Annotated in this window: 94 protein-coding genes, 5 tRNA genes, 1 other RNA gene and 2 pseudogenes (2 of these 102 only partly in view); 55 read left to right on the top strand and 47 right to left on the bottom strand. The window is 39.5% G+C overall.

Annotated features, from left to right (window positions below):
• The 4 genes in view from HW278_RS10305 to HW278_RS10290 are tightly spaced (at most 6 nt apart) and all read right to left on the bottom strand, a layout consistent with a single transcriptional unit that may run on beyond the window.
• Nucleotides 1–417, bottom strand: the 5' portion of a protein-coding gene (locus HW278_RS10305) for a GNAT family N-acetyltransferase (protein WP_178977752.1). Its footprint begins 84 nt before the window's first position; only the first 417 of its 501 coding nucleotides appear in the window; its start codon is at nucleotides 415–417; the stop codon falls past the left edge of the window.
• Nucleotides 414–1,208: a diaminopimelate epimerase gene (dapF, locus tag HW278_RS10300; protein WP_178977751.1), complete on the bottom strand. Its 795-nt coding sequence runs from the start codon at nucleotides 1,206–1,208 to the stop codon at nucleotides 414–416. Before dapF ends, HW278_RS10305 begins: the two co-directional genes overlap by 4 nt.
• The gene (locus HW278_RS10295; RefSeq protein WP_009421954.1) at nucleotides 1,208–2,050 is read right to left on the bottom strand and encodes a phosphatidate cytidylyltransferase; all 843 of its coding nucleotides are present in this window, start codon (nucleotides 2,048–2,050) and stop codon (nucleotides 1,208–1,210) included. Before HW278_RS10295 ends, dapF begins: the two co-directional genes overlap by 1 nt.
• Nucleotides 2,051–2,056: 6 nt before the next feature.
• The gene (locus HW278_RS10290; protein WP_009417518.1) at nucleotides 2,057–2,659 is read right to left on the bottom strand and encodes an LUD domain-containing protein; all 603 of its coding nucleotides are present in this window, start codon (nucleotides 2,657–2,659) and stop codon (nucleotides 2,057–2,059) included.
• A 534-nt stretch (nucleotides 2,660–3,193) separates the two neighbouring features.
• Between HW278_RS10290 and HW278_RS10285 the strand changes: the two genes are divergently transcribed.
• The gene (locus HW278_RS10285; RefSeq protein WP_178977750.1) at nucleotides 3,194–3,964 is read left to right on the top strand and encodes a Rossmann-like and DUF2520 domain-containing protein; all 771 of its coding nucleotides are present in this window, start codon (nucleotides 3,194–3,196) and stop codon (nucleotides 3,962–3,964) included.
• Nucleotides 3,945–4,463 (top strand): KdsC family phosphatase, encoded by a 519-nt coding sequence (locus HW278_RS10280; protein WP_002671200.1) that lies wholly within the window; start codon nucleotides 3,945–3,947, stop codon nucleotides 4,461–4,463. Before HW278_RS10285 ends, HW278_RS10280 begins: the two co-directional genes overlap by 20 nt.
• Before the next feature lie 87 nt (nucleotides 4,464–4,550).
• Here the strand turns inward: HW278_RS10280 and HW278_RS10275 are convergent, their stop codons facing one another.
• The 5 genes from HW278_RS10275 to HW278_RS10255 all read right to left on the bottom strand — a co-directional run bounded on the left by HW278_RS10275 (nucleotide 4,551) and on the right by HW278_RS10255 (nucleotide 9,783).
• A complete protein-coding gene (locus HW278_RS10275; protein ID WP_002671199.1) occupies nucleotides 4,551–5,180 on the bottom strand; it encodes a DUF417 family protein in 630 nt (209 codons plus the stop codon).
• 84 nt (nucleotides 5,181–5,264) lie between these two features.
• Nucleotides 5,265–6,104 carry a helix-turn-helix domain-containing protein gene (locus HW278_RS10270; RefSeq protein ID WP_178977749.1) on the bottom strand — a complete coding sequence of 280 codons (840 nt, stop codon included), beginning with the start codon at nucleotides 6,102–6,104 and terminating at the stop codon, nucleotides 5,265–5,267.
• Between the two features lie 6 nt (nucleotides 6,105–6,110).
• The gene (locus tag HW278_RS10265; RefSeq protein ID WP_178977748.1) at nucleotides 6,111–7,274 is read right to left on the bottom strand and encodes a porin; all 1,164 of its coding nucleotides are present in this window, start codon (nucleotides 7,272–7,274) and stop codon (nucleotides 6,111–6,113) included.
• Between the two features lie 68 nt (nucleotides 7,275–7,342).
• Nucleotides 7,343–8,401, bottom strand: coding sequence for an L-asparaginase 2 (ansB, locus tag HW278_RS10260; RefSeq protein ID WP_178977747.1), 1,059 nt, complete (start codon nucleotides 8,399–8,401; stop codon nucleotides 7,343–7,345).
• Nucleotides 8,402–8,457: 56 nt separating this feature from the next.
• Complete coding sequence (locus tag HW278_RS10255; protein ID WP_178977746.1) at nucleotides 8,458–9,783, bottom strand: anaerobic C4-dicarboxylate transporter family protein; 1,326 nt, start codon at nucleotides 9,781–9,783, stop codon at nucleotides 8,458–8,460.
• A gap of 312 nt (nucleotides 9,784–10,095) precedes the next feature.
• Here HW278_RS10255 and tsaE point away from each other — a divergent pair, with 312 nt between their 5' ends.
• Both tsaE and HW278_RS10245 read left to right on the top strand, forming a co-directional pair.
• Entirely contained in the window at nucleotides 10,096–10,560 is a 465-nt protein-coding gene (gene tsaE / locus HW278_RS10250; protein ID WP_178977745.1) for a tRNA (adenosine(37)-N6)-threonylcarbamoyltransferase complex ATPase subunit type 1 TsaE, read from the top strand.
• A 45-nt stretch (nucleotides 10,561–10,605) separates the two neighbouring features.
• Nucleotides 10,606–11,631, top strand: a complete 1,026-nt coding sequence (locus HW278_RS10245; RefSeq protein WP_178977744.1) for an o-succinylbenzoate synthase — start codon at nucleotides 10,606–10,608, stop codon at nucleotides 11,629–11,631.
• Here HW278_RS10245 and mnmD read toward each other — a convergent pair.
• Complete coding sequence (mnmD, locus tag HW278_RS10240; protein ID WP_178977743.1) at nucleotides 11,594–12,256, bottom strand: tRNA (5-methylaminomethyl-2-thiouridine)(34)-methyltransferase MnmD; 663 nt, start codon at nucleotides 12,254–12,256, stop codon at nucleotides 11,594–11,596. The two genes, HW278_RS10245 and mnmD, sit on opposite strands and share 38 nt — an antisense overlap.
• A gap of 152 nt (nucleotides 12,257–12,408) precedes the next feature.
• Between mnmD and HW278_RS10235 the strand changes: the two genes are divergently transcribed.
• From HW278_RS10235 to HW278_RS10215, 5 genes are all read left to right on the top strand, one after another.
• Nucleotides 12,409–13,461, top strand: coding sequence for a branched-chain amino acid aminotransferase (locus HW278_RS10235; protein WP_178977742.1), 1,053 nt, complete (start codon nucleotides 12,409–12,411; stop codon nucleotides 13,459–13,461).
• An 89-nt stretch (nucleotides 13,462–13,550) separates the two neighbouring features.
• Nucleotides 13,551–13,624: transfer RNA gene (locus HW278_RS10230), tRNA-Arg, on the top strand.
• Between the two features lie 113 nt (nucleotides 13,625–13,737).
• Nucleotides 13,738–14,901 carry a tyrosine-type recombinase/integrase gene (locus HW278_RS10225; protein ID WP_178977741.1) on the top strand — a complete coding sequence of 388 codons (1,164 nt, stop codon included), beginning with the start codon at nucleotides 13,738–13,740 and terminating at the stop codon, nucleotides 14,899–14,901.
• Between the two features lie 80 nt (nucleotides 14,902–14,981).
• Nucleotides 14,982–15,296 (top strand): hypothetical protein, encoded by a 315-nt coding sequence (locus HW278_RS10220; RefSeq protein WP_178977740.1) that lies wholly within the window; start codon nucleotides 14,982–14,984, stop codon nucleotides 15,294–15,296.
• A gap of 24 nt (nucleotides 15,297–15,320) precedes the next feature.
• Complete coding sequence (locus HW278_RS10215; RefSeq protein WP_178977739.1) at nucleotides 15,321–15,815, top strand: hypothetical protein; 495 nt, start codon at nucleotides 15,321–15,323, stop codon at nucleotides 15,813–15,815.
• A gap of 26 nt (nucleotides 15,816–15,841) precedes the next feature.
• Here the strand turns inward: HW278_RS10215 and HW278_RS10210 are convergent, their stop codons facing one another.
• The 8 genes from HW278_RS10210 to rsmH form a co-directional block, all read right to left on the bottom strand.
• Nucleotides 15,842–16,315 (bottom strand): hypothetical protein, encoded by a 474-nt coding sequence (locus HW278_RS10210; RefSeq protein ID WP_178977738.1) that lies wholly within the window; start codon nucleotides 16,313–16,315, stop codon nucleotides 15,842–15,844.
• A 51-nt stretch (nucleotides 16,316–16,366) separates the two neighbouring features.
• Nucleotides 16,367–19,075: a phage tail tape measure protein gene (locus HW278_RS10205; RefSeq protein ID WP_178977737.1), complete on the bottom strand. Its 2,709-nt coding sequence runs from the start codon at nucleotides 19,073–19,075 to the stop codon at nucleotides 16,367–16,369.
• A 522-nt stretch (nucleotides 19,076–19,597) separates the two neighbouring features.
• Nucleotides 19,598–21,058: a UDP-N-acetylmuramoyl-L-alanyl-D-glutamate--2,6-diaminopimelate ligase gene (locus HW278_RS10200; RefSeq protein WP_178977736.1), complete on the bottom strand. Its 1,461-nt coding sequence runs from the start codon at nucleotides 21,056–21,058 to the stop codon at nucleotides 19,598–19,600.
• A gap of 46 nt (nucleotides 21,059–21,104) precedes the next feature.
• Nucleotides 21,105–21,746, bottom strand: coding sequence for a nucleotidyl transferase AbiEii/AbiGii toxin family protein (locus HW278_RS10195; protein WP_178958523.1), 642 nt, complete (start codon nucleotides 21,744–21,746; stop codon nucleotides 21,105–21,107).
• Entirely contained in the window at nucleotides 21,701–22,021 is a 321-nt protein-coding gene (locus tag HW278_RS10190; protein ID WP_178958522.1) for a DUF6922 domain-containing protein, read from the bottom strand. Before HW278_RS10190 ends, HW278_RS10195 begins: the two co-directional genes overlap by 46 nt.
• Nucleotides 22,022–22,138: 117 nt before the next feature.
• Nucleotides 22,139–24,106: a penicillin-binding protein gene (locus HW278_RS10185; protein WP_255493818.1), complete on the bottom strand. Its 1,968-nt coding sequence runs from the start codon at nucleotides 24,104–24,106 to the stop codon at nucleotides 22,139–22,141.
• Between the two features lie 88 nt (nucleotides 24,107–24,194).
• Nucleotides 24,195–24,524 carry an FtsL-like putative cell division protein gene (locus HW278_RS10180; RefSeq protein WP_015782684.1) on the bottom strand — a complete coding sequence of 110 codons (330 nt, stop codon included), beginning with the start codon at nucleotides 24,522–24,524 and terminating at the stop codon, nucleotides 24,195–24,197.
• Between the two features lie 9 nt (nucleotides 24,525–24,533).
• Nucleotides 24,534–25,448: a 16S rRNA (cytosine(1402)-N(4))-methyltransferase RsmH gene (gene rsmH / locus HW278_RS10175; RefSeq protein WP_178958520.1), complete on the bottom strand. Its 915-nt coding sequence runs from the start codon at nucleotides 25,446–25,448 to the stop codon at nucleotides 24,534–24,536.
• A gap of 344 nt (nucleotides 25,449–25,792) precedes the next feature.
• On the opposite strand from rsmH, the gene HW278_RS12280 reads away from it, so the two are divergent.
• The 5 genes from HW278_RS12280 (at nucleotide 25,793) to HW278_RS10155 (ending at nucleotide 32,250) form a co-directional block, all read left to right on the top strand.
• On the top strand, nucleotides 25,793–25,957 hold the full coding sequence (locus HW278_RS12280) for a hypothetical protein (protein WP_016478898.1): 165 nt from the start codon (nucleotides 25,793–25,795) through the stop codon (nucleotides 25,955–25,957).
• Complete coding sequence (locus HW278_RS10170; RefSeq protein WP_002671040.1) at nucleotides 25,954–27,636, top strand: OstA-like protein; 1,683 nt, start codon at nucleotides 25,954–25,956, stop codon at nucleotides 27,634–27,636. Before HW278_RS12280 ends, HW278_RS10170 begins: the two co-directional genes overlap by 4 nt.
• Before the next feature lie 82 nt (nucleotides 27,637–27,718).
• The gene (locus HW278_RS10165) at nucleotides 27,719–28,591 is read left to right on the top strand and encodes a flagellar motor protein MotB (protein WP_009410200.1); all 873 of its coding nucleotides are present in this window, start codon (nucleotides 27,719–27,721) and stop codon (nucleotides 28,589–28,591) included.
• 378 nt (nucleotides 28,592–28,969) lie between these two features.
• Nucleotides 28,970–31,342: a TonB-dependent receptor gene (locus tag HW278_RS10160; protein ID WP_178958519.1), complete on the top strand. Its 2,373-nt coding sequence runs from the start codon at nucleotides 28,970–28,972 to the stop codon at nucleotides 31,340–31,342.
• A gap of 20 nt (nucleotides 31,343–31,362) precedes the next feature.
• Nucleotides 31,363–32,250, top strand: a complete 888-nt coding sequence (locus HW278_RS10155) for a DUF4249 family protein (protein WP_178977735.1) — start codon at nucleotides 31,363–31,365, stop codon at nucleotides 32,248–32,250.
• A gap of 18 nt (nucleotides 32,251–32,268) precedes the next feature.
• Here the strand turns inward: HW278_RS10155 and HW278_RS10150 are convergent, their stop codons facing one another.
• The 5 genes from HW278_RS10150 to HW278_RS12275 all read right to left on the bottom strand — a co-directional run bounded on the left by HW278_RS10150 (nucleotide 32,269) and on the right by HW278_RS12275 (nucleotide 38,703).
• Complete coding sequence (locus tag HW278_RS10150) at nucleotides 32,269–33,183, bottom strand: PorP/SprF family type IX secretion system membrane protein (protein ID WP_178977734.1); 915 nt, start codon at nucleotides 33,181–33,183, stop codon at nucleotides 32,269–32,271.
• Between the two features lie 164 nt (nucleotides 33,184–33,347).
• The gene (locus HW278_RS10145) at nucleotides 33,348–34,280 is read right to left on the bottom strand and encodes a PorP/SprF family type IX secretion system membrane protein (RefSeq protein WP_002677100.1); all 933 of its coding nucleotides are present in this window, start codon (nucleotides 34,278–34,280) and stop codon (nucleotides 33,348–33,350) included.
• A gap of 22 nt (nucleotides 34,281–34,302) precedes the next feature.
• Complete coding sequence (locus tag HW278_RS10140) at nucleotides 34,303–36,906, bottom strand: thrombospondin type 3 repeat-containing protein (protein ID WP_178977733.1); 2,604 nt, start codon at nucleotides 36,904–36,906, stop codon at nucleotides 34,303–34,305.
• Nucleotides 36,907–37,151: 245 nt separating this feature from the next.
• Nucleotides 37,152–38,240, bottom strand: coding sequence for a 3-dehydroquinate synthase (gene aroB / locus HW278_RS10135; protein WP_178977732.1), 1,089 nt, complete (start codon nucleotides 38,238–38,240; stop codon nucleotides 37,152–37,154).
• Nucleotides 38,241–38,433: 193 nt separating this feature from the next.
• Nucleotides 38,434–38,703, bottom strand: a complete 270-nt coding sequence (locus HW278_RS12275; protein ID WP_220389386.1) for a hypothetical protein — start codon at nucleotides 38,701–38,703, stop codon at nucleotides 38,434–38,436.
• 218 nt (nucleotides 38,704–38,921) lie between these two features.
• On the opposite strand from HW278_RS12275, the gene HW278_RS10125 reads away from it, so the two are divergent.
• The 9 genes and pseudogenes from HW278_RS10125 to rnpB all read left to right on the top strand — a co-directional run bounded on the left by HW278_RS10125 (nucleotide 38,922) and on the right by rnpB (nucleotide 47,176).
• Nucleotides 38,922–40,094, top strand: a complete 1,173-nt coding sequence (locus HW278_RS10125) for an AIR synthase related protein (protein WP_178977731.1) — start codon at nucleotides 38,922–38,924, stop codon at nucleotides 40,092–40,094.
• The gene (locus tag HW278_RS10120) at nucleotides 40,075–41,241 is read left to right on the top strand and encodes a hypothetical protein (RefSeq protein WP_178977730.1); all 1,167 of its coding nucleotides are present in this window, start codon (nucleotides 40,075–40,077) and stop codon (nucleotides 41,239–41,241) included. The genes HW278_RS10125 and HW278_RS10120 overlap by 20 nt, the downstream gene beginning before the upstream one ends.
• A gap of 111 nt (nucleotides 41,242–41,352) precedes the next feature.
• Complete coding sequence (locus HW278_RS10115; protein ID WP_048747316.1) at nucleotides 41,353–42,708, top strand: peptidylprolyl isomerase; 1,356 nt, start codon at nucleotides 41,353–41,355, stop codon at nucleotides 42,706–42,708.
• Nucleotides 42,709–42,789: 81 nt separating this feature from the next.
• On the top strand, nucleotides 42,790–43,395 hold the full coding sequence (locus HW278_RS10110; RefSeq protein ID WP_034575847.1) for a CDP-alcohol phosphatidyltransferase family protein: 606 nt from the start codon (nucleotides 42,790–42,792) through the stop codon (nucleotides 43,393–43,395).
• Nucleotides 43,382–44,170 carry a phosphatidate cytidylyltransferase gene (locus tag HW278_RS10105; RefSeq protein WP_178977729.1) on the top strand — a complete coding sequence of 263 codons (789 nt, stop codon included), beginning with the start codon at nucleotides 43,382–43,384 and terminating at the stop codon, nucleotides 44,168–44,170. The genes HW278_RS10110 and HW278_RS10105 overlap by 14 nt, the downstream gene beginning before the upstream one ends.
• Nucleotides 44,146–45,198: a patatin-like phospholipase family protein gene (locus HW278_RS10100; RefSeq protein WP_255493612.1), complete on the top strand. Its 1,053-nt coding sequence runs from the start codon at nucleotides 44,146–44,148 to the stop codon at nucleotides 45,196–45,198. Before HW278_RS10105 ends, HW278_RS10100 begins: the two co-directional genes overlap by 25 nt.
• On the top strand, nucleotides 45,195–45,935 hold the full coding sequence (locus HW278_RS10095) for an SDR family NAD(P)-dependent oxidoreductase (protein ID WP_178977728.1): 741 nt from the start codon (nucleotides 45,195–45,197) through the stop codon (nucleotides 45,933–45,935). Before HW278_RS10100 ends, HW278_RS10095 begins: the two co-directional genes overlap by 4 nt.
• An 82-nt stretch (nucleotides 45,936–46,017) precedes the next feature.
• Nucleotides 46,018–46,859, top strand: a pseudogene (locus tag HW278_RS10090) (transketolase).
• Between the two features lie 11 nt (nucleotides 46,860–46,870).
• Nucleotides 46,871–47,176, top strand: an RNA gene (gene rnpB, locus HW278_RS10085) — RNase P RNA component class A.
• A 73-nt stretch (nucleotides 47,177–47,249) separates the two neighbouring features.
• Here the strand turns inward: rnpB and HW278_RS10080 are convergent.
• Nucleotides 47,250–49,493, bottom strand: coding sequence for a nitric-oxide reductase large subunit (locus tag HW278_RS10080; protein ID WP_178977727.1), 2,244 nt, complete (start codon nucleotides 49,491–49,493; stop codon nucleotides 47,250–47,252).
• A 202-nt stretch (nucleotides 49,494–49,695) separates the two neighbouring features.
• Nucleotides 49,696–50,481 carry an HAD family hydrolase gene (locus tag HW278_RS10075; RefSeq protein ID WP_178977726.1) on the bottom strand — a complete coding sequence of 262 codons (786 nt, stop codon included), beginning with the start codon at nucleotides 50,479–50,481 and terminating at the stop codon, nucleotides 49,696–49,698.
• A 603-nt stretch (nucleotides 50,482–51,084) separates the two neighbouring features.
• Here HW278_RS10075 and HW278_RS10070 point away from each other — a divergent pair.
• The 11 genes from HW278_RS10070 to dld all read left to right on the top strand — a co-directional run bounded on the left by HW278_RS10070 (nucleotide 51,085) and on the right by dld (nucleotide 63,680).
• Nucleotides 51,085–51,366, top strand: coding sequence for a hypothetical protein (locus tag HW278_RS10070; protein WP_034567891.1), 282 nt, complete (start codon nucleotides 51,085–51,087; stop codon nucleotides 51,364–51,366).
• A gap of 92 nt (nucleotides 51,367–51,458) precedes the next feature.
• The gene (locus HW278_RS10065; RefSeq protein ID WP_178977725.1) at nucleotides 51,459–53,801 is read left to right on the top strand and encodes a TonB-dependent receptor; all 2,343 of its coding nucleotides are present in this window, start codon (nucleotides 51,459–51,461) and stop codon (nucleotides 53,799–53,801) included.
• 11 nt (nucleotides 53,802–53,812) lie between these two features.
• Entirely contained in the window at nucleotides 53,813–54,553 is a 741-nt protein-coding gene (locus HW278_RS10060) for a hypothetical protein (RefSeq protein WP_178977724.1), read from the top strand.
• Between the two features lie 21 nt (nucleotides 54,554–54,574).
• The gene (locus HW278_RS10055) at nucleotides 54,575–55,504 is read left to right on the top strand and encodes a hypothetical protein (RefSeq protein WP_178977723.1); all 930 of its coding nucleotides are present in this window, start codon (nucleotides 54,575–54,577) and stop codon (nucleotides 55,502–55,504) included.
• 469 nt (nucleotides 55,505–55,973) lie between these two features.
• Nucleotides 55,974–57,599 carry an L-glutamate gamma-semialdehyde dehydrogenase gene (gene pruA / locus HW278_RS10050; protein WP_178977722.1) on the top strand — a complete coding sequence of 542 codons (1,626 nt, stop codon included), beginning with the start codon at nucleotides 55,974–55,976 and terminating at the stop codon, nucleotides 57,597–57,599.
• Between the two features lie 183 nt (nucleotides 57,600–57,782).
• The gene (locus tag HW278_RS10045) at nucleotides 57,783–59,462 is read left to right on the top strand and encodes a putative transporter (protein ID WP_178977721.1); all 1,680 of its coding nucleotides are present in this window, start codon (nucleotides 57,783–57,785) and stop codon (nucleotides 59,460–59,462) included.
• Between the two features lie 47 nt (nucleotides 59,463–59,509).
• The gene (locus HW278_RS10040) at nucleotides 59,510–59,662 is read left to right on the top strand and encodes a hypothetical protein (RefSeq protein WP_178977720.1); all 153 of its coding nucleotides are present in this window, start codon (nucleotides 59,510–59,512) and stop codon (nucleotides 59,660–59,662) included.
• An 11-nt stretch (nucleotides 59,663–59,673) separates the two neighbouring features.
• Complete coding sequence (locus HW278_RS10035; RefSeq protein ID WP_002671062.1) at nucleotides 59,674–60,444, top strand: ParA family protein; 771 nt, start codon at nucleotides 59,674–59,676, stop codon at nucleotides 60,442–60,444.
• The gene (locus HW278_RS10030; protein ID WP_178977719.1) at nucleotides 60,444–61,376 is read left to right on the top strand and encodes a ParB/RepB/Spo0J family partition protein; all 933 of its coding nucleotides are present in this window, start codon (nucleotides 60,444–60,446) and stop codon (nucleotides 61,374–61,376) included. The genes HW278_RS10035 and HW278_RS10030 overlap by 1 nt, the downstream gene beginning before the upstream one ends.
• Entirely contained in the window at nucleotides 61,369–61,989 is a 621-nt protein-coding gene (locus HW278_RS10025) for a DUF5683 domain-containing protein (RefSeq protein WP_041546788.1), read from the top strand. Before HW278_RS10030 ends, HW278_RS10025 begins: the two co-directional genes overlap by 8 nt.
• Nucleotides 61,989–63,680 carry a D-lactate dehydrogenase gene (gene dld, locus HW278_RS10020; protein ID WP_015782656.1) on the top strand — a complete coding sequence of 564 codons (1,692 nt, stop codon included), beginning with the start codon at nucleotides 61,989–61,991 and terminating at the stop codon, nucleotides 63,678–63,680. The genes HW278_RS10025 and dld overlap by 1 nt, the downstream gene beginning before the upstream one ends.
• A 76-nt stretch (nucleotides 63,681–63,756) precedes the next feature.
• Here the strand turns inward: dld and HW278_RS10015 are convergent, their stop codons facing one another.
• Both HW278_RS10015 and HW278_RS10010 read right to left on the bottom strand, forming a co-directional pair.
• The gene (locus HW278_RS10015; RefSeq protein ID WP_178977718.1) at nucleotides 63,757–67,647 is read right to left on the bottom strand and encodes a response regulator; all 3,891 of its coding nucleotides are present in this window, start codon (nucleotides 67,645–67,647) and stop codon (nucleotides 63,757–63,759) included.
• Between the two features lie 4 nt (nucleotides 67,648–67,651).
• Entirely contained in the window at nucleotides 67,652–69,700 is a 2,049-nt protein-coding gene (locus HW278_RS10010) for an HD family phosphohydrolase (RefSeq protein ID WP_178958497.1), read from the bottom strand.
• A 698-nt stretch (nucleotides 69,701–70,398) separates the two neighbouring features.
• Here HW278_RS10010 and HW278_RS10005 point away from each other — a divergent pair.
• The 4 genes from HW278_RS10005 (at nucleotide 70,399) to HW278_RS09990 (ending at nucleotide 74,427) form a co-directional block, all read left to right on the top strand.
• Nucleotides 70,399–71,646 (top strand): ABC transporter permease, encoded by a 1,248-nt coding sequence (locus tag HW278_RS10005; protein WP_178977717.1) that lies wholly within the window; start codon nucleotides 70,399–70,401, stop codon nucleotides 71,644–71,646.
• A 226-nt stretch (nucleotides 71,647–71,872) separates the two neighbouring features.
• The gene (locus tag HW278_RS10000; RefSeq protein ID WP_178977716.1) at nucleotides 71,873–72,796 is read left to right on the top strand and encodes a tyrosine-type recombinase/integrase; all 924 of its coding nucleotides are present in this window, start codon (nucleotides 71,873–71,875) and stop codon (nucleotides 72,794–72,796) included.
• 32 nt (nucleotides 72,797–72,828) lie between these two features.
• Nucleotides 72,829–73,119, top strand: a complete 291-nt coding sequence (gene hpf / locus HW278_RS09995; RefSeq protein ID WP_002671089.1) for a ribosome hibernation-promoting factor, HPF/YfiA family — start codon at nucleotides 72,829–72,831, stop codon at nucleotides 73,117–73,119.
• Between the two features lie 114 nt (nucleotides 73,120–73,233).
• Nucleotides 73,234–74,427, top strand: coding sequence for an OmpA family protein (locus tag HW278_RS09990; protein ID WP_009419658.1), 1,194 nt, complete (start codon nucleotides 73,234–73,236; stop codon nucleotides 74,425–74,427).
• Between the two features lie 138 nt (nucleotides 74,428–74,565).
• Here the strand turns inward: HW278_RS09990 and ligA are convergent, their stop codons facing one another.
• Together ligA and HW278_RS09980 are read right to left on the bottom strand one after the other, a co-directional pair.
• Entirely contained in the window at nucleotides 74,566–76,554 is a 1,989-nt protein-coding gene (ligA, locus tag HW278_RS09985; RefSeq protein ID WP_048747263.1) for an NAD-dependent DNA ligase LigA, read from the bottom strand.
• A gap of 32 nt (nucleotides 76,555–76,586) precedes the next feature.
• Nucleotides 76,587–79,261, bottom strand: a pseudogene (locus HW278_RS09980) (putative LPS assembly protein LptD).
• Nucleotides 79,262–80,334: 1,073 nt separating this feature from the next.
• Between HW278_RS09980 and purH the strand changes: the two are divergent.
• From purH to HW278_RS09965, 3 genes are read left to right on the top strand one after another with little or no spacing between them, the layout of a single operon-like run.
• Nucleotides 80,335–81,867, top strand: a complete 1,533-nt coding sequence (purH, locus tag HW278_RS09975; protein ID WP_178978004.1) for a bifunctional phosphoribosylaminoimidazolecarboxamide formyltransferase/IMP cyclohydrolase — start codon at nucleotides 80,335–80,337, stop codon at nucleotides 81,865–81,867.
• Nucleotides 81,868–81,889: 22 nt separating this feature from the next.
• Nucleotides 81,890–82,627, top strand: a complete 738-nt coding sequence (locus HW278_RS09970) for an MlaE family ABC transporter permease (protein WP_178977715.1) — start codon at nucleotides 81,890–81,892, stop codon at nucleotides 82,625–82,627.
• Between the two features lies 1 nt (nucleotide 82,628).
• The gene (locus tag HW278_RS09965; RefSeq protein WP_178977714.1) at nucleotides 82,629–83,870 is read left to right on the top strand and encodes an MFS transporter; all 1,242 of its coding nucleotides are present in this window, start codon (nucleotides 82,629–82,631) and stop codon (nucleotides 83,868–83,870) included.
• A gap of 59 nt (nucleotides 83,871–83,929) precedes the next feature.
• Here the strand turns inward: HW278_RS09965 and HW278_RS09960 are convergent, their stop codons facing one another.
• Nucleotides 83,930–84,187 (bottom strand): hypothetical protein, encoded by a 258-nt coding sequence (locus tag HW278_RS09960; protein WP_178977713.1) that lies wholly within the window; start codon nucleotides 84,185–84,187, stop codon nucleotides 83,930–83,932.
• A 74-nt stretch (nucleotides 84,188–84,261) separates the two neighbouring features.
• Here HW278_RS09960 and HW278_RS09955 point away from each other — a divergent pair, with 74 nt between their 5' ends.
• The 7 genes from HW278_RS09955 (at nucleotide 84,262) to proS (ending at nucleotide 93,925) form a co-directional block, all read left to right on the top strand.
• Entirely contained in the window at nucleotides 84,262–84,567 is a 306-nt protein-coding gene (locus HW278_RS09955; protein ID WP_178977712.1) for a DUF4286 family protein, read from the top strand.
• Nucleotides 84,568–84,669: 102 nt separating this feature from the next.
• Nucleotides 84,670–85,704, top strand: a complete 1,035-nt coding sequence (locus tag HW278_RS09950) for a hypothetical protein (RefSeq protein WP_053580349.1) — start codon at nucleotides 84,670–84,672, stop codon at nucleotides 85,702–85,704.
• Nucleotides 85,705–85,716: 12 nt separating this feature from the next.
• Nucleotides 85,717–87,333, top strand: a complete 1,617-nt coding sequence (locus tag HW278_RS09945; RefSeq protein ID WP_178977711.1) for an OmpP1/FadL family transporter — start codon at nucleotides 85,717–85,719, stop codon at nucleotides 87,331–87,333.
• A gap of 119 nt (nucleotides 87,334–87,452) precedes the next feature.
• Nucleotides 87,453–88,679, top strand: a complete 1,227-nt coding sequence (locus tag HW278_RS09940; RefSeq protein WP_178977710.1) for an RsmB/NOP family class I SAM-dependent RNA methyltransferase — start codon at nucleotides 87,453–87,455, stop codon at nucleotides 88,677–88,679.
• 70 nt (nucleotides 88,680–88,749) lie between these two features.
• Nucleotides 88,750–90,771 (top strand): protein-disulfide reductase DsbD family protein, encoded by a 2,022-nt coding sequence (locus tag HW278_RS09935; protein WP_178977709.1) that lies wholly within the window; start codon nucleotides 88,750–88,752, stop codon nucleotides 90,769–90,771.
• Between the two features lie 9 nt (nucleotides 90,772–90,780).
• Entirely contained in the window at nucleotides 90,781–92,439 is a 1,659-nt protein-coding gene (locus tag HW278_RS09930) for a S41 family peptidase (protein ID WP_178977708.1), read from the top strand.
• A gap of 7 nt (nucleotides 92,440–92,446) precedes the next feature.
• On the top strand, nucleotides 92,447–93,925 hold the full coding sequence (gene proS / locus HW278_RS09925) for a proline--tRNA ligase (RefSeq protein ID WP_178977707.1): 1,479 nt from the start codon (nucleotides 92,447–92,449) through the stop codon (nucleotides 93,923–93,925).
• A gap of 70 nt (nucleotides 93,926–93,995) precedes the next feature.
• On the opposite strand, the gene HW278_RS09920 is transcribed toward proS, so the two are convergent.
• The 5 genes from HW278_RS09920 to HW278_RS09900 all read right to left on the bottom strand — a co-directional run bounded on the left by HW278_RS09920 (nucleotide 93,996) and on the right by HW278_RS09900 (nucleotide 100,349).
• On the bottom strand, nucleotides 93,996–94,781 hold the full coding sequence (locus HW278_RS09920) for a zinc ribbon domain-containing protein (RefSeq protein WP_178977706.1): 786 nt from the start codon (nucleotides 94,779–94,781) through the stop codon (nucleotides 93,996–93,998).
• 2 nt (nucleotides 94,782–94,783) lie between these two features.
• A complete protein-coding gene (locus HW278_RS09915; RefSeq protein ID WP_178977705.1) occupies nucleotides 94,784–95,881 on the bottom strand; it encodes a Nif3-like dinuclear metal center hexameric protein in 1,098 nt (365 codons plus the stop codon).
• A gap of 85 nt (nucleotides 95,882–95,966) precedes the next feature.
• Complete coding sequence (locus HW278_RS09910) at nucleotides 95,967–96,503, bottom strand: DUF488 family protein (RefSeq protein ID WP_178977704.1); 537 nt, start codon at nucleotides 96,501–96,503, stop codon at nucleotides 95,967–95,969.
• Between the two features lie 2 nt (nucleotides 96,504–96,505).
• Nucleotides 96,506–100,054 (bottom strand): AAA family ATPase, encoded by a 3,549-nt coding sequence (locus HW278_RS09905; RefSeq protein WP_178977703.1) that lies wholly within the window; start codon nucleotides 100,052–100,054, stop codon nucleotides 96,506–96,508.
• Between the two features lie 43 nt (nucleotides 100,055–100,097).
• Nucleotides 100,098–100,349 carry a type B 50S ribosomal protein L31 gene (locus HW278_RS09900; RefSeq protein ID WP_002671135.1) on the bottom strand — a complete coding sequence of 84 codons (252 nt, stop codon included), beginning with the start codon at nucleotides 100,347–100,349 and terminating at the stop codon, nucleotides 100,098–100,100.
• A gap of 817 nt (nucleotides 100,350–101,166) precedes the next feature.
• Between HW278_RS09900 and HW278_RS09895 the strand changes: the two genes are divergently transcribed.
• From HW278_RS09895 to HW278_RS09880, 4 genes are read left to right on the top strand one after another with little or no spacing between them, the layout of a single operon-like run.
• The gene (locus HW278_RS09895) at nucleotides 101,167–102,210 is read left to right on the top strand and encodes a VWA domain-containing protein (RefSeq protein ID WP_009411730.1); all 1,044 of its coding nucleotides are present in this window, start codon (nucleotides 101,167–101,169) and stop codon (nucleotides 102,208–102,210) included.
• 60 nt (nucleotides 102,211–102,270) lie between these two features.
• A complete protein-coding gene (locus HW278_RS09890) occupies nucleotides 102,271–103,161 on the top strand; it encodes a tetratricopeptide repeat protein (RefSeq protein WP_178977702.1) in 891 nt (296 codons plus the stop codon).
• Between the two features lie 47 nt (nucleotides 103,162–103,208).
• On the top strand, nucleotides 103,209–104,963 hold the full coding sequence (locus HW278_RS09885) for a BatD family protein (RefSeq protein ID WP_178977701.1): 1,755 nt from the start codon (nucleotides 103,209–103,211) through the stop codon (nucleotides 104,961–104,963).
• A 4-nt stretch (nucleotides 104,964–104,967) separates the two neighbouring features.
• Nucleotides 104,968–105,723 carry a tetratricopeptide repeat protein gene (locus HW278_RS09880; protein ID WP_178977700.1) on the top strand — a complete coding sequence of 252 codons (756 nt, stop codon included), beginning with the start codon at nucleotides 104,968–104,970 and terminating at the stop codon, nucleotides 105,721–105,723.
• Nucleotides 105,724–105,789: 66 nt separating this feature from the next.
• On the opposite strand, the gene HW278_RS09875 is transcribed toward HW278_RS09880, so the two are convergent.
• The 4 genes from HW278_RS09875 to HW278_RS09860 all read right to left on the bottom strand — a co-directional run bounded on the left by HW278_RS09875 (nucleotide 105,790) and on the right by HW278_RS09860 (nucleotide 106,173).
• Nucleotides 105,790–105,873: transfer RNA gene (locus HW278_RS09875), tRNA-Leu, on the bottom strand.
• Nucleotides 105,874–105,884: 11 nt separating this feature from the next.
• Nucleotides 105,885–105,957: transfer RNA gene (locus HW278_RS09870), tRNA-Lys, on the bottom strand.
• A 35-nt stretch (nucleotides 105,958–105,992) separates the two neighbouring features.
• Nucleotides 105,993–106,065: transfer RNA gene (locus HW278_RS09865), tRNA-Lys, on the bottom strand.
• Between the two features lie 35 nt (nucleotides 106,066–106,100).
• Nucleotides 106,101–106,173: transfer RNA gene (locus HW278_RS09860), tRNA-Lys, on the bottom strand.
• Nucleotides 106,174–106,312: 139 nt separating this feature from the next.
• Here HW278_RS09860 and HW278_RS09855 point away from each other — a divergent pair.
• On the top strand, nucleotides 106,313–106,825 hold the full coding sequence (locus HW278_RS09855; protein WP_178977699.1) for a shikimate kinase: 513 nt from the start codon (nucleotides 106,313–106,315) through the stop codon (nucleotides 106,823–106,825).
• Nucleotides 106,826–106,854: 29 nt separating this feature from the next.
• On the opposite strand, the gene HW278_RS09850 is transcribed toward HW278_RS09855, so the two are convergent.
• The 5 genes from HW278_RS09850 to HW278_RS09830 form a co-directional block, all read right to left on the bottom strand.
• The gene (locus HW278_RS09850; protein ID WP_178978003.1) at nucleotides 106,855–107,502 is read right to left on the bottom strand and encodes an RluA family pseudouridine synthase; all 648 of its coding nucleotides are present in this window, start codon (nucleotides 107,500–107,502) and stop codon (nucleotides 106,855–106,857) included.
• Nucleotides 107,414–108,265 (bottom strand): YoaK family protein, encoded by an 852-nt coding sequence (locus HW278_RS09845; RefSeq protein WP_178977698.1) that lies wholly within the window; start codon nucleotides 108,263–108,265, stop codon nucleotides 107,414–107,416. The genes HW278_RS09850 and HW278_RS09845 overlap by 89 nt, the downstream gene beginning before the upstream one ends.
• Nucleotides 108,265–109,083, bottom strand: coding sequence for a 3-methyl-2-oxobutanoate hydroxymethyltransferase (panB, locus tag HW278_RS09840; RefSeq protein WP_002671148.1), 819 nt, complete (start codon nucleotides 109,081–109,083; stop codon nucleotides 108,265–108,267). Before panB ends, HW278_RS09845 begins: the two co-directional genes overlap by 1 nt.
• 256 nt (nucleotides 109,084–109,339) lie before the next feature.
• Nucleotides 109,340–110,467 carry a 2-amino-4-hydroxy-6-hydroxymethyldihydropteridine diphosphokinase gene (folK, locus tag HW278_RS09835; RefSeq protein ID WP_178977697.1) on the bottom strand — a complete coding sequence of 376 codons (1,128 nt, stop codon included), beginning with the start codon at nucleotides 110,465–110,467 and terminating at the stop codon, nucleotides 109,340–109,342.
• A gap of 89 nt (nucleotides 110,468–110,556) precedes the next feature.
• The gene (locus tag HW278_RS09830) at nucleotides 110,557–111,510 is read right to left on the bottom strand and encodes a phosphoribosylaminoimidazolesuccinocarboxamide synthase (RefSeq protein WP_009411722.1); all 954 of its coding nucleotides are present in this window, start codon (nucleotides 111,508–111,510) and stop codon (nucleotides 110,557–110,559) included.
• Nucleotides 111,511–111,795: 285 nt separating this feature from the next.
• On the opposite strand from HW278_RS09830, the gene HW278_RS12740 reads away from it, so the two are divergent.
• On the top strand, nucleotides 111,796–111,921 hold the full coding sequence (locus HW278_RS12740; RefSeq protein ID WP_255493609.1) for a hypothetical protein: 126 nt from the start codon (nucleotides 111,796–111,798) through the stop codon (nucleotides 111,919–111,921).
• Nucleotides 111,922–112,159: 238 nt separating this feature from the next.
• On the opposite strand, the gene HW278_RS09820 is transcribed toward HW278_RS12740, so the two are convergent.
• A complete protein-coding gene (locus HW278_RS09820) occupies nucleotides 112,160–112,822 on the bottom strand; it encodes a TrmH family RNA methyltransferase (protein WP_178977695.1) in 663 nt (220 codons plus the stop codon).
• Nucleotides 112,819–113,328, bottom strand: coding sequence for a GNAT family N-acetyltransferase (locus HW278_RS09815; RefSeq protein WP_178977694.1), 510 nt, complete (start codon nucleotides 113,326–113,328; stop codon nucleotides 112,819–112,821). Before HW278_RS09815 ends, HW278_RS09820 begins: the two co-directional genes overlap by 4 nt.
• 99 nt (nucleotides 113,329–113,427) lie before the next feature.
• Here HW278_RS09815 and HW278_RS09810 point away from each other — a divergent pair, with 99 nt between their 5' ends.
• Complete coding sequence (locus tag HW278_RS09810) at nucleotides 113,428–114,165, top strand: ABC transporter ATP-binding protein (protein ID WP_178977693.1); 738 nt, start codon at nucleotides 113,428–113,430, stop codon at nucleotides 114,163–114,165.
• Between the two features lie 48 nt (nucleotides 114,166–114,213).
• On the opposite strand, the gene HW278_RS09805 is transcribed toward HW278_RS09810, so the two are convergent.
• Nucleotides 114,214–115,343: the 3' portion of a leucine-rich repeat domain-containing protein gene (locus HW278_RS09805; protein ID WP_178977692.1), read on the bottom strand. Its footprint extends 193 nt past the window's final position; the window shows 1,130 of its 1,323 coding nt (coding positions 194–1,323); its start codon lies beyond the right edge, outside the window — the gene reads right to left on this strand; the stop codon is at nucleotides 114,214–114,216.

Here is a 115,343-nt window from a genome sequence, read left to right as displayed (position 1 = left end):
AAATCCTACTCCCTCAAAAAGGCGTATACTCACCTCATTATCCGCAGGGATATAAGCAATCAGTTGGTGTAAGTCTAAGTATTGTTGCGTATGAGCTATCAACTGTCGCAAGGCTTCTTTGGCATAACCTTTCCCTCGATAGACGGGCAAAAGAGCTATCCCCACAGCTGCTCTACGGTGCTTCGGACTAAAATCGTATAAATCTACACAGCCCATAGGCGTTCCCTCTTCAAACGCTATAACATAGCGATACTGCTTAGCTTCGTAAATATCCTGTTGGGCATTCCGTATATAATCTTGTAGCAAATGCTTAGCAAAAGGCAATTGGGTGTCACTCACCTCCCACAAGGCTTCTTTGTTTTCTAACTGATACAAGAAATCTATATCCTCAGGTTCTAACGCTCTTAACTTTATCATTCTTTACCTCTTAACTCTTCTACCGTTCCTTCAAACACGAATTGAACACTACCACTCAAATAGATATTCTCATACCTCTCTCCTACTCTATCGAAAGCCACTTGCAAGTCACCTCCTCGAGTGTGCAGGGTAATCTGTTGTGCATCGGTTTCTCCTATGTGATAAAGGGCAATCGCTACGGCTGTAACCCCTGTACCGCAAGAGTAAGTTTCATCTTCCACTCCACGCTCATAGGTACGCACTTTAAAGCCTTTCTCTCCTTTGCTCACAAAATTCACGTTACTACCGCCCTGAGTAGCATAAAGTTCTCCATAACGTATAGTAGCTCCTTCGCTTTTCACGTCTACGGTATCTACCTCTTCCACCCATTGCACGTGGTGAGGTGACCCTGTATTTAAAAATACGTAGCCTTTGTGTTCTTCTACCTCAGTTACATTTTTCATTTGCAAGCACACGTAGCTATCCCCTTCAATCGTAGCACGATGCTCCCCATCTACAGCTATAAATAGCGTTTCATGTTCTATAATACCCATTTGTTTCGCAAAAGCCACCACACAGCGCCCGCCATTGCCACACATCGTACTTTCAAGCCCGTCAGAATTGTAATACACCATACGGAAATCATACTGCGGGTCGTTCTCAAGCAATATCAATCCATCGGCTCCAATGCCAAAACGCCTATGACACAATTGTGCCACAAGCGTTTCGTTATTTTTAGGAAATACCCCTTTGCGATTGTCTATCATCACAAAATCGTTCCCTGTTCCTTGATATTTGTAGAATTTCATCATCAAAAAAGGTCAAAAATTAGTAGCGTTAAGTACGCAAAAGGCGAGGCAAAAATAAGGCTATCCAGGCGGTCGAGTAAACCTCCGTGTCCTGGCAGTATCGTCCCGCTGTCCTTTACCTTAGCAGTTCGTTTAAAGCTAGACTCTACCAGGTCGCCTACCGCACCGGTAACCACCAAAATCACTGCCAATATAAGCCATTGCCATAGTGGTCTGCCACTGTAATACGAAATAGCTGTAGCGATAAGCATCGCCCCTATGAGTCCGCCCACAAAACCCTCAATAGTTTTCTTAGGCGAAATGCGCTCAAAGAGCTTGTGTTTGCCAAAGGCTTTACCTGTAAGGTACGCAAAACTATCACTCGCCCATATAATACACAACAGTCCTATCATCGTAATTTGCGACTCGTTGTTGAATATATTCTGATAAAAATAATTAGGGTTCGGATTGTTCTCATATTTGTAAATCAGAGGCATAAATATACAACCTCCTCCTATATACAGTAAACTAATAAGCAGTTTAGTATTGTTACTTTGCTTGCGGATAGGCGTTTTTTCGTTGAAAAGCATCATCGTGAGGTATATATTGGCAAGCAAAGTAGCCAAAAGCAGTATATAAACCGAGAAAGGATAAGTTTTTAAGTGAATAAACAGCCACCAAACCAACAAAAAAAGCAAAAATATATGTAATTCCTTTAATCTGATAAGCCTTTTAAACTCAAATAAACAAATAATACCAAAGGATAAAAACAAGAAGTCAAAAGCATCAGCATTGAGCATAATTGCCGATAGCAATAGAAAAACATAAATAAAGCCTGTAATGGTTCTTTTGAAGAGTTCGTTCATAAATTATTATTTATCAATAGGTAAATCTTCTAAGAGTATCAGGTACGTCCTCTTAGAACTCGTGCCGTAATAGTTGATACTATTCTTCTCAGGGTCATCGGTAAAACTTTGTAGCGTAATGAGACCCGTAGGAAATTGTTGTGGGTACTTGTTCTTTATGCCTCTCATTCCTTCAGGAATATCTCTCACCATCTGACTCGTTTTGGCAAAGACAATAAATATTTCAGGTAATTCATTGATATTCTTATGTCTCAACTGATGCGAAGAGAGCATAATCCCGCCCAAAGTAGTGATAAGGTACTCGCAATCCGTCAAATACACGTTCGAAGTTTCGATATCGGCAGTAAACAGTGGCGTGTGTTCTTCAAACATTGTTTTAATAGTGTGAGAAGCATTACTACTCATCTTCACATATACGCCCAACTCTTTCAGTATGTGCCGAAAAACCTCTTGCACCTGTATTTCGGTAGTGCAATAAATAAACTTTCCGCCATTTTTAGTAAAGTTCATCGCAAATTGCTCATCAGCAGGAAGCTGTTCATTTAACTTGCGTACTTCATCTTCACTTTTTATATCATTCCCTTTAAATAATCTTCTAAATAAATTCATTGACAATCCGTTTTTTACAATTGGCAATCTAACTAATACTTAATCTTCTTATCCGTTGAATATCAACAAAAGAAGTATTTTATTCCATTCATATCTGCCCAGCAGATAATACAACGAGCCCTATTTTTTTGCAAATATATACAAAATAAATGAATCTATATACTTTTTCTATAAAATTTGTTATTTGCTTTTATTTTCCTACCTTTGTACCCTTACTGAATATATGATATTTATTTTTTTGCGTTTTTTTCGCCAAAAACGCAATTTTAACATTTTTTTCTCAATAAACTAAAAACAGCTTTTTTCCGTTTGATATTCAGCTTAATACCCTCTTTCCTTCGCCTTAGCTTCGTCTTAGGTTCGTCTTACCTTCGTCTTAGGTTCGAGTAAAGTAGAGGTAAAGTAAAAGATAAGAACTAAAAACATTCATTGATTATCAACCTTTTGTATTTTTGAGGTGAAAAAACAGAACCTTGTCTTTTTTTGAAGAATATTCGCGAAAAAGCAATTTTTAACATTTTTTTTGCAGTCAATATGGCTATTAATATTAGTATCATAGGAGGAGGCAATGTGGCTTATCACCTCACCAAAGCCCTCTATCAGCTCCCTGAGGTGTACCTTCGGCAGTTGTATAACCGTAGTGAATTCAGCCCTGAGTTTAATGATTTTCAGGTAGATAAAATTCACAGCCTTACCGACTTGCGCCCCACCGATATATGTATTATAGCCGTGAAAGACGAAGCTATTAGTGAAGTTTCAGCCTTCCTTCCTTTCGAGGGGCAATTGGTAGTGCACACCTCTGGCAATACCCCTATGGAGGTACTCTCACCCAAAAACCGACGTGGCGTGTTTTACCCTTTACAATCCTTTTCAAAAAGCACTCAGGTCGATTTTTCAAACATTCCTTTTTGTTTAGAGGCTGAACATACTGAGGATATGGAAAGATTTCTATACCCATTAGCTCAAAAGCTTTCTACAAAAGTGTATCTGCTCAGTAGTTACCAACGCAGTATAATGCACCTATCGGCTGTTTTCGTTAATAATTTCACCAATCATTTGGTGGCTATCAGTCAAAGAATATGCGAGGCACACGCCATTCCTTTTGAAATATTAGAACCTTTGCTAAAAAATACTTTCGAAAAACTCCAAACAATGCCCGCCCTCGAAGCACAAACAGGACCTGCACGACGTGGCGACACTCAAACTATTGCTAACCATTTGGCTTTGCTTAAAGGTTATGAACGAGAAATATACAATATAATTACAAAATCAATAATAAACACCTATGGAAAGAAAGAACTATAAAGAACGTTTGAAGAACATCACAACTTTTATTTTTGATGTTGATGGCGTATTTACCAATACTCAAGTGTTTGTAAATAACGACGGCGATCTATTGCGCAGTATGAATATGAAGGACGGATTTGCAGTAAAAACAGCTATCGCCAAAGGGTACACCATATGTATCATTACAGGAGGAGGTAACGTAGGCGTACAAAAACGCTTCGAAAACCTCGGTGTAAAAGATATCTTTATGCTCCGTCACCAAAAGCTCGAAACCTTTTTGAAATACCAAAAGGAAAAACATCTTAAAAGAGAACAAATACTTTATATGGGTGACGATATGCCCGATATCCCTCCAATGAAGCGAGCAGGATTGGCTATTTGCCCCGTAGATGCCGTGCCCGAAGTAAGAGCTGTATCCGATTATATTTCGCATCTTGAAGGCGGACAGGGAGCTGTGCGCGATATTATAGAACAAGTGCTTAAAGTGCGTGGTGATTGGACTTTTGAAGATAAATAATCCCACTTTACTTATTATATAAAGGGCTGTCTACCTTCCGGTAGACAGCCCTTATAATTAGATGATAGAATTAATATTTTCTTAATTCTAATTCTTTTTTAGCAATCGGCGGGCAGCTTCTGAGGCTGCTATCAATCCACCTGCCGACATAATAATATCTTTCAATACTAAACGTCCCGCTCCCGATAGATAAGGGAATCCGTAAGCAGGCGTAGGCATATCTCCACCTAAGTTAGGCACATACACCTCAGGAGTCGTGATGAGGAAAGAGAGGGTAACTATACTCATACCAAAAGTGAGTAATCCTCCTATCACCCCTATTTTAGGCGACCAAATACCCAATAAGGTAAGGAATCCTATCAAACAAATAAAAGCTCCTAAGCCATATGAGAACACATAAGTACCGTTCTCTTTATGCCATTCAATATTAGCTTTTACCATCTTCCCTTCAGGATTCTTGTGTAGCTTGTATTGGGCTACTTCTTTACCTTTGTTAGCTTCACCTGTCACGCCGTTCTCATCAATGGCAGTTTTGCCTGAATTGTTGTAGAAGAAACTCATAAACGGGCTATTCGTTACAAAGGGAACAATACCATCGGCTTCGTACTGGCACACTTTAAGTCCACCAATCCAAGCCATTACAATAAAGATAGCGACTCTGATAAAGTTTACAAAACAACGTTCGCTATCAGCTAAAAATGATAATAATTTTTGCATAGTGATTTAATATTTAAAATTAACTTTTTATTTGCGGGGGCAAAGATACGGCAATTATTTTGTATCTCGAATGGATAAAAAAGGTTATTTCATAGACTTTTCCGTTTTAGGCTGGGCAACGATAGAAATTCCTACCTTTTTTCGGAAGTGTTTGGGTGAGAGACCTACATTTTTCTTAAAAAACCTACTGAAATAAAACTCATCTTCAAAGTTGAGTTCAAAGGCTACTTCTTTAATAGATTTATAGGTGAGATGAAGCAGTTTTTTAGCTTCGAGCACTACACGTTCTTGTATGAGTTTATTAGGTGTTTTTCCTAAAAGTGTTTTTATTTTCTTGCTAAAACTATCGGGAGTAAGACATAATGCTGATGCATAAAAGGACACGTTGCGTTCTGTAATAAAATGGTCTTCTAAGAGTTTTTGGAAGTCGTTAGCTAAATGATGTTCAGTTTTAAGAGAGGTATGCTCTAACAATAGGCTTTTTTCTTTACTTGCTAAAGCCAAAATAAGTTGCAAGTATGATTTGAGTACAGATTCTGAATAAAGAGAAGGCGTTTTGCTTTCGTCTTCTATACGTTCAAAAAGAGTTATTATTTCAGCAAAACGTTTATCAGTAACCTTGATATGAGGATGCAAGAAGATAGCGTTAAATAGGAGTCCGTTACAGGCTACTTCTTTTTTGTGGTACTCAATACAGTAGAAATCACCGTGGAATTCCAACAGTAGGTTATCATTCGCAGTACCTTCTACCCATCGAAAATATTGATAAGGTGATAGAAAAAGTAGTGTATTACCTTCATAGGGATAGGGCACCGTATCTACGGCAATAGTTCCTTCTCCTCGAAATATAAATACACAATAATTCTCCACACGTACAGGTGTGGAGAATTGTTGTAATGTAATATGTTTAACAGCTATATTCACTGTTTACTAAAACGCCTTAATACGGTACATCAACCCAATACTTACGCGATTGGTATCAGTAGTTACATTCGTAAGCTTGTTTTCACGACTTCTTCCTATATAAGCCAAGAAGAACCGCAAGTCTTGCTTTTCAAAAGGTAAGTATTCAACACCTGCAAAATAACCTATACCTGTCATTTTATTATCAGTAAGGTCATTTTTAGCAGTTTCATATAAGCCTTGTGCAAAGATATTGAGTTGAGGAATAGGTTGATATTCTGCTTTTAGTACAAAACTGTTGTACTTGGCATCTTTTACAAGTACTGTGCTACTCATCGGAGTATATTTCAATCTATCCAATTGTTCATTAGCCATCATATAATCAAAGAAGACTTGGAACTTAGGCAAATTGAGCTTTGTACCCAACATCAACATCCAATTGTTATAGCCGTCGGCTTCACTTTGCAAACCTCCTCCCCAACGAGTTTGGATAAGATTGTCAAACAAGTTACCATTCCAATTAAAAATATAAGTAAGAGGTGCTTTGCTCGCATTGATAGTATTCGTAGCTGTTCCATAAAGTGTTTCAAAGCTATCATTGCGTACATCAGTAATCTGCAAATTGAACTCGTGGTTTTTATTAGGTGCATAGGTTATCATTGCTCCTAACATAAAGTTATCCATATTTTCAATGAAATCAGAGTATTCATAGATGTTCATTGGGTTTAGGTCAAACTCAAAACCTCCCCACGCTTGGCACATTTTACCTGCAGTGAGTGCCCATTTATCGTCTAAACGGAAACCTGCATAGAGCATATCGGTAGCTTTGGCGAGATTATCCAAAGAAGTTGCTGCATTTGATTTGTTCAAACGATGACGGAAGCGATAGAAAATACGGTCGGTAATATCACCTCGAACCTCCAATCGCAATTGGCGCGCTTTGAATTGAGCGGTCATATCTTGGTCTTTTACTTTTTCAAGATCAAAGCTCGATTGAAAGTTGAAGTACATATTAAACTTCTTATGAATAGGGTTTTCTTCTCCATCTTGTGACATAGGTAGAGGCGCAGGAGCAGTAGCTTTTAACTGGTCGATTTCTGCCCTCAATTGGTTGATTTGGTCTTGCAAATCTTGTTGTGCAGTGGCAACACCCCCTACCAGAAGGCTTATTGCCAATAATATTTTTTTCATAGTATAAATTAGTCGTTAATTGTTAGTCTTTAATCGTTAGCTAAGTACTAACGACTAAAGACTAAATCTTAATATTCATTAAAGTATTTTTGGATTTGTTTCCAATCCTTAGTTTTAGTGAGTGCCAACATCAGTAGTACGCGGGCTTTTTGTGGGTTGAGTGCTTGTGCAGCTACAAATTGATATTTAGCATCATCTACTTCGGCATCGAGAGTTGTTGCTCCTGTAGGTACGCGTGAAGAACGCACAAACTGAATGCCTTGTTCTCTAGCTTTTACTGCCAAATCGAAGATAGTGTGATAGAGGTTACCATTACCTACTCCTGCGTGTACAATACCATCGAATTTAGCGTCCATAAAGGCTTTCATTGGCAATTCGGATACGTTAGAATAACTGTATACAATACCTACTTTAGGCAATTGTTTCAAATTATCAACGTTAAACACGGATTGATAAGTGTGTTTGTTTTCAGGAGTGCGATTAAAGAATACCTTACCGTTGTGAATATATGCCAATTTGCCATAGTTAGCACCTTGGAAAGTTTCGACAGCAGTGGTATTGGTTTTAATGACATCTTTAGCATCGAGTACGATGTCGTTCATACACACCATTACTCCACGCCCCATAGCATTTTTATCGGCAGCAGTTACTACTGCGTTATAGAGGTTTAGAGGACCATCGGCACTCATACCGGTAGCAGGGCGCATTGCTCCTACCATTACGACAGGTTTTTTGCTGTGTACGGTAAGGTTAAGGAAGTAGGCGGTTTCTTCCATTGTATCGGTACCGTGAGTGATTACCACACCATCATATCCTTCTTTATTTAAGAGCTGATTGATGCGTTTGGCAAGGGTGAGCCATACCTCATCGTTCATATCTTGTGAACCGATTTTCACAATCTGTTCACCACTTATATTGGCTATATTCTTCACTTCGGGCACTGCTTCCAAGAGTTGATAAATACCGAGCTCACCAGCTTTATAATTGGTTTCAGTATTCGATTTACTTACTCCAGCGATAGTACCGCCAGTAGCTAAAATACGAATCTTTGGCTTTTGTTGTGCAAAGACTGCCACAGTCATCATTAAGAGCAATGAGAGGGCAATTTTTTTCATCAATGTTATCATATATAATTTTAGTTATTAGTTTTAAATGGAAAGTTAAGAATTAGAAATTAGATTTTTCACATAAACATAATTATTAAGTAACCTACTGCAATGGCTATAATAGTAGCTACAAAACCAGGAATTTGGAACGAGTGGTTCAGCACGTACTTGCCTATGCGAGTGGTACCTGTTCTATCGAAATTGATAGCAGCTACTACGGTAGGATAATTAGGGATAAAAAAATAGCCATTCACCGCAGGGAACATTGCTATCATTGCCATTGGGTGAATACCTAAGGCAATCCCTAACGGATAAAGAGTTCGTACCGTAGCGGCTTGACTAAATAAAAGAACAGACATTACAAAAAGAGCTACTGCAAAAAGGAAAGGATATTGAGTAACTATTTGTTCGATGTGCATTTTGAAGAACTCAATATTGCCATTGAAAAAAGTATCTCCCATCCAAGCAATCCCAAAAATAGCTATCACGGCTTGCATACCTGCAATAAATACCGAGCCTTTTACTGCTTTGTTGATGTCTACTCGAGCAAAGATAATCATCAAGCCAGCGATAGACATCATTATAATTTCGATGAGTTGGGTCATTCCCATCTGTACTTTCTCACCTCCTACTTCAAAAGATGGACGGAGGCTATCAATAGAACCAAAAAGTACGATAGAGAGGACTCCTATAAGGAATATAATCACTGACGTTTTGGCTCTTTGCAGGTCTTTACCGGTCATTTGTGAAGCGGTATGACTTTCTTTTTCTAAAAGCCCTTCACGTAAACGGCGTTGGTATTCAGGATCTTTTTCGAGAGGAACGCCCATAAAACTCACGGCTATAGCGCCTACAATCACCCCGATAATCGTAGCGGGAATACACACCATCAGGATATTGCCCAGCGTAATACCTTTACTACCTAAGAGCTCAGCTGAAAGCAAAGCGGCTGTAGCTGCCGAAATAGGGCTGGCTGTAATAGCCTGTTGCGAAGCTATTACCGATATAGAAAGGGGACGCTCAGGGCGTACCTTGCTATCGGTAGCAATTTCGGAGATGATAGGCAAAAGCGAATAGGCAATGTGACCTGTACCTGAAAACAAAGTAAAAAAGTAGCAGACTACAGGCGCCAAGAAGGTAATCATAGCGGGATTTTTGCGTAGAATTTTTTCGGCTACCTTCACCAAATAATCTAAACCTTCCGCTGCTTGCAATGTAGCAGCCGCTGTAATAACTGCTACAATGATAAGCATTACATCGATAGGCGGATTACCAGGTTTAAGTCCGAAACAAAAGACCAGAATTCCTAAACCTATCATACCGAAGATACCGAGCCCAATACCTCCTACTCTGGCTCCTACAAAGATAGCGAGGAGCACGATTAATAATTCTATATATATCATATTCAATGAATAATTGACAATAACAATTAGTAACTACTAATTTTGGGTCAAAGATACGAAAGTTTTTGAAAACAAAAAAGAAAAAAAGAATATTTTTTAAAATAAAAAGAACTTTTAAATTTAGGAGATAACTTATACTTAGCTTATAGGAAGCTTATAGGAACCTTAAACGAATCTTGGAAGATTGTTATACAAAAGGTATATAAACACTTGATATACAATAGTTAAAAATAATATAATTTCTATAATTCAGTTAATTTCCATTTTTTGATTTTTTAAGATTTTTGTATATAACATTAAAAATTCTTTTCAATGTCGAACGGAGGTCATTCGCAATTATTTGCTACCTTTGCCCTCAAAAATAACGTTATGGAATTTACCTACACTTTAGCGGACATTGATACAATTGCAAAAAAACTTCTTCCTCACTTACACTGCAAAGTGGTGATTTTTAGAGGAGGAATGGGATTTGGCAAAACAACACTCATCAAAGCCTTGGTGCGTGCCTTAGGTAGTACAGACAATGTAAGTAGCCCTACTTTTAGTTTGGTGAACTCTTATGAAGGTGCTGACAGTCGTATTTACCACTTTGATTTTTACCGTATCAAAAACGAGGAAGAGGCTTTTGATATTGGCTTTGAAGAATACCTCTACTCTGGCGATTGGTGTTTTATTGAATGGGCGGAAAAGGTTGAAAAATACTTGCCTGATACTTATACCACAGTCGAATTGATACAAATAGATAAAAACTATAGAAAATTAGTAGTTAGCAATTAGAAAATTAGCAAATTGATAAAATGCTCGTGCGGCTCGCACCAAATTATGATTAAACACATTCTCAATTTTAAACGTCCTTCGGGGACATCAAGAGGAGTTCTTACCTCCAAAGAGACCTTTTTTTTAGTAATAGAACAAGAGGGCAAAAAAGGCATAGGAGAATGCAACCTCTTTCGTAGGCTTAGTGCCGATGATGTACCTGATTATGAGGCTAAATTGCAATGGGTAGAACAACACTTACACTTGGGAGAAAAGGCTTTATTAGAAGAGCTCAAGACTTTTCCGTCTATACAATTTGGGGTGGAACAAGCATTTAGGTCGGTAGCAGCTCCACACTGGTACGAGCTCTTTCCTTCGAACTTTACGAAGGGAAAAGACGCTATACCTATCAATGGACTCATTTGGATGGGCTCTCCCGACTTTATGAAAGCGCAGATAAAAGAGAAACTCGCTCAGGGTTTTCGCTGTATCAAAATGAAGATAGGAGCGATCGACTTTGAAGAAGAATATCGCATTTTAAAAGCCTTGCGCAATGAGTTTTCGGCAAGCGATATAGAAATACGGGTAGATGCTAATGGTGCGTTTCAAGCAAATGAAGCTCTGAGATATTTAGAATGCTTGGCTACTTTGCAATTACACTCTATTGAGCAACCTATACGCGCAGGACAGTGGGAAGCGATGGCTGAACTATGCGAGCAAACACCTCTGCCTATCGCCCTTGATGAGGAGCTGATAGGGATATTTACAAGGGAAGAAAAACAACGACTTCTGAGAGAGATACAACCGCAGTATATCATTTTAAAACCTTCGCTCATAGGAGGCTATAGAGGTTCTGAAGAATGGATAACTCTTGCCGAAACATTGGGTATAGGTTGGTGGGTAACATCGGCTTTGGAGAGCAACATAGGGCTTAATGCCATTGCGCAGTGGACGTACACACTTCGCAACCCAATGCCCCAAGGCTTAGGCACGGGAGCGCTGTATACAAACAATATACCTTTTCCGCTTTATGTGGAAAACGGACATTTAGGCTTTAATCCTTGTGAGCGCGTAACATTTCCCTTTTCATAGGCGGTCCGGGCAATCGTTCCACCGTAAAGCCACAAGCCTGCATTGCACGGCGTACAGAACCTTTGGCAGCGTAGGTTACCAAATAGCCTCCTTGTTTGAGAGCAGTGTACATTCGTTGGAAAATAGCTTCTTGCCACAATTCGGGTTGTACTTGCGCCCCAAAAGCATCGAAATAAATAAGGTCGAAAGTATCGGTATCGTTAATAGTTTCAAAACGTTGTAATCGCTTTTTGAAACTAAAAGAGGAAGAAAGTGACATTGGTTTATCCCAGATACAGCGATGCATTTGTTCAAAGACAGGAGTAAGTGTAACATCGTTCAGCAATTGCGAAAAATTCATCTGTGAGGCTTCGTCCCACGAAAGCGGATAGGCTTCTACCGTTTCGTAACGAATATTCAGTTGCAAGGATTCGTGTTCCTTGTAAGTAGCTAAAGCGTTGAGCCCCGTGCCAAAGCCAATTTCTAAGATAGAGATACTTTGATGGTCAAACAGTTGCAGTCCGTTTTTGATAAACACGTGCTGAGTTTCTTGAAGCGCGCCGTGTACTGAGTGATAGGTCTCGTCCAACTGCGGAATATAAAAGCTGGTAGAACCATCAGAGGTTTTTATAAGTTCGTGAGTCATTGTTCAGGTAAAAGATAAAAGGTGACAAGTAATCGTTTAATAGTTAGTGCGTTGAAAAATATAGGTAAAGATTTTTGTGTTTTACGCGACAAAGTTAAAAAATATTTTGTACCTTTGACAAAAATTTAGACAGAATCAAAAACTAAAACAATATGAATTTAAAGATTGAAAAAGTAAAAGAAAGTCGTATTAACCAGATAGACTTTTCAAAACTGAGTTTTGGTAAAACTTTTGCTGACCATATGTTCATCTGCGAATACAAAGATGGACAGTGGCAAAACCCAACCATCAAACCTTATGCTCCTATAACCCTTGAGCCTTCGGCAAGCGTATTCCACTACGGACAAGCTGTTTTTGAGGGAATGAAAGCTTATAAGGACGACAACGGACACGTTTTTCTATTCCGTCCGCAAGAAAACTATAAACGTATCAACAAATCTTGCGCACGATTGGCAATGCCTGAGTTCCCTGAAGAATGGTTTGACCAAGCACTCCGCACTCTTGTAGATATCGATAGTGAATGGGTAAAACCAGGTTTTGGCAATGCCCTCTATTTGCGCCCATTTATGATTGCTACTACTGCTGGCGTGCAAGCGGCTCCTGCTAAAAATTACCTCTTTATGATTATTACTGCCCCTGTACAGGCCTACTACAAAGGCGATGTAAAAGTAAAAATAGCCGACTATTACAGCCGTGCTGCTAATGGTGGTTTTGGTTTTGCTAAAGCAGCAGGTAACTACGCAGGTCAGTTTTTCCCTACTCAGGAAGCTGCCAATGAAGGCTATCAACAAGTGATGTGGACAGACGATGCTACTCACCAATTCTTAGAAGAAGCAGGTACAATGAACCTATGGTTCCGTTTTGGTGACACCCTTGTTACTTGCCCTACTAGTGAACGTATTCTCGATGGGGTAACTCGTAAAAGTATCATTGCAGTAGCCGAAAGATTAGGTATCAAAACCGAAGTACGCCCCGTGAAAGTAACCGAACTTATCGAAGCTGCTGAAAAAGGTGAATTGAAAGAAGCGTTTGGTTGCGGAACGGCAGCTGTGATTAGCCCTATATCTGGATTTGGCTATAAAGGCAAAGATTACAGCGTAAATCGCCCCGCTGAATTATATACCGATAAAATCAAACAAGCAATACTTAACATTCAGTATAACAAGGCGGAAGACCCCTTCGGCTGGAGAGTGCAAGTAAAGTAAGAAGAAAATAATTTGTGAAAAAGTTGTTAAAAAGTTTGCAGGTTTCAAAAAAGGTCGTACCTTTGCACCCGTAAAACAAGAACAACAATGGCCTCGTGGCGCAACTGAATAGCGCATCTGATTACGGCTCAGAAGGTTACAGGTTTGAATCCTGTCGAGGTCACTAAGAGGTAACGTACTTCCACTCAAAGCGTTACCTTTTATTTTTAGTACGGTAATCCCATTTGTAATTATTCAAAAACGACAAGGTAAACGTCAATCTAAAATAATTACATTATGGTTACAAAAACAATGGACGGGTGTAGCTACTCCGAACTATGGGTGTCCCCTGCCAACTGGCAAAAAGCTACTAAAAAAGACTTGGATAAAGATTGGTACGTGCAATGCGTTTTCTTTGACCCTCGTTTTGAAAAGAAATATCCTAAGGGCTTCCCTTATAGAAAAAAGGCTAACAGACCTAATACTATAGAGGAACGAAAAGCGATGATTTCTTTTCTTCTTAAAAACATTCCCCAGCAACTTGACAATGGTTTTAATCCTATCCTCAAAAAGTACGTGAGCGTTCACAAGGAGGGTCTTTACCCTGAATTGCACTTTATTGAGGCTTTTAGGCGTGCATTGGAAATAAAAGTAGGTACTAAAAAGCACCTATACGAAATACAATGCGCTATTAATAGACTTGAAAAAGCGTGTGAAGCTCTCGATTTGCAAGCCGTTAAAATTAAAGATTTGCGAAGGGTGGACTTAAAGCGAATGCTGGACTGGTTGCGACTATCCGACAAATATTACAATAGGTTTGTGATATACTTCTCCAGCTTATACCGTGAGCTAATAGAGTACGAATGCTGCGAAAGTAACATTACGAGGGATATATACCCTAAAAAGGTGATTAAAGAAGTCCGTACTATACTTACCGCTGATGAACTTACAAAAGTAAAAAACCACGTGCGATTTATTAACCCCGACTTTTATAGGTATATGATGATATTCCTATATTCAGGGGCACGTAATACTGAACTTTTCAGATTACAACGCAAAGATGTAGATTTGGACAAACAGGAATTTGTAATACTTCTTGAAAAAGGCGGGCAGTACAAACGATGTACAAAGGTGATATTATCCCCTGCATTAGAATTTTGGAAAGAGATATGCAACAAGTGTAAAAGCGATAACGACTACCTTTTTGCACTTGATTTTGTTCCTAATAAGAAAATGGGTCATACCGAGATTGTAACACGCTTTTGGAAACGACACGTAAAAGATAAATTAGGTATTGAAGCTGATTTTTACGCCCTCAAACACTATATGCTTGATAACTTGGATAGCGATACGGCTATGATTTTAGCTTCACATACAAACCAAAACACAACAGCTATATACCAAGTGAACAAGGCTAAAAGGGAGAGAGAGCGGTTAAAGCAGTTGAATATACAGATATAATTATCATTTTCGTAAAGTCACGAAAATGGTCATTAATTAAAAATAATGTTGTATATTTGTAACCTAAATATTTTAGTATTATGGAAAATATAATCATTGATACAGATTTTGAGGTTATAAAGAAAGATGTTAGACCTACCGTTACTAACTTCTACATTCTTTACAAGAAACAAGGGGTTGTAAAAGAGGATATTTGTAAATTCGCTTTGTCTTTTAGGGAGCAACAAAAAGATGTTAAATGTAATATTCATATCATAGACTCAAAAGATATTGAACCGTTTATGGATAATTTTTCGTGGTTGCCAAAAGAAGAGCAAACAAAGAAAGCAAATCATTTTGTTGCGACATTGCCGTTTGACACAAACAGCCTTCTTTGGTTCCCATTTCGTGAATAATAATTTTTTAAAATTAATATACCAATGAAAAGAATAGTATTATTACTGATTGCCCTGCTCGCTGTGGGGTGTTCGAAAAGTGAGGATAAACAAGAAGATTTTAGCCAATATAAACTGAATGTACCTGAGTGGTTAGTGGGTGAATGGAAATATTCAACTGGCTTTATAACTCACGATTTTGGTTTTTCAAAAAATGATTATCTTCTTTCAGGAAATGGCAAAAGTTTTTTTGAGGATTTTTGGAGCCGTTTAGTCAAAGAAGGAGAGTATTCTTATATGGATTATAAAGGATATTATTTTATAAGCTATGCAACACAAACAAAAAAGTATTTCAAATATTCTTTTGAGATGAAAGAAAAAAAATGCTCTTTTGAATTTAATGGCACTATTTACAACCTCTGTAATGAAGAAAATAAAAATGATAGAGATATCAGGCGTATATATGAAGAAGTAACGGAGTACGGAACTACAATTAAAAAAATATATGATGATGAGTATACTTATAAAAAAGTAAAATAATAAAAGCCCTCGTTATGAGGGCTTTTTTATGTACGCATTTTTATTCCTTTGGTATCTATATTTCCGAGAATAGTTTTCACTCCCGCTATATCCGTCTCTATCTTGTGTAGTTTGTAAGTGTTTGTCTCTATTCCTGCAAGGTACTGCAATTGCCTTGCCGATGATAATTGCATAGATTGATACATTTCCTTGAGATAGTTAGCAGTCTGTAAGGCGGCATTCTTTATCTCGGCACTTAACTGAGTTTGTAACCTAAATTGTCCGTTCAATTCATCTGCACTGTCTTGGCTCATTCGAGCAAATCCTTTTTCGACAGCTTGGCGTTGTTCATTTAGAAAGTTGTAACCTAAATTACTACTCATCTCGTTCCAATTCTTAAAGAATTGTTGCATTTCACCGATTTTGCCTTTCATTCTACTGGAAAATTCAGCTATAAGATTCGCAGTAGCATTAGCATATTCTTCACTACTAACATTTCCATCTCCTGCTACTTTGTGCATTTTCTTTTGAAATTCCTTAAAATCTTTCGCAACAAACAACTCATACATCAACTACTTACCGAGTTTGCTAATAATGTTACCTACTGACTTAGAAAAGTTTTCAAAAGCGTCTTCTCCTTTTTTTAGCGAATCGACAACACTATCTATTATAGATGTCCCCATTTCCCCAAAGGTTTTATTAAGATATTCATCAAACTTTTTTTGTGATTCTAACGCTTGTTCGTATTGTTGTATGATAGTTTGTAGAGCTTGTTTTCCTGCTCCTTCAAACTCTTTGCTATCTACAATGCTTTTGGCTAATTTTAAATTAAACTCACCTGATTTTTCAATTAGATTAGGATATTCAGAAAGTAGACTATTATATTCAGTATGAGACTTTTTCCAAAACCAAGCTCCTGTAGTATAACTATCTGTTGCAATTTTAATATTCTCTAAACCAAGATAATCACCGCCTTCCCTGTTAGGTGACCGATATCCATAACTACGGAAACTTGTGCCAGCGTCCTCATAACGTTTTTTTAGATTAAAACCCATCCTGCGCTCTAAATCGTTCCACAGTCTGTTGTATTCTTTTAAATCACTCAAAGCGTTATTGATGTCTTCCGTGCCGAATATAGATGTATTTTCTTTGTGTAACATCTTCTCTTCCCAAAGTAGTCGGTTGTATTCATTCTGTTGGTTTATTTTTGACTGAGCTATTTCTTGTAATTTTTTTTCGTGAGCTAAACGCTCTTTTGCAGCCCCCTCTAAACCTCCTACTCCTAAACCTACAACAGCCCCAATAAGAGCCCCCCAGCCCCCTCCTACACTTGCACCCATTTGAGCAAAAGAAAGAGTTTTATTAAGTAAGTTTGCTGTGTTTTGTAAAGTACGTCCTAATTTCTCTAATGATGAGTTACCTGTACTTTGTCCTAATCGCTCAAACTCTTGCCCTAACTGTCCAAATTGTCCTGTGATTGATTGTGCCGACGACAACATACCATTGAACGCTTCCTGCCATTCAGCGGTATTGGGTTTGGCTTTGAATAGATTTTTGATGTTTGTACCGAGTTTGCCAAAAACGGTATCGCTACGCTCGGCTGTCTCTCTCGTTTGTTCAAGTTGCTGGCGTAGGCTTTGGATATATTCTACATTGTCCTTATCGCTCATATCAAGGTTGCTCGCCAACTGGTCTATTTCAGCTTCTGCCTCTGCTATGGTTTGGCGTATTTCCTTGACGGTCTTTTTGCGCATATTCTCAAAGAGTTTAGCAATAGCTGTACCCTCTTTTTTGTAGAGTATATCCAACTTTTTGAGTTCTCGTGCTTTTTCGTCTTGTGCTTTTTTGACTTGTGGAGCATCTGCCCCTAATTTGGCTTGTAAGGTGGCTATATCGGCATTGTATTTCTCCTCAATAGCTTTATGTTGGTCGGTGTAGGTTTGGTACTTTTCTAACAAGTCTTTATACACTTGTTCTTGCTGAATACGTTGGTACTCAGCATTAGAAGCTAAAAGCACCTTTTCGTTTTCAGCAAGGCGTGCTTTTTCGGCATTGATAGCAGGAGTATTGGTATCAAAGGCTTGTCCCTTTTTCCATTTGCCTTGTGCTTCTGCTTTTTGTTTTTCGGTTTCGATGAATGCGTTTAGCTGGTCTTCTGAACGCCTTCTAATTTCCTCTTCTTGCTTGTCGTATTCCAATTGAATGATAGAAAGGCGTTTTTCCGCTCCGTCTTTCATTATTTTGATACGAGACTCTTCACGAGCAAAAAGGTCGTCTTGAATTTGGCGGTTGTGGTCTCTTTGAGCTTTTTCAGTGTCGAAATCAGGGAGGGTTTCTTTTTTGGTAGTTCTTTTTGGGGTATTGCTTTTGGCTGATAAATCATCTCCTGTCCCCTTCTTGTACTCTTCAAGAAGTGTTTTTAATTTAGCCCTTTTTTCGTCTAATTTATTTAATTCCTCAGTACTTACTTCCCTGCCTTTTTTATTTCTTGCCTCTGCTTTATTTATTTGTTTTTGTAGGACTAAAATCTCATTCTTCTTTGCAACGAAATCAGTAGTTTGCTTTTTAGCTTGTTCAATCATTTTTATATGTTCTTTGTATGCCTGATTGAAACGTCCCAACTCGTTAAAGTCGTATTTAAGAAAAGGATTTTGAATGTTGTCTGTTATCTTGAAATTACTACCTGTTGATGGCGATTTTTTACTATTATATGCGTCATCAATTTGCTTTCTTATCTTGTCTAACTCCGCTTTACTTTTACCATTGAGAGAGTTTGCAAATTGACTCACGTCAATACCTACTACAACATTTTGTTGTTTTTGGAGTACTAACTTGTCTCTTTCAACTTCTTTTATTAGACGGTTGATTTCTCTTTGAGTACTCATAGCAAATCGACTGTCATACGCTTGCATTTTTATCAACTTATCTATTTGTGACTCTTTAGCTTTGATTGCTTCTTGAGTTTTCCCTATTGCGTCACGAGACATATTTTCATTCATTGTCTCATAACGTCCATTTAAGTCTTTCAGTACTTGGGACATTTCTCTCAATACTTGATTGAGAGATGTGTATTTATCAAGCACGCTACCTGTGCTACTTTTTAACGCTAAAAAAGCCTTATTTCTTTCGTCCCACGATTTAGTTTCGTCTTGAATAGTAGATATTAGTCCATTAATTCTGTTTTTTTCGTCATCAATAAGGTCTGCTTGTTCCTTGCGCAATTGGTTGTGTCTTTCGGTTGCTTCAGCATTAGCGTCGGTACTATCTTTTAATATCCACATAGTTGCTATTAGTCCCCCTATAACTGTTGCAACTAATACATAAGGATTAGCAAGCATTGTAGCATTGAGAAGTTTTTGAGCTTTCTCCAGCAGCAAAAGCCCTCTGTATTGGGCAAGTTGTGCAACCGTCCAACCATTAGTAAGCTGAGTATTTAAAGCTATAATGGCATTATGTACAATAATAGCAGTTTTGTAAGTACCATAAGTGCCGATAAGCCCCGCTATTACCTTTCCTAATGTCTGATAGTTCTCTACTAAGAAAGAAACCGCAGAAATAGCCCCTGAAGTTATACCCTCAGAAGGTTACAGGTTTGAATCCTGTCGAGGTCACGATAAAAGCTCCAACAAAGTTGGAGCTTTTTTTATCTTAATGAACGTCGTATAAGGAAAATAAATATACACAATTTAAATCTTAAAACAAAGTAGTGGCATAATAAACATTTCCAAGAGCTTTAAGTTCTTGGAAATGTTTATTTTTATAATGATGTAAATACTTAAAAACTTCCCTCTTAAAACCTAATCTTATTTCTTATAGAGCTCCAAGTATTCCCGTACGATTTCAAAGTCGTCAAAATGGTGTCTAACGCCTTTAATTTCTTGGTAAGTTTCGTGTCCCTTACCGGCGATGAGAATGATGTCTCCCTTTTTGGCATTCTTGCAAACGGATTGTATTGCCTGACGACGGTCGGTGATGGTTTGTACTTTGTGAAAGTATTGTGGCTGTACCCCTTGTTGCATTTCGGAAAGAATTGTCTCAGGTTCTTCGTTGCGAGGATTGTCGGAAGTGAGGATTACATTATCGCTGAGGTTTGTAGCTATATCAGCCATTATAGGGCGTTTACCTTTGTCGCGATTGCCTCCACAGCCCACTACGGTAGTGAGGGTCTCGTTGTGAGTGCGTATATCGTTGATAGTTTTCAGAACGTTTTCAAGGGCATCGGGGGTATGAGCATAATCCACTATGGTAATCACTCCCGTAGCCGATACTGCATACTGAAAACGTCCTGCCACAGGTTCTATGGCACTGATAAGAGTAAGCGTTTCGAGTTCGTCAATACCCAATAGAGTAGCTGTAGCATATACCGCCAAAAGGTTATAGGCATTAAACTCACCTATGAGTTTTGTCCATACCTCGTGCTGATTGATACGCAACAGCAAGCCGTCAAATCTGCTCTCGATGATATATGCCTTATAATCTGCGTGAGTTTTGAGTGCGTATGTTTTCTTTTGAGCTTTGGTATTTTGTAGCATAAAAGCCCCATTCTTATCATCGTTGTTTACTAAGGCAAAAGCGGTAACGGGTAACGCATCAAAGAAGCGTTTTTTCACATCGCGATAAGCAGCAAAGGTTTTGTGATAGTCGAGGTGGTCGCGGGTGAGGTTAGTGAAGATACCTCCTGCGAACTGTAGCCCTTCGGTACGATGCTGGTCGATGCCGTGCGAACTGACTTCCATAAAGCAGTATTTCACCCCTTGTTCTACCATTAAATGCAGATAATGATTCAGTTGAAGAGGGTCGGGGGTGGTGTGAGTAGCTTCAAAACGCTGATCGTCTACGTATACCGCCACTGTGGAGAGTAACCCCGCTTTTTGTCCTGCTTTTCTAAACAATTGGTAGAGTAACGTAGCAATAGTAGTCTTGCCGTTTGTACCCGTTACACCTACTAAGGTAAGTTTTTCGGAAGGATTGCCATAGAAGTTAGCTGCAATCAAGGCTAAAACACTATGGGTATTAGGAACTACTATATAGCTTACATTAGGCAAAGGTTGTTGAGGTAATTGCTCACATACGATAGCAGTAGCACCACTGCGTATAGCTTGGTCTATGTATTCGTGTCCGTTAGATTGCGTACCCGTGATGGCAACAAACATACTTCCTTTTTCCGCCTTGCGGGAGTCGAAGCAAACGGAAGTGATATCTTTATCTTCCACATAAAGGGAAGTTTTTATAGTGATATTTTTAAGTAATGTTTTTAAGTTCATAATGTTAATTAGTTAATTAGCCGATTTTCTATTTGTCAGTGTCATTTTACAAAGGCGAATGTTCAAAAACTTTCTTAGGAGAGGAAACCATTTCTTTGAGACGTTTTGCTATCTTTCCCCATTGATATTTCTTTTCAGTGAGTTGAATAGGAACATCAAAATAAATATCATTATGAAACAAAAGAGCTTTTCGGTATATTTGTAGATTTTTATTAGGAAATTTATAAGCTACAAATGAGAGCATCTCATCAAAAGAAAATCGCATTGACAAATAGGCTATATCAATAAAATCTTTCAACCGCGTACCATTATCGGCAATAGCTAAGAGTTTCATTGCAATAATATCCTGCAAACTGAATAGCCTTATACCTCCTATGTTTTGTATCTGTTCACACAAAGGAGTATTAAAAGTAATAAAGTCTATTTTAACCCCTTCTATACTTCCTTTTAGAGTACTGCGAGCCTTATTGTCAGTAAGAAAGTTATATTGCTGAGATAGATAAGACTCTAATTCAGTATTATCGAAATCTTCTAACGAAAATAAATCTAAATCAATACTGATGCGATGCCCTAAATACAAGGTAATAGCAGTACCTCCAGCTAAATAGAATTCATTCAGCTTCTCATCTTTCATCAAGATTTTCAGGAGTTCAAAAGTTGCTCCCGGTACTGTTTGTTCTTGTAACATTGTAAATCGTTTAAATCTATTTGAAATGCCTTTGAAACGAAATTCATATCCTTTTCGTTTAGGTAAGGCACTTGTTTTACTATTTCTATAAACGCTTCTAAGCCCCCATATAATTGCATAGCGGCATAAAAATCGTTGTCCCACCCCCTTTCTACAATGCGTTGTATGACTATTACTTTTCCTTTCTCCCAATCAAAGGTAGAGAGGTCGTAATCCCAAAGTAAAGTAGGAGAAACTTCTAAAGGGTCTTTGTCTTTCCAATCATCAAAAAGCATTATTTTTTAGTTGTTAGTTTAAATCGGATAATACAGACCAGTAGGACTGGTTGGAGTTTATAGGGTACAAATGTACAATAGAATGCAGAGTGTAAAATTAGTATATTAGCACGTCAGCTAATTCTCTAATTTGCCACATTGTAACACTACTACTATATTGCGGGGTACTTTAGTGCCTTTGGCAATTGATTGTGCACTTACTTTACCTTCACCTGAGAATTTCACTCGTAAGCCCATATTCTCCAAGAGAGCAACAGCGTCCATTACATTCATACCGCTAAGGTCGGGCATTATGGTTTTGTACTTAGCAGCTTTGGCATAATAATCTTCGTAGTTTGTAGTAGTACTGGCTGATATTTTATCTACGTTTTCTACCGTATCTATCAACAGCGAATTGGTATAGATTTTATGAGCAATACTCTTAAATACAGGCCCTGATACATCGGCACCATAGAAACCTACACTCTTATCGGGTTCGTGAATTACCACTATACAAGAGTATTTAGGGTTATCGACAGGAAAGAACCCTGCAAATGAAGATATATAGCTAAGTTTACTCTTATCGGCACTGGCATAGTTCTTACGGGCTGTACCTGTTTTACCTGCCATTGAGAAATCGGGAGAATGGAGACGATGCCCTGAACCGTAGGAACGTTCTACTACATTAGCCAATAGTCCCTTGGCACGGTCAGCAGTTTGTTTAGAACATATTTTACCATTGACAATTTCTACATTAAACTTCTCTACTGTTTTATTCCATTCCTTTACTTCTTTTATCATTCGAGGTTTGACCATTACTCCTCCGTTGGCAATTGCATTATAAAAAGCCAAGCTTTGCAAAGGAGTAAGTTTTACGGAATAACCTATTGCCATTGACTCAAGCGTTACCCCACTCCATATTTTGTCGCGAGGTGTAGGAATATAGGGAATACCTTCGCCTAAAATAGGTAAGCCTAAGGGTTGATTTAGGTTCATTTGAATGAGCTTGGTAGTAAAATCAGAAGGAGATTTTGAAAAAAGACTATGCACTAGTTCAGTCATTCCGACATTAGAAGAGACCGAAAAAGCTTTGTTGAGACTTATATTTCCTGTAAACCTATGTTGAGAGTCTTGAAAAGTCTTATCGTAATACTGTTGTTTTCCTTCCTTGATATCTACTACATAAGTCGTATCGATATTGCGGGCTTCCATAGCGGCTACTACCGTCATTAGTTTGAAGACTGAACCAGGTTCGTGTGCTTCACCAATAGCAAAGTTATAACGCTCAGAATACGTATCGTTTCTAGTATTCAGCTCTAAGTTAGAAATAGCTTTTATCTCACCTGTATTCACCTCCATTACTATCACACAACCGTGCTGAGCTTTGTATTTTTTAAGTTGTGTAAGCAAAGCGTGGTGAGCGATATCTTGGATATTAATATTGATAGTAGATACTACATCGTAGCCGTCCTTAGGTTCGATGATATTAAAACCACTGGCAAGTTTCCACTGTCCTTGTGCTATTTTTTGTTCTACGCGTCGACCTTTGGTTCCTAATAAATAGCTGGCATAAGCACCTTCCAAACCTACACGGGTAGTATAGCCTGTTTCATCAGTACGGGCATAACCGATACTGCGGTGTGCAATACCTCCTAATGGATATTCGCGTTTTATATTGCGCTCGACGATAATACCGCCTTTATAAGGACCTTTATTGAAGAGGGGGAATTTCTTGATTCGGGAGTACTCGCTATAACCCAGATTAGTGGCTACGAGCATATAGCGATTCTTTAAGCTACGTTCTTTTTTAAAGAGATTTAAGTAATAGCTATTGGGTTTTCCAAACATACGCGAAAGCGAATCGCTGAGGGGTTTTACATACCTATTGAAATTAGCTCTGGAAGGCGCAATACCGTCCCAACGGATATCATACCGAGTTACCGAAGTGGCAAGCAAACTACCATCATCAGAATACAAATTACCTTGACTGGGGATAATATCAGCTTCTCGCAAGGTAGTTTCGTCTACTTTGGCGCGATACTCATCACCGTCAATTTGTATTTTTATGAGCTTTACCGCAATGACACCTATCATCAGTAGCATCATAATGGTTACCAAATAAGTGCGCGATGTTATCTTTTTATCGTTTTTTTCCAATGCTTCTTTCTACTTGTATTATCTATTATCTCAAAGATTATTCTTCTACAATTGCCTTTATTTTTTGTGGTGGTTTTTCGGGTTGTTTGAGTCCTTTGCTTTCTAATTGTTCTAAAAGCGTAGACTCCAAACGCACTTTCTGCAAACGCGAACGCACATCGACGAATTCACTTTTGAGCTCATTTACTTCGTCGTTGAGCTTAGCTATTTGGTGTACTTTGCGGTCTACCATATGTGAGCTGGCTATCATTATAACTCCCAAAGCAAAAAGAAAGCTTATGAAGAACCAATTTCGGGTAGCTTCTTTACCTTCTACCAAAAATTTTCCTCGCAATATATTCTTTATTTCATCAGTGGCTTTTCCCATTTTTTTCAGTTATGAGTTTAAACGTTCGGCGATACGGAGTTTCGCACTACGGGCACGGCTGTTTTGTGCTATTTCAGTATCATCAGGAGTGATGAGACCGCCTACTTTTTTAAAGGGTACTGACACATTGCCATACCAATCTTTCTCAGGAGCTCCTTCTAACTGTCCGTCTCGAATGAAGCGTTTTACGCAGCGGTCTTCGAGTGAATGATAGCTGATAAGGCTGATACGCCCTTGGGGCTTGACTACGGCAGGGAGTTGTAGCAAAAATGATTCCAAAGCTTCTATTTCGGCATTTACCTCTATACGAATGGCTTGATAGATTTGTGCTAACACTTTGTTCTCTTTAAATTTAGGCAAGAGAGCTTTTACTGCTTCTTGTAGTTCACTGCCTAAGCGTATTGGCTTCTGCTCTCGGTAACTGATTATGGCACGGGCTATCGCTTTGGCATTTTTCAGTTCGCCATATTGAAAAAAGATATGAGTGAGTTCTATCTCGCCATACTCATTGACGACTTCTTGGGCTGAAAGAGGAGCTTGCTGGTTCATACGCATATCGAGTGTACCTTCAAAACGAGTAGAGAAACCACGCTCAGCTACATCGAACTGGTGAGAGGAAACCCCAAAATCACCCAAAACCCCATCTACTTGTGTTACTCCGTAAAAACGCAAATACTGACGCAGATACTTAAAGTTTTGCTGAATAAGAGTAAAACGTTCATCATCGATGGTATTATTAAGGGCGTCGGTATCTTGGTCGAACGCATAGAGGCGTCCGTTTTTACCGAGGTGCTTTAAGATTTCGCGCGAATGCCCTCCACCACCAAAGGTAACGTCGACATAAGTGCCATTATCTTTGATATTCAGTCCCTCAATGCTTTGCGTTAAGAGTACAGGAGTATGATAGGAGGTGTTATTGTTCATTTACTTGCTACGTGATATAATAGAGTGCAAAGGTACGAATTTAATACTCAACCACCAAATTTAAATTAATGGTGAATGAGAGAATGAGAAAATGAGAAAATGTGAGAATGAGGAAATGGATAAGGTTATGAAGGGATTGTAAAGGTGTGTTATCGGAGAATCTCGGAGGGAATCGGAAAGTATCGAAGATAGGGTTATGGTATAGTTAGCTTATAGAAAGCTTATAGGAAGCTTATACGAATCTTGGACGATTGGTATAGAAGGGGTATATAAGTAGTTAAGAATGAGGGATTAAGAGCGAAGATTAAAGAGTTAAAAAGTGTTAATTAGGCGAAGGGTAAAGAATGGAGAAACGAAAGTATATAGAGACGAAAAAGGAGAAATATAGAAACCGTAAAGGCTGTGAACTGGAAGAGAATGGTATAAAAATTGATGTGTGGGGCATAGATGTATTGGCATTTATGATTATTTTCGTATCTTTGCACCATCATTGGAATGAATTTGAATGAAAAAAACGTATTACTATATATTATTCACTTGTTTATTAACCTTTTGTACTAACCTTTGGGCTCAGAATGACAATAGCAAGACCCGCCGTATCGAAATTATCTACGGGGGGGAATTTACGATTGACAATGAGAAATACCCTGGGGCTACTATCTTTAAATCGGACGGACAACGGGTACAGTTTCGACATCAAGGGTTAGACGTGTGGTGCGATTTGGCTGTGCTCTACGAGGAGAAAAACGAGGTGATTGCACACGGCAATGTAGTGTTACAACAAGGCGACACGCTACAAATGAACAGTCAGTACGTATCGTATAAAGGGAATACTAAAACAGCTGTAGCCCGCGAGAACGTGCTATTGCGCAATGGGAATATGACGCTGGAAACCCAAGAACTCTTCTTCGACCGCAACTCTCAGGAGGCTTATTACAACAATTTCGGGAAAATTACTGACCCTGAAAATGAGCTCACCAGTAAAACAGGAAAGTATTACGTAACGACCAAGAAAAACCAATTTACCAATTCGGTAAAGATTGTCAATAGAGATTTTACGGTTAATTCGCAGGTGTTGGACTATTATCACAATTCGGGCAACGCCTATTTTTACGGCAAAACTACCATTGTGGGCGCTGACTACAAAGTGTATTGCGAGCGAGGTTTTTACGATACGCGTCGACAATTGGGTTATTTTATGAAGCACGCCAAGATAGAATACGACCTGAAAACCTTGGTGGGCGATAGTTTGTATTTTGATAAACGCCGTCAGTTTTCTTCGGGTTCTAACAATATCTTCATTTCGGACACGGTAAACAAGACCTTTGTAAGAGGGCATTACGGCGAAATTCACAAGGCAAAAGATTCGATGTTTATCACCAAAAAGGCAGTGGTAATCACATTAGTGGAGAAAGACTCGATGTATATGCACGGCAAGCGCATTTTGGTTACTGGCAAACCGCAACACCGCGTGATTCGCGCTTACCCCGATGCTCGTATTTTCAAAAGTGATATGCAAGCCAAGTGCGATTCGATTCACTCTGACGAGGCTAATGGGCTGACCCAAATGGTGGGCAAACCTGTAGCGTGGACGGGCGAAAGCCAAATGACGGGTGACAATATTCACCTGATTGCCAATACGAAGACCGAGCAATTGGACTCTTTGAAAGTGTTTAACAACGCACTGGTGGTAGAGAAAGACAGTTTGGGCGATGGCTATAACCAAGTGAAAGGTAAGTTCTTGTATGGCAAATTCAAGAAAAATGTTTTGCGACAAATAGACTTTTTGCAGAATACCGAGTCTATTTATTACGTGTATAACGACGCTAAGGAGCTGGTAGGTATCAACAAACTGACTTGTAGTCATATTAAGCTCTATTTAAACAAAGACCAGCAAATACAACAAACGGTGTTTATTACACAACCATCGGGGAATTTATACCCAGACGATAAATTACACGTGAACGACCGCAAGTTTAAGGAATTTATATGGCGAGGTGATGAACGTATCCGCAGTAAAGAAGAGATTTTTAGCGATGCGGAGAAGAAAATAAAACCCAAGAAAATTAAGGGAATGAAGACTCCTGAGGAGATAGACGAGGAGGAAAATCTGCTTGCAAATCCGTCGCTTAAAAAAGAGAATAAGGCAGGGAAAGAGAAGGCTAAAGAGAAGCCAAAAAGCAAATAAGACGAAAAGTTGGCATTTTTATTGCACAATAATAAAAAAAGGCGTACATTTGCCTATTGATTAATTTTAAAACATAAACTATATGAAAAAATTTATTATCGCAATGTCGGTGTTGGGATTAATTACCACATCGTGCGTATCCAAAAAGAAGTATGCTGAATTAGAAGCAAGAAACAAACAGACTGAGGATTTGCTAAACACTGCTACCGTAAAACTCAATATGTGTTTAGACGAAAAGAACAACTTGACTCACAAGTTGGAGAGTATGAAAAATCAGAACGACTTGCTCAAAGAAAACAATCAGCAGCTCATCAACAATATGGGTAACCTTACTACGCTTACCCAAAAAGGTGCTGAGAACCTTGAAAAATCATTGGAAAGCTTGCGTGAAAAAGATTTAACTATCAAGAATTTGCGCGATGCTGTTACCCGTCGTGACTCAATAAACCTCGCCTTGGTACAAAGCCTCAAAGGAGTGTTGGGTAACTTAGACGACCAAGATGTAGACATCAAAGTAGAAAAAGGTGTGGTATTTATCAATATCTCTGATAAGATGCTTTTCAGCAGTGGTAGCTACACTATTTCTAAAAACGCAAAGAGCGTACTTGAAAAAGTTGCAAAAGTGGTTAAAAATAAACCTGACTTTGAGTTTATGGTGGAAGGACACACCGATAACGTAAACATCAAAACAAGTTGTATTCGTGACAACTGGGATTTGAGCGTAATGCGTGCTACCGAGATTGTACGTGTTTTACAAAAAGACTTTGGAGTTGCTCCTGAGCGTATGACCGCTGCCGGACGTAGCTACTACGTGCCATTAGCAAGCAATGGTGATGCTAACGGACGTGCCTTAAACCGTCGTACTCGTATTGTGATATTGCCTAAGCTTGACCAATTCTACACTATGATTGAAGAGGGAATGAAAGACCCTGCTATCGGTGGTAAAGGAAAATAGTGCGAGTCGGTGCGAGTCGCACAAACAATTAATGAATTAACAAATGAGATAAGAGTCAGCAGTTAGTGTAAAGCTAATTGCTGACTTTTTGTATGGAAGAGTGAATAGAAAGTGCGAGCCACACAAGCAGTCGTAGCACGATAGGTATTTTTTAAATTGGTAAATTAGTAGATTTTTGAAGTTGTAAGTTTCATAAAAAAACAATCAAGCGTTGGTTATTATTTCACTAATCATTGATTAGTTTTTTGTATAAATCACAATATTGTTATACCTTTGCACTCAAAAAGACACAAAATTGATAACTTATTAAAAGAAATAGATAAGTGCTATAAACATCTTGTCTTATACTTTTGTACCGAAAAATAAAAACAGTAACATATGAAAAGAAAATGTTTGCTACTATTGTTTTTAGTAGCTACAACTGCTGTTTTTGCACAGCACAAATACACCCTTAGTGGTTCGATTGCTGATGCTTCTAACGGCGAAAAGCTCTTAGGGGTAAACTTTATCATCAAAGAACTGCACACGGGTACCTCTACCAACGAGTACGGGTTCTATTCTATTACCTTGCCCGAAGGCAAATATACCATTACCATTGAGTATATAGGCTATGGGACTTACCAAGAAACTATAGTATTAAACAAGAATATCCGCAAAGATTACAAACTGAAGCCTGAGACTATTCAGCTTACAGGAGTAGACGTAACTGCAAATGCCACAACCCAGAAAACAGCAGTACGCAAGCCTGAAATGAGTGTAGCTTCTATTCCTATCGCTACGGTGAAGAAACTGCCTGTATTGGTAGGTGAAGTAGATATTATCAAAACGCTGATGCAGATGCCAGGGGTGAGCAACGCAGGCGAAGCATCATCAGGATTTAACGTGCGTGGAGGTGCTGCCGACCAGAATTTAGTACTTCTTGATGAAGCAACGATTTTCAACGCATCACATCTCTTTGGTTTTTTGAGTGTCTTCAACGCTGATGCTATACGTGATATGAAACTCTACAAAGGAGGAATTCCAGCACGCTATGGTGGGCGTATCGCTTCGGTTTTGGATATTTATCAGAAAGAGGGTAACAAGAACAAGTTTGGAGCTACAGGGGGTATAGGGGTGCTCTCTTCACGATTACTTGCGGAAGGTCCTATAGTGAAAGACAAAGCCTCATTTTTAGTAGGAGGTCGCGCCTCTTACGCTCATCTCTTCCTCAAACTGAGCGACAATGAAAATTCGATGTACTTTTACGACCTCAATACAAAACTCTCTTACCAACTGAACCAAAACAATGCGTTGTATCTTTCGGGTTACTTTGGTAGGGACTTTTTTAAACTGAGCGATAACCTTACTAATGCTTATGGTAATGCCTTAGTGAATTTGCGTTGGAATCACTTATTTACTGAGAAGCTCTTCTCTAATTTATCTGCTATTTATAGCAATTACGACTATAAGTTTGACTTTAACTGGATTGATATGATATGGACTTCAGGGATAGAGAATTTCAACCTAAAATATGATTTCAAGAACTATGTATCAGAGAAGTTTAAATTTACCTACGGTTTTCAAGGACTATATTATACCTTCAAACCTGGTAAAATAGTACCTACCTCTCCTGCTTCTACTATTAAAGAAAAAATATTAGACAATAAATATGCTGCTGAATTGGGATTCTATGCTGATGCCGAACAGAAATTAGGAGAAGCTCTTACAGTATCATACGGCTTGCGCTTCAGTAATTTTTATCACTTAGGAAAGCGTACTGTAAATGTGTATAAAGATGACAACCCTGTGATATTTAACGCTAGCCGACAAATCTATCAGAAAGCGACTCCTATTGGGACGAAGTACTACGGTAGTAACCGTATCATAAATTTGTACTCTAACTTCGAACCGCGCTTTACTATGAGTTATGCTTTCAACGATAATAAATCAATAAAAGCAAGTTATGCGCGTACGGCTCAATATGTACATTTGATTTCTAACACAGCTTCGCCTTCGCCTTTGAACGTATGGGCACCGAGTGATGGGTTTATCAAACCACAGTTAGCTGACCAAGTGGCGTTGGGTTATGCTTCTAACTTCTCGGACGATAAATACAGCATAGAGGTTGAAACTTATTACAAGAAAGTGAAAAATCGCTTAGACTATATAGACGGTGCGAACCTCATTGCTAACGAAGCGATTGAACAAGTATTGCTAACAGGGGAAAACAGAGCTTATGGTTTAGAACTGTTATTGCGTAAAAACACCGGTAAACTCACTGGGTGGATAGCTTATACGCTCTCAAAATCGGAAATGCAAACTAAAGGACGTACCTCTGAAGAAATAGGTATCAACTACGGCGACTGGTATAGCGCCCCCTACGACAAACCTCACGATGTTTCGATTACGGCTACCTATGAGCTCTCTGCTAAATGGACATTCGGAGCTGTATTTAACTTTCAATCAGGCTTACCTACTAATTACCCCATAGGGCGTTATAACTACTTAGGAATGAGTGTTCCTGACTATAGCAAACGCAACGAATACCGCTTGCCTACTTATCACCGTTTGGATCTTTCGGCTACCTATACACCACAACGCCCAAACAAGCGTTGGAAAAGCGAATGGGTATTCGGTATTTACAACGTGTACAACCGCAAGAATGCTGTAAGCGTTTCCTTCCGTGAGAACTTAGACACCCATAAAAATGAAGCCGTTAAACTCTCTATTTTTGGTATTATACCCAGTGTAACTTATAATTTTAGTTTCTAATGCTTAAACCTCTATTTACTATGAAAATAAGAAATATTTATATTATACTTCTCAGTGCTTTAGCTTTAACTTCTTGTGAAGAGGTCATAGATTTAAAATTGGACTCTGCTCCTCAAAAGTTAGTGATTGATGCATCTCTCGATTGGAAGAAAGGAGAAACAAAAGCCTATCCTGTAGTGGACATCAGTTATACGGAAGCCTATTTTGGCGATACGCCTTCACCTGCTATTGATAATGCCATTGTAAAAATCAAAGCACATACTCAAACCCAGACACAAGAGTACCAACTCTCGTTATGGGACGGTACTTCTACCATTACCACTGATAACGTAGCTACATTAAAAGGCGGTAGCCGTTATGTATTTCCCGCAGGTATCACTCCTAAATTAGGCAAGGACTATGAACTTATCATAGAACTCAACGGACAAACCTATACTGCTAAGAGCAAAATGCTTGAAGCTCCTATAATACCTTCTGACAAAATAGTACAGAAAGAAAACGGAGGCTTTTTAGGTGACCAAATAGAGTTAAAATTCTACTTTGACGGTATTAGTGATGGTGTAGCCAATGCTTATTTAGTAAGGCTGACACAAAGTAGTAGCAAAAAAATTACTTACGGGACTTTGGACGACAATTATATAGCTAACTATAAGTTTTTCTTTATAATGACAGGACTCAATAATGATAAGTTAAACAAAGGAGATATTGTAAACGTAACACTTTATCGGATTCACCCTCAATACAAAGAATTTGTGCAAATGCTTATAAGATTATCAGAAGGACAAAGCCCATTTACTATTCCTACGCGCCCCATAGGTAATATTGTGAACAAAGGAAATTCTCGTGAGAACCCTCTTGGAGGTTTTCGGGTGGCACAGTATACTACGCTACAATATACAGTAAAATAATTGCTCGTGCAGCTCACACTACCACTTCACTTGTACCAAAAACTCGTGAGAGTTACGCGATTGTAAATTGAGATGTGTTTGAAAGTAGGTTTCAAAACCATATCCCACTGATATATAATAATTCGGAATATTGAAGAGCACATAAGAGCTAAAAGCCTTATCAGTGCGATAGGTAAGCCCTACCTCAGCACGGTTTAAATAGTCAGTAGCTACAGTGAAGTTTGTTGAGGCTTCTTGTTTTTTAGCAAGACATATTTGTACGCTTGGTTTTAGAGTAAATTCAGAAGAGATATGCCAATGATAGCCCACCATTACATAATACAACATATTCTCGGCGATGGAAGTCATTACATCATTCTCCATACCCACTTTATCAGAAGCAAGCATATTGGGGATAGATAGTCCTACATAAAAGTCACGCAATTCATAATAAACTCCAGCCCCAAAGTTGAATTGGAACTTCCCCGAGATATCTTGCAAATAGGGGTCGTAGCGCGTAGCATTCTGTCCCGTATTGTACAAGTGATTATATGTGCGTATTTGGCTTATATCAATATTAAAAAACTCTCCTCCAAACTTAATTCCTCCTACGATATTAGAATGCTCGTTTATAGGCACTCTATAAGAAAAGTCTCCAAAAACACCCGTTTGCTTCTGAATAAATACTTTATTATTGGTTACTGAAAGCCCTAAGCCCACGCGGTCAGTTATCTTGTGAGTGGTAAAAAAGGTTTGCGTTTGAGGAGCTTCATTCATTCCACGCCATTGGTTGCGAATGTCTGCTGAAATAGTATGTCCCTTTTCCTTACCCACTACAGCTGGATTCACCAAGTTTTGGTGTTGTTGATAAAATATGTACGTAGGATCTATAGATTGAGCTTGTAGTGCTCCTGCGATAAGCAAAAAAACACTGATAAGTAATCTTCTTTTCATTCTGATAATAATTTCTTCTAATAAAGGATAAGAGCAAATTGTAACTAGAAAGCTCCAATATTTGAGTAAAGGCAATATAAACTAACAATTAGAAACAAAAACAACTCAAACACTTAAATTCTGAATTATAATAACACTCTTTGTTTCATTTTCACCTCTTAGCCTTACCATTTAAATTGCACCAAAAACTCGTGAGAATTGCGCGACTGTAAATTCATATGGGTTTGAAAATAGCTCTCAAAACCATAGCCTATAGATACATAATAGTTAGGAATGTTAAATAACACATAAGCATTCACAGCTTTATCTGTGCGATAAGTAATCCCTAATTCTGCTCGTTCCAAAAAGTTTCCTGCTACTGTAATATCGGTCGAGGGATATTCGCCTTTGGCTAAGCGCATCTGCAAACGCGGTTTAATAGTGAAATCGGGAGTAAGACGCCAGTAATAGCCTGCTATGGTATAGAAGTACATCGTTTCGGCTAAAGAAGTCATTTGGTCGTTATCCATTCGCACCCTATCGGTAGCAAGCATATTAGGGATAGAAAAACCTACGTAAAAGTTAGGGTGGTCATAATACAGCCCTGCCCCAAAGTTAGTCTGGAACTTTCCTGAAATGGTTTGCAAATAAGGGTCGTAATAATAAGTAGGGTGCATACGTGTGCCATTAGGGTAATATTGGTTGTATAAACCGTTATAATACGTCATATCACTTCCGTCTATATTATAGAAATCACCGCCAAATTTAATTCCTCCTATCAATCGCGAGTTGTACGAAATGGGTATTGCATACGAGAAATCGGCGTAAATGCCTGCTTGTTTCTGTATAAACACTTTGTTGCTTGCCAATGAAAAACCTAACCCCACGCGGTCACTCAAACGATGCGTAGTAAAAAGGGTTTGTGTTTGTGGGGCTTCGGTCATTCCTCGCCACTGGTTGCGTATATCCACCGAAATAGTGTGTCCAAACTCCATTCCCACTGCCGCTGGGTTTATTAGGTTTTCGTGTTGTTGATAAAAAATGTATGTAGGGTCTGTAGCTTGTGCATGCAAAGCACTTGTGCCTATTACCAACATACTTAATAATATCTTTTTCATAGGATTCTGTGTTTTTCTCTTCTTAATAATTAATGTAAATCCAAAGTTGTTTCTTGTTCTTTTCACTGCCGTCAATGCTGAAAATAGCTACATACGAACCTCGTAGCACTAAGGTACCATCAGATTTCTTTCCGTCCCATTGGTTCTTATACCCGTGAGCCGAGTAGACTAATTGCCCTAAGGTATTGAATATATACAGGGTGTTATTAGGGTATCGTTCAGCGCGCGCTATCACATAAGTATCATTCACCCCATCGCCATTAGGGGTAAAAGCGTTGGAAATAAGCACATAATCCACCTGCGGGTCTTGTGCATTCGGGATTCCGTCGCCATCTACATCGTCATCACAAGCGTCGCCTATACCGTCATCGTCTAAATCAGCTTGGTCTGGATTGTATACATTAGGACAATTATCTTGGTCATTTAAGAAACCATCTCCATCTATATCGTTATCGCAAGCATCTCCTATACCATCGTTGTCAGTGTCTTGTTGGGTAGTGTTAGACACGGTAGGGCAGTTATCCAAAACATTTAAAATTCCATCACCGTCCATATCGTCATCACAAGCGTCGCCTATACCGTCATTATCAGCATCAGCTTGGTCAGGATTGGCTACAGTCGGACAGTTATCCATACGCGAAGGTATACCGTCATTATCCACATCGTCATCTTCTTTTACGGTGATATTCCCTGCATTCACCGCCAAAAATAGGTTCTCTTCAGCTTTCACCATAAACCTTCCTTGCTGCGTTTTAATAGCATCAGGCACGCTTATTTCAGCTTTCCCGTTATTGGGTAAGCCCGTAGCTAAGGTATGCGAAAAAGTAACTCCTCCGTCAGTCGAAAAGAGTATTTTCACTTTTTCGGCGTTCACAGGTGCTTTATCAGTATTAGCTACATCCCACTGCAAACTTACTTTTTGTCCTACATACCAAGTGCTTTGCTCGGTATGCGAACTCACTTTAAACGGACCCGCGTCTGCACTCACTACCACATCAATGGTTTTATAAGCTGTATTTCCTGTTTGATTGCTTGCTAAAGGACGGTCGATAACCATAAAAGTCCAATGCAAGGTACGCCCTATGTTGAGCACTGTTTCCCAAGCATCTCCTTTTTTAGGGTTCTGCTGGGTGAGCGTACCCGCTACTATACGTTCCAAACGCGGGATATAGCGATATGATTGTGCTGAGGGTTTCATAGAGCGTGCCGTAGCTCCTGAACGTATTGTAGGTGAAAAATAATAATTACCCGTTTCTGTATAATTGTCGCTTTCTTCCCACGTATAAAGCAACGCATCGCCATCAGCATCGGTAGCAGTACCTTCTAATAAATAGGCAGTTCCATACGGAATAGTATAGCTTTTCAAGTCGGGTATCTCAGGAGGAGTGTTGCCCGTAGAATTTTCGGTAGCACAAGACTTGCCTTGTAGGTTATCTGTAATGTCGTAAATAGTGCGGTGATGAAAATAAAGGTCAGCATTCTGTTGCACATCATAATATCGCGTAACTCCTGCGTAGCTCATAATAGTAGTACCACTCCCTGGTTCCATCTGCGACCCCGACCCATATTCTCTGCGATAAGAAAAAGTATGCCGTGCCCCCAGTTGATGTCCTATCTCATGAGCTACCACATCTATATCAAAAGCACTTCTATTGCGTACGTAAGCAAACGGATAAGACGAAAATCCCTGTCCCTTGCGGTCGTTGGTACACACGCACCCTATACAACCTGCATTACCTCCTTCTGCAGCATTGTGAAACAACTGCCCTATATCATAATTAGCATTACCTATCTTGTTGTCCAAAACTTGTTGCAATACAAGAGCTTTATTGTCGTACCATTCTTTTTCGTAGTTAATACCAGTAAAAGGGTCAGTATCTTTAGTCTCATATACTATACTATCGTCCGAAACTAACTGGAAAACAATCGACAGCTGTTGCCCATAGACCTCATTTACACGGTTTAGCGTACTGACTATTTGGGCAAAAGCTGAAGCCTTCCCCCAGAAATAATCAGTATATTCGTGGGTACAAGCAATTGCAATGCGAAAAGTACGTTGCATAGGTTTAGTCTGAAATGAAGGGCGTTGAGCCGCTTTACTTTCCTGCAAAAGAGTAGGCACATCTAATGTTTTACAGTCTATGAATGTTTTTTCAACATCCTTACGACGATAAACCCTGTAATAAACACCTTCTTTATCTTCTGCTTCTATAAACGAATAGCTCAACTCTTCTTCCATAATAGCATCAAGCCCATAATCGCTCCACGTAAAACGAATATGTTTAGAGGGATCAGTTACTGATTTACCCACAAAAGTTTTAATAGAAGGATATTTGCGTGCAACTGCTTCCGAAAGAACCTGCGTAGGTGCAATGCGATAAGTAATGAGTGTTCCGTTGGCATCAGGTATCTGAACGGTAGCCTCACTGCGTTTACTATCGGTTTCCAAAGCTCGTGCAAACGCCTTTTTATTCAGTGTAAAATACTGATAATTTGGGTTATTAGTAGTTACTGCTGCACTGCGCTGAGTCGAGAAATCAGCTTTGCGCCAATAACTCTGTGCCGACCCTTGTAACACCACCAAAATAAATAACCAAAAAATACTATTGTAATTGCTATATCTCAATGTTTAATTCTTTATATATTTTTAATTTCTTTTGTTTCCTCACTTAATATTCACCCAAAAAAATCACTGTCACGTCCTAAAAAAGGTTGTCATAATTAATTATTGTTTTATTAGTCAAATTTTCTCATCTCCCCATTTTCCCATTCCCTCATTTTCTCATTTCCTCATTTGCTAATTAATCCGCCTCCACATACCCAGCTGTGAGCCCTCGCTGGCTTTATCGTTTACCTTTTACGTCTTACCTTTTATCTCCCTGTGTGGCTCGCACTATAGTACTCAAACGCCTCGTAAATCTCTTCCTCAGGCACTACACAATCCGTTTTAGGCTTACCTATCTCCTCCAAAAGCACAAAGTGTACTCTGCCCGCTACATTCTTCTTGTCAAAACGCATCAACTCACAAATATCCTCAATATCTTCTTTATGAAAAGTTTGTTTGCTGAAATACTCACCCAACACGCTTTTCACCTTATCGCATTTATCCTTAGGGAAACCTAACTTTTTCACCGATAGGTAAGTAGCCAACACTATTCCTATCGCAATAGCCTCACCGTGTAACAAACATTGGCGACTGGGGTTTTCCAAGCAATACGACTCGATAGCGTGCCCCAGCGTATGACCGTAATTCAGTATTTTTCGCAATCCACATTCTTTCGGGTCTTGCATTACCACCTCGTTCTTTATCTCCACCGATTCGTGAATAAGACTGTCTAAATCAGCTAACGAAAGGCTTCTCAAATCACACATTTTGTTCCAATAAGCCTCCGAACGAATAAGTCCGTGCTTAAACATCTCTGCCATTCCGCTACGCAATTCCTCAGCAGGTAACGTTCCTAAATATTGCGAGTCTATCACCACCCCCAACGGATTGTTTATCACTCCTACAAGATTTTTCAAAGGACCTAAATCCACCCCCGTCTTCCCCCCTACCGAGGCATCTACCATTGCCAGTAAACTCGTCGGCACATTAATAAAGGGCACTCCACGCATATAGGTAGAAGCCACAAAGCCTCCTAAATCGGTTACCACTCCTCCTCCTACGTTTATAAGCAAGCTCTTGCGATCGGCTCCTAATTCTGAAAGTGCGTGCCACACTTGCGTACAAGTATCGAGGTTTTTATGCAGTTCTCCCGCTTCTATTTCTATAATTTCTATCGGAATATCAGTAATGAGAGTAGGTAAAAACAAAGGCAAACATTTTTCATTGGTATGACTGTCCACCAACAAAAACAGCTTCGAAGGGCGTTTTTCCGCAACTATTCGATTGATAAAATCAGTTCCTTCCTCATTAAAATAAACGTTGTAATTTCCAGCTCTGATAACATTTGCTTCCATCAGTACAGAATTTTTGGCAAAAGTAGTAAAATAATAACAATTGTACAAATTCCCCTTTTCAGCACCAAAAGACCGTCATTTACACAACACATTTACTCCTTCTATTCACCTTACATTCATCTTACATTTATTGTTTCTTCGTTCATTCTTCGTTATTCCTTCGTTATTCCTTCGTTTATTCATCACTGTTGCCTCATTGTAGACCCACTGTAGACCCACTGTAGACCCACTGTAGACCCACTGTAGACCCACTGTAGACCCATTGTAGACCCAATGTAGAGCCACTGTAGACCCACTGTAGACCCACTGTAGACCCACTGTAGACCCACTGTAGAGCCACTGTAGAGCCACTGTAGAGCCACTGTAGAGCCACTGTAGAGCCACTGTAGAGCCACTGTAGAGCCACTGTAGAGCCTGTAGAGCCACTGTAGAGCCACTGTAGAGCCACTGTAGAGCCACTCATTGTTTAATTATCCTATAAGCTTTGTATAATCTTCTCCCAATTTCACCATTAATCATTAACCATTAACCACTAATCATTAACCATTAATCATTAACTACAAGCCTTCTTTCACCTATTGTTCGTTCATTCTTTACCTACCCTTGTGGCTCGCACCACACTGTACCAAATTTGCTAATTGATAAATTATTCTTACCTTTGCCTCTCAAAAATAAACTATAATGGAAGTAAGCAAACGTTATGCACAACGCGGGGTTTCGGCAGCCAAAGACGAAGTGCATAAAGCTATCAAAAATATCAATAAAGGATTATTCCCCAAAGCCTTTTGTAAAATAGTCCCCGATTACCTTACGGGCGACGACAACTATTGTCTTGTAATGCACGCCGATGGCGCCGGTACCAAGTCGGCTTTGGCGTATATATATTGGAAAGAAACCGGTGATCTAAGCGTGTGGAAAGGCATTGCGCAAGATGCTCTCATAATGAATATAGACGATTTATTGTGCGTGGGAGCAGTCGATAATATTATGCTTTCGTCCACCATTGGGCGCAATAAAAACCTCATTCCTGCGGAAGTCATTTCAGCTATTATCAACGGAACAGAAGAGCTGATTGCAGAACTCTCTGCCTTTGGAGTGCATATCCATTCTACAGGGGGAGAAACTGCCGATGTAGGTGATTTGGTGCGCACTATCATTGTCGATTCTACCGTTACAGCGCGCATAGAACGCCGTAAAGTGATTGATAACGCAAATATCAAAGCGGGCAATGTGATTGTAGGACTCGCCTCCTACGGTCAAGCTACCTACGAAAACGAATACAATGGCGGTATGGGTAGCAACGGACTCACCTCAGCGCGTCACGATGTGTTTGCAAAAGTATTAGCACACAAATACCCCGAAAGTTTCGATGCCGCTGTCCCCAGTGAGCTCGTATATGCTGGCACGAAACAACTTACCGACAAGGTAATTGGCAGTCCGTTAAACGCTGGCAAACTCGTTCTCTCTCCTACTCGTACCTATGCACCCATCATCAAGAAGATATTAGAAAAGTACAACAATACCCAAATATGTGGAATGGTGCATTGCAGTGGAGGCGCACAAACTAAAATATTGCACTTTGTAGATAACTTGCATATTATCAAAGACAACCTTTTCCCTACCCCTCCCCTTTTCAAACTCATTCAAGAAGAATCCAACACCGATTGGAAAGAGATGTACCAAGTGTTCAACTGTGGGCATCGTATGGAGCTCTACGTAGAGGAAGCCATTGCAGAAGATATTATCACTATTGCAAAATCATTTAATGTAGAAGCGCAAATCATAGGTAGGGTAGCCTCATCAGATAATAAATGTCTCACTATAAAAAGCGAATATGGTACTTTTGAATACTAAATTAAACATACGAACAGATATACGATGGGCATTTACCTATTTCGCTATAGTTGTGTGCTTGGGTATCTTTATGCGCTCGGTACAAGTAGTGGACTATCCTTTCAATTTCAATTATCGAAATATCGTGCATACTCATTCGCATTTAGCACTTTTAGGGTTTGTATACGTACTGCTCTCGGCTATTTTAGTGCGCACTTTCATTCCTCTTAACGCTCAACTTCACAAACGTTACCGATGGCTGTTCTACATCACTCAGTTATCGGTATTAGGTATGCTATGTAGCTTTCCTTTTCAAGGATATGGGGCTGTTTCTATCAGTTTTTCATCAGTGTTTATCTTCTGTACCTATTTTTTTGCGAAGTTTTTTATGAAGTATGCCACTTCCCCTTTTGTAAAAATGGGAATTTGGTATCTTATCCTATCGAGTTTGGGAATATGGCTAATGCCCGTAACCATAGTGAAATATGGCAAGTTCTCTGATATGTATATGTGTGCCATTGCCTTCTTTTTGCACTTTCAATACAATGGTTTTATGCTCAGTAGCCTAATGGGACTCTTTATAAAGAAATACGGTTGGGACGTTCAATATCCTCAGCTCATCAAGCGCGTATTCATTCTGTTTCAAGCAGGAATTATAGGTTCGCTTTTCATCTCTTGGGTAGGCTATTTTAGCTATCCTATTTACTATATCGTAGGAGGAACTTCGGTGCTTATCTGGCTCATTGCGGTAGTGATGATATTGCGTTTATACCTAAAAACTCAACCTAAGAGTTTTTTAGCTACTGTATTTATCAGTTTCTTTATCGCCAAAGTAGTAATGATGTTCACAGGTGCTTTCCCTGTCCTTACGCCTTATTTGTTTAAAAACATCGACCTGTTGATAAGTTACTTGCACTTTAACTTTCTGGGGATTGTAACCATAGGTCTCTTGCTGTTTTTAGAAGAAGTATACAAAGTAAACCGATGGCTCGTTTATCTGTTTCTTTTTGCTTTTATCACCACCGAGATACTCATCACCTACAAAGGTTTTTCAGTAATTGTAAACTATCCTATTTTCAGTAATTTTTATGAATGGTTATGGGCATTCACTGCTCTTTTTTACTTTCCCGCAATAGGGTGGCTCATCGGTAGTTTTAAAATAAAATAAAGTAGAAAGTTTCGTTTTTCCAATATAAATACTACTTTTGCAAATTGGTTAGTGCAATTAGGCACATCTTTTGATATAATAACAGAACGTTTAAAGTTAATAACGAAGTTTATGAATAAAACAAAAATTTGGTCAGTACTTGTAATACTGTTGTTCACGACTCCCTTTTTTGCCCAAAACAATGAGCGTAGAAAGGTAGATGGTGTAGCAGCGGTAGTAGGTGATTATTTGATTTTAGAATCAGATATCGACAAGGCGTATATTGATTTGCAACAGCAAGAGGTAGACACTCGTGAAATCAACCGTTGCCAGATGCTCGGCAAACTGATGGAGGACAAACTCTACGCTCACCAAGCTGTGCAAGACAGTGTGAAGCTTACCGATAGCGAAGTACGTGACCAAGTGAACCAACGTATTGAGTTTTTGACCGCTCAGTTAGGTGGCGACATTAAGAAACTTTTAGAGTTCTATAAAAAAGACGACGAACAATCTATGCGCGATGAGCTTTTCAACCTCCTAAAAGTGAGTATGCTCGCTCAGCGTATGAAACAACAAATTATAAAAGATATAGAAGTAACTCCTGAGGAAGTACGTACTTTCTTCAACGCTATTCCAGCCGATGAACGTCCGCACTTTGGTACTGAATTAGAAATCGCTCAAATTGTAGTCAATCCTGTAGCTCCCAAGAGTTCGGTACAAAAAGTAATAAACCAACTCAACGATATTAAAAAAGATGTAGAGGAAAACGGTATGAGTTTTTCTACCAAAGCCATTCTCTACTCCCAAGACCGCGCTACTGGCGGACAAGTACTCACCTTCAACCGTAACTCTGCTTTTGATAAAGCTTTTAAAGACGTAGCCTTCACTTTGCGGGAAGGAGAAATATCTAAGCCCTTTGAGTCTAGCTTCGGTTGGCATATTATCCAAATGGACAAGATTCGCGGTAAGGAAGTGAGTGTACGACACATCTTGTTAATGCCTGAAATTCCTGAAGAAGCTCTCAACGAGGCTAAAGAAAAGATAGCCAAAATACGCGACCGTATTGTAAACAAAGAGCTTACTTTCGACGAGGCTGCACGTAATTTCTCCGATGAAAAAGAAACCCGCAACGATGGCGGTCAGCTTATCAACCCCGAAGACCTTTCTACTCGTTTCGAGCTTACCCGTATAGAGCCTACTCTTTACGCTCGCATTTCAGACCTTAAAGACAATGAGGTATCAGTACCTTTCCTCGACGAAGATAGAACAGGCAAAAAAACTTATAAGATTTACCAAATCACCAACCGTATTGAGGAACACCAAGCCGACTTTGTAAAGGATTACGTAAAGATACAAGATTTAGCTCTGAAAGAAAAACAACTGAAAGCCATCAGTAAGTGGATGAAAGAACATATCGAGAAAACTTACATTTCAGTAAACGGAGAATACAAGAACTGTAAGTTTGAAAACAATTGGCTTAAGAAATAATTAGTAAATAGTGAAAAGCAAGTTTTGTTTTTCACTATTTTTTATTACTTTTGCCTCATCAATGTTTATATAGTTCAGTATATGATTTCGGTTTACAAACTAAAACCTAAATTTCAGCAGTTGCTACATCCTATCTTGCTGTTCTTGCATCGTAAGAAAGTAACTGCAAACCAAATAACGATAGTTGCTATTTTGTTTTCTTTAATAATTGGAGTGCTCTTTTGGCAAGCCTCTGAATGTCGTTACTTCTTCTTAGCCTTACCTATAGGTTTACTCTTGCGTATGATTCTCAATGCACTCGACGGAATGATGGCTCGCGAGTTCCAGCAAACCACTTCTTTAGGTGAAATCCTCAACGAATTAGGTGATGTGGTTTCTGATGTGTTTATCTTCTTCCCTTTGCTAAAATATCACCCCGAAAGCCTTTATTTAGTAGTTATTTTTATTGTGCTCAGCGTTCTCAATGAATTTGCCGGCGTAATGGGCAAAGTGTTAGGCGGTGAAAGACGCTATGAAGGACCTATGGGTAAAAGCGACCGTGCCTTATTGATAGGCATTTACGGACTTTTAGCTTTCTTGGGCGTTTCTATCACTTCCTACTCAGCGATTGTCTTCGGGATTATAATTGCTTTACTGTCCCTCAGCACCTTTATTCGTCTCAAAAAAGGACTTTATGCCCAACACTAATAGCCATAGTAAGTTTGCCGATGTACCTCTTCGCATTAGGAGTTGGGTATTCATTATTGCTGTCTTCGCAGGGGCTGTATATAATAAACTTACGATGCGTATTTTTATATGTTGGGTGAGCTTTCAATGTTTAAAGGAGTTAGGACGGCTCTTTTCTTTCAATACCCGTTATTTACCTATTGTTATTGCTATACTACAAGGCGTTTTGCTTTTCTGTTTTCCTCATTATCAAATTTATTTATTAGGAGCTATAGTTCTGCTCATTATTTCAGTTTTAGGAACTTTCTTTGTAACCAAAAACAAAGTACTTTATATAGCCCTCTCTTTGGGTATCGTTTTATTTGCTTATCCACATTTGTTTTTTTTGTTTTCAGTACCTAACGGCTTGCTATGGCTTATCTTTTTAGTTGTTTCCACCGAACTGAATGACGTGTTTCAATACTTATCAGGTAAATGCTTTGGCAAACGGAAAATACTGCCCGAGGTGAGTCCAAATAAAACTATAGCAGGTTGCGTAGGAGGATTTTTACTCACACCTTTAGTAAGCGTGTGTTTGGCGTATGTGCTCGGTTTGCAAGCGTCCCTTCACACGTGGTTGCTCTTAGGAGTAACTATTAGCTTTTTCGGCTTTTGGGGTGATGTATGTATTTCCTTTCTCAAACGCAAAGCAGGCGTAAAGGATACTGGCAACCTTATTCCTGGTCACGGCGGACTTTTAGACCGTATGGATAGCCTTTTGTTTAACAGTATATGGTTCTTTCTATGGGTACAGTGAAAACATTCCATCGCTCCTTAGTCTTCTCAGGAGGGGGTACACGTTTTGCCCTTTATGGCGGTATGTATAATGCTTTAGATGATTTAGGCAAAACTCCTTCGCTACTGATAGCCTCTTGTGGAGGTGCTTTTGCAACTTTAATCATCAATGCTTTTCCTACACATACTGCTCGCAAAGCCTACCTGCAATCCGAAGAATTTTATAACTTCATCAAGAGTCTTTCTCTTACCCCTTATAGTCAATTATACCGTATAGGCTTTTTAGCTCTTAAAAAACAATACGACAAAAGGCAAGCTCCTTATATTGAAGATGTGTATCATCGCTATTTGGTAACAATGGCACAAGACCTTTCTAACCTATTACCAAGTATCTCGAAAGTGCACTTCTCCTCTACCCTACCTACTATTATTGTCGGTTCTAAAATGTTATTCACTCCTGATGAATGTGGCAAACGGAGAGGGGCTCGTAAGCTTTACCAAAAAGTACTCTTTACCGATACACAAACTGCAAGACATATAAATCTGCAAGCCATTGAAATCTCCTCTGATAACTATTTACAATCGGCAGTTGCTAAAGATATTCTCCTTAAAACAGAGATACCAATGCTCACTGCTGCCCGCATTTCAGTTTCGGATATGTTCTACGTAGCTCCGGTGAATATAGCAGGTGATGTGTTTGCAGGAGGCGCAATAGATTTACTCCCTATAGAATTAGCAAATACTCTTTCGCAAGAAGTGATAAGAGAGGAAAAACAGCCTTATAGTTCTACTGAAGAAGCGTTAGTGCGTGCAGTTTTAGGTTTTAGTGGCAACGAGCGTTTAGCCGAAGTAGCACAATATCCCGCTCACCTCATCAATACCCGTGATGCTACTATGGTCTTAAAAGGATTTTACTCAGAGAAGTATATCAACTGGAAGCGATGTGCAGTAGGTATTCACTTTCCAAAAAACTACGCTCACTATCGTGAACAAATAGAAAAACAATGGGACTACGGTTATCAAACTACAATAAACGCTTTTAAACAATGAATGTTTTTATCATAGGAGGCACATCAGGCATAGGGTTAGCATTGGCGAGCTATTATCACCTACAAGGCAATCGCGTAGGCGTATGTGGAAGAGATTTGCAAAAGCTCACTGATGAATCGCGTTTTGAGAAGTACCAAGCCGATGTAACCAATATAGTGCAATTACAAAACGTTATACAGCAATTCGTAGGTGAGAGGACTTTGTCGTTGCTCATCAATTGTGCAGGTAGTTATGCTGAAGATGTAGCAGATGAGATTAGCTATGAAGAGGCTGTGGCAATGCTTCAAACCAATATTATGGGAGCTGTGAACTGCTTAGAAGTTGGACGAAAAGCAATGTGTCACACAGGCGGACAAATAGTCTTACTTGCTTCTATTTCAGGTATTTTAGACTACCCCGAGTCAAGTCTATACACCAAGACCAAGCGTAGTGTGATACAAATAGCCGATGCTTATCGCCGCGCTTTGCGTCCGTATGGAATCACAATTACTACCATTGCTCCAGGCTATGTAGATACCCAAAAACTACGCGACCTCAACCACAACGATCTCTCTAAGAAACTTTTTCTTGTAACCGAAGCCCAAGCTGTGAGCAAAATCACGCAAGCTATTACTGAAAAGAAAGCATTGCTTTTATTCCCAAAACAAATGAAATGGTTAATGCGTTTCCTCTCATATATGCCCTCTTTCCTACTTTCAAAGATAATGTATAAGAAAGCTCATTATATGAAGAAATAAAATTTATTATCCTTCCGTTGTTGCTTTTGTCTTTAAAAATTGTACCTTTGCGGTATTAAAAACGTAAAACTGAAGAAATACAATGAATATCCAGCAACTTACCGACCTTACTACGCAGGTGCGTAGAGATATCCTCAGAATGGTTCACAAAGTAAATTCAGGTCACCCAGGGGCTCTTTGGGTTGCGCTGAATTCCTTGTATGCCTCTACAACGAGGTAATGGACATCAAACTACCTTTCTCTATGGAAGGTAAAAACGAGGACTTATTCTTCCTCTCTAACGGACATATATCACCAGTGTTTTACAGTGTATTAGCACGACGTGGGTTCTTTCCAATAAGTGAACTGAACACTTTCCGCTTGCTCAATTCTCGCTTACAAGGACACCCTACACCTCACGAAGGGTTAGAAGGCGTGCGCGTGGCTTCGGGTTCGTTGGGACAAGGGCTTTCAGTAGCAATTGGAGTAGCTTTGGCTAAAAAACTCAACGGCGATAACCACTTGGTATATACCCTCCACGGCGATGGTGAACTGCAAGAAGGGCAAATATGGGAAGCGGCAATGTACGCCGGGGGTAAAGGAGTGGACAACATCATCGCTACTGTAGATTACAACCACAAACAGATTGATGGACCTACCGATAAAGTAATGCCTTTGGGCAACTTGCGCGCCAAATGGGAAGCCTTTGGTTGGCAAGTAATCGATATTGAAAAAGGTAACGATATCGCCTCTATCTTAAAAGGATTGGCAGATGCAAAAGCTTTAACCGGCAAAGGCAAACCCGTGTGTATCTTACTCCATACCGAAATGGGTAATGGGGTAGACTTTATGATGGGCACTCACGCTTGGCACGGCAAAGCTCCTAACGACGAGCAATTAGCCAAAGGCTTAGCACAGAATCCTGAAACTTTAGGAGACTACTAATAAAGATTAAAAGAGCAAATCAGCTTATCGCTACGAAAGTAGAGGAAAGTCTGGACACCACAGAGCATCATAGCGGGTAACACCCGTCCGCCGTAAGGCGAGGACAAGTGCAACAGAAAGAATGTATGGGTAATGCCATAGTGAAATCAGGTAAACTCTATGAGGTGCAACGTCGCGTAAACCAGCGTTTGAGGGTTGCTCGCCCGATGTTGGAGGGTAGGCGGTTAGAGCTAATGAGCAATCATTAACCGAGATAAATGATAAGCACCTGCTCAGTAAGAGTAGGTACAGAATCCGGCTTATGATTTGCTCTTTTTTATACCCAAAAAAGCCAAAGAGCTGTCCTCAAAAGAGGACAGCTCTTTGGCTTTTTCAAGTTTATTTTGTAAATTATCGCTTGTCTCTTAATGACCAACCGGTTTTAAGTCCAATGATGAAGTATACCAATAGCAATTCACCTATTGCTAAGAGTATATCACCTGGAATGCGTAACCAACGTATGGTTTGCATCAAATCGGTGTGCATAAACTCCTCAGAACGCGCTGACCAATAGCCGTTTTGAATAGCTTCTACTGCTTGCATAATACCTATAGGAAGCAAGCTCCCTACTAACATCACAAGTAATCCGATGTTTATCAACCAGAATGCCCAACCAAGAATCTTGTTATTCCAGTGACGATCAGGATACAAACCGCGAAGCACAAACAAGATAAGTCCAATCCCAAGGATACCATATACCCCAAAGAGGGCTGCGTGTCCGTGAACTGCCGTAGTGTTCAAGCCTTGAATGTAGTACAAGGCAATAGGCGGGTTAATGGCAAAACCAAAGATACCTGCCCCAAGGAAGTTCCAGAAACACATCGCAATAAAGCAATAGATAGGCCATTTGTAGGCTTTTATCCACTCAGTAGATTTAGAAATCTTGTAGTTGTGATAAGCCTCATATCCTATGAGTACCAAAGGCACAATCTCCAAAGCACTAAAAGTAGCTCCTAAGGCTAATACACCCGTAGGGGTAGCACTAAAATACAAGTGGTGGAATGTACCCAATATACCCCCTGCTAAGAATACAATAGTAGAGAACAATACTGAGGCACTCGCCACTTTCAAGCGTAACAAGCCCATACGTGAGAACAAGAAAGCAGCCACTACGGTAGCAAATACTTCAAAGAAGCCTTCTACCCAAAGGTGAACTACCCACCAACGCCAATATTCGGCAATAGCCATATGTGTTTGGCGACCGTACATCAAGCCTGCTCCATAGAAAGCCGCAATAGCAATAGAGGCTAATACAAATAGCAATAACAAATGGCGGTTTTCGTCTTTCTTTCGTAAAGCAGGCAATAAAGCTCTTACCATCAAGAACAACCACAAGAATAAGCCTACAAGCAATAGTATTTGCCAAAAACGACCCAATTCTAGATATTCATAACCTTGATGTCCAAAGTAGAAGTTTTCTACTAAGCCTAATTTTTGCATCACGCCAAACCATTGTCCTGCCAAAGAACCTAACACCACTATCAGTAGGGCGATAAAGAGTATATTCACCCCCAATTTTTGATATTTAGGCTCGTGTCCTGATACCGCAGGAGCTATGTAAAGTCCTGTAGCCAGCCAAGAGGTTGCTATCCAGAAAATAGCCAACTGTACGTGCCAGCTACGCGAAATAGCCTGTGGAAATATCATATCAAGCGGAATACCAAAGAAACCTCCTCCTTCTACACCATAGTGCGCTGTAATCACCCCTGCCACCATCTGTACCAAGATAAGTAACGATACTATCCAAATGTATTTAAGGGTAGCTTTCATTGAAGGTGTAGGTTTCATACCGCGCATTGGGTCTTCCGCAGGAAGATGTTCATTTTCTTCTTCCTCTTTGTTGCTTGCGTGATAATACACCAAGAGTCCCACCCCGAAAAGCAACATCAGTACGCTAAATCCTGACCACATTTGTAATGAAGTCGAAGGGTGATTGCCTATCACAGGGTCATAAGGCCAGTTATTGGTATAGGTTACATCGCTATTAGGGCGATTAGTGCTACATACCCAAGAAGTCCACGTAAAGAATGCATTCATCTGTTGCGTACGCATAGGGTCTTTGATAGCATTCTTCGGAATCGCATAATGAGTGCGCGTTTCACTTAGCGAAGGGTCGTCCATAAAGAGTTTAGTGTAATACGTAGCCAACTCTTTAGCCACCTGAGCACGCTCTGGCGAGAAGGTAATCACACCTGTTTCTTGGTTAAAGGTGTTCGTACGCAACTCTTTGCGCAACTGCACTTGGTACTTCGCTTGCTCATCTTCAGGCAGGTCTTTGTACACCTTACCGTCTTTCTGAGCAAAAAGCTCTAATAGCAATACCGATTCGCGATGTAGATAATCAGCATTCCAGTCGGGTGCTATATAAGCACCGTGTCCCCAGATACTACCTACAGTTTGACCGCCCATCGATTGCCAAACATTCTGACCATCTTTAATGTCTTGCCCTTCATAGAGCACTTCCCCATTGGTCGTTACAATCTTTTCGGGGAAAGGAGGTGCTGTACGGTATATTTCTACACCGAAGAGAATCAGCACAAGGAATGAAGCAGCCACTGTTGCCCCAAGCCAAATCCATAATTTCTTAGCTGTCATAAATAAAATATATTAGTGTTTTTGTAATTTCTGGGTGCAAATATATAAAAGATAATTGTATCTTATATGCCTTTTGTATTATTTTTTTACCTTCAATTTTAAAGTTTTCTCCCAAAAAAGAATATTACCTACTGAAAATCAACAGGTAACCTTCCTTATTTTTTTATGAATTTTGTACTCCTTCTTTTCTGCTACTCTTCTTTTAATTTATCAAATGTTGTATAGTTTTCACTACCCCCGCCTCGTTATTATCGTATTCAGTCACGTAATTAGCAATAGCTTTCAAAGCCTCTTGGGCATTCTTCATCGCGTAACTCATCTCAGCAGTTTGTATCATTTCCACATCATTCATATGGTCGCCAAAAACCACTGTTTCCGATGGCAAGACACCTAATTCCTCTTGCAGACGTCTTACCGCCACCCCTTTATTCACATCACTTCGGGTAATATCAAGCCATATCTCACCTGAGACCACCACATTAAAATCATTCTCATACTTCTTCAAAAGAGGATAGCTATTAATCCTTGAAATTCCTTCATCACAAATAGTTATTTTAAAGATGTCATCATTCACTTCCGAAAAGTTCATCACCTTTGTATGAGCGGGATAATGTCTGGCTATTTCATCAAAAATAGTAACACTATCCGTCTTAATGTAGGCATTCTCTCTTCCACAAAGCGCTACCCCTATTTGCCCAATCTGTTCACAAGTTTCCAATATAGGGCGGATACCATTAGGGTTCAATGGGTTTTCAAAAAGCGTCTCCCCTTTGTATATTAGCGAAGCTCCGTTATCAGGAGCAAAAGCTATCTCGTCTTTAATAGGTGCAAAAAGCTCGTGCAAACTCTGTATTTGTCGTCCACTCGCCACGCAAAAATTAATTCCACGGGCTCGTATCTCCTTAAAAACTTCCCAAAAACTCTTAGGTACCTCTTTCTGATTATTCACCAAAGTACCATCAATATCCGTTACAATAAGTTTTATCATACATTCTAATTTTCGGCAAATATACAAAATTATTCACACATATTGTTCAAATATGGTTCTCATATATCTCAACCACCTCTTCACTTCCGTTTTAATTCGTTTTATTACCCTCAAAACCACCTCTTTCTCTCATCTTTTAACCACTCACTTTCAAACACTTACATACCCTTTCTATACCAATCGTCCAAGATTCGTATAAGCTTCCTATAAGCTCTCTATAAGCTAACCCCACCCTCCTTATAGCCTTTTTTCATCAAAAAACCTCCCTCCCCTCTTCCGAACTTCTCCGATATCTTCCGAAAACTCCTATACGTGATTTTTGCGATATACACTTTGCCAAAAATTTTGCCCGTGTGGCTCACACTGCCTGTGCGGCTCGCACCTTTGGCAAAGTTGAATAAACTGACAATCCTCATTCTCTCATTCTCTCATTTTCTCATTCTCTCATTTTCTCATTCTCTCATTTCCTCATTCTCTCATTTCCTGGCATTATTGACATTTTTTTTTTTGCAATTCATAATTATTTTGTAATTTTGCATCTTGAAAACTATGAAAAGACAATCGTTACACACGCGCATCTTCGCCTTTCTGCTACTGTTTTGTATGCTGAAAGTAGCCTTTCCGGTGGGTGAATTCTTTCATAATCACCACACTCAGGAAGAGTTATGCGCTATAGCTACCGGCGATAAGTGTCATCACAACGCTCACCTTTCAGCGGTAGACACTCATCACGATTGTATTTTTGTACAACTGCATCAATTCTTTGCTCCTTCATTTTTTATCTATCAATTCTTAGAGCAAAGTGCAACAGCAGTATTCTTCTTTATCGAAAAAGGCTTTCCTGAAAACGCCTTTACTATCTTTTCAAGAGGTCCTCCGATGTAATTAGCAGACTAGTTAATTAGTAAATGAGGAATCATTCCTCTTCTTACCCAGCTTGCTAATTTCCAAATTCCCAAAATTTTCAAATTGATTTTATGCAAAAGATATTCAGTCTTCTGCTACTCAGTTCTGCATTCTCGCTATATGCGCAAGAAACCTTGCAACTGCAAATAGAAGACACTCAAAAACTACCCTTAGGCAATGCGGTAGTGCATTTCGTTGGAAAGCACTTTATAAGCGATGTCGATGGGAAGATAACGATAAAAAAACTCAGCAAGGGCTCTTACCCTATCAAAGTAACCTATTTAGGCTATCACGATTACGAAAGTACTGTCATCATTCCACACTCACAACCTCTTGTGATTGTAATGAAAGAAGCAGTGAGCGTACTCGAAGGGACTACAGTATCAGGACATACAACTCAACAGTATGTGAGAGGCTTAACCCCATCTATCATATCCATTTCGCTCAAAAGAAATAGCTTGATAGACAAACAAGGCGACGATTTAGCCAAAGTGCTCACCTCTATATCGGGAGTATCGATGATACAAACAGGCGCGACTATTGCCAAACCGGTAATTCACGGCTTGCACAGCAATCGTATCTTGATACTCAACAACGAAGTGCGCCAAGAAGGACAACAATGGGGTGCCGACCACGCTCCCGAAATCGACCCTTTGGTAGCCGACCAAATAACGGTAGTAAAAGGTGCTGAATCGGTGCGTTATGGCTCTGATGCCTTAGGTGGGGTGATTCTCATAGAACAAAAAAAACTCCCTTATAGCGACGGTCTGCACGCCAACTTAGCTTCTTCGTTTGGCTCTAACGGACGCAAATTGAGTACTACGTTAAAAGTCGAAAGTTCAGTCCCCGAGTTACCTTCTTGGGCGTGGCGTGTACAAGGAACTTTAAAACGTTCAGGCGACATCAGTACAGCTAATTACCTACTGAATAACACTGCTGCTCGTGAAGCCAATTTCTCAGTAGCGACAGGCGTTCAGAAGGAAAAAGGCACTGCTGAAATATTTTACAGTAGGTATGAGAACGAAAGCAGTGTGTTCTACGGTTCGCATATTGGGAATTTAGACGATTTGCTCGCTCGGTTCGAAATTGGAAGACCGCTTACCACTTATCCGTTTTCGTATAGCATCAATGCACCCAAGCAAAAAGTAGTGCACCACCTGTTAAAAGGTAAAACGTTCTATTTCTTGCCCTTCGGAGGAAAACTCACCGCACAATACGCTTTTCAGAAAGATATTCGTCAGGAGTTCAGTGTTCGCCGAATGGACAGAACCCGCATCCCAGCCTTAAATATGGAGCTCACTACCCACGCACTCGATGTGTATTGGGAAAACGCTTACAGCAAATGGAAGAGTACCATAGGGGGTAGTTTCAACAAGCAGGACAACTACAACCAACCCGGTACGGGGGTAGTACCTGTAATCCCTAACTATGCCTCACTTAGTTATGGTGCTTTTGCAATACAACGTTTTCAGCGAGATGCTTGGTTATTAGAAGCAGGTGTGCGTTACGACTATAAGTACCTCAATGCCGATGGTTACGATATGTACTCACAGCGTTACGGAGGCGAACACAACTTCCATAATTTCACCTATACCTTAGGAGGAACAATGCCTCTCTCGCGAGTTTCACAACTGAAATCTAACATAGGCGTGGCGTGGCGTGCTCCTCAGGTGAACGAACTGTACAGTAGCGGACTTCATCACGGCGCAGGCACTTATGATTTAGGTGACGATAAGCTCGAATCAGAAACAGGAGTGAAGTGGGTTACCTCTCTTTTGATAAACAATGAGAATAAACGTTGGAATGTAAATCTCGACCTTTATATCCAATATATTAAGAATTACATTTACGATTATCCTACCGGCGAAGTGCAAACCCTCTTTTCAGGCGTGTATCCTATCTTTCAGTACACCCAAGCCAATGCGTTTTTTAGAGGCGCTGACCTCGATGCTACTGTTCGTTTGTTAAACAAAAACAGAGTAGCACAAGTAGGCAATCCTACAAGTTTAGACTACCATTTGAAAGCCTCAGTAGTATGGGCTAACGAAGTGAAGACGGGACGTTACTTTCCGTTTATCCCTGCCCCTCGTTTGAGTCAGTCGCTAGAATATAACAAAACGCACCGCAACAGTTTATTGAGCCATATGAGTGCTAGCATAGGGCATACTTTTGTAGCCAAGCAAACACGCTTTGAGCCCTCACAAGAGTTAGTGCCTACTACTCCCGATGCCTATCACCTTTTCGAGGCGAGCATAGGAGGTACTTTGGATATAGGCAAACGCCAAACCCTGGACATAAGGTTATCCGCCGAAAACCTTTTTAATACTGAATATAAGGAATACACCAATCGTTTTAGGTACTATGCCCACGATTTGGGTAGAAACGTATATTTAAGAGTAAATTACAATTTTTAAACACTATTAAAATGAAAAAGATATCTTATTATTTAAAAGCTATTAGTCTAATAGCATTAGTATGTTTTACAATAGGCAGTTGTAGTAAAGACAACACTAAACCCACTCCTCCAAACGATGAAACCAAAGACAGAGGGCACGATATGCCCGACAAAGTACAGTTTATCATTACCAATTTAGGAACTAACGAAGTGCAAGAGCGCACCGCCAACAAGTCAGCTAAAGGGATAGTGTATGACATCACCGAGCCTATAAAATGGCAAGTGGGACACGAATACCGTTTCGAGATTGTCTATTACAACAATGGAGCTCGTATGAACTACGAGTTTGTAAGTGCCAAAATGGCTCCTATTCATCAGCACTTCTTTCAGTTATTTCAAGGAGAATATCCTAAAGATGAAGCGGGAAGAACCGCTATGGTAACGGCTATGAACAAAGCGGTAAGCTATGTATATCAGGATACCGACCCCGAAAATGCTACTTATGGCACACAAGGAGTGAAATTGCGCTTGCGCACTTGGGATAAAACCAACCCTGAGCAACGCGACCCTATTGGATTAAAAGGCGTCTTTCACATCAAAGACGACGCTACCGCAGGTGATTACAAGTTGCGCATCAAGTTAGCACACTTCCTTATTGCTAATAAACTCAACCCTCAAACCCAAGAAGAACGCCCTTACAACGTTGTGGAGTATTCTAGTGCCTTTCAATTAGACTCCGATATGACACTCCCTATACAAATTAAACAATAACCTTTTTAACATTAAAAAACGATGAAAAATATATACGACCTTTTTAAAATCTCATTGCTCTCAATATTTGTTACTTTTCTTTCTGTCTCTTGCAGTAAAGACGATAATAAAGTAACTCCTTCTACTACTCAATCTTCTACTACTACCGTTACCACAACTTCCACAACCACAGCTACTACCGAAGAGTTTGTAGCTAAGTGGAGCCGACTTGAAGTGCGTTTTACCAAAGGGCATTCTCACGGCTATTTCCACGGCAACCCCGACTACCCCGTGAAATACCTCAAAACAGTACAACGTTTCTATTTTGAGAACAAAAATGGTGTTATTACCCCAGCAAGCGATAATCCTACCGCCATCCGTTGGGAAGGAAGTAATGATCTAGCTGGAGTATCACTCTCAGGGGTCGAACTTATCTTCTATGATAAAGAGGGTAAACGTATAAACTCACTGTTGACTACTGGTCAGGCTCCCAATCACTATCAATTCTTCTTTATCGCCGATAATTTCACAGCAGTAGCTAGCAATACTACCGTCCCTACTCAAGCAGAAGCCTTACATTACAAATACCGCGATACCAATCCTGAAGAATTGTACATCAAAGGCGGTAATTATGATAAAAATCCAAACGCCCCTAAAGGAGTACTCCGTAGAGAGCAAATAGGATTGAAAGGATTCTTTGAAATCAAAAGAGCTTATGTAAATTTCGATTTGAAAATCGTATTAGGCTATTTCACTACCAAACCCGCTGAATTAACTTATAGTACCCTTCCTGCTAACAAAGTTATGGAGGTGAAAATCCCTATACACATTTACCACGATATCATAGCAGAAGATAAACAAATAGAAGATGCAATGCGCGAATTTGGCGTGAGTAAAGCTGAAATCGAAAAAGACCAAAACGACATTATAGCTTCTGATCTTTCTCCTGAAAGCAGTGGTACCTTTTTATAATTTTGTGTATATCACTTAGCAATAATAAAAGAGACTGTCCCTTAAAAAAGAACAGTCTCTTTTTTTAAACAATAAGTAAAGCTAATAAAACCAGTTTATACTCGTTTTACTCCTATTACCCTCCGTTCATTCTATATCTATCCGCGTGTTTTGCAACGTTCATTGTTCGTCTTAGATTCGTCTTAGCTTCGCTCTTCCTTCGAATAAACATTGATATTCAGATACATTTTCCTCCTCAAAACATTTTTCTCTCTTCACTTTTTACTAAAATATCTCAACTTGCTCACAGCATAAAAAGTTATCAAACGAGTTAAAACAATTGTACGAAGTTATAACATACTCTTTACTCTCTACCTTTTATCTTTCACCTGAATTGAGAAATTATCTCATCAAAATTTGCACATTCAAATAATTGTTGTAATTTAGCCGAAATTTTCGAATTGTATCAACAACTAAAAACAACTATACTATGGGAAAAGGATTTTTTAAGGTTCCTAAAGCTACCAACGAACCCGTAAAAAGTTATGCGCCAGGAAGTACTGAGCGTGAGGCTGTACTACAAGCCTATAAAGAATTGTGGAATACTAAAGTAGATGCCCCTCTCTATATTGGAGGTGAAGCCGTACGTACAGGTCAGACAGGTGAAATGCATTCCCCTCACGACCATAAGCACTCATTGGGTGTTTACCACAAAGCGAGCAAAGAACACGTACAACAAGCCATCGAAGCAGCGCTAAAGGCGCGTACTCAGTGGGCTAACCTTGCGTGGGAAGAACGCGCTGCTATCTTTTTAAAAGCTGCCGACCTTATTGCAGGTCCTTACCGTGCTAAAATGAACGCTGCTACTATGATAGCGCAGTCTAAAACAGTACACCAAGCCGAAATAGATTCTGCTTGCGAGCTGATAGACTTCTTGCGCTTCAATGTGCAGTTTATGGCTAATATATATAACGACCAGCCTAACTCTTCCGAAGGCGTATGGAATCGTGTAGAATACCGTCCGTTGGAAGGTTTTGTATATGCTGTTACGCCTTTTAACTTCACCGCCATCTCAGGTAACCTCCCTACCAGTGCTGCCCTTATGGGAAATGTAGTCATTTGGAAGCCTAGTACTTCACAAATATTTTCCGCTGAAATGATAGTAGAAGTCCTCAGAAAAGCAGGTTTACCCGATGGTGTTATCAACGTATTGCACGGCGATGCAGCTATGATTACCGATACTGTTTTAGCAAGCCCTCATTTTGCAGGTATTCATTTTACAGGCTCTACCGAAGTATTCCAAGATATTTGGAAAAAGATAGGTAACAATATTCATCTCTATCGCTCTTATCCTAAAATTGTAGGTGAAACAGGTGGTAAAGACTTTATCATCGCCCACCCAAGTGCTTGCCCCAAACAAGTAGCTACGGCTATTACTCGTGGAGCTTTTGAATATCAAGGACAAAAATGTAGTGCTGCTTCTCGCGTGTACTTACCTAAATCGAAGGCAGACGAAACGCTGAAATTGGTAAAAAAAGATGTACTCTCTTTCAAAATGGGTTCTCCTGAAAACTTTGAGAACTTCATCACTGCGGTAATTCACGAACATTCTTTCGATAAATTAGCTAAATATATAGACCAAGCTAAAAAAGACAAAGATGCCGAGATATTTGTAGGTGGTGGATATGATAAAAGCAAAGGATACTTTATAGAACCTACCGTGATTGTTACCACCAATCCACATTACACCACTATGGAAACCGAACTTTTCGGACCTATAGTAACTGTGTATGTATATGATGACTCTAAATGGGAAGAAACCTTGAAACTCGTTGATGAAACTTCAGTTTATGCACTCACAGGAGCTGTATTTGGTACTTGTCGTTATGCGTTAGACGAAGCGGTGAAAGTACTCGAAAACGCAGCAGGTAATTTCTATATCAACGATAAGCCTACGGGAGCCGTAGTAGGGCAACAACCTTTCGGTGGCGCACGCGCCTCAGGTACTAACGACAAAGCTGGGTCTGCCCAAAACCTATTGCGCTGGGTATCGCCACGCCTTATCAAAGAAACTTTTGTACCACCAGTAGACTATCGTTATCCATTCTTAGGATAATAAATAAAATTTTAACTTTGCCAAAGTTCTCTGTCCGTGCGGCTCGCACCTTTGGCAAAGTTTCTCTTAAATCTATATAAAAACAGTTCCCTTACGAACACTTGTATTTGTGGATTGTCTCCCTTCGGGGGTTCGGGGGCTTAATTAATCATTAAACACTAAACATTAATCATTAGACATTAAATGGAATGGCTTTGGAACTTGATGACTAACCACGAGAGTGTGGCTTACACTGTGATAGTGTATAGCGTAGTCATCGCAGTAGGAGTTGCTTTAGGAAAAATTAAAATATTTGGCATCTCTTTTGGTATTGCTTGGGTACTTTTCGCAGGTATCGCTATGGCCGAATTAGGATTCACTGTAAACCCCCATATTCAACATTTTGTAAAAGAGTTCGGATTGATTCTGTTCGTCTACACCATCGGACTACAAGTAGGCCCTGGCTTTTTTGCCTCCTTCCAAAAAGAAGGCATCAAATTCAATCTCTTGGCAGTGCTCTCTATTGTGAGTTGTGTACTTACTGTAATTGCTATCCACTACATCACCCAGACCGATATGGGTACCTTGGTAGGTATAATGTCAGGTGCCGTAACCAATACTCCAGGGTTAGGAGCTGCTCAAGCTACTTTAGAAGATGTATTTAAAGGCGACCCAGCTACAATGCCGAACCTCTCTACCGCCTACGCTGTTGCTTATCCTTTCGGGGTGTTAGGAATTATCTTGGTAATGTTAGGGCTCAAAGCCTTCTTAAAAGTGAATTTAGATGTTGAAAAACGTTTAAATTCTGTACGTCACTCTAAAGACCAAGTAGTGATCAATCGATTCGCAATAAAAGTAAGCAATCCTGCCCTCTTTGGTAAAAAATTGAGTGTTATAAAACAAACTCTTGATTTCGACTTTACCATCTCGCGTATGTGTAGAAAAGGAGAGATTATATTAGCTAGTGCCGACACACTGATAGAAGAAGGCGACATCGTACTGATAGTAGCTAACCAAAAAGAAAATGAGAAGTTTTTGACCCTAATAGGTGACAGCGTTTCCATTTTGGATTATTTCCCTGATGTAAAAGATATGCGCTATACTTCACGCCGTATCAACGTTACCCAACGTGCTATTTTCACTAAAACTCTTGCAGAGCTCGATGTACGCAAACGTTTTGGAGTAACCATCACTCGTGTATATCGTGCAGGTATTGAGTTCGTGCCCGCTGCCGATACAAAATTACAGTTTGGAGATACCATTACTGTAATAGGCGATGAATCGCACATACAACTCGTAAGCAAAGAGTTCGGTAATTCTAAACGACGTATGCAAACCCCTCACATAGCCGAACTCTTTATGGGGATTACTCTTGGTGTATTATTAGGTAGCATTCCATTCGCTATCCCTGGCATACCTGTACCTGTAAAATTAGGGTTAGCGGGAGGCCCTCTGATTATTGCTATTCTCATCAGCCGTTATGGCGGTAAATTCTCAGTAACTCACTACGTATCGCAAAGTGCCAACCTGATGGTACGAGAGATAGGTATTGTGCTCTTTCTTGCCAGTGTGGGCTTAGACGCAGGAGCTACTTTTATAGAAACTATTTTGCACGGACAAGGCTTGTACTGGATGTGTTTAGGAGCCCTCATTACTCTTATACCACTTATTATTACCTCTTTAGTAGCTCGTTTTAGAGGAAAATTAGATTATTTGGGTATCTGCGGATTACTCTCTGGAGCTTCAACCGACCCGCCAGCTTTGGCTTTTGCTAATGATATGTCGAACTCCGAGATTCCCGCACTCACTTATGCAAGTGTATATCCGCTTACTACATTCTTGCGAATAATGGTAGCACAATTATTGATTGTATTTTTTGTGTGACGTTTCAAAAAAAGTTGTACTTTTGCCCTCTGAAAGAATAAAATATTATGTTTGAAAATATGATGAATATGGTGGGCAAACTCCAAGAAATCAAGGACTTTTGGATAGTTACCTTAAACAAAACCATTAAGAGAGCGACCGATAAAAATGAAGCTACCTTGGCTGAAGTAGCCAAACAAGAGTTTCCGTTTAACTTTTAAAATATAAATCTATGGGTAAAATAATAGCTATTGCAAACCAAAAAGGAGGAGTAGGTAAAACCACTACTTCCGTGAACTTAGCCGCCGCATTGGGCGTATTGGAGAAAAAAGTATTACTCATCGATGCCGACCCGCAGGCAAATGCTACTTCTGGCATAGGTATTGATGTAGATTCTATTGAGCACGGTACTTACGAGCTTTTGGAGCACACTATGGAGGCTAAAGATATGATTGTTCATACCAGTTCTCCTAATCTCGACCTTATTGCTGCTCACATCAACTTAGTGGCTATTGAGATTGAGCTCGTAGACAAAGAACAACGAGAATATATGCTCAAAAAAGCCTTAGAGCCTATCAAAGACCAGTACGATTACATTTTGATAGACTGTGCACCCTCGTTGGGACTTATCACCCTGAATGCTCTTACAGCAGCTAACTCGGTGATTATACCTATCCAGTGTGAGTATTTCGCTTTGGAAGGGTTGGGGAAACTTCTTAATACTATCAAGAGTGTACAAAAAACCTTCAATCCCAATTTGGATATCGAAGGCTTATTACTCACTATGTACGATGCGCGCTTACGTTTGTCTAACCAAGTGGTGGAAGAGGTACAAAAACACTTCAGCGATATGGTATTCAAAACCATTATCCAGCGTAATGTACGCCTTAGTGAAGCACCTAGTTTTGGTGAAACTATCATCAACTACGATGCTACCAGCAAAGGAGCTACCAATCACATCAACTTAGCTCAAGAGATTATAGATAAAAACAAAACAGTATAATGACAAAACCTGCTAAAAAACCTGCCTTGGGGAGAGGTATTTCAGCTATTTTTGGCAATAGTCCCGAAGTGGCTATTAATTCTATCAAAGATAAAAATGCCGATAAGATTGTAGGAAATATCATAGAACTTGAACTCGACCTGATAGAAACGAACCCTTTTCAGCCTCGTACTTCTTTTAATGAAGAAGAGCTACAAGGGCTCGCTTCCTCTATTGAGGAATTAGGGGTAGTGCAACCTATCACTGTACGCAAACTCGACGGAGAAAACAAATATCAACTCATTTCGGGCGAACGCCGTTTCAGAGCTTCCAAATTAGCTGGACTCAAAACAATCCCAGCCTATATCCGCATCGCCGATGACAACGAGTCGCTCACAATGGCTTTAGTAGAGAATATTCAGCGTCAAGATTTAGATCCCATAGAGATTGCTCTTTCTTACCAACAGCTCATCGAGCAGGTGAATCTCACTCAAGACCAAATGAGCAGGCGCGTGGGCAAGAAACGTTCTACCATTACAAACTATTTGCGTTTGCTCAAACTTGCTCCTATCATTCAAACAGGCATACGCGACGGATTCATTTCTATGGGGCACGGTCGTGCAATAATCGCCATAGAAAACCCTGAACAACAAGCAGAAGTATACCAGCGTATCATTTCCGATAACCTATCAGTGCGTGATACCGAAGAGTTAGTGCGCCGCTTGCAAAACTCCGAAACTCCTAATGTGGTAAGTATTCAAATCCCTAAAAGCAATAGTAAAACTGAAGTACCTACTTATATCAAAGAAAATATGAGTAGTTTTAATCATTTTTTTGGTACTAAAGTTACTGTAAAGATGAGCAAGAACGGCAAAGGTAGCCTTACCATTCCTTTTAGTTCAGAGGAAGATTTCAAACGTATTCAAAGTTTATTACACAAAAAGGATGAGTAGAAAGATTGTTTTGATAATAGCCCTACTTATGGGAGTGGGTATTTCGTATGCACAAGACGATACAGAGGAAGTGGTAAAAACACCCTCAGACTCTGTGCAGATAGCTGTTATGCAAGACAATATGAAAAAAGTCCCTTGGAATACCGACCCTCTTTCACCTGCTAAAGCCGCCTTCTATTCAGCGGTTATCCCAGGTTTAGGTCAGATATACAACAAGAGCTATTGGAAAGTACCTTTGGTATATATTGCTATCGGTACCCCAATATACTTCTACATACAAAACTCTAAGGAATATGATCGTTACCTCACTGCCTACAAACGTCGTCAACAAGGATTTACCGATGATGAATTTTATGGCAATCGCCCTGATGGACAACCGCGTTTAAGTACCGATGGATTAAGACGAGGCATACAGTTCTATCGTCGTAATAAAGAGCTTTCTATTCTTATAGGGATAGGCTTATATGCCCTGAATATCATCGAGGCGAATGTCGATGCACATCTCAAACAATTCAATGTAGATGAACGCCTCACAGTGGAACCTTTCATTCAACACGATTTCCTCACACAGCCCCAATTTGGCTTGACACTCAACTATAAATCCAAGAAATAATGACTACACAAAATCTATTAGAAACCTTGCGCCACATTGTTGGTGCAAAGTACGTTATTACCGACCCTTCAAAAACTGAACGTTACCGCACTGGGTATCGTTTTGGTACCGGAAATGCAATTGCCGTGGTGCGTCCCGCTACTTTGTGGGAACAATGGCAAGTACTCGAAGCTTGTGTAGCAGCTGATGTAATTGTAATTTCACAAGCTGCCAATACAGGTATCACGGGAGGGTCTAATCCTTTTGGTAACGATTACGACCGCGATGTAGTAATCATCAACACGATGCGTAATGACAACATTCAGCTTATACTTGATGCTAAGCAAGCTATATGTCTTACAGGAGCAACACTCAACCACTTGGAACAAGAGTTAAAACCCCATAACCGCGAACCTCATTCAGTAATAGGCTCCTCTTGCATTGGGGCTTCAGTTATTGGAGGCGTGTGTAACAACTCTGGCGGTTCTTTAGTACAACGTGGTCCTGCTTATACCGAAATGGCACTTTATGCCCAACGCAATGCTAACGGTAAATTGGAACTCATTAATCACTTAGGTATTGATTTAGGAAGCTCTCCTAAGGAAATACTTACCAATCTGCAAGAGGGTAGATACCAAGCAAAGGATATTCACACTTCTGATAAGAAAGGACACGATCACGACTATTGTAACCACGTACGTGAGATTAATGCCAATACGCCTGCTCGCTTCAATGCCGACCCAGCTCGCTTATACGAAGCCTCAGGTAGTGCAGGTCGTTTAGGAGTTTTTGCCGTACGCGTGGATACTTTCCCTGCCGAGAAAAAAACAGCTGTATTCTATATAGGTACTAATAACACAGCGGTACTTACCAAATTGCGCCGTGATATGCTCGGTACTTTCGAAGAAATTCCTATCTCTGGCGAGTATATTCACCGTACCGCCTTTGATATTGCTGCTAAATACGGTAAAGATACTTTTTGGTATATCAAAAATGTAGGTACTGAATACTTACCCAAGCTCTTTTCTCTCAAAGCGTGGGGCGACCGCGTAGCCAAAAAACTACCTTTTATGCCCAACCATTTCAGTGAAAAATTCTTGCAATTCACCTCTAAACTAATGCCTCAACACCTCCCTAAAATATTGTGGGATTACCGCAACCAATACGAGCACCATCTCATTTTAAAAATGGGAGGCAAAGGGGTAGACGAAGCTAGGGCTTATTTGCAAAAAGAATTTGCCGATAGCACTAAAGGAGCTTATATAGAGTGTGATGCCAAACTTGCACAAGCAGCAATGCTCTTGCGCTTTGCAGTGGCTTCAGCAGCTATTCGCTATCGTTCCGTACACGAGGACGAGGTAGAAGATATCGTTGCTTTAGACATCGCTTTGCGTCGCAATGATGAAGATTGGTTTGAAAAGCTTCCTCCTGAACTCGACGCTAAGATACTTTACAAATTGTACTATGGTCACTTTATGTGCCACGTATTTCATCAAGATTACGTGATTAAGAAAGGTTACAACTGTGAGGAAATAGAAGAAGAGATGCTCAAAATATTAGACACTCGTGGCGCACAATATCCTGCAGAACACAATGTAGGGCATTTATATCACGCTAACGACGACCTTAAGAACTTTTACAACTCTCTTGACCCTACTAATAGCTTTAACCCAGGTATTGGTAAGACCTCTAAGAAAAAAGATTGGAAATAGAAACTCATAGTATTACATATTTAGAGAGGCTACCTCAAAAAGTTTTGAGGTAGCCTCTCTTTTTTGTTTTTCTTTATCACTTCATACCTTCTCTATAATCACGTGGCGTTATTTTAGTAGCTTGTTTAAAGACCGTACTAAAATACTTAGAAGAGTTAAATCCTACTTCAAAAGCTATATCAGTAACTGATTTTTCTGTTTGTTTTAAGAGCTGGCAAGCTACTTCTATGCGATATTTATTGATATATTCACTGATACCAATGCCTGTAATTTGTTTCATTTTATTATACACCGAAGCACGACTCATTGCCATTGCTTCAGAAATCATTGTTACATCTAAGTCAATATTACTATAGTGTTTTTTGATGATTTCATTAAGTTTTATCATAAACACTTCGTCAGCATTGCTGATAGTAGTAAGTGCAGGTGAAGGAATCAATAGTTCTTTTTCATAACGTTGCTTGATGAGCTCTTTTTGTTTGAGCAAATTACTTATTACTGAAAGCAAAAGGTCTATATCAAAAGGTTTAGAGAGATAAGCATCGGCACCTAATTTATAGCCTATCTTTTGACTTTCGGTATCACTTTTAGCAGTGAGTAATATTACGGGAATATGACTGATTTGCAAATGCTCTTTCACCTCTTTACACAACTGATAACCATTCATTACAGGCATCATCACATCGCTGATGATAATATCGGGCTGGTGCGTTTTTAATAACAACAAAGCCTCCTCACCATTTACTGCTTTTAAAACGCTTTTAAACAACGGACGAAGTTCATCATAAAGATAATTTAAAAAATCAGGATTATCATCTACTAAGAGTACAGAATACATAGAGGTATCCATAGTTACTGCTATCTTCTCTGGGGCTTCAGTTTGTTCTTCTTCACCTTCAAACTTGTGAAGGACGCCCTCAGTGCTATGAGAGTAAGGTAATTCTACATAAAAAACCGTTTGCTCTTCTTCATCTTGATAAGCCCCAATAGTACCGAGATGTTTCTCTACTAATTCTTTACAATAAGCCAACCCTATACCACTACCTCGCTGGTTGTGTTTTCCTTGTTCAAAGCGAGTAAAGAGCTTATCCATATCAATATTATGCAATCCTATACCGGTATTTTCTACTTGAAAACGCACTTTTTGTTCGTTATAACTACTGCGAATGTGTATAGTAGAATACTCATTACTAAACTTTACTGCATTCATTAGTAGGTTAGAAAGGACTACCCTTATCTTAGCACTATCTAACTCTACAGGAGGTAGATTTTTATCGAGGTGTAGTTCTAAACTTATATGCTTTGTTTCAAATTCTTGTTCAAAATCTTTAGCACTATCGGTGATAAGGTGATTCAAATCAGTATAGGCTTTGGTGAGTGTATTTTCTAACGAAGTATTACGGTTGTAGTCTAATACCCAATTGATGATATTCTTCATAGTAGTAGCTTGACGGAAAGCACTCTCTAACTGGGTTTTCTGTGAACGCGTAAGTTTACCACTCTCGGTATGATTCAGCAGACGCTTTAACGGTGCATAAATGAGGGTAAGAGGCGTGCGCAATTCGTGACTTACATTGGTGAGGAATTGTATTTTATCTTCATTGAGTTCTTGCTGATGCAAAGCTATTTGCCATTTGAGTTGTTGCTTTTTACGACGTAGATAACCCCACATTACACCTGCAATAATAGCCAACAAAAGCAAAGAAACTCCTACCAAAAAAGAAGTGCGCTGATACCACACAGGAAGCACTTCGAAGTTGAGCAATGGGGTATCTTTCGTCCAATAGCCATTTTTAGTCATACAAGCGACTTCTACTTGGTATTTTCCTACTGAAAGCAAAGAGATATCTAAACTATTGTCATAGGTTTCAATCACCGAAGTTTGGGCGTTATTTTTAATCTTAAAACGGAAGAGTATGCGCCTAAACATATCTTTTTCATTCAATCCTACATTTAGTTTTAAGGTTTTGAAATAAGGGGGTACTTCTTTTGGAAAGTTTTCGGCGGTGTATATTTTGCCGTTCAATTCTATATTTTGCAAAAAGAGTAAAGGAGTACTACTCTCTTCGGTGTGAATATTCTTATTTATCTTCACAAAACCTCCGACTCCTCCCATATAGATGTAAGGGGAAGGCAACAACTGTACATAGCCTGTAAGCACATCGTTGTGGAGAAAGCCATCGGAATCGTCCCAAATCATTATCTTCTTATCGGGAATATGATAAGAAAACAGCACGTTGGAAGCATTAATCCACAAACGCTGTTCAGTATCGAGTTGCATATAGCTAATTTGGTGGAACATATTATCGGTTCCTACGGCACTGAGCTTCTTTTGTGGTATCGCATAACTAAACAACCCATTGGAAGTAGCAATCCACAGGGTGTGATGAGCTTTATCATCGCATACTGCACTAATAGTATACCCCTCATTAAGGGTTAGATAACGTGTTATCTTAGCTTCCGATAACTTCATTTGGTAGAGTACATTTCCTTTGGAGAGAAATAAAGTATCACCTTGTTGTGCTTTGAGTTGTAAGGCATTTTTAGGAGTAAGTCCTTCGGCAAAAGAAATTTTATTAAACTCTTTGTTTTGAAGATTATACAGATAGGTATTTTTAGCTGTAATGAGTATTTTATCTTTATCAATGTAATATACAAAGGGAGTAAAGCCTGCGTGACACTCTTGCTGGTCAGTAGCTTCATCGATGAGCAAGAAAGGAGTGTAGGAACGACTCAGAATATTATATATGAAAAGACCTTTGCCATAAAGAGAGACTAATAACTCATTAGGTGAAAAGTAGGTTATAGAAGAGACCTTATCGTTATACGTATTGGTATGATGTACAAATTGTTCTGTTTTGGGGTTAAAAGCATTGATGCCTCCTCCATCGGTGCCTATCCATATGATGCCATTGGGAGCTTCGAACAAACTTATCACAGCGCGCTCACTTAACCCATTGCTACTTCCTAACGCACTATCGGTATAAGTCTTGATATAGGTTTCTTTAAAGAGAAAAACGCCATCGCGCACTGTACCTGCCCAAAGGTTATGATTAGGGTCTTCATAAAGCACTGTAATGGAATTGACCGGCAAAGAATGTATATTACCGGCACTATGCTGAATATTGTAAAAAGTGTTCTTCTCAGGACTAAAAACCGATACTCCTCCCCCATCGGTGGCTAACCATATATTACCTTTATAAGGCTTGATATCTAAGATAATATCATTGGACAAAAGAGTATTGTGAGTATCGTAATGTGAGCGCAATTCACCTGCAAGGGTAGCACGAAAAAGCCCTTTTTGAAAAATAGAATAATACACTTCTTTGCGTTGTGCATCATAATACAAAGAACTCAGCGGGCTTGTATTTTCAATAAACAAACTCAACAGTTCTGAGGTAAGAGAATACTTATAAATACCATCGTTTTCAGTACCTACAAGAAAGGTTGTATTATCAACAGGACATAGATAGGTAATGAGGCATTCTTTATCTTTTGTTTTAGGTTCTTTCCTCAAAGGCAAGCGCCCTATATTTTTAGTTTTGTAGTTATACTGGTAGATAGCACTATATCCACCAAAGTAAACCCCTTGCTCAGTAGCACAAATAGAGAAGAGTTGTTGCTGGATTTTAGAGGTAAAAGTATCTTTATTTGGGTCGTATTGCCATACGCCTTTATCGGTTACAGCCCAAAGGTTATGCTGGGTATCTTCATAAAGATGGTAGATGTAAGACTCAGTATACCTTTTGATATGATTACGGTCTACCCTATTGATACCCTGGCGAGTACCTATCCACAAAATTCCCTTATGGTCACGTACAATAGCGGTAACGCCCGATTGAGAGAGACCGTGTTCAATGGAAATACGTTTAAAATAGTATTCCGTAGGGTTTTGCCCGTAGATTACCCACGTAAAAAAAAGTAAGATACAAGTGCCAAGCACCGATGATAGTTTTATTATCTTCATTGGGTTATTCAGGGTATTCGATGCGTACGTGATAGATATTGGTAAGTTTGCTTTTAAATATGCGTTTGATAGCTTCGATTTCTTTGAAAGATATATCGGAATTGGCAAACTGGTTATCGTCTAACTGTTTTTTGATAATACGGTCTACAAACTCATTGAGAGCTTCGAAGGTAGGATTTTTGAGGCTCTTAGTAGCTGCTTCAACCGAATCAGCCATCATAAGAATAGCGGTTTCTTTGGAGAAAGGAATAGGACCTGGATAACGGAAATCTTCTTCCTTAGTACCTTCGGGATTTAAGTCTAAGGCTTTGCGATAGAAATAATAAGTAAGACTGCGCCCGTGATGGGTTTTAATGAAATCGATAATGCGTTTGGGCAGTTTGTTTTTATGAGCGAGTTCTACTCCATCGGCTACGTGCTTGATAATCACCTTAGCGCTTTGTTCAGGAGTGAGCTGGTCGTGAGGGTTAAGGCTTGTTTTTTGGTTTTCGGTAAAGTAAATAGGGTTTTCCATCTTACCGATGTCGTGATAGAGGGCACCTACACGCACCAAGAGGGTATTAGCTCCAATCTCGGCAGCAGCAGCTTCGGCAAGATTAGCCACTTGCATAGAGTGCTGGAAGGTGCCTGGAGCTTTTTCGGAAAGCTGACGCAAGAGCTTGGTATTCGTATCGGAGAGTTCTAAAAGAGAGACATCGGAAACTAAGCCAAAAGTACGTTCGTAGATATACGTAAAGGGTTGCGAAAAGAGAATACCAATACCATTGAGGATAAAAAGAGTAAGTAAAGAGATATCGAGCCCTTTGAGTGTTCCTTCGGTAATGGTGTGGAAAGCGATATAAATAATTAAATAGGCAGCCGTGATGAGTCCTGCTGATACAAAACTGCTCAATCGGTAGTGCATTCCCTTAGGGGTAAGAATGATAGCCATAGCAGCCACAATCTGTATGAATACAAACTGGAAGCTATTGGGCACAATAAAGCCTGTGATGAGTATGGTGCTGATATACACAAAGAGGACGGTACGCAAATCGAAAAAGGACTTGAGAATGAGCACCATCATTCCTACGGGGACAATATAGATATAATCGGGGAAATACCTTGAAATGAGCCCTACAAAAAGAATCATACTGAGCATATTGAGTAAGATAACACTCAATTTAAGGTTGCTTTTATATAATTTATTTTCGTATATTTTTAAGTATAACGCCATCAGTAGCAATACCATAGCTACTAACGTGTAATAACCTAAAAGCGACCAATTATAGTTGTTCTGACTCCACGTCTGGGTTTCGTACTCGTCTTTGAGCGACAACAGGGTATTCAGTTTTTCGCCCTCTACCAATTCACCTTTGGCAATGATGAGTTTCCCTTTATTTACCCAACCGCGCGTATAGACTATCTCTTTAAGGTTTTGAGTAAGCGCTTTTTGAGTGAAATTTTGGTCGATTACGAGATTAGGAGTAAGGATTTCAAAGAAAAGGTCGTAGTAATTTTTGTGATACTCATTATAAGGGGCGGTATCGAAATAGTTTTTAATAGCTGTTGCCAACTGTTGAAGATATAACACACGTTCGGCAGGCACTTCTACTATTTGATTGTTATGCTTGATAATGAAGATTTCAGAAGGGCTAAACGCAGGCTGATTGAGCATCACTCCATTGCGATAGCTTTCCGCTAAAAAAGCCTCAGCTTTTTTAAGCAAGAGTTCTCGTTTATCGTCGGGCAGATGTTTGAAATAAGCGTACTTTTTCTGTTCAAACTTTTGCTTAGCACTCACAAAGGCGGTAGTATCTTGCTTGTAATACACCGTAGATTGGTTGGTTATTTGTTGTTTTTCGGCTTTTATTTGCTCTTCTGTTTTTTTTAAGGGAAAATCAAAAGGGGCATATAGGTTTTCGTGTTGCCAAAGCTCTCCTTTGCGAAATTCATATTTAAATTTCGCTTTTTCGGGAAATACTTGCAAGATGAGTACTAAGGCTACAGCAAAGGCTAAGACCTTGAACACAAGTGATTTTTTAATAAATGCTTTGATGTTTTTGAGCGTTATCATCGTTTTTCCTTTCTCAAATGTAGATGTAAATGCAATGCAAAGATAAGAAATAATTTTTTAATACCAAAAATGCCAATAATACCGGAAATTAGGAAATGAGAAAATTAGGAAATTAGGAAATGAGATGCGAGCTTGAGTTAGAGGAATGAGGCTGTGCCTCAGAAATTGAACAAATTTTAAACAAAATCAAGGCTACGCCTTGTGAAATGGGAAGAGAGGTTGGTCGGAGTTTTTGGAGAATCTTAGAGAGGTTCTGAACTTTCGGAAGATATCGGAGAGATTCGGAAGAAGGTTAAGAGGGATTTTGATGAAAAAAGGGTGTAAGAAGGGTGGGGTTAGCTTATAGAGAGCTTATAGGAAGCTTATACGAATCTTGGACGATTGGTATAGAAAGGGTGTGTAAAAAGTTGATTCATAATATAATACAGCGATGCAAAAAATGTTAAAAACGGGGTTTCGAGGCGAAAGAAAGAGGAAGAGGTGATAGGACTTAAGCCATAGGCACTAGGGGAAGTATGACGGGAAAGGGGAAGTGTAGCGACGGAAAAAGTGAAGGTGATGTGGTGAAAACTTCTCGCTGGCAGTCTTCAAAAGGGGGAATGTGGTGACGAAGAAGTGGAGGAAAGAAAAAAATATTTCCTATTTAATTAAAAAAAATAATGTACATTTGCAAAAAGAAATACAAGTATAACTGACCTATGTTTATTTATTTGCAGCTATTAAAGGAGAGTTTTAACTTCGCAATCAAATCGTTGCGAGACAATAAGCTCCGCACTTTCCTTTCGTTATTGGGTGTAACGGTGGGAATCTTCTCTATTATATCGGTATTGGCGGCGGTTGATTCGCTGAATAGAAGTATTCAGGAGAGCCTTTCGGGGTTAGACAAGAATATGATAAACGTCTCTAAATTCTCTTTTGCTCCTACCGATGTACCCCGCTGGCAACGCTTGAACTTTCCGCAAGTTACCTATCAGGAATACGAATTTATGAAGCGTGAAATACCTAATACTGAAGCTGTGGTGTATGAATTGTTTGGGGTATTTTCGACGATAAAATACAATGGCAAAACGATTCCGTCGCCTACTATACAATCTACTTCGGCAGGAGTTGAACAAATAAGTGATATTAGGATAGAAAAAGGTAGGTTTTACAACGAAGCTGAAGCGAATGCCGGTACTGCGGTAGTTATATTAGGGCATAATCTGGCTGAACAGCTTTTTGGTGAGGAAGACCCTATGAATAAAGAGATACGCATTTTTGGTCGCCGACTCACAGTTATTGGGGTACTGAAAAAATATGGCGAACTGGGGGGAGGTCCCGATGATAATGCTTATGTGCCAGCTAATTTCGTAAGAGGATTTATGAATACAGGCCCACAAGGGCTACCCAGTGGAGTAGTGTTAAAGCCTAAAAAAGGAGTAGATATGGCGGAGTATGAAGCGGTATTGCGCCAGAAATTCCGTGCTTATCGCGGACTCAAACCTGAGGATATAGATAACTTTTTTGTCAATAAAATATCGTCGTTTACCGATATGATAGACGAGACGATTAGTATGATGAATGTGGTGGGCTGGATTATAGGAGGCTTTTCAATCTTGGTAGGGGGCTTTGGTATTGCTAATATTATGTTTGTGAGTGTGAAAGAACGCACAAGCCTTATAGGAGTACAAAAGTCGTTAGGAGCTAAAAACCAATTTATCTTGTTTCAGTTTTTGTTTGAAGCGGTGCTTTTGGCTATCATCGGTGGACTTTTTGGGTTGTTCTTTGTGTGGTTACTTACCTTTATAATTCCGAGTAGTACTGATGGGTTTAACTTTGTGCTATCGTTTAAGAATGTAGCGATAGGCTTAGGAATCTCGTTTGTAGTAGGTTTACTTTCGGGTATTATTCCTGCATCGTCGGCTGCACGGCTCAATCCTGTGGAAGCGATTAGAACCGGACAGTAATGTAAAGTGATTTCAATATATTTAGTAAGAAAAGAAATTTTATAGGAAGAAAAAGAGAAATATAACTCTCTCATTTTCTACAAGTAAAAAAATAATTAACAATTCATCTTAAAATTTAACACTTTTTTTATGGAGTATGTCAAAAATATTTACTTATTTTGTAGCGAAGAAAGGTGAGAACCTTGCTTGAAAAACTGAGTTTACTAATCAACTAAATTTTTAACCTATGTCTATCAACGCCTTTATTATTTATCTTTCGATAGAGATGAAATATTCTGACCATACAGTTGAGGCTTATAAACACGACCTTAGGAGTTTTGAGAAGTTTATTAAGAATCTATATGAGGAAAAAGGGGAAGATTGCTGTTTGGAACAAGCTGACCAAGAAGATATAAAGAAATGGATTATACACTTATCGGATGAAACTATTTCATTTAGGAGTATCAATAGGAAGTTATCGGCTTTAAAGACTTATTACAATTTCTTGAAGAAGACGAAACAGATAGAAATAAGTCCGTTTGAGAAAGGCATATTTTTATTGAAAACAGAGAATAAGCACAAGTTGCCTTTTTCGGAAGCTGAGATTGAAAAGGTGTTGTCTTTTTTTTCATCGAAGGATTCATTTGATGAAGTGAGGAATAGGGCAGTGATTGAGACGCTTTATGCTACGGGTATACGTCGCTCAGAGTTGTCTGGACTGAAAGTAAGCGATGTGGATTTTGAGCAAAAACAAATAAAAGTGCTTGGGAAAGGTGATAAAGAGCGGTATATACCTATTATTCCTGAGCTTGAAAATACTCTTAAAGAATATTTAGTTTTAAGAGAAGAGGTAAAGAATGAAAAAAGCCAGGATTATCTATTTTTAGTAAAGAATGGTAAAAAGATATATTCGACGCTGGTATACAGAATTATTAATTCGTATTTTAGTGTTGTAACAACAAAGAAAGATGTGAGTCCTCACGTATTGAGACACTCATTTGCGAGTCATTTGTTAGATAATGGAGCAGACCTTTATACTGTGAAGGAACTACTGGGGCATTCCAGCTTGGCTTCTACCCAAGTGTATACGAACACTAGCTTGGCTGAACTCAAAAAGCAGTATAAGAAAGCACACCCTCGGGCAAAAGGCAATAGCAATGAGGAAGAATAATTGAATTGTTAAACCTTAAATTTGTAAACATTATGAAAGTACACGTACACCCAGTTGATTTTACAGTCGACCAAAAATTAGTAGACTTTATTCAGAAAAAACTTGATAAGCTCGATAATTTTTACGATAGAATTATCGAAGCAGATGTGCATTTGAAGTTGGAAAATACCAATACCAAAGAAAATAAAATAGTAGAAGTGAAAGTACATATCCCAGGAGAAAGTCTTGTGGTAAAGAAACAGTTTAAGACTTTTGAAGAAGGGGTTGATAGTGCTATCACACCATTGGAAAGAATGTTATTAAAACACAAAGATAAGCACTAAAAACTTATGCAATAGAGAAGAGCAGAAGTTTTAAAGTTTGTTAAAAACTTTTTAAATACAAAAAAAAGTTATACCTTTGCCCCAGTTTTTGTATAATTATAAAATCAGAAAGTAATGAAAAGAAGCATTTTACTATTGGCTTCATTGGTTTTCTTTGGAGTCCAAGCACAACAGAATGACTATAACAAATGGTCTATTGATATAAATGGAGGGTTTAATAAACCTACCACTCCTTTTACAAGTGGGTATAGTACTAATACGCCTAATTTATGGAGCACAAATGCAGGTGTGCGCTATATGGCAAACAACAAGTTTGGGGTTCGATTAGGCGGTGGTTACGACGTTTTTAAGAATGATGACGATACGCCTAATTTTGAATCTAGACTTTGGAATGTAAACCTACAAGGGGTAGCAAACCTTGCGAGTGTTCTTAGCTTTGAAGAATGGACAAGTGACTTAGGATTACTATTGCACGCAGGTTTTGGATATTCACAGCTTAATAGTGATTATATCTCTAAACCCGACCAAATAGCATTTCTTACAGTAGGTCTTACTCCTCAGCTGAGAATTTCTAACCGTATAGCCTTTTTGCTTGATGCCTCAATGTACATCAATAGTAAGCAACAACTTACTTATGACACAAAATCAGCTAATGGACAACAAGGCTTCCAAGGAAACCACTTTACCCTTACTGCTGGTTTAAATATTGCTCTCGGTAAACACGGTAAACACGCCGATTGGGCAGCAGCTTCTAAAAAAGACGAATTAGAAGAAGTAGCTCAACGCGTAGCTAACCTTGAAAATAACGTTGCTGACTTGAAGAGCGAAGTGGCTAACAAGCAAAACAAAATGAACGATGCTAATGGCAACAACGTTCCTGATGAAATTGAAAGCTACTTAAACGACAATTACAAAGCAAAAGATAAAGTAGGTGAAAACGGAGAAGTAAAAGATGATGATGTAGCTGCTGACCTTATCAGAAAAGGTTATATCAATGCTTACTTCGATTTCAATTCATCTAAACCACAGATATCATCTTCTTGGGCTGTAGATTTTGTAGCTAAATATATGAAATCTAATCCTAATGCACACATTAATATTAATGGTTACGCTGATGAATTAGGAGGTACTCAGTACAACCAAACTTTATCACAAAAACGTGCTGATGCTGTGAAAGATTTGCTTGTGAAAGCAGGTATTGATGGCTCTCGTATTACTGCCGAAGGAAAAGGCGTAGATGCAAGTGTTGATAAGAACTCTTCAAGAGCACGTCAGTTAGCTCGTAAAACAACTTTTGAATTGAAATAGTAAGTATAATCGCTTAGAATAATAATGACAAATGCCCCCAAAAGTATTATCTTTTGGGGGCATTGCTTTTTATGAGAAGGATTATTTATTTTAACAAACAAAGAGAAGGCTATAGCATAAAAGGATATGCAACTCTACTTACAAAATCATTGCATTAAATTCTTCTTCACTAATCATCTTCACACCTAATTGCTCGGCTTTTTCTTTCTTACTTGGTCCCATATTATCGCCTACTATCACGTAATTAGTTTTAGAAGAGATAGACGACCCTACTTTACCTCCGTGTTGTTCAATAAGGGCTTTGAGTTCCTCCCGTGAATACAAGTGAAAGACCCCAGAGACCACAAAGGTAAGCCCTTTGAGGGCATCAGTTTGACCTTCGGTGGCTTGTTCATTAATCGAAAACTGCAAGCCATAGCCTTTGAGCCTATCGATGAGTTGACGGTTGTAATCATCAGCGAAGAAGTTTACTATACTGCTAGCTATTTGGTTCCCTATTTCATCTACTTCCACCAACTGTTCGACAGTGGCATTTTCTAGGGCTTCAATCGTTTTGTAGTGGCGTGCCAGTTTCTTGGCAACAGTCTCTCCTACATACCTAATTCCCAAAGCAAAAAGCACGCGTTCAAAAGGTATTTCTTTTGATTTCTGAATACCTTTAACAATATTCTCAGCACTCTTTTGTGCCATACGCTCTAAGGGGAGCAATTTCTCTACGGTTACCTCATAGAGGTCAGCATAAGTATGGATAATACCGGCACGGAAGAGTTGTTCTACTGTTTCTTCACCTAAGCCTTCTATATCCATTGCTTTGCGTGAGATAAAATGCTGAATCTTACCTGTAATCTGGGGCGGACAGCCATAAGCATTAGGACAGTAGTGTTGCGCTTCGCCTTCGTTACGCACCAATTCAGTACCACATTCAGGACAATGGGTGATATATTTCACGGGCTGAGCATCTGCTTCGCGCTTATCTAAGTTCACGCCTACAATTTTAGGGATAATCTCCCCGCCTTTTTCTACATATACCGAGTCGCCTATACGAATATCAAGCTTTTCAATCTGGTCAGCATTATGCAATGAAGCCCGTTTTACTACGGTTCCCGCTAGCAACACGGGTTTGAGATTTGCCACCGGAGTAATAGCTCCCGTACGTCCCACTTGGTAGGAAATACTCTCTAAAACAGTGTCTACTTGTTCTGCTTTGAACTTGTAAGCCATTGCCCAACGCGGTGATTTTGAAGTATACCCCAACTCTTCTTGCTGGGCAATACTATCTACTTTTACCACTACTCCATCAGTTTCATAAGGCAAAGTGTGGCGTTTGGTATCCCATTCGTTGATAAAGTCCATCACTTCGGCAGTAGAATGGCACAATTTGGAAATATTAGGTACTTTAAAGCCCCATTCACGCGCTTTTTCTAAACTCTCAAACTGACTCTTTATACCTGTGTTCCCTACCAAAAAGTACAACAAGCAATCCAAACCTCGTTTAGCAACCTCGGCAGTATCTTGCAATTTGAGACTACCGCTGGCGGTGTTACGAGGGTTCATAAAAGGGTCTTCGCCAGCTGCTATACGTTCCTTATTGAGGTTTTCAAAGGCTTTTTTAGGCATTACTATCTCCCCGCGAATGTAAAAACGTTCAGGGTAATCGCCTTTTAGTTGCAAGGGTACTGAACGAATCGTACGCACATTGGCGGTAATATCGTCACCTTGAATACCATCGCCACGAGTAGTAGCTTGTTTAAGCTTACCGTTTTCGTACAACAAATCTATAGAAGCACCGTCGTATTTCAGTTCGCAAGTAAAGTTAATTTGGTCACTGCCCAACGTCTTGATAATACGCTGTTCCCATTCCTCTAAGTCTTCCTTAGAATAAGAGTTATCTAATGAGTACATACGGTATTCGTGTACTACGGTTGGAAAACTTTTAGTAACAGAACCTCCCACGCGTACAGTAGGCGAATTCTCATCGTAAAACTCTGGGTATGCTTGCTCTAAGGCTTGTAGTTCTTTAAGCTTTTGGTCGAACTCATAATCCGAAATCGTAGGATTGTCCAGCACATAGTAGTTATAATTGTGCTCATTGAGTTCCTCCCGAAGTTGTTGTATCTTTTCTTTCATAATTTTCCTTGTTATCTTTTACCTCTTACCTTTTACCTTAAGACCCTATCCGGCTCTTTGTTCTTCTCCCATTTTAGGTCTGAAAGCATTGAGGCTTTGATGCCGATAAAGAAATACCACGAACTGCGATAACCGAACGGAGTAAACTGAAAACTCATACGGAAACTGCTCAAATCGCGCTCAAAACGTAATTGGGTATAGGTGAATCCTTGGTTTACAAAGTCATAACCGCTCGAAACTCCTACCTGCCATTTGGGTGTGAGCGATACGTTCCCTGAGAACATTAGCGAGTTGTTGGATATCTTATTTTCGCGTGCCTGATTGCTATAAGTAAGCGAATGTGCTAAGGTTATGTCCCAAGGGATAACTGCCTTGTAAAAGGTCTTCTTCTCATCTTTATCCTCGCCTTCTTTGCGGTTCTTATCCATATCCTGCACTTCGCTTAGTGGTTTCGACGACCCAAAGAGATCATCAGTACGTCCTCCCGCAACGTTACCCGTCTGTTTGTCTTTATTCTTGTCTTTTTTATCTTTGTTCGAGAATGAATAGTTGGTAGAAATATTGGCGTTAGTAAGCCTAAAAAGACTACCGCCGTTGTCTATATTCCATTTCTCCATTTGTCGTCCGTTGTTGTCTATTGCATAAGGGTTGAGTGTTGCCCCAAAGTTCACCCCGAGCTTCCCGTTGAAGAACGAAGTACCTCCCGTAATGTTCAGCGGACTAAACTGCTTGGTAATCACGTTGTAGTTAGAACTGAAATTGAGACTGTTCAAGAGCATTACCTTTTTCGGCTCAGCATCAGTACTATCTTTTTGTTTCACTTTGGCTTCAAAGGTGTTTGCCAATGAGAACCCTATCGATTGCGACTCGCCCAAACTTGGCGTACCGTAGATACCCCCTCAAAACGGGTGTATTGTGAGCGGTTGCCATAAGCGTCCGAAATGTAATAATCGTAATACTGGTCAAAAGAAGGATTATAACCATAACTCACCGAGGGTCGCATCACGTGGCGAATAGCTTGTATTTTAGCGTTCTTGCCAAAACGGAAAGTACCGTAGATAGTCGTACCAAGACTCGCTCCGAGGTTGTACGTCATAAAACGGTCAAAACCGCTGAGGGTGTCAATGCCCACCTTGCCCGTATTGCTGTTGAAGTCCTTACGGCGAATTGTCTTAAACTGCCACGTCTCGTTTACTGATGAGTTCAACCCTAAGGTAACGTATTTAAATAGCTTAGCAGTTGTACTTACCGGTATAGAGTGTCGCACCCCGTTTTTCGCCTCATCAAACATCTTTTTACTAAAAAACAAACTGTCATAGGTCGAAAAACGGTTATCGGCTTGCATACTGTATTGGAAATTCAAACTCTTGATTAGTCCTTTCTTCGTTTGTCCTTCACGAGCAAAAGGATAAATGCGCTCCATACTCGCACGCATCGAAGGGAGTGTCATATCAATACTTTTCGTATTCGTATTTTGTGAATGCGATGCCGATAGCGATAAGTTAATCGAAGGATATGCTGGGAATGTCTTGGAATACGAGATAGACGACATCATCGTGTTGTTCAAAAAGTTCGACGTATTCGCTTGATTGTACGATTCTTGATAATATCTACTGTTGCTCGATAGGTTCACCGAAGCCGAAAAGTTAGAATTAGGGTTGGCTTTGCCGTCTTTGGAATGCGACCACTGGATATTGTACATACGGCTACCTGAATAGTCAGGTAAACCCCTCATACTGTATATGTTATTCTCAAATGAAAGATTGAAGTTCCCTGAATACTTGTAGCGCTTCACATAAGCCGATTGTGCCCTAAGCCCATAGCTACCATTGGTATAATAGTCACCCGTAAGCGAAAGGTCAAAATTGTCGCTAATTACAAAGTAATAACCTATGTTCTGCAAAAAATAGCCACGGTTATTCACTTCTCCAAAGGTAGGGAAGATAAGCCCCGAAGTGCGTCCCGATACCATAGGGTAATAAGCGAACGGAATAGCCAAAGGCGTAGGAATATCCACGATATACATATTGCTAAACCCTGCAATAACCTTCTTCTTAGGCACGAACTTCGCTTTGCGCACTTTGATGTAATAATCAGGGTCGTCGAGGTCTTCGGCAGTAGTGATAATCGCGTTTCTCATAAAGTAAGTAGAGTCATTCTCCTTCTTGATGATTTCGCCTTTTATGTTGTTTTCGTCCTGCTTGGTATAAGCATTGCGGATAATCGCCTTCTGGTTGCGGTAATTAAAACGTATCGAATCGGGCTCTATTACATCACTACCTTGCTTAAATACAGGGTGTTGGGTATATTCTCCCACGCTGTCTTTTAGGCGTCCGGCATACACTTCGCCTTTCTCATAGTTAATCACGTCTATTCCCGCAGTGATGTCAATATCAGTATATTGCACATTAGTTTCGTTGTACAAAATGATTTCGTTCTTCACCTTGTTGAACACAATACTGTCCTTAGCCTTGTATTTCACGATGTCTTCCAAGGCATTCTTAGGTTTTTTAATCGTATCGTTTTTAAGGGAATCTTTAGCTTTTTCCGAAGGTTTCTTAGGCTTGATACGCCGCCCACGGCGGTCGTTTTTAGGCTCTACTGTATCTTTTTTGATAGTATCGCGCACTGCCCACGGAGTTGTATAGTGAAAACCACCCGACTTAAAGGCGAATGATTCCGCATACCAAAGACAGAAGCTTACCACTAATAAGCTGATAATGAAAGTGAGTTGACGTTTATAATGTAACAAAGTTCTTTCTGTATAGTTTTATTGAGGGGTCAAAAATACAACTTTTTTTTGAATTAACTGCTATCTACGAAAAAATCAACTCCCAAAACACAAGATTTTACAAACAATAATCCTTCACTATAACGTTGTCACATTTCCCTCTTTTTCTTTGTGTCGTTACGCCGGAGATGCTTAAAAAGTCTCAAAATCGCTTTTGCATCGCAAACTTTTCCATAATTTAAAACTTTAGTAAAGTTAAAATCTCCTCCACTTTTCCTCCATATTTCCTCCATATTTCCTCCGCATTACCTTCACTTTTCCTCCACTTTCTCCGTCTCTACATTCTCCCTTTGAAGGTAGCCAGCGACAGCTGGGTATGTGTAAAGGGGGAGGTTTTATCATTTTTCCCGTCACCACACCCCTACTAAACTCCTTCCACAAATTTGCTAATTTCCAAATTTTCTAATTTGCTAATTCCCTTTTTTGTCATACTCCCTCCTAGTGCCTATGCCCTAAGGCCTATCCCCTCTTCCTCTTTCTTTCGCCTCGAAACCCCGTTTTTACCATTTTTAACCCTATTGTATCATATTATCAATCAACCTCTTATATACCCTTTCTATACCAATCGTCCAAGATTCGTATAAGCTTCCTATAAGCTCTCTATAAGCTACCCCCACCCTCCTTACACCCTTTTTTCATCAAAAGACCTCCTAGTCTCCTTCTGAAAATCTTCGTTTCCTTCCGAATTCTCCTAACAGTCCCAACACATCGCTTTTTCATCTCTAACTAACAATCCCTCTGCTGGTTTACAAGGCGTAGCCTTGATTTTGTTTAAAATTTGTTTAATTTCTGAGGCACAGCCTCATTCCTCTAACTCAACCTCGCACCTCATTTTCTCATTTCCTCATTTTCTCATTTCCTCATTTTCTCATTTCCTCATTTTCTCATTTCCTCATTTCCAGTATTATTAGCACTTTTTTAATCTTTTGTTTGCTTGGTATTGATAAAAAGTAGTATTTTTGTAGCCTAAAATGAAACCTTTTTTCCAAATGAGCACTGCAAAACAAGCAAAATCTGCCTTAATATCTGTTTTCGACAAAACAGGATTAGAGCCTATCATTCACAGAATGAAAACCTTAGGAATTACTATTTACTCCACAGGAGGTACTGAAGATTTTATCAAAAAATTAGGCGTAGAGGTAGTTCCCGTCGAATCTATCACCGATTATCCTCCCATTTTCGGCGGACGTGTCAAGACGCTCCACCCTAAAATCTTCGGAGGTATCCTCAACCGTCAGGATAATGCACAAGATACTGAAGAAATGAAGCAATATGCTATCCCTCAAATCGATATAGTGATTGTAGACTTATATCCTTTCGAAAAAACAGTAGCCAGCGGTGCCAGCGAGCAAGAGATTATTGAAAAGATAGATATAGGAGGTATTTCGCTTATTCGTGCAGCTGCCAAAAACTATAAAGATGTACTTTGTGTGGCATCGGTAAACCAATATGCTGACCTTTTGTACATCTTAAACGAACAACACGGTAGCTCTACTTTGGAAGAGCGCCACTCCTTTGCTACTAAGGCTTTCCGAGTATCCTCACACTACGATACCGCTATCTTCAACTATTTTAATCAAACAGAAGAAATTCCTACCTTAGCAATTAGCGAGTGCGACGGACAAGTATTACGCTACGGCGAAAACCCTCATCAAAAAGGAGAATTTTACGGTAATTTCGATGCCCTTTTCGATAAACTACACGGCAAAGAGCTCTCTTACAACAATTTGTTAGATGTAGATGCCGCCGTAAACTTAATGGCTGAATTTGTAGGTGACGACCCTACTTTTGCCATACTGAAACACAACAATGCTTGCGGGGTAGCAACACGCAAAACGATACACGAGGCATATAAAGATGCTCTCGCAGGTGACCCCGTATCGGCTTTTGGTGGTATTCTCATCTCTAATACTAAGATAGATTCAGCTACCGCCGAAACCATTCACTCGCTGTTCTTTGAGGTAATCATTGCACCTTCTTACAGCGATGAAGCCCTAAAAATACTCGAACAGAAGAAAAATCGTATTATTTTAGTACAGAAGAAAGCCAAAATGCCTACAACAAGTGTGCGCTCGTGTCTCAACGGCTATTTGGTACAAGAAAAAGACCTCAAAACCGATAGCATAGAAGATGTACAATACGTAACTGCTGTAAAACCCTCAGCCGAAGTGCTCGAAGACCTCTTCTTTGCTTCTAAAATATGTAAGAATACCAAATCGAATGCCATTGTATTGGCAAAGAATAAACAGCTCATTGCAAGTGGTACAGGACAAACCAGTCGTGTAGATGCTCTTAAACAAGCTATTGAAAAGGCTAAAGAATTTCAGTTTGACCTCAACGATGCAGTAATGGCAAGCGATGCCTTCTTCCCCTTCCCCGATTGTGTAGAAATCGCTCACGACGAAGGTATCCGCTCGGTGATACAACCTGGGGGGTCTATTAAAGACCAAGCCAGCATCGATTATTGCGATGCACACCAAATGGGAATGGTATTCACAGGAGTACGACATTTTAAACACTAATAAACGCTTTTTTAAACAACGTATGAAACACATTGCAGCCGTAGGAGGCTATTTTATAATGCTTTATGATATCTTTCGCAAACGTACCCGCTGGTCGATAATGAAAGACCTTATCTTGCGTGAGATAGACGATTTAATATTTGGGTCAATAGGTATCGTGACTTTTATCTCTTTCTTTGTAGGAGGAGTAGTAGCAGTACAAACTGCTCTAAATATCGATAACCCTTTTATTCCTAAATACCTTATAGGTTTCGCCACTCGCCAATCTATTGTATTGGAGTTTGCCCCCACCTTTACAGCTATCATCTTGGCAGGAAAAATAGGGTCGTTTATCACTTCCAGTATAGGTACGATGCGCGTAACCGAACAGATTGATGCTCTTGATATTATGGGAGTAAACTCAGTGAATTATCTAGTATTTCCAAAAATAGTAGCCCTAATGTTAATGCCTTTTCTCATCGCCTTAGGTATGTACTTAGGCGTATTAGGAGGCTGGGCTTCAGCGGTGATGAGTGGTTATACCACCTCTGCCGAATTTGTGCAAGGAGTACAATACGACTTCAAACCTTACAGTATGATATACGCTTTCACCAAAACGATAGTATTTGCCTTCTTCTTGGCTACTATCCCGTCCTATCACGGCTATTATATGAAAGGAGGTGCACTGGACGTTGGGAAAGCAAGTACCGTTTCATTTGTATGGACAAGTATAGTGATTATCCTTTCTAACTCGGTACTCACACAGTTGTTCTACGCTTAAAATGTATCAAGAAAACAAACCACAATATCGCATTTTACTGCTTATCGCCCTAGCACACGGACTCAATGACCTCATTCAAGGGGTCATTCCGTCTATTTATCCTGCTCTGCAAAGCAAATATGCTCTCACAATGGCGCAAGTAGGGGTGATTACACTCTGTTACCAACTTTCAGCCTCTATATTGCAACCCTTAGTAGGCAATTATACCGATAAGCACCCTAAGCCCTACTCACAAGTATTGGGAATGGCATTTACCACTATGGGAATCGTGAGTTTATCGTTGGCGAGTAGCTATACAGCTATACTGTGCTCGGTAGTATTCATAGGGATAGGTTCATCGGTATTCCACCCCGAATCGTCCAGAGTAGCATTTTTAGCCTCAGGAGGCAGACGCTCGTTCGCACAAGCTATCTTCCAGTTGGGTGGTAACTTTGGGACAGCCTTAGCTCCTCTATTGGTGATATTACTATTGTTCAGCAAAAAAGTAATCGACGGACGAGTCGTAGAAGAAAGTCATCAAGGCAATTTAATATGGTTTGCAGGGTTCTCTATCTTTGCAATGCTTATACTGCTCCTCATAGGCAAATGGCGTAGCATTCTGCTTAAATTGCTCAAAAAGAAAGCTAAAAAACCTGTAGTGTTGCCCAATCTCACTCGTGCACAAATACGCAACTCTATGATTATATTGATGTTGCTAGTATTCTCCAAGAACTTCTATACAGCAGCTATCAACAATTACTTTCAGTTTTATACTATTAAAAAATTCGGATTTAGTAATGCTGAGGCACAAGTATACCTATTTTACTTTTTAGGAGCGGTAGCTGCGGGCTCACTTGTTGGAGGGTTTTTAGGTGATAAAGTAGGAAGAAAATTTATTATTTGGTTTTCAATCTTAGGGGCTGCCCCCTTTGCGCTTTGGTTGCCTTACGCCGATGCTACCACTACGGCAGTACTCATCGTGCTGATAGGGTTTATCATCTCATCGGCTTTTGCCTCTATTTTAGTCTATTCACAAGAGCTTTTGCCCCAGAAAATAGGAATGATTTCAGGCTTTTTCTACGGTTTTGCTTTTGGTATGGGCGGATTGGCTTCGGCAGTATTAGGCAAATTGATAGACATAACCAATATTGACTTCGTTTATAAACTATGTTCTTTCTTGCCTTTGATGGGGCTTATTGCATACTTTTTGCCAAACTTATCTTCTGTATCTCTTTCTCAAAAACAGACACAAGCAACCCCATAAGGGTATTTTGCAATACTCTTACAAATAAACTTTTTCAGTGTTTAAGCTATATTTCTAACTTACGGTAATGCGTTGAGTTTCTCGATAAGAGCGCCCGCTTTTTGTTCAAAGTCTCTTCTCACTTGTTTGAGGTGAGCACCTCTGTTCTCTACTCTTTTATCAGCTACTTTATCGATAAGCGTATCAAAATCATTGAGAATTTCAGTTACGAGTGCCTTACCTTCTTCTGTTTGCATCTTTCCTGTGAAATACACTGCATCGATAATATCACCCAACACGTAGTTAATGTCCTTTTTTAAATTGCGAATACTTGCCATACGTTTTTAATTTATTTATAAATTGGTTGCAAAGTTATGAATTATTTATTATCTTTGCAAAAAATAAATGGGTAATGTATGTATATAATTTAACAGTGGTGATAAGCGATGAGGTATTCCCCCAGTGGCAAGAATGGCTACAAAACGTTTATTTATCTACTATAAACACTAATAAAACCATAGAGAGAGTACGAGTGTTTAAAGTATTGGACGTGCCTGAAAAACACTATGCCATTCATCACGAAACTACTTCACCCGCCCAATTATTGCATTTCATTGAGCACACTATTCCTAAACTCCTACAACAGTCTGCTGAAACTTTTGGCGAAAAGGTTCTCTTTTGGGGTACCCAACTGAAAGAAGTAAAAAGTGAAGAGTGAGAAGTAGATAGATTTTGGCACAGAAATTGATTTACATTCATTAAGCACTAACCATTAACCATAAACCATTAATTACACACTATTAACTAAAAACGATTGACGATGAAAAAGAATTTTAACCTCAGAAAAACGATGAGATACCTCTCCTTAGGTCTGGTAGCCTCATTAGCACTTACCTCGTGCGTAGGTTATTACTATGCCGATGGTATCTATAACGACCCTGTACCCGAAAGGGTAAGATACGTGGAGAGAGAAAGCTATCCTGAACGTTATGACTATCCTCCTGAAAACCGTTATACCCCTAATAAATATAAGGATTTTTTCAGTGAGAAGGCACAACAATATCAACAAAAAACTGACAGTAGTTTTACACATTTCACCGATGTGAATAGCTATCGCTCCAATGCCTATACAGGCAACTCCTCTTACGGAGGTTGGGGCAGTAACCCTTCACGAGTGAATGTAAATGTGTATAATAACGGTTGGATAAATCCTTATTACGGCTGGAATAACTATTGGGGCTACGGAGCTTGGTATCCTTATTATAGCTATTACGACTACCCTTACTATCGCCCTTATCGCTCTGGCTGGAGCTTTTCCTTAGGTTGGGGCTGGGGTAATTATTACGACCCTTATTGGGGTGGTTACTACGGAGGTTACTATCCTTACTACGGTTACTATGGCTATCCTTATTATGGATATTACGGATACCCATACTATGGATATGGCTATTATTACGACTATTATCGCCCAAGAGATTACTATTATGAGCCCAATCGTTCATATGGTAGAGATTACTATGGCGGAAGCAGAGGAAGAGCTATCATAAGAGATGATGAACGCAGAGGCGACCCTAACCGTTATAGTGATTACAATAGAGGCTCTTACAATCGTTCTCAAACACAAGGTAATAATTATAGCAATGAAGCAGGTCGTCCTAATTACCAAAATCAAGGGCGTAACAATGATTATAATAGAGCTCCTTCAGGCTATGAATTAAGAAGAGCTTATGAGTCTAATAATTCTAACTATTCAGGCAGAAGTTCTAACTATAGCAATAGTAATTCAGGAGGAAACTACAACAGTAGCAGTTCCTCTAATAGTGGAGGAGGATACAGAAGTTCTAATCGTGATTAAAAATATTAACAAATGAAAAAAATCAATCATATATTACTTTTAGGAGCTTTTCTTTTCGTAGCTAATGTACAAGCACAGAATTATACTGATGCCTTGCGTTACTCAACAGAAGAGCTTACAGGAACAGCTCGTTTTAAAGCGATGAGTGGAGCTTTCGGAGCCTTGGGAGGCGACCCTTCTGCTATCAATGTCAATCCTGCGACGAGTTCTATCTTTAGCAGTTCTGAAATTTCATTTTCTTTAAATAACAACAATCAGAAAAGAGAGATTACTTTTTTAAATAGAAATACTAAAATGACTAATAATGACTTCAATCTGAATCAGTTTGGAGTTGTGTTTCTCTTACCAGATGCTTCTGCTACTTTTAAGAAAGTGAGTTTTGGATTTAATTATCAATTAGCAAAAACATTTGATAATGATAAGTTTTCATATTCTGCTTACAATAACAAAGGATTAGATAATTATTTTTTGTACTATGCTACAAAAGGTAATAACGGAAATCCGTTTAGTTATGGCACTTTTTCAGGAGGTCCTGATCGTATAACAGGGACAGAAGGTAACCAACGAGATGTGGGAGAATTTTATGCTAAATTAGGAAAAACAGAAGGGTATGCTGCACAAATGGCTTATTTAGGAATGATGGCTCAACTTATCACTCCTACTGCTACTTCTACGACTAACATTGCTTATAATCCTAGTGGAGATAATAGAGAACGGTTACAAACTTATAGAATAGATCGTTCAGGTTATGTGAATAAATATAACTTCAATTTTGCTTCACAGTTGGGAGACTTTATAGGCTTAGGATTAAACTTGAATGTTCATAACATCAATGAAAAAGCTCTTTATAGTGCAAAAGATGATAATTTTCAAGGCACTAATCCTTTTTTGCGATATGCTAACCATAAGCAATATATCAATACCACAGGAGATGGTTTTTCTTTGCAGTTAGGAGCTATTATAAAAATAACAGATGACTTGCGTTTAGGTATGAGCTATCAATCGCCTACGTGGTATAGAATGAAAGAAGAGTACAGACAAGTGTTGTATGGTACTGTAGGTGTTGCTACTAGAACTTTTGATTCAGACGTTGAGCTTATCAATCGTTATGGAGATGAAATTTGGTATGAACGTGAATATAAATTCCGTACTCCGAGCGCGTGGACAGGTAGTTTAGCTTATATTATCAAGAAAAGAGCCATACTAAGTGTAGATTATACTTATAGAGCTTATAACAATCTAAAGTTTAGAAGTAGTAATATGGAAGGTGAGAATAATATTATCCAAAATGATTTGGGTGATACTTCTACCTTACGCGTAGGAGGAGAGTTTCGTATTCCTTTCAAAATGTTTAAGAATGAACCAGCAAGTACTAACTATATAAGCCTTCGCGGAGGTTATCGTTACGAGCAAAGTCCATATCGCAAAAAGGTGGCTACGGTAGGCGACCTCACTGGCTATTCGTTTGGAGCAGGGGTTACTTTAGGAGGTATTCGTTTAGATGCGTCTTATGACATTGCTAAACAAACAAACCTATACCAAATGTACGAAACAATACTTACCGATAATGCTCAAATAAAATCAACTTACGGTAACTTCTTGTTTACCTTTACTGCACAGCTTTTTTAATTAAATAATTATTAAAGTTACTTTTGCATCATATTATAGGGGCGAATTGTAATTCGCCCCTATAATATGATAAAGTAAAGAGACGGTAATACAAAAATTACCGTCTTATTTTTAGTATAATGAAATTACACAGAAACTTAGTAGATGCCGTAATAGAGGGACTTACCTTTATTTTTAACGAAGGGCAATACGCCGATAAGGTAGTAGAAAAACAACTGAAAAAAGACAAGCGTTGGGGTGCTCGCGATAGAGCCTTTATTGCCGAAACTATTTATGACATTGTGCGTTGGAAACGGCTTTATGCCGAGATTGCGGAAGTGTACGAACCCTTTACAGTGCATAATCTACGCCGTATGTTTGCCGTGTGGGCGACTCTCAAAAGTATTGCCTTGCCGGATTGGGGAAACTATTTTGAAGATACTCCTGCACGTCGTATCAAAGGCAAGTTCGACGAACTCTCTAAGGTAAGAAAACTACGTGAATCAGTACCCGACTGGTTAGATACTTTGGGAGCACAAGAATTAGGAGAAACGTTGTGGACAGATGAATTGCACGCCCTTAACAGTTTAGCTCCCGTAGTATTGCGAGTGAATACCCTTAAAACTTCTTTGGAACACTTGCAACAGTTTTTGCGACAAGAAGGAGTAGAAACTTATCCTTTGCGCGATTACCCCGATGCTTTGCAGTTAGTAGAGCGCAGCAATATCTTTAAAACCCAAGCCTTTGCCGATGGACTGTTTGAGGTACAAGATGCTTCCTCTCAAAAAGTAGCACCCTTTATGCAGATAGACGACAAGGTAAAACGTGTGATTGACACTTGTGCTGGAGCAGGAGGTAAAACCTTACACCTCGCTACCCTAATGCAAAACAAAGGTCAGATTATAGCGATGGATATCTACGAGCAGAAATTGCAAGAGCTCAAACGCAGGGCGCGCCGTAACGGGGTTTTTAACATAGAAACTAAACTCATAGAACCCAAACAGCTCAAACGTATGCACGGCACATTCGACCGCGTACTCATTGATGCCCCTTGTAGCGGACTCGGCGTACTGCGCCGTAACCCAGATACAAAATGGAAATTGCAACCTGAATTCTTGGACGAAATACGCACTACTCAACAGAAAATTTTACAACAGTACAGTAAATTGCTAAAAAAAGGAGGCAAACTTGTCTATGCTACTTGTTCTATATTACCTTCTGAGAATCATCAACAAGTAGAGACTTTTTTAGCTTCGGAAGCAGGAAAAGAGTTTCGCTTAGAAGCTGAGGAAGTGATTTTTGCTCATCAATCGGGATATGATGGTTTCTATATGGCAAGATTTATTAATGATTTCTCTAATCATTAAAAATTGTACATATCATTATTTTGTTGTAATTTTGCACTCTAAAATTTATCACTCATAAACTCAATAACGAATGAAGAAAATAATAACACTGATATTCGTAGTACTTGTTGCAATAGCAAATGCTCAAATACATAACCCTGTAAAATGGAAAACAGCGGTTGAAAAAATCAGCGATAATGAATATTATTTGGTAGCAACAGCTTCCATTGAGGCTGGCTGGAAACTCTACGCACAAAACATTCCGCCTAAAGGACCTATTCCTACCTCCTTTGCCTTTGAAAAAAGCGCAAACTTCGAGCTTATGGGTAAGACCGAAGAAAGTAAACCTATACAAAAACACGACAAGGTTTTTGATATGGAAATTGCTTATTTTCACAATCAAGCTGTGTTCAAACAACACATCAAAATAGTAAAACCTATAACTTCTATAAAAGCAACGGTAGAGTTTATGAGCTGTGACGATAGTAACTGTTTACCTCCTGACACAGTAGATTTAGAGTTTTTCCTTTCGGGAGCTCCCGTTGCAAGCAAAGTGGCAACTCCTCAGTTTACTTTTGGTAATAATACCGACGGAAATAATACAGTTCCTACAACTACCGTAAGTCAAACTACAACAACAAAAGCTCCTGCTACTACCCCTATCTCACGTCAAGGTCTGTGGGCAATATTCTTTATATCTTTCCTTTCAGGTTTTGCTGCCTTGCTCACTCCTTGTGTATTCCCAATGATTCCTATGACGGTGAGTTATTTTACCAAACAGAGCAAAACTAAAGCTAAAGGTGTGAAGAATGCTGTGATCTATGGTATTTCTATCATTGTGATTTACGTATTGTTGGGCTCAGCTATTACTGCTATCTTTGGTGCAGATGCCTTGAATGCTTTAGCAAGTAATTTCTGGTTCAACCTCATCTTTTTCTTAATATTGGTAGTGTTCGCTATTTCGTTTTTAGGAGCGTTCGAAATTACTTTGCCTAGTTCGTGGAGTACCAAAGTAGATGCTCAAGCCGACCGCAGTGGTTTTATAGGCATCTTCTTTATGGCGTTGGCGTTAGCTATCGTATCATTCTCGTGCACAGGCCCTATTGTAGGTACTTTGTTAGTACAAGCTGCTTCCGAAGGGGGGATCGCTCCTATTATTGGTATGTTTGGCTTCTCATTGGCAATAGCCTTGCCTTTTGCCTTGTTCGCAGCCTTCCCTGGTTGGTTGCACTCCTTGCCTAAATCAGGTGGTTGGATGAACACCGTGAAAGTGGTATTGGGATTTTTAGAATTGGCTTTAGCATTCAAATTCCTTTCTAATGCTGATTTGGTATTGCAATACCACTGGATAGAACGCGAAGTATTTATCGCTATTTGGATTGCAGTTTTTGGTGCCTTATCGCTCTATCTTTTTGGAAAAATACGTTTGCCTCACGACGATGCCACCGACCGTATTTCAGTAGGTCGCCTGCTATTAGGCTTATTAACTCTTAGTTTTACGGTTTATATGATTCCGGGGTTATGGGGGGCACCTCTTAACCTTATCAATGCTTTTCCTCCTCCGCAACATTATAGCGAATCGCCTTACGGTGTAGGCTATACCGCTGACGGAGGTAGTGCCAGTGTAGATGAAGGTGCTCTCCCTGAAGGAGCGCACTTGTTCAAACCTCACAATATCGTTACTTTTGATGATTATGAAAAAGGATTAGCTTATGCCAAACAAGTGAACAAACCCGTATTGTTAGACTTTACTGGATGGTCTTGTGTAAACTGCCGCAAAATGGAACAAAACGTATGGCCTAATCCCCAAGTGCTCGATGCTCTTAGAAATGAAGTGGTATTAATTTCGTTGTACGTAGACGATAAACGTCCACTACCCGAAAGCGAAGTGAGACCTTCACAAATTAGAGAAGGCAAGATGATAAAAACCATTGGACAAAAATGGAGTGAGTTCCAAACCCTCCATTACAAAGCCAATACACAGCCCTTTTACGTGCTGATGAATCTCCAAGGAGAGAACTTAGTAGACCCAATAGGATATACCCTTGATACCGATGACCCCGATGAGTTTTACAAATGGATAAAACAGGGGATTACTGCCTTTGGTAAATAAAATTATTCGATGAAAAACAAACACTACATACTCCCCATATTTATAGGCTTAAGTTTAGCATTAGGGCTTGTTTTAGGAAGACAGCTTGCGAATTTCTACATTCCCAAGCCTCCTCCACCTGTACCTATGCCTATTACTGATATAGATACGGTGCAAGAGAATCCTTATAAAGTGAAATTAAACAGACTTATCGACTATATAGAAGAGGACTATGTAGATAAAGTAAATACCGATAGTATTGTAGACCTCACAATAAACAGTATTTTGCGCAAGTTAGATCCTCACTCCACTTATATCTCTAAAAGTGATATCCAAGAGGTAGCCGAAACGATGAGTGGTAAGTTCGTAGGTGTGGGTATTAGCTTTTATATGTACAAAGATACCATTGCCGTAATCAAACCTATTGAGGGAAGTGATGCAATGCACAAAGGTATTCGCTTTGGTGATCGTATTTTAATAGCAGGGAAAGATACCTTGTTTAAAAAACACTTAAATACTGATAAAATCAAAAATATTCTCAAAGGAGAAATGGGGTCAAAAGTAGATTTAACTATTTACCGAAAAAGTAAAGATAGTCTTTTTAAGATAGGTATTGAGCGAAAGTTTATTCCTATTAAAAGTATTGATTGTTTTTACAAAGTAAATGATACTTTAGGCTATATACGTATGAATAGGTTTGCCGAAACTACTAATGACGAATTTGACTCAGCACTTAAAGCTTTGGAAAAAGAAGGTATTAACAGTTTAATTCTAGATTTGCGTAATAATTCTGGTGGCTTTCTCAATGTTGGAATTCAGATAGCCGATGAGTTCTTAGCAAAGGATAAGATGATTGTATTTACCAAAAATAATCGCAAAGAAATAGAAGAAACCTATTCTACTGCTGGTGGGTTATTCGAAAATAAACCTATATTTGTACTTGTCAATGAAAATAGCGCCTCAGCTAGTGAAATTGTAGCAGGGGCTTTACAGGATAACGATAGAGGTGTGATTGTAGGACGTAGAACTTTCGGCAAGGGATTAGTACAAAGCGAAATGCCTCTGCCTGATGGTTCGGCAGTACGCCTTACTACCGCTCGCTACTACACTCCAACAGGACGCTCTATACAAAAGCCCTACAACTTGCGTCACCAGCGCAGAAGCTTCCAAATAGATAATGCTACAGTCCCCGATTCTTTAAAGTTTACAACTCCTAAAGGAAAAGTAGTGTATGGTGGTGGTGGTATCTACCCTGACGTATATGTACCGATAGATATGAGACCGGAAACCTATATGGTAAATGAAGTGCTAAACTCAGGACTTACAAACTTCTTTTTGTTTGAATATTTAGATAGTCACCCTTCTCAGAACCATAAGCCACAAAAGTCTTATTTCATAGGGGGATACAAAGTACCCAAAGAAATGCTCAACGCCTTTTCAAAGTTTTTAAAAGAGCGTAAAATCAACATAGATTTCAAACGAAACAGCAATGATATATCAAAATATCTAAAAGCTAACTTAGCTGAGATATGGTTTAACGATAATGTAGCAGGGCTTATCAGGAATCAAGGAGATTTTTACATAGAAAGCTGTCTACACTACTACAAACAAAAACACCCTAAAAATGGCACTGAAAATCCTACCAAAGTGGTAAGGAGAAAAGCCAAAAAACCTATAAAAAGAGTTTAAAAAATATATGAGCAAGAATTTAACATCACGTAGTGAAGACTATTCTAAATGGTATAATGAATTGGTTGTAAAAGCCGATTTAGCCGAAAGTTCAGGCGTGCGTGGTTGTATGGTAATCAAACCTTACGGCTATGCTATTTGGGAAAAAATGCAAGCAGAGCTCGACCGTATGTTTAAAGAAACTGGTCACACCAATGCTTATTTTCCTTTATTTGTACCCAAAAGTTATTTTGAAGCAGAGGAAAAGAATGCTGAAGGTTTTGCTAAAGAATGTGCCGTAGTAACCCACTATCGTCTTAAAGCCAACCCTAATGAAAAGGGTAAACTAATGGTAGACCCCGAAGCAAAACTCGAAGAAGAACTGATAGTTCGTCCTACCTCAGAGGCGATTATTTGGAACACCTACAAAAACTGGATACAGTCTTACCGTGATTTGCCTATACTCATCAACCAATGGGCGAATGTAGTGCGCTGGGAGATGCGCACCCGTCTATTTCTTCGCACTGCCGAATTCTTGTGGCAAGAAGGACACACCGCTCACGCCACTAAAGCCGAAGCCATAGAAGAAGCTCAAAAGATGATGAACGTATACGCCAACTTCGTAGAGAACTTTATGGCTGTGCCTGTAATAAAGGGTGTAAAAAGTGAAAGCGAACGCTTTGCAGGGGCTGACGATACCTACTGTATAGAAGCCCTTATGCAAGACGGAAAAGCACTGCAAGCAGGAACATCACACTTCTTGGGACAGAACTTCGCCAAAGCCTTTGACGTGAAATATGTGAGCAAAGAAGGTAAACAAGAATATGTATGGGCGAGCTCTTGGGGGGTCTCAACCCGCTTAATGGGTGCTTTGATTATGACCCACAGCGATGACAATGGATTAGTACTTCCTCCTAAATTGGCTCCTATACAAGTGGTAATCGTGCCTATCTACAAAGGAGCAGAACAATTAGAAAAAGTGCGCTCCCATATTCAGCCTTTAATTGAAGAACTCAAAAAACACAATATCAGTGTAAAATTCGACGATCGTGATACACAGTCTCCTGGCTTTAAGTTCCACGAGTACGAACTCAAAGGGATACCTGTACGCTTAGCTGTAGGACAACGCGACATAGAGCACAATACCTTCGAAGTAGCCCGTCGCGATACCCTTACCAAAGAGACAGTAGCTGGTGACCAAATTGTAGCTCATATTCAGCAGCTTTTAGAGAATATTCAATCCAATATGTACAACAAAGCTTTGGAGTACCGCAATACCCATATTACCGAGGTAAATAGCTATGACGAGTTCAAGGAATTGTTAGAAACTAAAGGAGGTTTTCTCTCAGCACACTGGGATGGTACTCCCGAAACTGAAGAGCGTATCAAAGAAGAGACCAAAGCAACGATACGTTGTATACCATTGGATATCAAGGAAGAGTCTGGGTATTGCATCTACTCGGGTAAGCCTTCGAAAAAACGAGTGCTTTTTGCTAAAGCTTATTAAAAATAAAATGAGTCCAGTGATCGCTGGACTCATTTTTCTTAATATAATTAGTTTCCTCATTACTTATCTTCTATGCTTTAAAACTTTTAAACAAAGTTTCCATCTTTTCTCTTTCTTCTTCAGCTAAAGCTGCATCTACCAAGATTCGTCCACTGTGTTCATCAGTAATAATCTTTCTACGAGAGGCTATTTCTACTTGTACTTGTGGCGGAATAGCAAAGAATGAACCTCCAGAGGCTCCTCGCTGAATTGGCACTATTGCTAAACGGTTCATCACACTACTGCGAATGCGTTGATAGGCTTTTAGCAAACGTTCTTCAATTTTAGCCGCATACTCTTCTGCTTTTTCTCTTAAAAATTTCTCCTCTTTCTCAGTCTCTGCCAAAACAGAATCAAGTTCAGCTTTTTTGTGCTTGAGGTGCGCATCACGTTGGGCTTTGCGCTCATCTACTTGTTTGATAGCCTCTTTCTTTTGGTCTACTTGCGCTTTACCTTCTTTAATGCGTTTTTCTGCCAACTGTACTTCTAACTCTTGAAATTCTATCTCTTTAGAAAGAGAGGTATATTCACGATTGTTACGTACATTCTTTTGCTGGGTAGTATATTTTTTAATAAGGGCTTTTGCCTCTTCAATTTTTGCCTTCTTCTCAGCAATTCCTGCCTGCAATTCGTCTAACTCTTCTTTAAACTTTACGTGACGTTTTTTTAAACCCTCTACCTCATCTTCAAGGTCTGAAACTTCTAACGGAAGCTCACCACGAGTGTTCTGTAACTCATCAATCTTAGAATCGATAAGCTGTAAATCATACAATGCTCTTAATTTTTCTTCTACGGTTATATCCACTTTTTGTGCCATATCTATGAATAATATTTGATAGGATTTGTATCTACATTTGATATTGAGAGGGCAAAAGTAGGAATTTTTTTTGAAAGATACTCAAATAAAATAAATTTTATGTATTGTTCACTTTCAAAATGACCTATATCTGCTAATAATATTTTCCCCTCAGCCCTGAAAAAATCGTGGTATTTAAAGTCTGCACTCACAAAAACATCTACTCCTGCTCGCTTAGCATCTTCTATTGCAAAAGCACCACTTCCTCCCAATACAGCTACTTTTTTCACTTCTTTTCCTCTGAATGCTGAATACCTAATACAGCTTGCCTCCATTTTTTCTTTTAAATAAACAAGGAAATCTGCCTCACTCATCGGGGTTTCAAATTCCCCTATCATACCCATTCCTATATGTTGGTGCTCGTTTTCGAGTATATATATCTCATAAGCCACCTCTTCATAAGGGTGATTTTGGCGAAGTGCTTTTAGGATTTGGGATTGTAAGTGCTTGGGAAAAATAACTCCTATTTGTGTTTCATCTTCTGTGTGAAATACATTGGGTTCACCAATAGTTGGGTGCGAAGATTCATTGCCCTTATAAGTGCCTTTCCCTTCAAGATTGAAACTGCATTCCGCATAGTTGCCAATATTCCCCGCTCCTGCTTCGAAGAGCGCTTTACGTAGCTTTTCAGCATTGGCTTTTGGAACATAGGTAATAAGTTTTCTAATAACATTAGGCTGTGGAATAAGTATGGAGCGATTGTGTAATCCTAAACGGTCAGCAATAGAAGCATTCACTCCTAACAGCTGATTGTCCAAAGCCGTATGCATACTGTAAATAGCTATCTGATGTCGAATCGCTTTCATCACTACTCGTTCCACATAGGTCTTCCCTGTAAGCGATTTAAGCCCACTGAAGATAATCGGGTGGAAACTAACAATAAGATTACAATTCTTTTCAATAGCTTCTTCTACCACAGCTTCTAATGTATCCAAAGTGATGAGCACTCCTGTTACTTCGGCATTGGCGTCACCTACCAATAAGCCTACATTGTCAAAACTCTCAGCATAATCAAGTGGTGCAAGAGTTTCAAGAACTTTAGTTATGTCTTTTACTTTCATTGTATTATTTTAATGTTTACATACTTTTTCACAGTTCTTTTAATAAAGATTTTCTCTAATCTTTTTCTATATCTGATTTATTGTGTTAGAGATTTAAAATCTCTCCATCATCGTAATACACTACTCTGTCTCCTATAATACGAGCAGGAGCGGTGTATCTATGAGGTTCTTCCTTACCTATTGCCATAATATGATTTACTTGCCAACCCTTGGCTTTCAGATAATCTGATACCATCGACCTATGACAACGCCACCAAACAGCCTCTGCACACATATAAGCAGTAGTTTCTTTTTCAGCTATAGCAATGAGTTGAGCAATACCTTTTTCAAAATCATAAGTCTCCATATAATCAGCATAAGCTCGGAAGGACTCGTTATGCCAACGAGTATTCTTAGAGTCTTTATGTACTTTACGTCTACCACCTAATAACGTGAGATGGGTATAGGCTATCCCAATTTCAGGTAATACTATCTCTAAGTTTTCTTTATTAAATTGTGGATATTTGTTAGACCCTGGTAACCCTCTGATATCAACTAAATGTTGTATCTCAAACGATTGTAACATCTCTATAAATTCTTCCAATGTATGTGTGGAATGTCCTATAGTATATATTCTATTCATAATCAATTACTAACCACTATCTTACTCTTTCCATTACCTTCCTTCTGTACCACTACTTTCACAGCAATACGCTCTACCATCTCCTGCACGTGAGAGATAACTCCCACTTTCTTCCCTTGATTTTGCAAACTCTCTAAGGCATCTAAGGCTACTGAAAGTGTCTCAGAGTCTAAAGAACCAAAACCTTCGTCTATAAAGAGGGTTTCTACGTTCATTTTGGTAGATGAAAGAGACGAAAGTGCCAAAGCTAAAGCCAAGGATACCAAAAACGATTCGCCTCCTGAAAGTGAGTATACCGACCGTACCTCAGCTCCCATATCGTTGTCTATCACTTGCAAACTAAGAGAGTTAGGAATGCGTTGCAGGGTGTAGCGCCTATTGAGGTAGCGCATCTGCACATTAGCATATTGCAAGAGCATATCCAAAGTGTACTCCTGCGCGTATTTGCGAAACGCATTACCTGTACTACTTCCTATCAGGTCGTTGAGCAAGCTCCAGTGATGAGCGAGTTTTTCCTTTTCTTCTTTGGCTGTATGCAACTCAACTGCTATTGCTCGCTGTTGCTCATCATTTAAAAGCCGACTCTTTTGAGTGACTACCGTATCGCGCAAAGTATCTTCTTCTGCTGTCTGTTCTGCCAACTGCTGAACGATATCTTCTTCTGTAAAGTTGAGTGGTCTTTTTTCTTTTAGTGTTTCAAGCGCTTGCTGTTTTTCATTCGCAATAGTGTTGTATTGTGCAATGCGGTCATTTAACGATTGAAGGGCTTGGCGCTCTGATTGTAGCCATTCGTGAGAACGATTCGCCCACTCTTGCATTTTGCTTCTTATATGCTCTATTTGAACAGGCTTGTAGGCTGTAAGCCATTCTTCTATTTTGTGAGTTGCTTCGGCTATATGAGCTTGCGATTGCTGTTGTTGCGTCGCTAAGGTCTCTAAGGTTTTTTCGTTAGCCGTCATCTCCAATAAAATAGCGTTATATTGCTGTTGCGTTTGCTCTAAAAGAGTTGTTAATTGCTCTAACTGCTGTTGGTAACTCTCTTCTATTACTTGAACCGATTTTCCTTCTAACAATCCCGCACGTTCTTCTTTCAGCGTTTGCAATTGTGCTTGCTCTTTATCGATTGCCGCTGTCAATTCGGTGAGCTCTTGACGGAGTACTTGTTGTGAGGAGGCGAGCTCGGTGCGCTCTTGGGTGAGTTCAGCAAGGCGCTTTTTGTATTTCTCGATACAAGCCGAATGCGCTTCCCAGTCGGTTTTAGCAGTGGTGATTTGGGTTTGAAATTGCACAATATCGGTTTTCCAAAGGTTGAGCCAAGCGTCCGAAAGTTGTAAGCTCTGTAATTGCTGACTGTTTTTTTGCCGTTGTTGCTCGTAATTTTCAGCGTCTTTCGCAAGGGTATTCAGCTCATCAGTAAGCGATTTGAGTCGATTGAGGACTTCAAAAAGACGCTCGTTTTCCGCTAAAAGATGTTCTGTTTTTGCTATTTTATCCGTGATATATTCTTCTATTTTCACAGAAGGATAGGTCGTATAATACACTGATTGCGACAAGCGTTCGCTCTCTTGTTGCCATAAATCCGTACGCTCTGCGTTTTGTGCTGTCTGACTCTCTATACGTTTTTGCAGTTCTTTGAGCTCCGTTTCTTTGGTGATAACCTCTTTGGTAAGCGTTTCTAATTGTTTTTTAGCCGTTAGAAATTCTTGTTGCACTGTATTTATCAGATGTTCAGCTACTGCTTTATGAGCATTGGGGTGGTGTACCGAACCACATACGGGGCAGGCTTCTCCTTCCACCAAATGTTCTCTCAAAAACGCTACATCTTTGGTATTTTCTATTTGTGCCCTTTGGTAAATGCGTTCCGCTGTATCACAAGCTATTTGGGTGGCTATCTTCTCTGTTTTTAAACGTTGCAATGTTTCCAATATTTGGCTTTGGGTGTTTTGCATCTCTTGTAAGAGCGCTTCTCCCTGAACCTTTGCGTCAGTGTATTGCTTGATATGTTTGGCAATCTCTCTATCCGCCTGATACACTTGCAAGGCGGTGAGATAAGCCTTCTGCTGTTTGGCAAGCGTCTCTATATCAGTTGAGGGAAGTGCCTGTATAGGGTATTGTGCTTTCAGCTCATTGAGTTGTTGCGTAAGGCGTTCTTCTGCTTGGCTATGGGCGGTTAGTTTTTCATTGAGTTGTTGCTGTTCTTCCACAAGCTGTTTGAGCCACAACGCATTGCGGTACAACTGCGCTTCATCAGGGTGAGTGTTGAGCCACTGCTCTTCTTGCTGAATGTACCTCTCCCCTTTCTGTATGTGTTCAGTTACTTTTTCAAGCGACTCTTTTTTAGCTTGCAAAGCACTCTCTTTCGCCTCTTGTTGTTGCTGTTTTTGCTCAAAAATCTGCGTTAGTTCTGCAAGTCGTACGTCCAATTCCTTTGCTCTGGCAATAGCAGGTTTGGCAGTTTCATAAGCCTTTTTGGCAGTAGCCAAATCGTTTTCGGTTAGCAATTTTCGTTCGGATACCTTAGCCTTATCAGCAGTAAGCTGTTCTTTTTCAGTAGTAGCTTCCTTCAAATGTTGCTGAGCGGTTGCTAATAGTTCTTTTTCCCTTTGCTCGGTAAGGATATCCCCTTTTATGGCTTGTAATTGCTCTATGATAGCAAGCTCTCCAAAACGTTCCGCTTGCGAGGTTTTCTCTTGTTCGGCTTTTTCTTTATTGGCAATAGCCTCTTGCCATTGCTGAGTGTACAACTTCTGATTGTCAAACCACTGCTGTTGTTCTTTTAAAGTAGCGAGCGAGGCTTGTAAGGTTTTCAACCTCTCTTCATCGGCTGTAAGTTGCTCGGTCAAAGCACTGCGCTCTTCTTCCGTTAAAAAAACAATGTTTTCGAGCTGTTTTTCTAAAAGTTGGAGTTCGTTTTTATGTTGCTTGTTGAGTTCGTACACTTGCTTAGAAATGCGTGTGTAAATCTCCGTACCTGTGAGTTTTTCTAAGATATCCGACCGCTTATCATCATTCGCTTTTAAGAACGACGTAAAGTCTCCTTGTGCCAAAATCACCGATTTGGTAAACTCGTCAAAAGTCAAGCCTACGCATTCCTTTATCTTTTCGAGCACCAATGTCTTGCGGTTCTCAGCAATCAGTTGGTTATCCGTCAGGCAAATAAGTTGCAAAGTTTCAGGCTGAATTGCCCCCGAAAGTTTGTTATAAGCTCTGCGTACCTGCCATTCCGCTTCATAAGTCTTACCGTCTACCGCCTGAAATACCACTTTGGCATAGCCCGAAATCGCCCCTTTGCGCAAGAGGTTCTTCACATTATTCACCTGCACCTCAGCCGAGCCGTCAGCAATAGCAACCGAGTTTTTTGTAGTTGCCAAGCGAGGGGTATCGTTGTAAAGCGCAAGGCAAATAGCATCTAAAATGGTAGATTTGCCTGCCCCTGTCGCTCCTGTAATAGCAAATAACCCCACCGATTTAAGGGGTTCAGCTTCCAAATTAAGCGTAAAGGGACCTTCTATAGAAGCGATATTATGAAGAGAGACCGAAAGTATTTTCATAAGAAAAAAAACCTCCGTGAGGAGGTTTTTAAAAGTTGCTATGTTATTTTTGGAACTTAGCGTATTTGTTTTTAAACTTATCAATACGTCCGGCTGTGTCGATAAGTTTAGATTTACCAGTGTAGTAAGGGTGCGAAGTGCGAGAAATCTCTAATTTTACTAATGGATACTCAACCCCTTCTACTTCAATAGTCTCTTTTGTTTCTACGGTAGACTTTGTGATGAAGATATCGTCGTTCGACATATCTTTGAAAGCCACCAAACGGTAAGATTCTGGGTGAATTTCTTTTTTCATTGCAATGCTAATTTTATTACGTAATTTTTTCAGGGCGCAAAGGTACAACTATTTTTCGAATTGACAAACTAAATAATTAAAATCTAAAACCTTAAAATATAATTCACTGATTATTAAACGCTCTAACAGCCTTTGTATAACAATCACCTAAGATTCATCAAAGTCTCAATTGTCGCTTTTGCATCGCATCTCCCCCTTTGAGGATAGCCAGCGAGAAGTTTCCGTCATACTCCCCCTAGTGCCTATGGCCTATGGCCTAGCACCTCTTCCTCTTTCTTTCGCCTCGAAACCCCGTTTTTAACATTTTTAGCGTTGTTGTATTATATTATGAATCAACTTTTTATATACCCTTTCTATACCAATCGTCCAAGATTCGTATAAGCTTCCTATAAGCTCTCTATAAGCTCCCCCCACCCTCCTCATAGCCTTTTTTCACCAAAATCCCTCTCGACCTACTTCCGAACTATTCCGTTTCCTTCCGAAAGCTCCGATGTGTTACTTTTTATAGCAAACATTCCCTCTCTCGTCACTACATTCCCCCTTTGAAGGAGGCTAGGGGGATGTTTATACAATAATTATGGGATGTTTATACAACAATAATGACCGTCGCTTCTCCCCTAATGCCTATGGCCTATGGCCTAAGGCCTTACACCACCTCATTTTCTAATTTCCCAATTCTCTCATTTTCTAATTTTATAAATTATTTTGTATCTTTGCATCGTTTTGGCGCAGTATTTGATTAACAGCTATGAATTAAAAGTTAAAAATTAAAAGCCTTTGCGACTTTTAACTCTTAACTCTTATCTTTTAACTAATTATGATTCATATCGACGAAAAAATATATCTTTGGCTCATAGCGGTACTCATCCCGCTATTCATCATCTTTGCCCTTTCAATGCTTCGTAAACGTCGGTTGCAAAGACAATTTGCCTCCTCCCCTGCCCTTAGGCGTTTAGCTCCTGACCGTTCGCGATTCAAACTCTGGGTGAAATGGAGTGTCTTGGCAGTAGTGCTTGTGCTACTGAGCATCGCCCTCGCTAACCCCAAGATAGGTACAAAAATTGAAACCGTAAAACGCGAAGGAGTAGATATCGTCTTTGCTATTGATGTCTCTAAAAGTATGCTTGCCGAAGACGTAGCCCCCAATCGTTTGGAAAAGGCAAAACGCATCGCTTTCGAAACCATTAGTCAGCTAAAAGGCGACCGTGTAGGTATCGTAGCTTATGCAGCTAGCGCTTATCCTCAGCTCGCTCTCACTACCGACCATTCTGCCGCTAAGATGTTTCTACAAGGTATGAATACCGATATGCTTTCCTCTCAGGGAACTGCCATTCAGGAGGCAATACGTATGGCAAGCAACTATTTCGATGAAAATACTCCCACCGCGCGCTTGCTCTTCATCCTCACCGATGGCGAAGACCACGAAATGGGTGCTACCGAAATCGCTACCGAAGCACAAGAAAAAGGAGTACATATCTACACCATAGGTATCGGCACCGAAAAAGGCGCTCCTATCCCTATCAAAGACGGAGGCGAACAAACGTATAAGCGCGACCGCAATGGCGAGGTGGTGATTACCAAACTCAACCGTGAGCTCTTGCAACAGATAGCCATCAATGCAGGAGGTGAATACCTCGACGGTGATAACACCCAAAAAGTAGTAAGCCAAATTAACAAGATATTAGACGGTACTGAAAAAAGTCAGTTCGATACCCAAAAATTTGTAGATTTCAAAGACCAATTTCAGTGGTTTTTAGGCGGAGCTTTGCTCTTGCTCATCTTAGACCTCGCTATCTTTGAACGCAAAACCCAATGGGTAAAGAAATTGAATCTATTCAACGAAAAAGAAAAAGACAAATAGTGTGTCCTGAGCTTTGCCAAAGTTTGAAACTTTGGCAAAGTTGAAAACAAACAATCTACTATGAAAAACGTTCTATACATAACATTATCTTTACTATCCCTCTCTGCTTTTGCACAAACCAAAGCCGATAAAGAGGCGCAAAAAGCAATTGCTAACTCTAAAAAATATACCTACGAGGGCAACACCGCTCTCAAAGGCGATAAACCCGTACAAGCCGAAGTAGAATATCGCAAAGCAATAGCCGAAGATAAAAACAACGCTACTGCACAGTATAATCTGGGTACAATGTACTATCAACAAAAGAGTTATGACGAGGCTTTCTCCCGACTTAAAAACGCCTCAACCTCCGATAAGATAACCGAAGAAGAAAAACACAAGGCTTTCCACAATTTAGGCAATGCCTTTATGAAGAACAAAGAGTATGAAAAGGCGGTGCTCTCTTATAAAGAAGCTTTGCGTCATAATCCTAAAGATGAAGAAACCCGTTACAATTTGGCAGTAGCCAAAGAAATGCTTAAACAAAACCCACCTCCACCTCAAAACAACAAAAACAATAAAGATAAAAACAACCAACAAAACCAAAACAATCAACAGAACCAGCAAAATCAGAATAATCAAAATAATCAACAGAACCAAAATAACCAGAATAAAAACCAAGATAACAAGAATAATCAGGACAACAAAGACAATAAAGATAATAAAAAAGATCAAGGCGATAAACAGGATAAAAACAAAGATAAGGGCGACGACCAAAAAGACCCTAACCAAAACAACCAACAGGATAAAAACCAAAGCGGACAAGGACAAGGTGAGCAACGTCCCTCTTCTCTTTCGCCACAACAAATGGAGCGTATCTTAGAGGCAATGAACAACGAAGAGCGCAAAACCCAAGAGAAAATTAACGCCCAAAAAGTAAAAGGTCAACGCGCTAAAACTGAAAAAGATTGGTAGTAGTAGGGGCGAATGGCTATTCGCCCTTTTAATAAGTAAAAGCTAAAATGAAATACAAGATAATATTCTTTATAACTTTCTTAATCCAAAGTCTCTATGCACAACAAGTAGAGTTCAAAGCCGAAGTGAGTAAAAATCAATTAGGGGCTAACGAACGCTTGCGCATAGAGTTCTCTATGAATAAAGACGGCGATAACTTTACTCCGCCTAACTTTCACGGTTTTACCATAGTAATGGGACCTTCGCAATCGGTTTCAAGATCGTGGATTAATGGAGTAAGTAGTTTCTCCAAAACTTATATTTACATTCTCCAACCTACTGCCAAAGGTAAGTTTACCATAGGACAAGCAAGTATAGAAATTGACGGTAGAACATATAAAACAAACCCCATAGCTATCACTGTTACCGAGGCGGTAAAAACTCCCTCAATAGACAGAAATACTAACGATATCACACGTGAAAACCTATTCCTTCTTGCCGAAATTTCAAAGCCCAACCCATACCTCAACGAAGCTGTAAGTGTGGTATATCGACTTTATGTAGGAGGAGAAATATCTCTTAGTAACCTGCGTTTGTTAGAAGTGCCAAAATATCCTAACTTCTGGAGTCAAGACATACGTCTGCAAAATTATGAGGTAGAAAATTGCTCTTATCAAGGTCGTTCTTACCGTTGTATTGTAGTAAAAAGAATAGTGCTTTACCCTCAAAAAACAGGTGCTATCACTCTCGAACCTCTGTCTGTAGAAGCTATTATTAATGCTCCTACAGGACAACGAGACTTCTTTGGACGCCCTTTCTATGAAGAAATATCACGCAAAGTAAGCTCTGGCAGTCGTGTTTTAAACATAAAACCCTTGCCTGAGGAAGGAAAACCCGAAAACTTCTCAGGAGCAGTCGGTAACTTCTCTTTTTCTGTAAATGCTACTAAACAAACACTCAAAGCTAATGAAAGTACTCAACTAAAAATAGAAGTATCAGGTAATGGCAATTTTAAACTGTTTGATTTACCTAAGCCTACTTTTCCATCATCGTTAGAAGTATATGCTCCCGAACAAAAAGAAGACATCAACACTTCTCTTAACGGAATGAAAGGACGCTTAGAGCAAACCTATACTATCGTTCCTGAATACAAAGGGAAATATCCTATTTCAGGACTCTCTTTCTCGTATTTCAACCCTAATACTCAGAAATATGAAACTGTAAAAACCGAAGATATTTGGATAGATGTAACCGAAGGTCCTACAGCCGAAAACCAACTTAATGACACGGCTAATAGTAATAACATTCCTCTAAAACCAGAAGGTCTTCAAACCAATGCCGACCTTCAACCAATGCACCAACCCGTATTCTTTGGTTCTACTGCTTACTATTTATGGCTGTTCTTGCCTTTGCTTCTTATCCCTATTGTACTTATCTGGTGGCATATCAAAATGCAAAGAGCCGGAGATATCGAAGGCAATAAAGTAAGAGTAGCCAATAGATTAGCGAAGAAATATCTGGGAGAAGCTAAACGTAAATTAGGTGATAAAGGTACCTTCTACGAAGCGTTAGAACGCGCCTTGCACAATTACTTAAAAGCTAAATTAAAAATTGAAACAGCTGAAATGAGCAAAGATAAAATCACTGAACTATTACTCAGCCGAAAAGCTACTGAAGCTACCGTAGCTCAGTTTATGGCATTACTCGCTAATTGCGAAATGGCACGCTACTCTCAGCATCACACCGATGCTTCTATGGAAAAAGATTTTAGCGAGGCAGTACAAGTAATCTCTGCTCTCGACAAACAAGTGAAAAACAAGTAATAAAATGAAAAACAACATCATCATATCACTCTTGCTGTTGCTCTCTTTCTCTGTTTTCTCTCAAACTAACGAAAATCCTTTCGAGAAAGCAACCCAATATTACGATCAAGGAGAGTACCAAAATGCAATTGACCAATACAAATCAATCTTAAAGTCTGGTAAAGAATCATCAGCTTTGTACTATAATTTAGCAAATACTTATTACAAACTGAATCACGTGCCTGAAAGTATCTATTATTATGAGAAAGCACTCCAACTAAACCCAAAAAACCAACAGGCTAAAAACGGGCTCCTATTGGCAAACCAAATGAAGGTAGATGCTATTACACCCCTACCTAAAACCTGGTTACGCCAGCTCTCCGATGCTATTACAGGTTTGTTTAGCTTGCAAACGTGGGCAGTGCTCTCTATAATAGGAGTAATGGTATTTGTATTGAGTTTCTTTTGTTACTACTTTTTAGAACAAACTGCCCTCAAACGGCTCTTTTTCACCTTGATGTTCATATCAGTAGCAGTAGCGGTAGGTACTTATTTCATCGCTGATTTTCACAAAAGGCAAGTAGATGGTGAAAAGTACGCTATCTTATTCGATAAAACGGTACGGGTATTTTCTGAAGCCAATTCTTATAGCAATGAAGTAGTGCAGCTTCACGAAGGTACTAAAGTAGAAATTATAGAAAAGAATAATGATTGGATAAAAATTCGTTTAGCTAATGGAAAAATAGGGTGGACTAAAGAAAGTGCTTTAAAAATACTATAATTAAAAAAATATAAATATAGACAATAAAAAAGACTACTTTATCAATAAAGTAGTCTTATCTTTTTGTGCCTACGACTGGATTCGAACCAGCACGCCCTAACGAGCACCACCCCCTCAAGATGGCGAGTCTACCAATTTCTCCACGTAGGCTTACGCATTTGTGACCTGGCTGGGGCTCGAACCCAGGGCCCCAACATTAAAAGTGTTGTGCTCTACCAACTGAGCTACCAAGTCCCTTAAAAATAAAAAAACAAATTGTATAACCCTTGTGACCTGGCTGGGGCTCGAACCCAGGACCCCAACATTAAAAGTGTTGTGCTCTACCAACTGAGCTACCAAGTCCCTTAAAAATAAAAAAACAAATTGTATAACCCTTGTGACCCGGCAGGGGATCGAACCCTGGACCCCAACATTAAGAGTGTCGTGCTCTACCAGCTGAGCTACCGAGTCATTATAACAATTCAGTGTCTTTATTGTTTTGCGGGTGCAAAGATATAACAAATTTCTTATGTAACAAGAAAAAAAGTATTATTTTTGCAGTTTATTTTTAGCATTACATTTCAAACATCTATTATACAATACCTTATATATGAAAATAATTTTACTTGGCTATATGGGAAGCGGTAAAACTACTCTTGGAGAAGCTATAGCTCACCTTAAAAACATTCCTTTTATTGACCTTGATTCTTATATTGCTGAAGGTGAAAAGCTATCAGTACAAGAGATTTTTCGTAGTAAAGGAGAGATTTATTTCCGAAAAAAAGAAACTCTTTATTTAAAGGAGTTATTACAAAAAGAGGAAGACTTTATATTATCCTTAGGAGGGGGAACACCGTGCTTTGGCAATAATATGGCTTTAATAAAAGAAGTTACTTCTTTATCTATTTATCTAAAATACCAACCTAAGACCTTAGCCAGACGTCTTATTAAAGAAAAACCGCATCGCCCTCTACTCTCTGAAATTAATGATGCTGATTTAGAGGATTTCATTCGCAAACATCTGTTTGAACGCAACCCTTTTTATATGCAAGCTAACTATATTATCTCTATGGATAATCTTACTGAAGAAGAAAGTATAAATGAAATTGTAAAAATTCTATAACTCTAAAAGCTATACGAATTAGCAATTAACTACAAGAAAGAGAAAGGGGCTTCTGCAATAATCTTAATAGGTTCTTTCTTTACAGGGTGAACAAAGCTTAAGCTATAAGCGTGAAGACAGATACCACCATCGGGATTGGAACGTTTAGCACCGTACTTCAGGTCTCCTTTGATGTGCAATCCTATGGCAGCTAATTGCGCTCTTATCTGGTGATGACGCCCCGTAATAAGGTCGATTTCTAATAGGTAATAACGTTCATACGATTTCAATAACTTATAATGCAATACAGCTTTCTTGCTATGCTGTATTTCTTTATTATATGCTACTGACTTGTTTTGTTTTTCATTACGTACCAACCAATGGGTAAGTGTATCTTCCTCGACAGGAGGTTTTGCATCTACCAACGCCCAATAGGTTTTCTGTACTTCCTGTTTGTTAGCAAACATCGTATTGAGGCGTGCGAGAGCTTTAGAGGTTTTGGCAAAGAGCACTACTCCCGTAGTAGGACGATCTAAGCGATGGACTACCCCAAGGAATACTTCCCCAGGTTTATTATATTTTTGTTTAAGGTATTGTTTGACAATATCGCTAAGCGGAGTGTCCCCCGTCTTGTCTCCCTGCACGATATCTCCTACTCGCTTGTTTACGGCGATAACGTGATTGTCTTCGTAAAGCACGTCTACGTTTTCGGCGTTTGTGATAAGTTTCATAATGTCGTTTATTAGTGAAATAGAAAAAGCGCATTCCGTCGTAGAAAAGACCTAAGAGAAGAATGGCTACCGAAATGAGCAGAGTATATATTGAAAACCCTTGTGCAATATAAAAATACCCCGCACTAAATCCCCCTAGAAAGAAGAACGCAATGATAAAAAGTCTGAGACGAATGGTGTTTCTCAAATGCGTGTGTTGCTGCTCGTAGTGATTACGATTAAGGTAAATTCTTTGGGCGAGTTCGATACCTAAATCGGTGAAGAGACCTGTAAGGTGGGTAGTGCGCACTACCGAGTTAGAGATTTTAGTCACAAAAGCATTCTGCAAGCCCATTGCAAAGAGCAAGATACAAGCAGTAACATCGGCGGGAATATCATTGGAAGAAAAAGCGTGTAACCCTACTACCGATAACAAAGCCAAACACTCCAAGAGTGTAGGCTTGAGATACTTGTTCTGAGTGCGATGATAATTAGCATTCTCGATGAGCAAGCCCGAAGTGAAGGAACCTATGAGGAAAGCGAAGATGTAGAGAAAGTAAATGAGCCCTTTCCAAAACTCAGCCACCGACACATCATAGATAAAATATGCAAAATGTCCCGTAACATTGGTGGTAAGTTTACCCACAAACAAAAAGCCAGTAACGTTCACCATTCCTGCGACGAATGAGAGCACTACGGCTATTTGTAGATTATGTTTGGCGGTACGTTTTTTACCTTGATGACGGAACATTAATACTGTTCTTTTTCGTTAGGAAAATCGACGCTTTTTACGTCTTCGATGTAATGCGATACGGCATTAGTAATCACTTCTTGCAAATTGGCATATTTGCGCAAGAAACGAGGTTGGAATTCATTGCTCATACCGAGCATATCCTGCATCACCAATACTTGTCCGTCTACTGCACTACCAGCCCCAATACCTATAATGGGAATATGCACACTCTTGGCTACTTCTTCAGCCAATGTAGCAGGTATTTTCTCTAATACAATAGCAAAACAACCCAATTGTTCTAATAACTTAGCATCTTCTTTGAGTTTTTGAGCTTCAGCTTCTTCTTTAGCACGCAAAGCGAATGAACCAAACTGGTGAATAGATTGAGGAGTGAGCCCCAAGTGCCCCATTACCGGAATACCCGCATTTACAATGCGCTTGATGCTCTCGGCTTCCTCCTTACCTCCCTCCAATTTAATTGCGTGAGCCCCACTTTCTTTCATTATTCTAATAGCTGAGCGCAACGCCTTTTTAGGGTCGGATTGGTAAGTACCAAAAGGCAAATCTACCACTATAAGGGCGCGACTCACCCCACGTACTACTGATGAAGCGTGATAAATCATTTGGTCTAAAGTGATAGGGAGGGTAGTTTCGTGACCTGCCATTACATTACTAGCGGAGTCGCCTACCAATAGCACATCGATACCGGCACTATCTAATAGCTTAGCAAATGTATAATCGTAGGCGGTAAGCATCGAAATCTTTTCGCCATTGGCTTTCATCTCTACTACTGATTTGGTAGTTACTCGTTTGTATTCTTTTCTAACTGCTGACATTTTGTTGTAGTTTAAAAATCGGGGGCAAAGATACGAATAATTGACAAATTAGCTAATTTGCTAATTCGCAAATTAGGAGAAATGGTATTTAGTCTACTCTTTTATAAACTATCCAATTGGTATAAACCATATTGTGTTTCTTTTCATTTGGATACTTATAATGTATAGTAACCCGTATTTTTAGAGCGGATTTATCAAAATAAAAGTTATTCAACTTTGCCAAAATTTAAAACTTTGGCAAAGTGCATACTGAAAATTAATTCTCGCGTATCTTTTCTATAATATACTCGTAATGAGTGTAGTGTTTTACAAAATCGAGGTCGGTTACATCAATGATAAGAGAATTCATAGCGGTATTCTTCTGTATGAAATCTAAATAGCCATAGTGTATCTTTTTGAGATAATCGGGGGAGATGTTTTGTTCGTACTCCCTACCGCGCTTCTTGATGTTCTCAATAAGACGGTCGGTATTTTGATAGAGGAATACATACAAATCGGGTTTGATGATTTGGCTATAAAGAATGTAAAAAAGCTTACGGTACAACACAAATTCATCATCGGTAAGAGTTACCTTAGAAAAGATAAGTGATTTGAAGATATCATAATCGGAGACGACGAACTCCTTGAACAAGTCCATTTGTGCCAACTGCTCACACATTTGCTGGTAGCGTTCGGTAAGGAACGACATCTCCAACGTAAAACCGTATTGTTTGGGGTTCTCGTAGAATTTAGGCAAGAAAGGATTATCAGAAAACTGCTCTAAGATGAGTTTTGCATTGAAGTCTTCGGCTATTTTAGTCGCCAAAGTGGTCTTTCCAGAACCTATATTCCCCTCAATAGCAATATACTTATAATTCAAAAACGGTGATTTTTGCGCAGGAAACGACAGCTGGTCGGTAAGGCGTTGCACGGGTGAAGTATCATCGGTAGTGCGGAGGAGTTCGGCAACCGTTTTTTTGAGTACGGGGTGTACTTTGAGGTCATCAATATTTGCTAAGGGTTTCAGCACAAACTTACGGCGGTGCAAAAGAGGATGAGGCACGGTAAGCACTTCGGTATTAATAACTTTATCGTCGTAGAAAAGAATATCGAGGTCGATAGTGCGCGATTGGTAGCCTTTGGAATGAGGCATACGCTCTCGTCCGAGTTCTTGTTCTATTTGCAAGAGCTGTACTAATACTTCCTCAGGTGAGAGAAAGGTACGACATAGCAAGCAGGTGTTCAGGAAAGCTTCCCCTGAAAAACCCCACGAGGGTGTTTCGTAAACAGGGGCTATATCGACAATAGTACCCACCCGCATCGCAATGCCTTCAATGGCTTGTTGCAGGTAAGCTTTACGGTTTCCTAAGTTACTTCCTAATGATATGTAGACATCGTGGTTCAATTAACAATTGACAATTGACAATTAACAATTAACGAGCGCTATTCAACTTTGGCAAAGTATAGGGCGCAAAAGCGACCTTTTTTCATTGATTATTGATTCTGCAAAAATCGCATTATGTTGTCGTAGATGCGGTTCTCTATATCGGAAGTATCGGCGGGGAGGAATTTCTCGCCCATAATATTCTCGTAGAGCTCTATATAACGCTCAGAAACGGATTGTACATACTTATCAGTCATCGTAGGTACTTTTTGCCCTTTTTCTCCTTGAAAGCCCTTCGAAATGAGCCACTGGCGTACGAATTCTTTGGAGAGCTGTATTTGGGGTTCACCGTTTTCTTGTCGTTCGTCATAGCCTTCTTTATAGAAATAACGAGAGGAATCGGGAGTGTGAATTTCGTCGATGAGCACTATTTCGCCATCGCGAGTTTTACCGAATTCGTATTTAGTATCTACTAAGATGAGTCCGTGTTTAGAGGCGATTTCAGTACCGCGAGCAAAGAGTGCGTAGGTGTATTTTTCCATCAATCGATAGTCTTCCTCGCTTACAATTCCTTTGCGAATGAGGTCTTCACGGGAAATATCTTCGTCGTGCAAGCCTTGTTCGGCTTTGGTAGCCGGAGTAATAATGGGGTGTTGTGGGAACATATCGAACTCTCGCAAGCCTTCTGGTAAGGGGACGCCCGATAGTTTGCGCACGCCATTTTTGTAGAGACGAGCCGAGTGTCCTGCAAGATAACCGCGAATGACCATTTCCACTTTTAGCGGTTCGCACACTTGACCAATAGAAACATTAGGGTCAGGAGAAGCAATAAGCCAGTTAGGTACAATATCTTCAGTTTGTTGCAAGAAACTTACAGCCATTTGATTTAATATCTGACCTTTGTAAGGAATACCTTTGGGTAGAATGGTATCGAAAGCCGAAATACGGTCGGTAGCAATCATAATGAGGGTATCATCTTTAAGTTGATACACATCACGCACTTTCCCTCTGTAAACGGATTTTTGTTTAGGGAATTTAAAGTTTGTTTTTGTTATAGTATTCATTTCTGTAAATGGTTAAAAATCTCTTCTCGGTGCAAAGGTACAAAATAATTACAAATTACGGATTACGAATTGTGAAAAAAATGAGTGAAGAAATTGTAATACCTTAAATACCAGAAATGCGAAATAAAGATTAGAAAATTAGCAAATGGTTAATGATTAATGGTTAATGATTAATGGTTAATGATTAATGGTTAATGATTAATGGTTAATGGTTAATGATTAATGGTGAATGGTTAATGGTGAAATTGGGGGAGGATTATACAAAGCTTATAGGATAATCGAACGATGAGTGGTCTTTCAGTGGCTCTACAGTGGCTCTACAGTGGCTCTACAGTGGCTCTACAGTGGCTCTACAGTGGCTCTACAGTGGCTCTACAGTGGCTCTACAACGAACAAAAGACGAAGGAATGACGAACAGAAAACGAACCTACGATGAAGGTAAGGCGAATCTAAGATAGAGATAAAAAGAAGGTTATTAGTGGAGTTCAACTTTGGCAATGTTTGAAACTTCGGCAAAGTTCATACAAAAGACGGTGCAAGCCACACGGGCAGTCGTAGCAGGGCGGGCAAGTAGGAAAAGAATGAACAAAGAAATGATAAAGATTTCTTGTAGTTAATGCGAAGATAGGAGGAAGTTTATGGAAGGTTTTTATTTTTGAGCGGTGAGTTCTTCGTAGCGTTTTAGCACATCTTTTACGTTGCGAATGGATTTCTTTGTCCAATTGATAAGAGTGTTGAGGCGTTCTTCGTCGGTGAGTTGCCAAGCTACTTGGCTACGGCGGAGTTTATCAGTAAGCTGTTGCAGGACAATGGCTACCGCTACCGAGATATTTAAACTTTCGGTAAAACCTACCATTGGAATTTTTAAATATGTATCAGCTTGTGAGAGTACTTGCTGGGAAAGCCCTTCTTTTTCTGTACCAAAGAAGAAAGCACTCTTTTTACTAATATCGAAGTCGTTGAGGAAATAAGCATCTTTGTGTGGGGTTGTTGCCACGATTTGGTAACCTTGGGCACGGAGGGCATCGATACAACTTTGGGTGTCGTTATAGCGGAAGACGTCTACCCATTTTTGAGCACCCATTGCTATTTTGGCATCAAGGCGTTTGCCAAATCGTCCTTCTATGCTGTGTGCTTGTTGTACGCCAAAGACTTCGCAAGTGCGCACTACGGCACTGGTGTTATGCATTTGGAATACATCTTCCATCGCTACCGTAAAGTGATTGGTACGCGCACTTATTACCTGTAAAAAACGTTCCTTGCGTTCTTCGGTAATAAAATGTTCTAAATAGGTGAGTAATTCTTGATTCATAGTTTTTTCTCAAAGGCTTTGCGGGGAGTACCTCTGAAAGTAACTTCACCGCAGTACTTATAGCCTAATTTTTCGAATAGGTGTAACATCGGGGCATTATCGAAATTAGTATCGGCTCGCAAAGAAGGAATGCCTTTATTGTGAGCTATTTCTTCTATCTTTTGAAGAAGAAACTTTGCTAAGCCACGCCCCAAATAGTCAGGCGAAATTGCTACGCGATGAAATACCATAAAGTCGGCATTGGTAAGCCATTTGCCCTTGATAGCCTCATAAGCAGGTTCGTTGTTGATGAGGAGAGCAACATAGCCTAATATTTCGTTGCCTTCTGTGAGTACATAGCCATATTGATGGGCGATATCGTTAGCTATAACCTCTTCATTAGGGTAGCCGTCTTGCCACTGGTTACTGCCATCGGCTTTGCGACGCTGAATAGCAGCAGATAGGATTGCCCAAATAGCAGGAGTATCCTGAGGCATTGCTATTCTAAGCGTTACATTTTCGTTCATTGTGTTACTTGTTACCTATTAAAACCCTGCAAATGTACAAAAAACTTTGCTAATTGCAATATTTTGACTAACTTGCCCCGCTTTTTAGCTTTTGAGAATATGAGTACACCCCCCAATGCCATCGAGGTAACCCACCTCAGCAAACAATATAAAGAAGCCACTAGCCTTGCCTTAAACGATGTGTCGTTTAAGGTGAGAAGAGGAGAAATTTATGGTATTTTAGGACCTAATGGAGCGGGAAAAACTACCTTGATGTCTATTCTTTTTGGGAGTATCAAACCTACGATGGGGAGTTTTTCTATTGTAGGACTTACTTATAAAGATACAAGCCTTAGGTATAAAATAGGGGTGGTTCCGCAAGAATACGCTTTGTATCCTACGCTTACCGCTCGCGAAAACTTGCATTATTTCGGTAGCCTATATGGACTCAAAGGCAAACAACTAAAAGCACTCACTGACGAAGCCCTTGAACGAGTAGCCTTAGCCTCAGTTGCCAATAAGAAAATTGCTCATTTTTCGGGAGGAATGAAACGCCGTATCAACTTGGTGGCGGGTATATTGCACAGCCCTGAGGTGCTTTTCTTGGACGAACCTACAGTGGGGGTGGATGTGCAATCCAAAAATATTATTATCGATTATTTAAAGGAATTGAACAGAGGAGGAATGTCGATACTTTACACCTCCCATCATTTACAAGAGGCACAGGATTTTTGTGACCGTGTAGGTATTTTAAACGAAGGACAATTGCTAAAAGAAGACACGCCTCAAAACCTTATTACCGAAGTGCAAGCATTTAATTTGGAAGAAGCGTTTATTCAGGTAACAAGTAAAAGATAAAAGGTAATAAAAAAAGCTACCGAATTGGTAGCTTTTTTTGTTTATATCTTATTTGATAAAATCTTTGTATTGAGGGTTTAATATTTTATATTCCTCTACTTTCCCGGAAGGGACATAAATGTTGCGCAATAGTGTTTGATTAAATGCCATAGTGCCTATACTAAAAGCATTAGGGTTACGTATGATTACGGTATGCAAATTATCACACTTTGCAAAGGCATTATTTACTATATTGTTTACTGTTTCAGGAAGTATAACACTTGTAAGTCTATTACACCCTGTGAAAGCTCTTGCTTCAATAGTAGTAACGCTCGAAGGAATATCTACATTTTGTAGATGAGTACAATTAGCAAAGGTTTGCGTTTTTATTTTTGTAATCTCTCTTCTTATATTCTCATTCGATACTTCTACACTTGTCAATTTAGTACATAGATAGAAAGCCTTAGCCCCTATATCTTTTACTTTATCCCCAATGACAAAAGTTCTCAACTGGTATGTGAGTTTATTTATTTCTGCGTTAAAAGCATTGTCTGCTATGATTTCTACATCTTTTAGCTTAGGGTCAGTGTTCATATCGATAAAAAGTGTTTTATCATTTTTCCATTTTAGCAATATTTTTCCGTCAGTGCTAAGTTCATAGTCTGTGTCACTCATTTGTTGAGCGGTAAGAGAAATACCGGTAGAAGGCCAACCTGTATTGGTTTTAGGTCCATAGAATATTTTAGCTTCAGTATCGATATAGTAATCACCTTCTACTCCTTGACTCACGGGTTTGCCTTGTCCTGAATATATTTTAGAGCCATCTTTACCAGGAAGTCCTTGTGCTCCTGTAGCACCTGTTTCTCCTTTGTCTCCTTTGTCTCCTTGAGCTTTTATATGAGTATCTTGATTCCCTATAAACCAATTACCATTGTATCCTATATGAGGCGTAAGACCGTTTTGACCGTCTTGACCATTGGTGCCATTAGTACCATCAGTACCCTTTTCTCCTTGGGCTTTAATATGTGTATTCGTTTCACCTATATACCAAAAGCCATTCTTTATTTGAGGTACAGGGGCATCTTTCCCGTCTTGACCGTTGGTACCATTAGCACCATCAGTTCCCGCATCACCTTTTAAGCCTTTTAAAGAAATAGGAGTTCCCCAGCCTTTTGCTGTTTTAGCTCCATAAAGATTGG

It is taken from the genome of Capnocytophaga sp. oral taxon 902 (assembly GCF_013394735.1).
Classification (GTDB): Bacteria; Bacteroidota; Bacteroidia; order Flavobacteriales; family Flavobacteriaceae; genus Capnocytophaga; species Capnocytophaga ochracea.
This window is presented reverse-complemented; position numbering and strand designations above follow the sequence as displayed.

What these genes read in the sequence shown, in the direction of transcription:
- dapF (WP_178977751.1), bottom strand. Translation starts at nt 1,208, where the DNA reads ATGATGAAATTCTACAAATATCAAGGAACAGGGAACGATTTTGTGATG.
- HW278_RS10295 (WP_009421954.1), bottom strand. Translation starts at nt 2,050, where the DNA reads ATGAACGAACTCTTCAAAAGAACCATTACAGGCTTTATTTATGTTTTT.
- HW278_RS10290 (WP_009417518.1), bottom strand. Translation starts at nt 2,659, where the DNA reads ATGAATTTATTTAGAAGATTATTTAAAGGGAATGATATAAAAAGTGAA.
- HW278_RS10285 (WP_178977750.1), top strand. Translation starts at nt 3,194, where the DNA reads ATGGCTATTAATATTAGTATCATAGGAGGAGGCAATGTGGCTTATCAC.
- HW278_RS10280 (WP_002671200.1), top strand. Translation starts at nt 3,945, where the DNA reads ATGGAAAGAAAGAACTATAAAGAACGTTTGAAGAACATCACAACTTTT.
- HW278_RS10275 (WP_002671199.1), bottom strand. Translation starts at nt 5,180, where the DNA reads ATGCAAAAATTATTATCATTTTTAGCTGATAGCGAACGTTGTTTTGTA.
- HW278_RS10265 (WP_178977748.1), bottom strand. Translation starts at nt 7,274, where the DNA reads ATGAAAAAAATATTATTGGCAATAAGCCTTCTGGTAGGGGGTGTTGCC.
- ansB (WP_178977747.1), bottom strand. Translation starts at nt 8,401, where the DNA reads ATGATAACATTGATGAAAAAAATTGCCCTCTCATTGCTCTTAATGATG.
- HW278_RS10255 (WP_178977746.1), bottom strand. Translation starts at nt 9,783, where the DNA reads ATGATATATATAGAATTATTAATCGTGCTCCTCGCTATCTTTGTAGGA.
- tsaE (WP_178977745.1), top strand. Translation starts at nt 10,096, where the DNA reads ATGTCGAACGGAGGTCATTCGCAATTATTTGCTACCTTTGCCCTCAAA.
- HW278_RS10245 (WP_178977744.1), top strand. Translation starts at nt 10,606, where the DNA reads ATGATTAAACACATTCTCAATTTTAAACGTCCTTCGGGGACATCAAGA.
- mnmD (WP_178977743.1), bottom strand. Translation starts at nt 12,256, where the DNA reads ATGACTCACGAACTTATAAAAACCTCTGATGGTTCTACCAGCTTTTAT.
- HW278_RS10235 (WP_178977742.1), top strand. Translation starts at nt 12,409, where the DNA reads ATGAATTTAAAGATTGAAAAAGTAAAAGAAAGTCGTATTAACCAGATA.
- HW278_RS10225 (WP_178977741.1), top strand. Translation starts at nt 13,738, where the DNA reads ATGGTTACAAAAACAATGGACGGGTGTAGCTACTCCGAACTATGGGTG.
- HW278_RS10220 (WP_178977740.1), top strand. Translation starts at nt 14,982, where the DNA reads ATGGAAAATATAATCATTGATACAGATTTTGAGGTTATAAAGAAAGAT.
- HW278_RS10215 (WP_178977739.1), top strand. Translation starts at nt 15,321, where the DNA reads ATGAAAAGAATAGTATTATTACTGATTGCCCTGCTCGCTGTGGGGTGT.
- HW278_RS10210 (WP_178977738.1), bottom strand. Translation starts at nt 16,315, where the DNA reads ATGCACAAAGTAGCAGGAGATGGAAATGTTAGTAGTGAAGAATATGCT.
- HW278_RS10205 (WP_178977737.1), bottom strand. Translation starts at nt 19,075, where the DNA reads ATGTGGATATTAAAAGATAGTACCGACGCTAATGCTGAAGCAACCGAA.
- HW278_RS10200 (WP_178977736.1), bottom strand. Translation starts at nt 21,058, where the DNA reads ATGAACTTAAAAACATTACTTAAAAATATCACTATAAAAACTTCCCTT.
- HW278_RS10195 (WP_178958523.1), bottom strand. Translation starts at nt 21,746, where the DNA reads ATGTTACAAGAACAAACAGTACCGGGAGCAACTTTTGAACTCCTGAAA.
- HW278_RS10190 (WP_178958522.1), bottom strand. Translation starts at nt 22,021, where the DNA reads ATGCTTTTTGATGATTGGAAAGACAAAGACCCTTTAGAAGTTTCTCCT.
- HW278_RS10185 (WP_255493818.1), bottom strand. Translation starts at nt 24,106, where the DNA reads ATGATGCTACTGATGATAGGTGTCATTGCGGTAAAGCTCATAAAAATA.
- HW278_RS10180 (WP_015782684.1), bottom strand. Translation starts at nt 24,524, where the DNA reads ATGGGAAAAGCCACTGATGAAATAAAGAATATATTGCGAGGAAAATTT.
- rsmH (WP_178958520.1), bottom strand. Translation starts at nt 25,448, where the DNA reads ATGAACAATAACACCTCCTATCATACTCCTGTACTCTTAACGCAAAGC.
- HW278_RS12280 (WP_016478898.1), top strand. Translation starts at nt 25,793, where the DNA reads ATGGAGAAACGAAAGTATATAGAGACGAAAAAGGAGAAATATAGAAAC.
- HW278_RS10170 (WP_002671040.1), top strand. Translation starts at nt 25,954, where the DNA reads ATGAAAAAAACGTATTACTATATATTATTCACTTGTTTATTAACCTTT.
- HW278_RS10165 (WP_009410200.1), top strand. Translation starts at nt 27,719, where the DNA reads ATGAAAAAATTTATTATCGCAATGTCGGTGTTGGGATTAATTACCACA.
- HW278_RS10160 (WP_178958519.1), top strand. Translation starts at nt 28,970, where the DNA reads ATGAAAAGAAAATGTTTGCTACTATTGTTTTTAGTAGCTACAACTGCT.
- HW278_RS10155 (WP_178977735.1), top strand. Translation starts at nt 31,363, where the DNA reads ATGAAAATAAGAAATATTTATATTATACTTCTCAGTGCTTTAGCTTTA.
- HW278_RS10150 (WP_178977734.1), bottom strand. Translation starts at nt 33,183, where the DNA reads ATGAAAAGAAGATTACTTATCAGTGTTTTTTTGCTTATCGCAGGAGCA.
- HW278_RS10145 (WP_002677100.1), bottom strand. Translation starts at nt 34,280, where the DNA reads ATGAAAAAGATATTATTAAGTATGTTGGTAATAGGCACAAGTGCTTTG.
- aroB (WP_178977732.1), bottom strand. Translation starts at nt 38,240, where the DNA reads ATGGAAGCAAATGTTATCAGAGCTGGAAATTACAACGTTTATTTTAAT.
- HW278_RS12275 (WP_220389386.1), bottom strand. Translation starts at nt 38,703, where the DNA reads ATGAGTGGCTCTACAGTGGCTCTACAGTGGCTCTACAGTGGCTCTACA.
- HW278_RS10125 (WP_178977731.1), top strand. Translation starts at nt 38,922, where the DNA reads ATGGAAGTAAGCAAACGTTATGCACAACGCGGGGTTTCGGCAGCCAAA.
- HW278_RS10120 (WP_178977730.1), top strand. Translation starts at nt 40,075, where the DNA reads ATGGTACTTTTGAATACTAAATTAAACATACGAACAGATATACGATGG.
- HW278_RS10115 (WP_048747316.1), top strand. Translation starts at nt 41,353, where the DNA reads ATGAATAAAACAAAAATTTGGTCAGTACTTGTAATACTGTTGTTCACG.
- HW278_RS10110 (WP_034575847.1), top strand. Translation starts at nt 42,790, where the DNA reads ATGATTTCGGTTTACAAACTAAAACCTAAATTTCAGCAGTTGCTACAT.
- HW278_RS10105 (WP_178977729.1), top strand. Translation starts at nt 43,382, where the DNA reads ATGCCCAACACTAATAGCCATAGTAAGTTTGCCGATGTACCTCTTCGC.
- HW278_RS10100 (WP_255493612.1), top strand. Translation starts at nt 44,146, where the DNA reads ATGGTTCTTTCTATGGGTACAGTGAAAACATTCCATCGCTCCTTAGTC.
- HW278_RS10095 (WP_178977728.1), top strand. Translation starts at nt 45,195, where the DNA reads ATGAATGTTTTTATCATAGGAGGCACATCAGGCATAGGGTTAGCATTG.
- HW278_RS10080 (WP_178977727.1), bottom strand. Translation starts at nt 49,493, where the DNA reads ATGACAGCTAAGAAATTATGGATTTGGCTTGGGGCAACAGTGGCTGCT.
- HW278_RS10075 (WP_178977726.1), bottom strand. Translation starts at nt 50,481, where the DNA reads ATGATAAAACTTATTGTAACGGATATTGATGGTACTTTGGTGAATAAT.
- HW278_RS10070 (WP_034567891.1), top strand. Translation starts at nt 51,085, where the DNA reads ATGCTGAAAGTAGCCTTTCCGGTGGGTGAATTCTTTCATAATCACCAC.
- HW278_RS10065 (WP_178977725.1), top strand. Translation starts at nt 51,459, where the DNA reads ATGCAAAAGATATTCAGTCTTCTGCTACTCAGTTCTGCATTCTCGCTA.
- HW278_RS10060 (WP_178977724.1), top strand. Translation starts at nt 53,813, where the DNA reads ATGAAAAAGATATCTTATTATTTAAAAGCTATTAGTCTAATAGCATTA.
- HW278_RS10055 (WP_178977723.1), top strand. Translation starts at nt 54,575, where the DNA reads ATGAAAAATATATACGACCTTTTTAAAATCTCATTGCTCTCAATATTT.
- pruA (WP_178977722.1), top strand. Translation starts at nt 55,974, where the DNA reads ATGGGAAAAGGATTTTTTAAGGTTCCTAAAGCTACCAACGAACCCGTA.
- HW278_RS10045 (WP_178977721.1), top strand. Translation starts at nt 57,783, where the DNA reads ATGGAATGGCTTTGGAACTTGATGACTAACCACGAGAGTGTGGCTTAC.
- HW278_RS10040 (WP_178977720.1), top strand. Translation starts at nt 59,510, where the DNA reads ATGTTTGAAAATATGATGAATATGGTGGGCAAACTCCAAGAAATCAAG.
- HW278_RS10035 (WP_002671062.1), top strand. Translation starts at nt 59,674, where the DNA reads ATGGGTAAAATAATAGCTATTGCAAACCAAAAAGGAGGAGTAGGTAAA.
- HW278_RS10030 (WP_178977719.1), top strand. Translation starts at nt 60,444, where the DNA reads ATGACAAAACCTGCTAAAAAACCTGCCTTGGGGAGAGGTATTTCAGCT.
- HW278_RS10025 (WP_041546788.1), top strand. Translation starts at nt 61,369, where the DNA reads ATGAGTAGAAAGATTGTTTTGATAATAGCCCTACTTATGGGAGTGGGT.
- dld (WP_015782656.1), top strand. Translation starts at nt 61,989, where the DNA reads ATGACTACACAAAATCTATTAGAAACCTTGCGCCACATTGTTGGTGCA.
- HW278_RS10015 (WP_178977718.1), bottom strand. Translation starts at nt 67,647, where the DNA reads ATGAAGATAATAAAACTATCATCGGTGCTTGGCACTTGTATCTTACTT.
- HW278_RS10010 (WP_178958497.1), bottom strand. Translation starts at nt 69,700, where the DNA reads ATGATAACGCTCAAAAACATCAAAGCATTTATTAAAAAATCACTTGTG.
- HW278_RS10005 (WP_178977717.1), top strand. Translation starts at nt 70,399, where the DNA reads ATGTTTATTTATTTGCAGCTATTAAAGGAGAGTTTTAACTTCGCAATC.
- HW278_RS10000 (WP_178977716.1), top strand. Translation starts at nt 71,873, where the DNA reads ATGTCTATCAACGCCTTTATTATTTATCTTTCGATAGAGATGAAATAT.
- hpf (WP_002671089.1), top strand. Translation starts at nt 72,829, where the DNA reads ATGAAAGTACACGTACACCCAGTTGATTTTACAGTCGACCAAAAATTA.
- HW278_RS09990 (WP_009419658.1), top strand. Translation starts at nt 73,234, where the DNA reads ATGAAAAGAAGCATTTTACTATTGGCTTCATTGGTTTTCTTTGGAGTC.
- ligA (WP_048747263.1), bottom strand. Translation starts at nt 76,554, where the DNA reads ATGAAAGAAAAGATACAACAACTTCGGGAGGAACTCAATGAGCACAAT.
- purH (WP_178978004.1), top strand. Translation starts at nt 80,335, where the DNA reads ATGAGCACTGCAAAACAAGCAAAATCTGCCTTAATATCTGTTTTCGAC.
- HW278_RS09970 (WP_178977715.1), top strand. Translation starts at nt 81,890, where the DNA reads ATGAAACACATTGCAGCCGTAGGAGGCTATTTTATAATGCTTTATGAT.
- HW278_RS09965 (WP_178977714.1), top strand. Translation starts at nt 82,629, where the DNA reads ATGTATCAAGAAAACAAACCACAATATCGCATTTTACTGCTTATCGCC.
- HW278_RS09960 (WP_178977713.1), bottom strand. Translation starts at nt 84,187, where the DNA reads ATGGCAAGTATTCGCAATTTAAAAAAGGACATTAACTACGTGTTGGGT.
- HW278_RS09955 (WP_178977712.1), top strand. Translation starts at nt 84,262, where the DNA reads ATGTATGTATATAATTTAACAGTGGTGATAAGCGATGAGGTATTCCCC.
- HW278_RS09950 (WP_053580349.1), top strand. Translation starts at nt 84,670, where the DNA reads ATGAAAAAGAATTTTAACCTCAGAAAAACGATGAGATACCTCTCCTTA.
- HW278_RS09945 (WP_178977711.1), top strand. Translation starts at nt 85,717, where the DNA reads ATGAAAAAAATCAATCATATATTACTTTTAGGAGCTTTTCTTTTCGTA.
- HW278_RS09940 (WP_178977710.1), top strand. Translation starts at nt 87,453, where the DNA reads ATGAAATTACACAGAAACTTAGTAGATGCCGTAATAGAGGGACTTACC.
- HW278_RS09935 (WP_178977709.1), top strand. Translation starts at nt 88,750, where the DNA reads ATGAAGAAAATAATAACACTGATATTCGTAGTACTTGTTGCAATAGCA.
- HW278_RS09930 (WP_178977708.1), top strand. Translation starts at nt 90,781, where the DNA reads ATGAAAAACAAACACTACATACTCCCCATATTTATAGGCTTAAGTTTA.
- proS (WP_178977707.1), top strand. Translation starts at nt 92,447, where the DNA reads ATGAGCAAGAATTTAACATCACGTAGTGAAGACTATTCTAAATGGTAT.
- HW278_RS09920 (WP_178977706.1), bottom strand. Translation starts at nt 94,781, where the DNA reads ATGGCACAAAAAGTGGATATAACCGTAGAAGAAAAATTAAGAGCATTG.
- HW278_RS09915 (WP_178977705.1), bottom strand. Translation starts at nt 95,881, where the DNA reads ATGAAAGTAAAAGACATAACTAAAGTTCTTGAAACTCTTGCACCACTT.
- HW278_RS09910 (WP_178977704.1), bottom strand. Translation starts at nt 96,503, where the DNA reads ATGAATAGAATATATACTATAGGACATTCCACACATACATTGGAAGAA.
- HW278_RS09905 (WP_178977703.1), bottom strand. Translation starts at nt 100,054, where the DNA reads ATGAAAATACTTTCGGTCTCTCTTCATAATATCGCTTCTATAGAAGGT.
- HW278_RS09900 (WP_002671135.1), bottom strand. Translation starts at nt 100,349, where the DNA reads ATGAAAAAAGAAATTCACCCAGAATCTTACCGTTTGGTGGCTTTCAAA.
- HW278_RS09895 (WP_009411730.1), top strand. Translation starts at nt 101,167, where the DNA reads ATGATTCATATCGACGAAAAAATATATCTTTGGCTCATAGCGGTACTC.
- HW278_RS09890 (WP_178977702.1), top strand. Translation starts at nt 102,271, where the DNA reads ATGAAAAACGTTCTATACATAACATTATCTTTACTATCCCTCTCTGCT.
- HW278_RS09885 (WP_178977701.1), top strand. Translation starts at nt 103,209, where the DNA reads ATGAAATACAAGATAATATTCTTTATAACTTTCTTAATCCAAAGTCTC.
- HW278_RS09880 (WP_178977700.1), top strand. Translation starts at nt 104,968, where the DNA reads ATGAAAAACAACATCATCATATCACTCTTGCTGTTGCTCTCTTTCTCT.
- HW278_RS09855 (WP_178977699.1), top strand. Translation starts at nt 106,313, where the DNA reads ATGAAAATAATTTTACTTGGCTATATGGGAAGCGGTAAAACTACTCTT.
- HW278_RS09845 (WP_178977698.1), bottom strand. Translation starts at nt 108,265, where the DNA reads ATGTTCCGTCATCAAGGTAAAAAACGTACCGCCAAACATAATCTACAA.
- panB (WP_002671148.1), bottom strand. Translation starts at nt 109,083, where the DNA reads ATGTCAGCAGTTAGAAAAGAATACAAACGAGTAACTACCAAATCAGTA.
- HW278_RS09830 (WP_009411722.1), bottom strand. Translation starts at nt 111,510, where the DNA reads ATGAATACTATAACAAAAACAAACTTTAAATTCCCTAAACAAAAATCC.
- HW278_RS12740 (WP_255493609.1), top strand. Translation starts at nt 111,796, where the DNA reads ATGAGTGGTCTTTCAGTGGCTCTACAGTGGCTCTACAGTGGCTCTACA.
- HW278_RS09820 (WP_178977695.1), bottom strand. Translation starts at nt 112,822, where the DNA reads ATGAATCAAGAATTACTCACCTATTTAGAACATTTTATTACCGAAGAA.
- HW278_RS09815 (WP_178977694.1), bottom strand. Translation starts at nt 113,328, where the DNA reads ATGAACGAAAATGTAACGCTTAGAATAGCAATGCCTCAGGATACTCCT.
- HW278_RS09810 (WP_178977693.1), top strand. Translation starts at nt 113,428, where the DNA reads ATGAGTACACCCCCCAATGCCATCGAGGTAACCCACCTCAGCAAACAA.